This window comes from Micrococcus sp. iso_229 (assembly GCF_058072725.1).
In genome coordinates, this window is the sequence record NZ_CM176514.1 from 1 (window position 1) to 114,198 (window position 114,198).

Sequence of the window (114,198 nt, forward strand, 5' to 3'; positions counted from 1 at the left end):
GTGGTGGCAGACCAGGCCGTGCTCAGCTCGTGGCGCTCCGTCGTGGGCTCTCTCGAGGACGACGCGCGGGTCAGCGCCCGCCTCATGGGCTTCGTCTACCTGGCCCAGCCGCAGGGCCTCATCGGCAACACGCTCCTGCTGGCCGTGCCGAACGAGACCACCCGCGAGACGCTCCAGGGCACCCAGGTGGCCGACGCCCTCACGGACGCCCTGACCAAGGAGTTCCGCGAGGAGATCCTGCTGGCCATCTCGATCGACGCGAACCTGCAGCCGCCGCGGACCCCCTCCTCCGAGGCCCGCCGCTCCTCCCTCGCCGGCGGGCCGTCCGGCGCCGCGGCGCCGGATGTCGAGCTGCCCCCGGCCGCGACCGCCGCCACCTCCCGCCGCGCCGTCGCCGAGGAGCTGCCGGGCTTCCGCATCGAGCCGCCGGCCGACGTCGTGCCCGCCGCGACCGCGGCCCCGAGCGGGAACGGCAAGCCGACCCCCGCGCCACCGTCGACGTCCGCGGAGACCAGCCGCCTCAACGACCGCTACCACTTCGAGACGTTCGTGATCGGCTCGTCCAACCGGTTCGCGCACGCCGCCGCGAACGCGGTGGCCGAGGCGCCGGCGAAGGCGTACAACCCGCTGTTCATCTACGGCGAGTCCGGCCTGGGCAAGACGCACCTGCTGCACGCGATCGGCCACTACGCCCGCCGCCTCTACCCGGGCCTGCGGGTGCGGTATGTGAACTCGGAGGAGTTCACCAACGACTTCATCAACTCCATCCGCCACGACGAGGGCGCCTCGTTCAAGCAGGTCTACCGCAACGTGGACATCCTGCTGATCGACGACATCCAGTTCCTGGCGGACAAGGAGGCGACGGTCGAGGAGTTCTTCCACACCTTCAACACGCTCTACAACAACAACAAGCAGGTGGTCATCACCTCGGACCTGCCGCCCAAGCAGCTCTCCGGGTTCGAGGACCGGCTGCGCTCCCGCTTCGAGTGGGGGCTGATCACGGACATCCAGCCGCCGGACCTCGAGACGCGCATCGCGATCCTCCGGAAGAAGGCGGAGGCCGAGGGGCTCGTGGCCCCGCCGGAGGCGCTGGAGTACATCGCCTCGCGCATCTCCACGAACATCCGCGAGCTCGAGGGCGCGCTGATCCGCGTAACCGCATTCGCCTCGCTCAACCGGCAGACCGTGGACATCGAGCTGGCCGAGCATGTGCTCAAGGACCTGATCACGGACGAGACGGCGCACGAGATCACCCCGGAGCTGATCCTGCACGCCACGGGGGAGTACTTCAATCTGACCCTCGAGGAGCTGACCAGCAAGTCCCGCACCCGCACGCTGGTGACGGCGCGGCAGATCGCCATGTACCTGCTGCGCGAGCTGACCGAGATGTCCCTGCCCAAGATCGGTCAGGTCCTGGGCGGCCGCGACCACACCACCGTCATCCACGCGGACCGCAAGATCCGCGAGCTGATGGCCGAGCGGCGGACGATCTACAACCAGGTCACCGAGCTCACCAACGAGATCAAGCGGAAACAGCGCGGCGCCTGAGCCACCCGCTGTCCCACCCTTGGGCGCCTGAGCCACCCGCTGTCCCACCCTCGAGTCCCGGTTCGAACCTTCGACCGGGACTCGACCCTTCTTCCACATTGTCCACCGGTGTGGACAACTCTGTGGAGAACCCCCGGTGCTGTGGACAACCTCCGCCCCTGTGGATGGCGGAATCAGGCCGCTCACGCCGCGTCCACACCCCTGGGGACGACGACGGTGCACAGGCTGGTGAATCACACGGGTGTCATTCGGTGGTCCACATGTATCCACAGATCTCCACAGCTGAAAACCGCATGATCTCGCGGGTTTCGACGGGTGTGGACGCGCCCTGTGGACAGGAATGTGGACAACTGGGGGGTGGATCCGGGGATGAGTCTGGACAACTCCGGTCGACCCTGTGCAGAGCGGGGCGAGGAGCTCCGGGGCTCGTCCACACCGGATGCACACCCCGAACGAGCGGGCGTCCACACGGTTCCCCCAACCGGATCCGCATGCTGACGCGGCAGAACGGCGTTCTCCACAGGATCCACACCCGCTACCACTCCTTCTGATCCCTCTGGAGAGATTCCGCCAAGCAACATCATCTCCGCGGCCCCGCACCGCGTTGAGCACCTCGAGTGCCCGGGCTGCGCCCGAGCGCTCAGAATCCTTGGAATCACACCGCTGTCATTCGTCGGCGACCTGACACCCGCCGCGCGGACCGCCTATGCTGAGGCCCGCGTGTCGCCGTTCCCCCCGGGCCCGCAATCCCCGTCATCACCCCCCAGAGAGGCAGTGCAGCTCGTGAAGTTCACCGTCGAACGCGACATCCTCACCGACGCCGTCTCCTGGGCCGCCCGCTCCCTGTCCCCGCGCCCGCCGGTGCCGGTGCTCTCGGGCCTGCTGATCACGGCCGAGGCCGGCGTGGTGTCCATCGCGAGCTTCGACTACGAGACCTCCGCGCGCCTGGAGATCGAGGCGGACGTCGAGACCGCGGGCCAGGTGCTCGTCTCCGGCCGTCTGCTGAACGACATCGTCCGCTCCCTGCCGCAGGCCCAGGTCACGGTGGAGCTCGACGGCGGCAAGGTGCTCGTCACCTGCCGCTCCTCCCGCTTCTCCCTGGCCACGATGCCCGTCGGCGACTACCCGGCCCTGCCCGAGCTGCCGGCCCCCGCAGGCACCGTGGACGGGGCCGCGTTCGCCCACGCCGTCGCCCAGGTCACCGTCGCCGCCTCCAAGGACGACACCCTGCCGATCCTCACCGCCGTGAAAGTGGAGATCGAGGGCGACACCATGACCTTCCTGGCCACGGACCGCTATCGGCTGGCCATGAAGGAGATCCGCTGGACCCCGGCGGACCCGTCCATCTCGACGTCGCTGCTCATCAAGGCGCGAACGCTCACCGAGGTCGCCAAGTCCCTCGGCTCCGGCGGCGACCTGGAGATCCTGCTCGGTCAGACCGCCGACCTCGTGGGCTTCGCCTCCGGTGGCCGCCGCACCACCTCCGTGCTCGTGGACGGCGAGTACCCCAAGATCCGCTCGCTCTTCCCCGAGTCCAGCCCCATCCAGGCCGTGGTGGACACCGCCGCCCTGGTCGAGGCGTCCCGCCGCGTGGCCCTCGTGGCCGAGCGCAACACCGCCCTGCGCATGGTGTTCACGGAGGGCCAGGTCACCCTGGACGCCGGCACCGGCGACGACGCGAGCGCCAACGAGTCCGTGCCGTGCACGCTCGAGGGCGAGGACATCACCGTGGCGTTCAACCCGTCCTACCTCTCCGAGGGCCTGGCCGTGGTGGACCAGCCGCAGGTGCGCTTCGCCTTCACGTCCGCGCCCAAGCCCGCCCTGCTCACCGGCGTGAACCAGGAGGACGGCGTCGTCTCCGACTACCGCTACCTCGTGATGCCGGTGCGCATCGCCTGACGCAGGGGGCCGGACGCTCCCGTGTACCTGTCCCACCTCACCGTCGCGGACTTCCGGTCCTACCGCTGGGCCGACCTGGAGCTGACGCCGGGGTCCACGGTGCTGCTCGGGGCCAACGGGGTGGGCAAGACCAACCTCGTGGAGGCGATCGGCTACCTCGGCGCCCAGCAGTCCCACCGGGTCAGCTCGGACGCGCAGCTCGTGCGCTTCGGTCGGGACCGGGCCCGGATCGCCGGGCGCGTGCACCGCGGTTCCCGCACCGTCGCCCTCGAGCTGGAGATCCTGCCGGGCCGGTCCAACCGGGTGACCATCAACCGCGGCGCCCCCGTGCGGGCGAAGGAGGGCCTCGGGATCCTGCGCACCGTGGTCTTCGCCCCGGAGGACCTGAGCCTCGTGACGGGGGAGCCGGGTGGGCGCCGTCGTCTCCTCGACCAGCTCATGGTGCAGCTGCGTCCGGCGCTCGGCGAGGCCGCCGCCGACTACGAACGCGTGCTGCGTCAGCGCAACGCCCTGCTCAAGTCGGGCCGCGGCTCGCGCCGCTGGGGCCCCGAGGAGGACGCGACGCTCGCCGTCTGGGACGAGCACCTCTGCACGGCCGGCGCCCGCCTGCTCCACGGCCGCCTGCACGTGCTGCGCCTGCTGGCCCGCCCCCTCCAGGAGATGTATGCGGCGCTGACGAACGGCTCCAAGGCGGCGGCCTACGCCTACGAGTCCACCGTCCCGCTGGCCCGCGGCACCCACACGGAGGTCCCGGCGGTGGCGGACCTGGCCGCGGACATGCGCCGGACGCTCGAGGCCCAGCGGGAGGAGGAGCGGGCACGGTCGCTCACCCTGGTGGGCCCGCACCGGGACGAGCTCGCCCTCTTCCTGGGCCCGGCGCCCGCGCGCGGCTACGCCTCCCACGGGGAGACGTGGTCGCTGGCGCTCGCCCTGCGCATGGCGGCCTACGACGTGCTCGTGGCCGACGACCCGGACCCCGACGCCCGCCCCGTCCTGATCCTGGACGACGTGTTCGCGGAGCTCGACGCCGCCCGTCGCCGCCGCCTCGCCGCGCTCGTCCACCGGGCCGAGCAGGTGATCGTCACGGCCGCCGCGCTCGAGGACGTCCCCGAGGAGCTCACGGCCCACCGCGTGCTCATCCGCCAGGACGCGGAGGGCTCCGAGGCCGTGGCCGCCGCGGCCCCCGTGGAGGGGGACATCCGCGAGCCCCGGCGCGAGGGCGGCGCCGATGGCTGAGACCCCCGCCCCGTTCGAGCCGGACCGGCCGGACCTGGCGCTCGTGCAGCTGCGCCGGGTCCGCGAGGCCGCCCGGGAGCGGGGCGAGGCGCCGCTGCGGGCGCGGGGGACGGGTGCGGGCCTGGCCGGGGCCATGGCGGGCACGACGTCGGCCGGCCGGGAGCGGCAGGACCGTCGGCGCCCGTTCGGGGGTGCGGACCGGGACCCGGCCACGGTGTCCACCGTGTTCGGCCGGCTCATCCGTGACCGCGGCTGGTCCACCCCCGTGGCGGTCGGCTCCGTGCTCACCCGCTGGGCCGAGCTGGTGGGGCCGGAGATCGCGCTGCACTGCCGCCCGGAGAGCTTCGAGGACTCCGTGGTGCGGGTCCGCACGAGCTCCACCGCGTGGGCCACGCAGCTGCGCCTGATGAGTCCCGTGCTCCTGCAGCGCTTCGACGAGGCGCTCGGGCCCGGCGTCGTGACCCGCATCGAGGTGGCGGGGCCGCAGGCCCCGAGCTGGCGCAAGGGGCCGCGCACCGTGCGCGGCGGCCGGGGGCCGCGTGACACCTACGGCTGAGTCCGCGGCCACCCGCGCGGCGCCCGACGAGGTCCCGGATGCGGCGAGGCCATGGGCGCCGCTCTGGCGCGCTCACAGGGTCGGTGACGGCCCGGGAGGCATGGGCGGTCTCCCGCGCGCGTCCTGAGCCGTGTCCCTGGCCGCTGAGCGGGTGTTCTCCCGCGGCGGACCCCCGTCGATGCGGGCCCTCGGGGTGCCAGGCGGTACACTGGGACCAGTGAGAGGGGGCCGGCCGTCGTCCGTCCCCCGCCCCCGTGGATCTGCGGGAGCGTGTCGCGTGCCGGTCCTGTCCGGGCGGCGTCGCGCGCCCGCGCGCGGGTCGACCCTGCCGCCGACGTCCGAGGAAGTGAGCCACCCGTGGTTGACGCCATGCCCGAGAACCCCGCGGAGGAGCCGACCGCCGCGCCGGCCGCGCCGAACCCGGAGGCCGTGCCGGACGCCGTCGGGCAGCCCGAGGCCCCGGTGAAGGACCGGAAGGTGCCCGGTGAGTACGGCGCCAGCGCCATCACCGTGCTCGAGGGCCTCGAGGCCGTCCGCAAGCGCCCCGGCATGTACATCGGCTCCACCGGCCCGCGGGGCCTGCATCACCTCGTGTACGAGGTCGTGGACAACTCCGTGGACGAGGCGCTGGCCGGCTACGCCACCGGCATCGACGTGACGCTGCAGGCCGACGGCGGCGTGCGCGTGGCGGACGACGGCCGCGGCATCCCCGTGGACCTGCACCCCTCCGAGGGCAAGCCGACCGTCGAGGTCGTCATGACGATCCTGCACGCCGGCGGCAAGTTCGGCGGCGGCGGCTACGCCGTCTCGGGCGGCCTGCACGGCGTGGGCATCTCCGTGGTCAACGCGCTCTCCCGCCGCGTGGACACCGAGGTCCGCCGTCAGGGGCACGTGTGGCGCATGTCCTTCGCGGACGGCGGCGTGCCCCAGGGCGAGCTGGTCAAGGGTGAGGCCACGGACGCCACGGGCACCGTGCAGACGTTCTACCCGGACGCGGAGATCTTCGAATCGATCGAGTTCGACTACGAGACCCTGCGCGCCCGCTTCCAGCAGATGGCCTTCCTCAACAAGGGCCTGCGCATCACCCTCACGGACGAGCGCGTCCAGGAGTCCAACGAGGTCGTCGACGACGAGATCGCGGGCGAGGGCGCCGCCGGCGAGGACGTCGCGGAGAACGGCCTGGCGGAGGACGCGGAGCAGGAGCCCCAGCGCCGCTCCGTCACCTACCTGTACGAGAACGGCCTGCTCGACTACGTCCAGCACCTCAACTCCGCCAAGAAGGTCGAGTACGTCCACGACGACGTCATCGCCTTCGAGGCCGAGGACGCCTCGGATGGCCGCTCCATGGCCGTCGAGGTGGCCATGCAGTGGACCTCCGCCTACTCGGAGTCCGTGCACACCTACGCGAACACGATCAACACCCACGAGGGCGGCACCCACGAGGAGGGCTTCCGCGCCGCGCTGACCTCCCTGGTCAACCGCTACGCGCGGGAGAAGGAGATCCTCAAGCCCAAGGAGGACAACCTCTCGGGCGAGGACATCCGCGAGGGCCTGACGGCCGTGATCTCCGTGAAGCTCTCCGAGCCGCAGTTCGAGGGCCAGACCAAGACCAAGCTCGGCAACTCCGAGGCCCGCGGGTTCGTGTCCAAGGCGGTCACGGACCACCTCGGCGACTGGTTCGAGCGCAATCCGGGCCCGGCCAAGGAGATCATCCGCAAGGCCATCATGGCCTCGCACGCCCGCCTGGCCGCCCGCAAGGCCCGGGACAACGCGCGCCGCAAGTCCCCGCTGGAGTCCTTCGGCATGCCCGGCAAGCTGGCCGACTGCTCCTCGAAGGACCCCGAGCGCTGTGAGGTGTACATCGTGGAGGGCGACTCCGCCGGCGGCTCGGCCAAGCAGGGCCGCAACCCGGAGACGCAGGCCATCCTGCCGCTGCGCGGCAAGATCCTGAACGTGGAGCGCGCCCGCCTGGACAAGGCCCTCGGCAACGCCGAGATCCAGTCGATGATCACGGCGTTCGGCACCAACATCGGCGAGGAGTTCGACATCTCCAAGCTGCGGTACCACAAGATCGTGCTCATGGCGGACGCGGACGTGGACGGCCAGCACATCACCACGCTCCTGCTGACCGTGCTGTTCCGGTACATGCGCCCGCTCATCGAGGCCGGCCACGTGTTCCTCGCGCAGCCGCCGCTGTACCGCATCAAGTGGTCCAACGCCCCGCACGACTACGTGTTCTCGGACGAGGAGCGCGACGCCGCCGTCGAGGCCGGCCTGGCCAAGGGCTGGCGCTACCCCAAGGACAACGGGGTGCAGCGCTACAAGGGCCTGGGCGAGATGAACTACCAGGAGCTGTGGGACACCACCATGGATCCGGAGCACCGCACCCTGCTGCAGGTGACCATGGAGGACGCCGCCGCCGCGGACGCCGTCTTCTCCATGCTGATGGGCGAGGACGTGGAGTCCCGCCGCAGCTTCATCCAGCAGAACGCCAAGGACATCCGCTTCCTGGACGTCTGAGCCGGACCCGCAGACCTGCCTGAGCCGACCACCTCCCCGCCTGAGGGGAGCACGAGAGGACCCGCGTGAGCGACGAGACCACCCCCCAGACCCCGGACGAGCCCGTCGAGGGCGCCCCGACCCCGGGGACCCCGCAGACCGGCCTGGACATCGAGGTCGAGCACTACGTGCTCCCCGAGGGCGCCGCCGACAAGGTCGAGCCCGTCGACCTCGAGTCGGAGATGAAGCGCTCGTACCTGGACTACGCGATGGCGGTGATCGTCGGCCGCGCGCTGCCGGACGTGCGCGACGGCCTCAAGCCGGTGCACCGTCGCGTGCTCTACGCGATGTACGACGGCGGCTACCGCCCGGACCGCGCCTTCAACAAGTCCGCCCGCGTGGTGGGTGACGTGATGGGCAACTACCACCCGCACGGCGACACCGCGATCTACGACGCCCTCGTGCGCCTCATCCAGGACTGGGTCCAGCGCTACCCGCTGGCGCTCGGCCAGGGCAACTTCGGCTCTCCGGGCAACGACGGCGCGGCCGCCCAGCGCTACACCGAGACCAAGATGGCCCCGCTGGCCATGGAGATGGTCCGGGACATCGACGAGGACACCGTCGACATGCAGGACAACTACGACGGCAAGCAGCAGGAGCCCGTCGTCCTGCCCGCCCGGTACCCGAACCTGCTGGTCAACGGCTCCTCGGGCATCGCCGTCGGCATGGCCACGAACATCCCGCCGCACAACATGCGCGAGGTGGCCGCGGGCGTGCAGTGGTACCTCGAGCACCCCGAGGCCACCCGCGAGGAGCTGCTCGAGGCGCTCCTGGCCCGCGTGCACGGCCCCGACTTCCCCACGGGCGCCCAGATCCTGGGCCGCAAGGGCATCGAGGAGGTCTACCGGACCGGCCGCGGCCCCATCACCATGCGCGCCGTGGTCAACGTGGAGGAGATCCAGGGCCGCACGTGCCTCGTGGTCACCGAGCTGCCCTACATGACCAACCCGGACAACCTCGCCGCGAAGATCGCGGAGATGGTGCGGGACGGCAAGATCAACGGCATCGCGGACATGCGCGACGAGACCTCGGGTCGCACCGGCCAGCGCCTGGTGATCGTGCTCAAGCGCGACGCCGTGGCCAAGGTGGTGCTGAACAACCTCTACAAGCACACCGAGCTGCAGTCGAACTTCTCGGCGAACATGCTCGCGCTCGTGGACGGCGTGCCACGCACCCTGTCCCTGGACGGGTTCGTCCACCACTGGGTGAAGCACCAGATCGACGTGATCGTGCGCCGCACCGCGTTCCGCAAGCGCAAGGCCGAGGAGCGCGCGCACATCCTGCGCGGCCTGCTCAAGGCCCTGGACATGCTGGACGAGGTCATCGCGACCATCCGCCGTTCGGCCTCGGCGGACGTGGCCCGGGAGGCCCTCAAGGAGCTCCTGGACATCGACGACGTCCAGGCCCAGGCCATCCTGCAGATGCAGCTGCGCCAGCTCGCCGCCCTGGAGTCCCGGAAGATCCAGGACGAGTACGACGACCTCATGGCGAAGATCGCCGAGTACAACCGGATCCTGGAGTCCCCGCAGCGTCAGCGCGAGGTCATCTCCGAGGAGCTCGCCGAGATCGTGGCCAAGCACGGCGACGACCGCCGCACCGAGATCATGGCCGGCTTCGACGGGGACATGTCCATCGAGGACCTGATCCCCGAGGAGGAGATGGTCGTCTCCATCACCCGCGGCGGCTACGTCAAGCGCACCCGGATCGACCAGTACCGGTCCCAGGGGCGCGGCGGCAAGGGCGTGCGCGGAGCGACGCTGCGCGGCGACGACGTCGTCGAGCACTTCCTGACCGTGTCCACGCACCACTGGCTGCTGTTCTTCACGAACTTCGGCCGCGTGTACCGCATCAAGACGTACGAGCTGCTCGAGGCCGGCCGCGACGCGAAGGGCCAGCACGTGGCCAACCTGCTCGCGTTCCAGCCGGACGAGCGGATCGCCCAGATCCAGCCGCTCGTGGACTACGGCCGGGCCCCGTACCTCGTGCTCGCCACGCGCGGCGGCCTCGTGAAGAAGACGCCGCTGCTGGACTACGACACGAACCGCACCGCCGGCCTGATCGCCATCAAGCTGCGCGAGGGGGACGAGCTGGTCTCGGCCCGCGTGGTCTCGCCCGACGACGACCTCATCCTGATCTCGCACAAGGGCCAGTCCCTGCGGTTCACCGCCACGGACGAGGCGCTGCGTCCCATGGGCCGTGCGACCTCGGGCGTGACCGGCATGAAGTTCCGCGACGACGACTCCCTGCTGACCATGGACGTGGTGGAGGAGGACGGCTACGTCTTCACCGTCACGGACGGCGGCTTCGCCAAGCGCACCCACGTGGACGAGTACCGCCTGCAGAACCGCGGCGGCCTCGGCATCAAGGTCGCCAAGCTCGTGGACGACCGCGGCGAGCTCGCCGGCGGTCTCGTGGTGCGCGAGGACCAGGAGGTCCTCGTGGTGATGGCCTCGGGCAAGGTGGTGCGCTCCGCCGTCGCCGGCGTGCCGGCCAAGGGCCGCGACACGATGGGCGTGATCTTCGCCAAGCCGGACAAGCGGGACCGGATCGTCGCCGTCACCCTGAACAACGAGCAGGAGATGGAGGCGAAGGCGGACGCCGAGGCCGAAGCGGGGCCGGATGTACCCTTGGACGCAGACATCGACCCGACCGACCCCGTAGCCGCACCGGAGGACGTCCTGACGCAGGACGCCGGTGAGGGTGCAGACGGAGGAGAGCAGTGAGCACGTCCGCGTCGTCGCGTCCCGGCCAGGGACGGAGCACCGGGAAGGCCGCCGGGCCGCGGTCCGGCCGTCCGGTGCGCAAGGCCAGCGGGTCCTCGCAGGAGGACCTGGTCCGCGCCGTCCCGAAGGCCAAGGTGCGCCGCGCCCGCCTGGTGCTGACCCGGGTGGACCCGTGGTCGGTGCTGAAGCTGGCGTTCCTGCTCTCGGTGGCGCTGGGCATCCTCACGGTGGTGGCGGCGGTGGCGCTGTACTCGCTGTCCGACGTCCTCGGGATCTTCGACAGGGTCAACGACGTGATCGGCACCGTGCTCGGCTCCGAGGCCGGGCGCTACACCGTGGCGTCCCTGGCCCCGCTGAGCACCGTGACCTCGCTGGCCACCGTGCTGGCCGTGGTCAACGTCATCCTGCTGACCGCCCTGGCCACCCTGGCCGCGCTGCTCTACAACCTCTGCGCGAGCCTCGTGGGCGGCGTCGGCGTCACGCTGGCGGACGACTGAGCCGACCCTCGACGACGCCCCGCGCGGATTTGCGCGGGGCGTCGGCGTTCCTGTACAGTCATCTCCTGTTGTGAACGGCGTCAGCCGTGACCGACGGTGAGGGCGTATAGCTCAGGCGGTTAGAGCGCTTCGCTGATAACGAAGAGGTCCCAAGTTCAAGTCTTGGTACGCCCACTCCCACCACACAGAGCCCCGGTCCGCTGGGGCTCCGTTCGTCTCCGGAGGTCTTCCCATGGGTCGACTGGCACGCGTGGCCCTCGTGGTCGGCGCCGCGGCAGCCGCCTATGGGGCGCGTCTCTGGCGGGAGAACAGTGCGGGGAAGGACGTCTGGGCCACGGCCACGGACGACCTGCCGGAGGACGCCGACGGCGTCGAGCCGGCACCGGAGGACTGACCGGTCCTCACGGGGGCATGGCGCAATTGGTAGCGCACCTGCTTTGCAAGCAGGGGGTTAGGGGTTCGAGTCCCCTTGCCTCCACCGATGAAGGGCCCGGGAGTCGTGAGACCCCCGGGCCCTTCCGCATGTCCGGGGTGGCCGCCGGCGCCGGCACCGTGGGCAGAAACCGGCGACCCGGGGGCTCCTGGGGCACAAACCGCAGGACTTCGGGCCCCGTGGGCAGAAGAGAGGGCGTTTCTGCCCACGGAGGGACGGGGACGGCCTGCCCCGAACCCCCGTCGCCGGACCCGCCCACCGCGCCCGTCGCCGTCGTGCGTGGTGTTGGATGGTCCGGTGAACACCACCATCGAACCCCAGCCCCCCGTCCGGCCCGCCTCTGGGCAGGGCACCCCGGCCTACGCCCGGGTGCCCGCGAGCTACTACGACATCTTCGTGGGCGTCTTCATCGCCCTCCTCATCCTCTCCGGCGTCACCGCGGCCAAGCTCTTCTACGGCCCCACCGTCCCGGTCGTCTCCGACCTCTTCTACGACGGCGGCCCCCTCATCTTCGACGGCGGCGCCTTCCTGTTCCCGTTCGCGTACATCGTCGGCGACATCCTCGCCGAGGTGTACGGCTGGCGCCGGGCCCGCCGGGCCATCGTCCTCGGCTTCGCGATGCTCGTGCTCGCCGCCCTCACCTACACGGTGGTTTCCTGGACCACGCCCGTCGAGGGCTTCGAGGTGTGGGACCAGGCCCTCGCGCCCATGCTGCGGATCACCGTGGCCGGCTTCGTCGCGTTCCTCGTGGGCTCCCTGCTCAACGCGTCCATCGTGGTCCGCCTCAAGGAGCGCATGAAGGAACGGCACGTGGCGTTCCGGCTCATCCTCTCCACCGTGGTCGGCCAGTTCTTCGACACCCTGATCTTCTGCACCATCGCCTATGCCGGCACCATCTCGCTGCTGGAACTGGCGAACTACACGGTGACCGGCTTCGGCTACAAGACGCTCGTGGAGATCCTCATCGTGCCGGTGACCCTGCTCGTCATCCGCGCCCTCAAGCGCCGGGAGCCCACCTACCGGGCGCCCGGCTTCGAGATCCATCGCGACGACGATCCCGCCGTCGCCTCGGCCGCGTCCCGCTGATCCGCGCGGGCCCCGGTGTCGGCCGCGCCGGGGCCCGTCCGTCGCGCGCACCCCGCCCGCCGACTACCGTCGGTGCCATGGGCAAGGACCTCTTCGAGCACGAGCAGCAGCAGACCCTCAGCCGCGAGCAGGCCGCCGCACGCCTGCGCGACCTCGCCGACCAGCTCTCCCGGCAGAACGAGGTGCGGGTCGAGCACGGCGGCCGCGACGTCGTCGTCACCGTCCCGGACCGCGTGGGCCTCGAGGTGGAGCTCGAGGTCGAGGACGGCGGCGACGCCGAGCTGGAGATCACCCTCAGCTGGTGACCGGCCCCGGGCCGGCCGCCGCCTCCCCGTGCATCAGAACGTCCAGGGCTCCCCGGGGGCCAGACGTCGGTAGTCGGTCACGCCCTCGGCGAGCCCCGAGAGCACCCCGTCCACCACGCCCTTGCCGTCCTCGCTGAGGATGCCGTCGTGGATGGGGCGGGTGTGCGTCGCCGCGATGGCCCGCATCTGGTCCACCACGTCCGCGATGCGCAACCACGGCGCCGCGGCGGGCAGCAGGAGCACCTCGACGTCGGAGTCCGGCACCGTGAACGAGTCGCCGGGGTGCAGCACGGCCCCGTCCACGAGGTAGGACACGTTGACCGGGCGCGGTACCTCGGCGTGGATCACCGCGTGTTCCCCGCCGAGCACCTCCACCCGGAAGCCGGCGGCCTCGAACGTCTCCCCGGGGACGGCCGTGTGTACTCGCCCGGCGTCGAGTCCCGCCTCCGCCAGCGGCCCCGTGAGGTCCCGTGGCGCCCACACGTGCGCCTCCGTGCCGGCCAGCGCCCTGGCCAGCTGCTCGGGGACCACGTGGTCCGGGTGGCCGTGCGTCACGAGGACGGCGTCCGCGCCGTCCAGGACCGCCGCGTCGCTGAACGCGCCGGGGTCGAACGCGAGGCGTCGGCCGGCCTTCTCGAGGCGGACGGCCGAGTGGCCGAAGAGGGTCAGGGTCGTGCTCATGCGGATCACTCCTCCGCCCGGCGTCGGGATCCCGGGCGGTCCCAGCCTCCCGCGCGCTCCCGGCGGCGGACAAGGCCCGCGCCCCGCTCGACGGCGACCCACCGGCTCCCGCCCCGACCTGCGCCCGGACGCGCGACGGCCCGCGCCCCTCGGTCCTGCCGAGGATGCGCGGGCCGGGCGCCGTCCGCTCAGGGCGCGGGGGAGTGGGTCAGCGCTGCTGCCCGGGCTGGATGCCCAGCACCTTCGCGTTGGCGGCGGCCGCCGGGTCCGGGGTGGCGGTGTCCACCCGCACGCCCTCGCCCGCCGCGGCCGAGCCGGCCTCGGCCACGACCTTCTGCTGCTGGGCATAGGGGTTGTTGGCCTCCACCACCGGGATGTTCGCGGTGATCGGGCCCGGGACCGGGGCGGTCCACGGATCCTGCACCGGCTTGGTCAGGCGCCACAGGGCGTAGCCGGCGCCGGCGGCGGCGGCCGCCATGCCCGCGACGATCCAGGCGCGGCCACCCGAGCGGGAGGCCCGGCGACCGGCGGCACGGTTCAGGTCCTTCTCGGCGGCGCCGGCGTACTGCTCGGCACCCTTGCGCAGGCGCTTCACGATCGCCTTGTCCCCGGTGAGCTTGATCAGGGCCTGCTCCAGGGCGTCCGGGACCTCGACGTCGTGGGCGGTCTTGCGGGCGTGCGCGGCGCCGTCGGCCAGGCGGGCGGCGGCCACGGGGAGGACCTCCTCCATGCGGCGCTGGGCGTAGTCGCCGGCGTCGGCCAGGCGGGCCTGCACCTGCGGGGCCACCTTCCCGCCCTGCTCCTGCAGCGCGGACAGACCCGTGGCGAGGAGGCCGGCGAGGGTCAGGCCGCCCGCCGCAGCGGCGTCCTTGGCCTGGCCGGCACGGTCGCTGAACAGGGCGGCGGACCGCTGCGCGTCCTTGCGGGCGCCCTTGGCGGCCTTCTTCGCGTCCTTGCGCAGGCCCTTGGCGGCCTGGCGGCCGTCCCGGCGCAGCTGCTTGGCCTTGCGGCCCCCACGACGGCGGCCCTTCTTCGCGGCCTTTTCAGCGTCCTTGCGCGCCGCGGCGAACTGCTGCTGCACCTCGTGGCCGGCGTCCTGCGCCTGGGCCTGCAGGTGCTCGAGGAAGTCCTGGACGGTGTCCACGCCCTTGGCGACGGCCGGGGCCAGCAGCCCGTACTGGTGCGCGACGGCCTCACCGGCCTTCCGTGCCCCGCGCTCGACGACGGGGCCGTACTCCTTCTTGGCGTCCTGGGCCTTGCGACGGCCCTCCTCGGCCGCGGCGGAGCCGCCGATCAGCCCGTAGGCCGCGGCCACCTCGCTCCAGGCGCGGGTGGACTCCACCTTCGGGGCGGCCCAGTGGCGCAGGTTCTCCGCCTGGCGTGCGACGAACGCGTTCGTGCCGCCGTCGTGCTGGATCTCGTCGTGCAGGGTCTTGCGAGCCATGTGATGCCTCCCGTGGGTTCTGGATGGTCGTTGAACGCGGTGGTCCTCGAGGCCCAGCCTAGTGGCCGACCCCCGCAGTGGCACGGGTCCCGGCACGCCGGGAGTGCGTACGCCGATCGCGGAAGATCCCGACCCCGGACGGCGGGATCCGGACGGCCCGCCGCCGCGGATGGAACAATGGGGCACATGGCGAACAAGACGCACACCGCGACCATCCACACGAACCACGGCGACATCGTCGTCGAGCTGTTCGGCAACCACGCCCCGAAGACCGTGAAGAACTTCGTGGGCCTCGCCACCGGCGAGCAGGAGTGGACCCACCCGCAGACCGGTGAGAAGAACAACGGCGCCCCGCTGTACTCCGGCACCGTGTTCCACCGCATCATCAAGGACTTCATGATCCAGGGCGGCGACCCGCTCGGCATGGGCATCGGCGGCCCCGGCTACCAGTTCGGCGACGAGATCCACCCCGAGCTGCAGTTCGACCGTCCCTACCTGCTGGCCATGGCCAACGCCGGCCCCGGCACCAACGGCTCGCAGTTCTTCATCACCTCCGTGCCCACCGGCTGGCTCAACGGCAAGCACACCATCTTCGGCGAGGTGAAGGACGAGGCCTCCCAGAAGGTCGTGGACGAGCTCAACGCCGTCGCCACCGATCCCCGTGACCGCCCGCTCGAGGACGTCGTCATCGAGTCCATCGACATCGACGAGGCCTGAGCAGCCCCTCGGTGAGCACCACCCCCTCTGACCCGCACGGCCCGGACTCCGCGGACGGCACACCCCCGGTGTGCCCGCGGCACCCGGGCCGTGCGGCGTATGTGCGCTGCGCCGTCTGCCGGCGCCCCGCGTGTCTCGACTGCCAGCGTCCCGGCTCCGCGGCCGGACCGGTCTGCGTGGACTGTGCGTCCGGCGTCGTGGCCGGCCCCGCTCCGACGGCGGCCCCCGCCGGCGCCGCCGCGTCGGTCCCGGCCCGACGGCGGACGGGCTTCGCCGCCTCGCCCGTCACCTGGATCCTGCTGGCGGTCACGACGGTGGTCTACGCGGCGCAGTGGATGACCCGGGATCAGGCGTCCGGCGTGACCGAGGCGCTCTGGTACGCCGGGCTCTACACGTCCCCGTACGGCATGGAGCCGTGGCGGATGGCCTCCTACGCGCTCGTGCACGACGTCTCCGGCCCCACACACCTGCTGCTGAACATGCTCGCGCTGTGGGTGATCGGGCGCGTGCTCGAGCCCGCGCTGGGCTGGTGGCGGTTCCTCGCCCTCTACGTGCTCTCCGCCGTGGGCGGTGCGGTGTTCGCGCTGTGGGTCTCGGACCCGCTGCAGCCCGTCGTCGGGGCGTCCGGCGCCGTGTACGGCATGTTCGCGGCCCTGTTCCTGCTCACCCGGGTGCGGGGCGGGCAGGTGCGCTCGATCGCCGTGCTGATCGGCCTGAACCTCGTGTTCTCGTTCCTGCTGCCCGGGGTGGCCTGGCAGGTGCACGTGGGCGGGCTGCTGACGGGCGCCGTCGTCGCCGTCGTGTTCTCCCTGGCCGGCGGGCTGAGCCCCGGCCGCGCGCGCGTGCCGTCCGTGGGCGCCCAGGTGGCCGGCCTCGTGGTCGTGGCGGCGGCGCTGGCGGCGCTCACGGTGCTCGGCGCCGCACGGGTCACGGTGGCCGGCCTGCTCGGCTAGGCCGCCGTCCCCGGAGTTCTCCACAGGCGGGTGTGCACTTCTTCCCACAGGGGTGTCCACACCTGTGGACAACTCCGGGGACAACTCGTCTCCGGGCCGGATCGTGCGGATCCCTCATCCACAGGGTTGTCCACCGCTGTGGAGAACTACACGCGTGTCATTCGCTCCAGCGGGACATCATCAGGAACCCGACGAGCGCGAGGCCGAAGCCCACGAGGATGTTCCAGCCGCCGATCTGCACGATCGGGAAGAGACCCTGGGTCAGGTAGTAGACGATGATCCAGAGCAGGCCGAGGATCAGCAGGCCGAACATCACGGCCTTGTACCCGGGGGAGAGGGGCTTCGGACCCGGGCCCACGTCCCCGAGGTCCGTTCGCACGGCGGAGCGGCTGCGGCGGGCGGCCTCGAGCTCCTCGCGCTTCCGACGGGCCGAGTCCTTGCGCTTGCCGGCGGGTGCTGCCACGGGTCTTCTCCTCGGGTGGGGGGTGGTGGGCGCCCCCACCGGCGGAGACCGGGGCGGGGACGGTATCCTGCTGACCTGCCCAGGACCGGGGTCAGCGACATGCCCGGCCAGTCTATGCACCCCGCTCCCCCGCGGCGGGGAGGAAAGAGCGCCCCCGTGCAGAGCCCCGAGGTCTCCGTCCTCGTCGTCGACAACTACGACAGCTTCGTCTACACCCTGGTGGGCTACCTCGAGCAGCTCGGGGCCCGCACCACCGTGATCCGCAACGACGAGGTCACCCCCGCCCGCGCCCTCGAGCTCGCGGCCGAGCACACGGCGGTGCTCATCTCGCCCGGGCCGGGCGCGCCCGCCGACGCCGGTGTCTCCCTCGACCTCATCCGCTCCGCCGCCGACGGCGGCCGTCCGCTCTTCGGGGTGTGCCTGGGGCACCAGGCCATCGCGGAGGCGTTCGGCGCCACCGTGACGCACGCGGAGTCCCTCATGCACGGCAAGACGTCCCTGGTCCGCCACGGCGAGCACCCCATGTTCGAGGGCGTCCCCTCGCCGTTCACCGCCACCCGCTACCACTCGCTCGCCGCCGTGCGGCCCACCGTGGACGAGGCGGTCCTGGAGATCACCGCCGAGACCGAGGACGGCGTCGTGATGGGGCTGGCCCACCGCACCGCGCCCCTGTGGGGCGTGCAGTTCCACCCCGAGTCCGTGCTCACCGAGGGCGGCTACCGGATGCTCGGCAATTGGCTCGAGTCCGTGGGGCTCTCCGGGGCCGCCGAGCGCGGTGGCCGGCTCTCTCCCCTCGTCCGCCAGGACTGACCGGCCCGGGGCCCGGTTCGCGGGTCCGACGGCGCCCCGTCCGCTCAGGTGGACGGCGGCGGATCGATCGAGGGCTCGGGGTCCGGCGTCAGTGTCGGCAGCGGGTCCACCGGCGTCGCGGTGGGCGACGTGCTCGTCGGCTGCCCGGTCGGCTCCGACGGGGCCGCCGACGTCGGCGACGGGCTCTGCGTCGGCGACGGCGTCTCGGTCGTCGTCGGCTCGGGGCTGGGCGTGGCCGAGGCGGACGGCGAGGGTGACGGTTCCGCGCTCTGGGAGGGCTCGGGGCTCTCCGTCGGCGGGGGGCTCGGTGACGTGGACGCCGACGGCGTGGGCTCGGGCGCCGCGCTGGACGGCGGGGCCGGCTCAGAGGGCTCGACCGTGGGTGCGATCCACGAGGAAGCCGTCAGGGTCAGGGAGGAACGGTTGTCCACGCGGACGCCGGCGGGCGGATCCTGGGCCACGACCGTGCCGGTGTCGGTGGTCGCGCCGTCCTCGTCCTGGATCCGCACGCGCAGCTCGGGGGCGCTCAGCGCCAGCTGACGCCGCGCGTCCGGAGCGCTCATCCCCACCACGTCCGGCACGGCGACCATGCCGCTGGACAGGTGCAGCACCACGGAGGAGCCGGGCGGCACGTGCGTGCCCATCGCGGGGTCGGTGCGGGCGAGCAGCCCGCGCTCGAGTCGGCCGTCGTCCTGGTACTGCACGGAGGAGACGCGCAGGCCCAGCCGTTCCAGCTCGCGGCGGGCCGCGTCCTCGGACAGCCCGTGCAGGGAGTCGGACAGCGCGATGCCCTCCTTGCCGCGGGACACCCGGATCCGCACCTCGGCCCCGCGGGGCACCTCCGTGCCCGTCTGCGGGTCGCTCTGGGTGACGGTCCCGTCCGGGGCGTCGGCCATGTACGCGGACGAGGCGATGGCCACCAGGCCGGCGTCCTCGAGCGCCGCGACCGCCTCATCCTGCTGCAGCCCCACCACCGCGGGCACCTCCACCGTGGTGCGCAGGGCCGCCGCGAGCCACGGCGCCAGGACCAGGGCCAGCGCCACCAGGACCACGCCGGCCGCCAGGAGCGTGCGCCGGCGGAGGCGCCGGCGGACGCGACGGGGTGTGGCCGTCGCCGGTGCCGGCGTGTCTCGGGGCGGCGGTTCGGGCCGGGGCGTCGCGGCTGCACCGGGCGCACCCGGCGTCACGGGCTGGCCGGCCGTCACCGGGCGGGGACCGTCCATGGCGGCGGCGGCGGCCAGCTGCGCGGCCGAGGCGGCGCCGGGCAGTCCCGCACCCGCGACGGCGTGGTTCGCCGCCTGGGGCTGTGCGGTGTCCGGCTCGGCCGGGACGGGGGGTGTCGGCCGGGTCAGCGGGACCGCGGCCGTCGGCACGTCGGCGTCGTCGGCCCCGTGCTCCGCGGCCGCGGCGCCCGGCACCGCGCCGCCCGCGCCGACGAGGGCGGGAGGGACGCCATCGTGCGGCGGGGTGTGATGGCCGGGGCCGGCGTGCGGATCCGCGGCGGCCTCCTCGAGGGCCGCGAGGAACGCGGTGCCCGTGGGGAACCGGTCCTCCGGATCCTTGCGCAGGGCGCGCAGCACCACGGGGTCGAACGCGGGCGGCAGGTCGGGGTCGACGTCGGAGGGCGCCGGCGGCTCCTCGCGCACGTGCTGGTAGGCCACGGCCAGCGGCGTGTCACCCGTGAAGGGGGGTCGGCCCGTGAGCAGCTCGAACAGCAGGCAGCCGGCCGCGTAGAGGTCGGCGCGGCCGTCCACGGTGCGGCCCGTCGCCTGCTCGGGGGCCAGGTAGAGGGCCGTGCCCACCACGGCCTGGGTCTGCGACGTGGTGGCGGAGGTGTCGGCCAGCGCATGGGCGATCCCGAAGTCCATCACCTTCACGGCGCCCGTCTCCGTGACCATGACGTTCGCGGGCTTCACATCGCGGTGGACGATGCCCTCCTCGTGCGCGTGCTCGAGCGCTTCCAGCACGCCCCGGGTCCAGGCCACGGCACGGTCCGTGCCCACGGCGCCCTCGGCGTGCAGGATCTCCCGCAGCGTCCGGCCGGAGACGAGCTCCATCACCAGGAACGGGCAGTCCACCGGATGGAGGCCGTCCTCGAGGGAGACCTCGCCCGTGTCGTACACCGAGACGATCGAGGGGTGGTTCAGGGAGGCCGCCGAGCGTGCCTCCTTGCGGAAGCGCGCCTGGAAGTGCGGGTCGCGCGCCAGGTCCCGGCGCATCAGCTTGACCGCCACCGGGCGGTGCAGCCGCAGGTCCTCGCCGCGGAAGACGTCCGCCATGCCGCCGCGCCCGATCAGCTCACCGATCCGGTACCGCCCGTTCAGGGTCCTCTGCTCGTCCACAGACACGTCCGCGTGCTCGTCCCGCCCGCCGCTCAGGCGGAGGGCGTGGCGTCGGCGGACGAGGCCTCCGCGCCACGCGCGTCAGCGGACGGGTCGGTGGTGGGCTCGCCCGTCGGCGCCGTGGACTCCCCGGAGGACTCCGTCGTCGGATCCCCCGTGGGCGTCGTCGGCTCCTCGGACGGCTCCGGCGTGGGCTCCGGGTCGGCGGTGGCCGTCGGGGATTCGGCGGTGGGGGACGGGCTGGGCTCGTCCGAGGCCGACGGGCTCGGCTCGGCGCTCGGCTCCTCCGACGCGCTGGGCTCCGGGTCCGAGGCGGGCTGGGACGCCTCGCGGGTCGGCGCGGCGTCGGACCCGCCGGTGGCCACGATCAGCTGCACGTGCGTGTCGTAGCGGTGACGCTCACCCTCGCCGGGCACCACGCGCACCACCTCGCCGTCGGCGCCGTCGGCGGACGGGTCGTCCACCCGGTCCACGGTGAAGCCGCGGTCGCGCAGCGTCTGGATCGCGCTCTCCACGGGCTGGCCCACGAGGCCCTCCGGGATGACGCCCTCACCGGTGGAGACGGCCAGCGTGACGGTCTCACCGCGCCGCAGCGCCCCGACGGGGTTGATCTCCTCGACGGTGCCCTGCGGGCTCTGCGCGTCGCGGTCCTCCTCGCGCACCGCCAGGCCGAGGCCCTCGAGCTCGGTGCGCACCTCGCTCACGGGGCGACCCCTGTACGCCTCCGGGTCCACGCGCACGGACGACTCCTCCTGCGAGGTCGCCGGCGCCGAGCCTCCGACGCCGCGGCCACCCGTGAGCAGCGGCCACAGCAGCGCCCCCAGCAGGGCGAACACCACGAGCCCGAGCAGTGCCCACAGCGGCCAGCGGTTGGCGCGTCGCCGGCGGGCGGGCGCGGAGCCGCCCCCGGCGGGCGGGCCCGGATCCACGACGTCGCCCGGGCGGGTCTGCGGGTCGCGCACGGCGGCGATCTCGTGGTCGCGTGTGCTCGCGCTCGCGGCGGCGCCGGCCGCACCGGCCGCGCCCACGGCCGCCGCACCGGCGGCGCCGGGGCCGCGGGCGTCGTCGTCGGTGCGGGGCTGGGCCGCGGTCACCGGCAGCGCCGCGGTGGCGGGGGAGCCGTCCGTCCGGGTGCCCTCGGCGCGGGGATGGGTGGTGCGCATGCCGTCGTAGTCCAGGGGAGCGGTCTCGGCGCCCGAGGGGTCGGCCACGCCCTGCTCCTCGAGGAAGACGGCCAGGCCGGGCACGGCCTCCACGGCGCCGCGGGTGTCCTTGCGGCGCAGCGCGTCGGCGGCCTCCGAGAGCGCGGTCGCGTCCGAGGGCCGCTCCTTGGGGTCCTTCGAGAGCATGCACATGATCAGGGCGCGCACCGGGGCCGGGACGGTGTCCGGCAGGGGCGGCGGGGTGTCGTTGACCTGGGCGAGGGCGATCGCGATCTGGGACTCGCCCGTGAACGGGCGATGCCCGGCGAGGGCCTCGTAGCCGATGATGCCCAGCGAGTAGAGGTCGGAGGAGCCGGTGGCCTGCTGCCCCGTGGCCTGCTCGGGCGCGAGGTACTGGGCGGTGCCCATCACCTGGCCGGTGGCCGTGAGGGGGACCTGGTCCGCCAGGCGCGCGATGCCGAAGTCCGTCACCTTCACCCGGCCGGTGGGCGTGATCATGAGGTTGCCGGGCTTGACGTCGCGGTGCACGAGCCCCTGGGCGTGGGCCGCCGAGAGCGCGGCCGCCGTCTGCGCGATGATCCGCAGGGTCCGCTCGGGGGAGAGCACCTTCTCCTTCTCGAGGATGGAGGACAGCGGCTGGCCGGGCACGAGCTCCATGACGAGGTAGGCGGAGCCCTCCTCCTCGCCGTAGTCGTAGACGTTGGCGACGCCGGGGTGGTTCAGCAGCGCGGTGTGCTGGGCCTCCGCCCGGAAGCGGCGCAGGAAGTTGGGGTCACCCGTGTACTCCTCCTTGAGGATCTTCACGGCGGTGTTCCGGCCCAGGACCTTGTCCCGCGCCTTCCACACCTCGCCCATGCCGCCGATCGCGATGCGATCGGTCAGCTGGTACCTGCCGCCGAGGGTGATGCCCGATGTCGGCCTCATTCCGTGACCACCGCTTCCATGATTGCCTTCATGCCACTGACGATTGTCTGATGTCCAACCCCCGGCGGCTCGTCCTCCACCACGATCGTCACGGCCGCCCGAGGGTTCTCGCTCGCGTCGAAGCCGGTGATCCAGGAGTGCACGTTGCCCGTGTCTCCGACCTCGGCCGTGCCCGACTTCGCCGCGATCCGCACCGTGTCCGACTGCACGGATCCCAGGATGCCGTCCTCCACCGCCGAGACCATCATGTCCGAGACCTGCCCGGCCACCTCGGGGGTCGTGGCCCGGCCGCGCTCACGGGGGCTGAACTCCTGCACCGTGGTGAGGTCCGAACGGCGGACCGCCTTGATCAGCTGCGGCTCCATGACCACGCCGTCGTTCGCGATGCCGGCGGCCACCATGGCCATCTGCAGCGCGGTGGCCTGCACGTCCCGCTGGCCGATCGAGGACTGCGCCAGCGCGGCGTCGTCCAGGTCGGAGGGGAACACGGAGGCGGTCACGGGCAGCGGGTAGTCGAAGGAGTCGTTGAAGCCGAACCGCTCGGCGACCTCCCGGATCCGGTCCTGGCCCAGCTCGACGGCGGCCATGGCGAACGGCGTGTTGCAGGACTGCGCCAGCGCCCACGTGAGGGTCTGACGCCCCACGGTGTTGCACGGTGAGCCGTCGTAGTTGGGCAGCTCCGTGGTCGTGCCGGGCAGCGTCCACGCGGCGGGGATGTCCACCGTCCCGTCCGGGGTGTAGTCACCGGACTCGAGCATGGCCACCGCGTCGATCAGCTTGAAGGTGGAGCCGGGGGACACGAGCTGCTCCGCGGCGCGGTTGCGGTACGCGCTGGCGCCGGGGATCTGGTCGATCGCGGCCATGGCCGACTGCGCCTCGGTCGCGCTGTGCGAGGAGAGCGCGTTGGAGTCGAAGCCCGGCTTCGACACCATGGCCAGGATCTCGCCCGTCGTCGGGTCCGTGACCACGGCGGAGGCGCGCACGCCGTCCGGGAGCGCGTCGTACGCCAGACGCTGCAGCTCGGGGTCGATCGTCAGCTCCACCTGGTCGCCCTCGGGCGTGGCACCCGTGATGATCTCCATGGCGCGGTCCACGAACTGGGACGTGGGGGTGCCGGAGAGCTGCTCGTTCATGGCCGCCTCCAACCCGTCGGTGCCGTAGGTGAGCGAGTAGAAGCCCGTGAGCGGGGCGTACAGCTCGGGCTCGTGGTAGACGCGCTGGTAGTGGTACGCGTCGTCGGAGGGGACGGACTCGGCGATCGGCTCGCCGTCCACGAGGATCGGCCCGCGCGGGGCGCCGAACTCCAGGAACATCTGCCGCGAGTTCAGGGCGTGCGTCTTGAGCTGGTCCGCGGCCAGCACCTGGATGACGGACGCAGCCAGCGCGAGCACCAGGATCATGGCCGCCATGACGGTCCACGTGCGTCGGATCGCCTCGTTCACCGCTCCTCACCTCCTCCCGGGGGCACAGCGGCCGCCGGGAGCGCCGTGCCGGGGTCGAGGTGGCCGGCGCCGGGCCCGGAGGCGTTGACCATCCCGTCCACGACCACGGGACGGCGGGCGGCGTTCGAGATGCGCAGCACGAGCCCCACGATGATCCAGTTGGCCAGCAGCGACGATCCGCCGGCGGCGAGGAACGGCGTCGTGAGGCCGGTGAGCGGCAGCACGAGGGTCACGCCGCCCATCACCACGAACACCTGCCACGCCATGGTGAAGGCCAGGCCGGAGGCGAGCACCTTGCCGAACGCGTCGCGCACGCCGAGGGCGGCGCGCATCATGCGGGTGACGAGCAGGAGGTACAGGACGAGCACGGCGGCCAGGCCCACGAAGCCGAGCTCCTCGCCGATGGCCGTGAGGATCATGTCCGAGAAGGACAGCGGCACCTGGGTGGGGTTGCCCGCGCCGAGGCCGGTGCCCATCAGCCCGCCCGAGGCCATCGCGAACAGGCCCTGGACCACCTGGTAGGAGCCGCCGAAGTCGCGATGGTAGATCTCGGGGTCGAAGGCCCTCAGCCAGATCTCGAACCGGGCGGTCACGTGCGGCATGAACAGGAACGCCAGCGCCGCGCCGAAGGCGATCAGGCCCAGGCCGAGGAGGATCCAGGAGGCGCGGGACGTGGCGATGTAGAGCATCGCCATGAACATGCCGAAGAACAGCAGGGCCGAGCCCAGGTCGCGCTGGAACACGAGCACGCCGAGCGCCAGGAGCCAGCCGGCCAGCAACGGGCCGAGGTCCCGGGCGCGGGGGAAGGTCACCGGGCCCACGCGGCGGCCGGCCAGCAGGATCAGGTCGCGGTTCGCGGAGAGGTAGCCGGCGAAGAAGATGGCCAGCGTGATCTTGGCGATCTCGCCGGGCTGGAAGGTGCCGAAGCCGACGTCGATCCAGATCCGCGCCCCGTACATGCTCAGGCCCAGTCCGGGCACGAGCGGCAGGAGCAGCAGCACGCCGGACGCGGCGAGGAACAGATAGGGCCAGCGACGCAGCACCCGGTGGTCGCGCACCAGGAACACCAGGGCGGAGGCCACCAGGACGGCCAGGACGGACCACACGAGCTGCGAGGTGGGGTTGGCCATCGCGGCGTCCTGGCTCAGCCGGTGGATCATGGCCAGGCCCAGCCCGTTGAGCAGGGCGGTGATCGGCAGCATGAACGGGTCCGCGTACGGGGCGCGCAGCCGCAGGACCACGTGCAGCACGAGGGTGGCGGCGCCGAAGACGCCCAGGGGCACCCAGGCGGTGGAGTCCAACGCGGCGTCCGTGCCGATCGTGCCCAGCAGGTCCGCCCCCAGGGCGATGGCCAGGGCGGCCAGCAGCAGGACCAGTTCGATGTTCCGGCGCGGGCGCGCGGGGGAGATCACCTCGGTCACGGGGCCTCACCTCCCGTCGCGCTCGGGGACACCGCCGGGCTCGTCGGCGCGGCGGAGCCGGACGCGTCGGAGGGGCGGGCGGAGGACGACGACGGCGTCGCGCTCGGCTGGGCCCGTTCGGAGGGCTCACCGGCGGGGGCGGGGGCGTTCGGGTGCAGCGAGTCGCGCAGCTCGGCGACGATCTGCTCCGCGTGGTCCACGTCCCGGGCGGCCATGCCGGCGTTCACGCGGTCGCGTGCGTATGCGGGCAGCGCGTCCACCGGGAGGTCGGTCTGGCGGTCCACGTGGGACAGCTCGAGCGGGCCCAGCCGCTGGGAGACGCCTTTGAACACGGCGATCCGGCCGTCGTTGGCCCCCACGTAGTACTGCGTCTGGGTCCACAGGTAGCCCCACACGGCCACGGCCGCGAGGGTGAGGGCGAGCAGCGTGGTGAACACGGGGATGAACCAGCCGCGGCGGTACTGCACCGGGCGGTCGTCCTTCCCACGCCGCCGACGCGCGGCCCTGCCCTCGGAGCCGCCGGCGGGCCCGGAGGGCGCCGGGGCCGGGGTGGGGGCCGTGGTCGAGGCCTCGGCGGCCTCGTCGGACGGGTGGTCGGCAGCGGTGGCGGTCGGTGTGGCGGCGGAGGAGCCGGCGGCGACCGCGGTGCCGCTCGGCGCGGCGGGCGGGGCGGACGCGTCCGGACGCGGGGCGGCGTCGGGATCCTGCCCGTCCGTCAGGACGGCCGCGGTGCGCCGGGGACGGTTCTCCGGCACGGGCGTCTCGCCGAGCAGGGCGGCGGCGCGGCGGCGCGTGGAGCTGCGGGTGACCACGGGGATGCGATCGGTCTTCACGGCGTTGGAGGCCGCGCCGACGAGCAGGTGGGGTCGTGCGTCCAGGTCCTCGCGCAGCAGCAGGCCGGAGACCGGGCCGACCTCGGGCGGGTGGGCCGCGGCGAGGGCTTGCTCGGACAGGTGGACGTCCGGGACGGGGGCCAGCTCCTCCGCCGTGCCCTCCGCGATCTCGAACGCCACCACGGTGACGTTGTCCGGGGCACCGCCCTTGAGGGTCAGGTCCACGAGGGTGTCGACGGCCTGGTTGAGAGCCTCCGAGTCCCGCAGCACCTCGTGGATCTTCTCGGGGGAGACCACGTCCGTGAGGCCGTCCGAGCAGAACAGCCAGCGCTCTCCGGGGGCGACGGGCACCTCGAACACGTCCAGCTCGGGGGAGGCGTCCACGTCGCCGAGCACGCGCATGAGCACGTTCTTGTTCGGGTGGAACGGGGCCTCCCCGGCCTCGAGACGCCCCTCGTCCACGAGCTTCTGCACGAACGTGTGGTCCGTGGTGACCTGGGAGAACTCGCCGTCCGCGAGCCGGTAGGCCCGGGAGTCGCCGATATGCGCCATGTACAGCGTGGTCCCCGCGAGCAGGCCGGCGGTGCACGTGGTGCCCATGCCGGCGAGCTTGGGGTTGGCGTGCACCAGCTCGTTGAGGATCAGGTTGGCGTTCTGGATCTCGTCCGGCAGCACCGTGGCCGGGTCCTCGTAGCCCACCGCATCCAGCGGGGCCAGGTCCAGCACCGTGGACGCGCTCGCCACGTCGCCGCCCACGTGCCCGCCCATGCCGTCCGCGAGCACGGCCAGATGACGGCCCACGTAGGCGGAGTCGTCGTTCTTGGCACGGACGCGGCCGACGTCGGAGCGGGCGGCGTAGCGGAGGACGAGGGTCATGGGTCAGGCCTCGAGCTCCATGACGGTCTTGCCGATGCGGATGGCCGTGCCGGGGCCCACGGGCAGCGCGCGGGTGACGGGGGCGCCGTTCACGTAGGTGCCGTTCGTGGAGCCGAGGTCCTCGAGGAACCACCGGGTGCCCTGCGGGAACAGCCGGGCGTGGCGGCCGGAGGCGTAGTCGTCCACGAGCACCAGGTCGGCGTCCTGGGCGCGGCCCATCAGCAGGGGACGGCCCTCCAGAGCGATGGTCTGCCCGGCCTTCGGGCCCTCGACCACCCGCAGGGTCCGGGACAGCCGCGGGGCCGGCGTCGTCGGCGCGGATGCGGCGGGGGACGGCGTCGACGCGGGCGCGGGTCGGTCGACCGCGGACGAGCCCGCCCCGGCGACCCCGGCCGCGGGCACCGCGGTGACCAGGCCGGCGTCGCGCTGGGCCTGCTGGAGGCGCGTCTTGTTGCGCCGGCCGACCACGAGGTCACGGCCCTGCGCCATGACGATGGAGATGATCAGCACCCACAGGGCCAGCAGCAGGCCCATGCGGAGCACGGCGACGGCGAGCTCGCTCATGCGCGGCCCCCCGTCCCGCCGAAGAACAGCAGCTCGGTCTGGCCGACGGTCACCACGTCCCCGTCGCGCAGGGTGACGGAGCCGTCCACGCGGCGGCCGTTGACGAGCACGCCGTTGCGGCTGCCCAGGTCCAGGAGCGTGACCGTGGAGCCGACGGTGAGCAGGCGCAGGTGCTCGCGGGACACCGAGGAGTCCGGGATCACGAGGTCGGCACGCTCGGCCGAGCGGCCGAGGATGAGGTCGTCCCCGTCCAGGGGGAGCATGCGGCCGTCCAGCTCGAGGGCCGGGCCGGCGGGCACGGTCACGGGGCGGCCCATCACGACGGTCGGCTGGTCGGCGTGGGCGGGGGCGGCGGTCGTGGTCGGGGCGGCGGCCCGGCGGGGCGCCGGACGGGGCTCGACGCGCGGGGCGGGGGAGGGCTCGCGGGGTGGAGCCGCCGGCAGGTCCTCGACCAGTCGGTCCGGCGCCGCGGCGGTGGCTCCCGGGCCGTGGGCGGTGGCGGGCGAGGCGCCGTCGTCGTGGGGGGCCGGGGCGGTGAGCGAGCCGTCGTCCAGGCGGGTGACCACGCGCAGGTCCCCGGCGCGCACGTCCGCGTCCGGGTGGAAGGCGACCCGGACCGTGCCGGGCAGCGCATAGCCCTGGGAGTCGGCGTGGCGGATGACCTCGTCGCACAGCTCGCTGGCGAGGGTGGACCCCCACGAGCGGGCGCGCTCGAAGTCGGCGGGGGAGAAATGGACCACGTAGCTGTTGGGCGCGACCGTGTGGCCCTCGGACAGCGCGAACGACTCGTCGTCCATCGCCTGTCGCAGGGCCGAGGCGATCTCCACCGGCTTGACCGCCCGCGGACCGCCGGCCGAGAAGGCCGAGCGCACGGCCCGCTCCAGGCCGCGTTCGAGGTTGTCCAGAAGTCCCACGACGGGGCCCCTTTCCACAGTTGTCCGTCCCGATACTACGGGCCGGGCTGGGAGACCGCCGAGAACAGCGGGATTCTGCGGGGTGGAGAGCGGGTGGGAGAGGTGCCGGAGGGGGCGCGCCACGGGCGTGGCGGGGACGCGGGGGTGGGCGTCGGGGTCGATTTGCACGCCCGGGCGGGCGGGGGTTAGAGTATTCCTCGCTGCCTGTGACGGTCGCCGGATGTCCGGAGCCGAGATCAGGAAGCCGCTCGCGCGAGTGGCGGAATTGGTAGACGCGCTGGCTTCAGGTGCCAGTGTTCGCAAGGACGTGGGGGTTCAAGTCCCCCCTCGCGCACCGAGGACGAAGGCCCCGGAACCACACGGTTCCGGGGCCTTCGGCGTTCCCGGGCTGGTCCGGGCGGGCGGCCCTCACGGCTTGACGCACACCACCGGGACGCGCGCCTCGAGGATGATCTGCTGCGCGGCCGATCCCAGCAGCAGCTTGCCCACGGGGGAGCGGTGCTTCACGCCCACCACGATCCGGCTCGCACCCACGCGCTCGGCGTGCTCGAGCAGGTCGCCGACGGCGTCCCGGCCGCGCTCCTGGGCGTGCGCCACGGACACGGCGACGCCGGCCTCGCGCGACTCCGCCTCGTCCGGCTCGGTCCCGTCGAGGGAGAACCAGACCACGTCCTCTCCGCGCAGGGCCGCCTCGGCCAGGGCGGCCCGCCAGGCCGCGGCGCTCTCGGGGGTGCTGGTTCCGGTGCTGATGATCGTCATGGGGACCACTGTGCGTCATGGTCGCGGTCCCCGTCACCACCCGGACCGGTTGTCGTCGGTCACTCTTCGGACGCAGAGCGCACGCGGCCCCGCTGCGCTGTTACCGTGACCTCCACCACTCGCACCTCTCCCCGGCGCCACTCCCTGGCGGCGGGGTGTCTCTGTTAGGAACCGCCATGTCCTCCACCTCCCCCGACGGCCCCCCGCGCCGACGCACGGGGATCGGCCGGATCGTCTTCAGCGTGATCGCGGTGCTCACCGTGCTCGCGGCCTCCGCCTTCTCCGTCCGCTCGGCCTCGGGAGGCAACGACATCCGCACCAACCTGACCCTCATCGCCCCCGCGGCCGCCGGCGGCGGCTGGGACTCGTTCCAGCGCGAGCTGCAGCAGACCATGCGCGTCAACGGGCTGGTGAACAACGTCCAGGTGGTCAACATCCCCGGTGCCGGTGGCAACATCGCCCTCGGCCAGCTGACCACGCTCGAGGACGCGAACAACCTCATGGTGGGCGGCACCGGACAGATCGCCGCCCACGCGGCCCGTGGCACCGGCCCCGAGCTCTCCCAGGTCACCGCGGTCAGCCGCGTCGTCGAGGAGTACAGCCTCGTGGTGGTCCCGGCGGACTCGCCGTACCAGAGCATGGACGACCTGGTGACCGCCTGGCGCGCCGATCCCGCCCACGTGGCGTGGACCGGCGGCGGCTCCTTCGACCAGCTCGTCATGGCGGACATCGCCCGCACGGCCGACGTGCCGGTCGCGGACACCACCTACATCCCGTCCGACGGCGGCGGCGAGGCCATCCAGGCCCTGCTCAACGGCACCGCCCAGGCCTCCGCCGGCGGCTTCGCGGACATCTACCCGCAGGTCCAGGCCGGCCGACTGCGCGCCCTCGGCGTGGTGGCGGCCGAGCCGCTGGCCGGCGTCGAGGAGATCCCGACCCTGCGCTCCCAGGGCTACGACGTCACGCTCACCAACTGGCGCGCCCTGTTCGTGCCCCCGGGCGTCTCCGCGGAGGAGCGCACCGAGCTCGAGGCCCTCATCGCCGAGGCGGTGGACACCCCCGAGTGGAAGGAGGCGGTGCAGCGCAACTACTGGAACCCCGTGCCCCTCTCCGGCGCCGAACTCGAGGAGTTCATCGCCGCCGAGAAGGAGCGCATCGGCACGCTGACGGAGGAGATCAAGTGAGCCACGCATCCACCGTCCCCCCCGCCGCCGACGCCCCCTCCCGCTGGGGGCGCGCCGCCGGGCTCTCCGGACTCGTCATGCCCGCCGTGCTGGCCGCGTTCAGCCTCTACCTGCTGGTGGGGTCCCTGGCCATGGACACCGACGGCGCCGACTTCCCCGGCCCGGACTTCTTCCCGCTGATCCTCGCGGTCGCGGGCCTCGTGATCGCCGCCGCGCTCGCGGTGGAGGTCGTGCGCGTGCGCCAGGCCCCCGAGGGCCAGGCCGACGCGGACGGCGAGGTCGGCCAGGCGGCCGGCCCGCTGACCCTGTTCCACTCGGACTTCGGCGCGCTGGCCTGGTGCTTCCTCGGCTTCCTCGCGTTCGCCGTCCTGCTGCCCTGGCTGGGGTGGATCCTCGCCGGGGCGCTGCTGTTCTGGTGCGTCACGCGCGCGTTCGGCGCCCCGCACCCCGTGTTCGACATCCTCGTCGCCCTGTTCGTCTCCTCGCTGGCCTACCTCGGCTTCGCGGTGGCCCTGGGCCTGACCCTGCCCTCGGGCATCCTGGGAGGTGGCTTCTGACATGGAGACCCTCGGACTCCTCATGGAGGGCTTCGCCGGAGCCCTCACCCCCATGAACCTGCTCTGGGTGGTGCTGGGCTGTCTGCTCGGCACCGCGGTCGGCGTGATGCCCGGACTGGGCTCCTCGATGGCCGTGGCCCTGCTGCTGCCCATGACCTTCGCCCTCGAGCCCACTGCGGCGTTCATCATGTTCTCCGGCGTGTACTTCGGCGGCCTCTTCGGCGACTCCACCATGGCCATCCTCATGAACACCCCCGGCCAGGCCTCGGCCATCGCCTCCACGTTCGAGGGCCACCGCATGGCCCAGGACGGCCGGGCGGCCCAGGCCCTGGCGACGGCGGCGCTCGGCGCCTTCATCGGCGGCATGGTGGCCTCGGTGTGCGTCGTGTTCCTCGCCCCCGTCCTGGCGGAGTTCTCCACGAGCTTCGGCCCCGCGGAGTACTTCGCGCTCGCGCTCTTCGCGTTCGTGGCCACCTCCTCGGTGGTCGCCGACTCGGTGCTGCGCGGCCTGGCCTCCCTGGTGCTGGGACTGGGCATCGCCGTCGTCGGGATCGACGCGGTGACCGGCACCGAGCGCTTCACGATGGGCTCCCCGCAGCTGTTCGACGGCATCCCGCTCGTGACCGTCACGGTGGCGATCCTCGCGCTCGGCGAGGTGTTCCACGTGGCCTCCCGGGTGCGCCGCGAGCACGAGGACCTGCGCATCCGTCGCACCGGCCGGCCGTGGCTGTCGGGCGCCGAGTTCCGCGAGGCCGCCCCGGCGTGGCTGCGCGGCACGGCGATCGGCCTGCCGTTCGGCATCGTGCCGGTGGGCGGCTCCGAGGTGCCGACGTTCCTGGCGTACTCGGCCGAGCGGCGCCTGGACCGGCGCCGGGCGCATCCGCAGTTCGGCCGCGGCGCGATCCGCGGGCTGGCGGCCCCGGAGGCCGCGGGCAACTCGACCACCGGCATGGCGATGGGTGCCCTGCTCACGCTCGGCCTGCCCGTCTCCGCGACGGCGGCCATCATGCTGGCGGCGTTCCGCCAGTACGGGCTGCAGCCCGGCCCCCTGCTGTTCGACCGCAGCCCGGACCTCGTGTGGGCGCTGTTGGCGAGCTTCTTCATCGCGATGATCGTGCTGCTGGCGATCAACCTGCCGTTCGCGCAGCTGTGGGCCAAGCTCCTGCTCATCCCGAAGCACTACCTCTACGCGGGGATCACGCTGTTCTGCGGGCTGGGCATCTACGCCACCACGGGCGCGGTGTTCGACCTGCTGATGCTTCTGGGGATCGGCGTGCTGGGCTTCCTGATGCGGCGGTACGGCTACCCGCTGGCGCCGCTGATGATCGGCATGGTGCTCGGCCCGCTCGCGGAGACCAGCCTGCGCGACGCCCTGCTCAGCTCGGTGGGCGACCCGGCCGTGCTCGTCTCCACCCCCATCACGTGGGTGATCTACGGGATCCTGGCGATCGTGCTGGCGTTCTCGGTGCGGGCCGCCGTCGTGCGCCGGACGCGTCAGGACGTGTGAGCGGAGGCGGGATCCGCGCCCCCCAAGGCAACGCGGGTTGAGTTGTCACCGGTGTGCGGCCTCCGCACCCGTGACAACTCAACCCGCGTTTCTGGTGGGCGGTGGCCCCGCTCAGTAGTGGTACGTGTCCGAGGGTGCCGTGATCGCGTTGTCCTGGTCCGGATACCGCGTGGAGTGCACCCCGAACGCGGCGGCCAGCCCGAGGATCTTCTCCGCGCGGGCCTTGCGGGGCAGGTCGGAGCCGTTGCGGATCTCGCCGCCGTCGGCCTCGAAGTCCGCGAGGAACTCGTGGGCCCACGCCAGCTCCTCCTGGGACGGGCTGAGCCCTTCGTTCACGGCCGCGCACTGCTCCGGCGCGAGGCACAGCTTGCCGGTCATGCCGAACTCCGCGGTCACCGCCGTCGCCTCGGCGAGCTTCACGCCGGTGGAGCCCACGGTGGGCCCGTCGATCGCGCCCGGCAGCCCCGTGGCCTTCGCCGCGATCGTGAACTGGGACCGCGTGTACGCCAGCGCCATCGGCGACTCGCCCAGGCCGGTGTCACGGCGGAAGTCGCCGATCCCGAAGGCCAGCCGGAACGTGCCCTTCGCGGCGGCGATCGAGTCGATCCGCTGCAGCCCGCGCGCCGTCTCCACGAGCGCCACGACGGGCACCCCGGGCAGCCGTCGGGCGGTCTCGTTCACGTGGTCCGTGGACTCCACCATCGCCAGCACGACGCCGGCCAGGCCGCCCTCGGCGACCGGCCCGCCCAGGTGCGCGGGAAGGGCCGTGGCGAGCGCCTCGACGTCCTCCTCCCACCACCGCGAGCCGTAGCCGTTGAGCCGCACCCAGCCGGTGTGACCGGAGGTCAGCCACGCGACGGCGTCCGCGCGGGCCCGGTCCTTGTCCTTGGGGGCCACGGCGTCCTCGATGTCGAGGATGACGATGTCCGCGGCCGAGTCCTCGGCGGGCTGGAACCGCTCGGGCTGGGCGGCGTTGACCAGCAGCCAGGAGCGGGCGAGCTCCGGGTCGATGCGCTGGCCGGGCACGGCCTGGAACGCGGGGGAGGGGGTGATCGCGGCGGGCAGGGTCACGGTCATGAAAGGGCTCCTTCACGGGGCTGGGGCGTCGGGCCGAGGTCGCGGGCGGGGTGCCTCGCGCGGCGGACGGCCGGGGGACGGACCAGGTGGGCCCTGAGCGAGCGGCGTCGGTTCGACGCCGAAGGGCGCCGCGGGTGTGCGGCGCGTCCACAGCACAGTACACGCCGCTGTGTCCGACGTCACCCGGGTGAGCGTGGATCTCGGCTCAGAAGGGGTGACGGGTGACCGGGGAGCGCGTAGCGTTCATCGGGGTCCGGACGACGTCGGCCGCGCAATGGGGCGCGGCCCTCCGCGCGTCGGTCGGGCCGCGACACATCCCTGCCCACCGGACCACGAGGACGCTCAATGACGAGGATCCCCGCCGAGGACGAGGCCGTGACGGCCCCCTCCTCCCCGCTCGACAACGCCCTGGCCCAGCTCTCCGCCGCCGTGAAGACGCTCGGCTACGACGAGGGCCTGCACCAGATGCTCGCCGCCCCCCGCCGCGAGATGGCCGTCTCCATCCCCCTGCGCCGCGACGACGGCTCCACCGAGGTGCTCCGCGGCTACCGCGTGCAGCACAACTTCTCCCGCGGCCCGGCCAAGGGCGGGGTGCGCTTCAGCCTGGACGTGGACCTGGACGAGGTCCGCGCGCTGGCCATGTGGATGACCTGGAAGTGCGCCCTGCTGGACGTGCCCTACGGCGGCGCCAAGGGCGGGGTGACCATCGACCCGCGCCAGTACTCGAAGGCCGAGCTCGAGCGCGTGACCCGTCGCTACACCTCCGAGATCCAGCCGATCATCGGCCCCGAGGTGGACATCCCCGCCCCGGACGTGGGCACGGACGAGCAGACCATGGCCTGGATGATGGACACCTACTCGGTGAACGTCGGCCACACCACGCTCGGCGTGGTCACCGGCAAGCCCGTCTCGCTCGGCGGCTCGCTGGGCCGCGCCTCCGCCACCTCGGCGGGCGTGGTCCACGTGGCGCTCGCCGCGCTCGAGCACCTCGGCATCGAGCCGTCGCGGGCGACGGCGGCGGTCCAGGGCTTCGGCAAGGTCGGCGCCGGCACGGTCGAGCTGCTCGAGGCGGCCGGCGTGAAGGTCGTGGCCGTGTCGGACCAGTACGGCGCCGTGCGCGACGACGAGGGCCTGCACTACGACGCCCTGCAGAGGCAGCTCTGGGACACCGGCTCCGTGAAGGACACCCCCGGCACCGCGTCCATGGACGCGGACGAGCTGCTCGAGATGGACGTGGACCTCGTGGTCCCGGCCGCCGTGCAGTCCGTGCTGACCGAGGAGAACGCCCCGCGCGTGCGCGCCCGGCTGGTGGTGGAGGGCGCCAACGGCCCCACCACGGGCGAGGCCGACCGCATCCTCGCGGAGAAGGGCGTCCTGGTCGTCCCGGACATCCTGGCCAACGCCGGCGGCGTGATCGTCTCCTACTTCGAGTGGGTCCAGGCGAACCAGGCCTACTGGTGGAGCCGTGAGGAGGTGGACGAGCGCCTGAAGCAGCGCATGGTCGCCGCGTGGCAGGCCGTGCTGGCCACCTCCGAGAGCCGCCGCGTGAGCCTGCGCGAGGCCGCCACCCTGACCGCCGTGCAGCGCGTGGCCGAGGCCCACCGCACTCGCGGCCTCTACCCGTGACGGGGGGCGGCCCCGCCGCCTGACCCCGCGCCGACGGCCCGGAACCCCCACAGGTTCCGGGCCGTCGTCGTGGGTGGGCGCGGCCCGATGGGCCCCCGCGGCCCGTGACGTCCGTCTCTCTTTCGAATTTTGACGACCAGGCATGGACAACCCGCCCGGATGATGTTTAAATTTGAAACAAGTTCGGAGGCCACGGAGCCCTCGCCCCCCGCGGCGGCCCACCCCGGACACACCAGACAGATCCGCTTCAGAAGGAGCACCCCATGCACGCCATCACCACCGGAACCTGGAATCTCGACGCTGCCCACTCGGACGTCGACTTCGTCGTCCGCCACGCGGGCATCTCCAAGGTGCGCGGCACCTTCCACGCCGTGGAGGGCCAGCTCGTCATCACCGAGCAGTTCACCCAGTCCTCCGTCGACGTGACCGTCGACGTCGCCTCCATCAGCACCAAGAACGAGGGCCGCGACGCCCACCTGCGCTCCGCCGACTTCTTCGACGTGGAGCAGTTCCCCACCATGACCTTCCGCTCCACCGAGGTCCGCGGCGAGCCCGAGGAGTTCACCCTGGTCGGCGAGCTGACGCTGCACGGCGTCACCCAGACCGTGGAGCTCGAGGCCGAGTTCGGCGGCCAGGACAAGGATCCCTTCGGCGCGACCCGCGTGGGCTTCGAGGCCACCGGCGAGATCTCCCGCAAGGACTTCGGCCTGACCTGGAACGCGGCCACCGAGGCCGGCGGCGTCCTGGTCTCGGACAAGGTGAAGCTCGAGATCGGCGCCGCCTTCGTGCTGCCCGAGGCCGACGCCCAGGCCTGAGCCTGAGTCGACCTCGCGCGTCGAGACCGGGTCCCTCGATGAGGGGCCCGGTCTCCTCGTAGGGTGGGGCCCATGATGGCTTCGAAGACCCCGCACCAGAACGTCACGTTCGACCTGCCCACCAAGGACGCCGGCCAGGACGGCGACCGGACGGGCCACGGCTACCTCGCGCTGCCCGCCTCCGGGAAGGGTCCCGGCGTGATCGTGATCCAGGAGTGGTGGGGCCTGGTGGACCACATCAAGGATGTGTGCGACCGCCTCGCCGACCTCGGCTTCGTCGCGCTCGCCCCCGACCTCTACGGCGGCTGGATCGCCCACGACGGCGACGAGGCCGGCGAGATGATGCAGAACCTGCCCGCCGAGGAGGGCGCCCGTCAGCTCGCCGGCGCCGTCGACTGGCTCCTGGCCCGGGACGAGGTGACCTCGCAGACCGTGGGCGCGATCGGCTTCTGCATGGGCGGCGGCTTCGTGCTCGCCCTCGCAGCCCAGCAGGGGGACAAGGTCTCCGCCGCCGTGCCCTTCTACGGCGTGGGCCAGGGCGTGCCCGGCGACTTCTCCGGCGTCACCGCCGCCGTCCAGGGCCACTACGCCGAACAGGACGACTCCTTCCCCGTCGAGGACGCGCGGAGGCAGGAGCAGCAGATCCGCGAGGAGTCCGGGGCCGACGTCGAGTACTTCTACTACGACGCCCCGCACGCCTTCCACAACGACGAGAACCCCCAGGGCAACCACCGGCCCGAGGCCGCGGCCCTCGCCTGGGACCGCGCGGTCTCCTTCCTGAAGGAGAAGGTCCGCTGAGCGGCTCCCGTGGCGGCCGGGGCGGGAAGTCCCGCGCGAGCAGGGGCGGCCCCGCCCGGTCCACCCGCTCCGGCGGCGGGCGCGGCGTGGCCAAGGGCGTGAAGCCCGCGGGCCGCGCCGGAGGTGAGGGCCGGCGTCGTCCCGCGCCCGCGCCACCGGCCGACCTGCCCGTCCCGCCTGAGACCCTCTTCCTGGCCACCATCCCCGGGGCCACGCCGTCCACGTGGGTGGAGCGGTTCACCACCCGCCAGCGCACGGTGCAGCTCGTCAACCACGACGACGCCGCCCAGCTGGCCCACCTCGCCCACGACGACGCCGGTCAGCCCCGCCACTTCCTGCCGCAGCTGGGCTACGTGCGGCGCCGCCGCGACGTGCCCGCCGAGGAGTTCCTGCGCGCCGGCGGCGTCGACCCGCGGCACGTGCACCTCGTGGGCGTGTACTCCGAGCTGCCGGTGGTGTGCGTGGGCAGGGACCACCTGCTCGCCGCGTGGGACGTGGACGCGGACGGCCCGGTGTCGCCCGCCGAGCTCGACCCGGACGAGGAGCTGGATCCCGCCCGCTTCGCCCCGGCCCCCAGCGCGGAGCCGATGGACGCCGCCGAGCTGCCCGGCGCGGGCGAGCGGATGGCCCTGGAGATCGCCGCGTCCGGCGCCGGCCACGTCGTGCTGCCGATGTCCGTGGCCCGCATGTTCGGCCGCAAGGACGTGATCGTGCTGCCGCTGGCCTCCACCCTCGACGACACCGTGGGCCTGTCCCGCGCCGACCGCGAGGCCGCCGCCACGCGGTCCGCGCTCGCGGACGAGCAGGCGCGGACCGAGGCGGAGGCGGGCGCCGCCGTCGTCGACGGGCCGGATTCCGCGGGTCAGGGCGACGACGACGCCCGCCACCCCGGCTGGGACGTCGCCCTGGCCTGGCTCAAGGCGGTCGACTCGGAGCTCGTGCAGGCGTTCGTGGGGGTGGCGCGCGGGCGAAGGGGCGCCAGCTCGCGCTGAGGGCAGGCCTGCCTATGCTCGGAATGACCCGCATCACACTCAAGGAGGGCGCATGTCCGAGCATCAGCAGCACGTCGGTCGCCGGGACCCCCGGATCAGCGACGAGGCCATCGAGCGGGGCCGCCGCGCCCACGAGCTCGACCGCGCGCACGTGTTCCACTCGTGGAGCGCGCAGCGCGACCTGAATCCCATGACCATCCTCGACGCCGAGGGGTCGTGGGTGTGGGACGGCGAGGGTCGGCCCATGGTCGACTTCAGCGGGCAGCTCGTCTTCACGAACGTCGGCCACCGCCACCCGAAGATCGTGGCCGCGATCCGCGAGCAGGCCGAGACGCTGGCCACCGTGGCCCCGCAGCACGTCAACGACGCCCGGTCCGAGGCGGCCCGGCTGATCACGGAGCGGCTGCCGGAATCCATCAACCACGTGTTCTTCACGAACGCGGGCGCGGAGGCCAACGAGCACGCGGTGCGGATGGCGCGCCTGCACACGGGCCGGCACAAGGTGCTCTCCGCGTACCTCTCGTACCACGGCGCCACGCGCCTGACGGCGAACCTGACCGGCTCCCTGCGGCGCGTGGGCTCGGACTCGGCCTCCGACGGCGTCGTGCACTTCCAGCCCGCGTACACGTACCGCTCCGCTTTCGGCTCGGAGAGCGACGAGCAGGAGGCCGAGCGCGCGCTGGCCCACCTGCGCGACGTGATCGAGCTCGAGGGCCCCTCCACCGTGGCCGCCGTGGTCCTCGAGGCCGTCCCCGGCACCGCGGGCATCTTCCTGCCGCCGCCGGGCTACATGGCCGGCGTCGGGGAGCTGTGCCGCGAGCACGGGATCCTGCTGATCATCGACGAGGTCATGGTCGGCTTCGGCCGCGTGGGCGAGTGGTTCGGCCATCAGCTCACGGGCGTCACCCCGGACATCGTCACGTTCGCCAAGGGGGTCAACTCCGGGTACGTGCCGCTGGGCGGCGTCGCCATGAGCGACGACGTCTACGAGAGCTTCGCGACCACGCCCTACCCCGGCGGCCTGACCTACTCGGGCCACCCCCTCGCGTGCGCGGCCGCCGTCGCCGCGATCACCGCGATGGAGGAGGAGGGCATGGTCGCCCACGCGAAGCGGATCGGCGGTCAGATCATCGGGCCGCGCCTGGCCGAGATCGCCGCGGCCCATCCGAGCGTGGGCGATGTGCGCGGCGCCGGCGCGTTCTGGGCCGTCGAGCTGGTGAAGGACCGGCAGACCCGGGAGCGGCTGGCCCCGCTCGGTCAGGTCGCGCCCGTGATGGGGCGGATGATGGCCGAGGCCAAGGACCGGGGGCTGCTGCTGTTCATGGCCGAGAACCGGTTCCACCTGTGCCCGCCGCTGAACATCTCGGACGAGGACCTGCGCTTCGGCCTCGACGTGCTCGACCAGGTCCTCACCCTCGCCGACGAGGAGGTCGCGGCCGGCTGACGGGCACTGCCCCCAGCCCCGCCTCGCCCCGCCCCCGCCCCGCGCAGCCCAGCCCAGCCCAGCGCTTTCGAACGTGAAATGGGGGTTCTCAGCGCTTTCGGTCGTGAGATTGGCCCTATCTCACGACCGAAAGGGCGCGGCGGGTCGGGGTCGGGGGTCAGCCGAGTCGCCCGGCCTCCGAGGCCTCGAACTGCTCCTCGTCCTCGGGCACCGGCTCGGTGCCGCGGGCGCGGGCGATCGCCGTCATGAGGTGGTACACCACCAGGGCGGCGACCGTGCCGAGCGTGATGCCGCCGAAGACGAGCCCGCCCACCACGAGCTGGGGGTCGGCGATCGCGATGATCAGGCCCGCACCCGCCGTCATGAGGTTCACGGTGTTGGAGAAGTCCACGCGGTTCTGCACCCAGATGCGCACGCCCATCATGCCGATCATCCCGTAGAGGATGATGCCCGCGCCGCCGGCCACCCCGGCCGGGATGGTGGCGACGGCGGCCCCGAACTTCGGCAGGAACGCGAGGGCGATCGCGGTGAGGCCGGCCACCCAATACGCCGCGGTCGAGTAGACGCGCGAGCTGGCCATCACGCCGATGTTCTCCGCATACGTGGTGGTGCCGACGCCGCCGCCCGCGCCGGAGAGCATGGTGGACAGGCCGTCCGCGATGAGGGCACGGCCGGTGAGCGGGTCCAGGTCGCGCTTGGTCATCAGCCCGACGGTCCTGACATGGCCGATGTTCTCCGCGACCAGCACGAGCACCACGGGCAGGAACAGGGGCAGCAGGTCCCAGCGCAGCTCCGGGCCGTGGAAGGGCGGCAGCCCGATCCAGGCGGCCTCCCCGACGGCGGCGAAGTCCACCTGGCCCTGCGCGAGGGCCAGCAGGTAGCCCACCACGATGCCCACGAGGATGGACAGGCGGCCCAGGAGTCCCCGGAACGCCACCGCCGTGAGCACCACCGCCAGGGCCGTGCCGAACGTGGTGACGGGCACCTCCTGCATGGCCGTCGTCGTGGCGCCGGCGAGGTTGAGGCCGATCAGGGCCACGATCGTGCCCATCACCGCCGGCGGCATGAGCGCGTGGATCCAGCCGGTGCCGGCGCGGTGCACGATCGCGCCGATCACCGTGAGCAGCAGGCCCGTCACGAGGATGCCGCCGAGCGCGGCCCCCGTGCCGCCGATCGTGGCGGCGGCCGTCAGCGGTGCGATGAACGCGAACGAGCTGCCCAGGTACGAGGGCAGGCGGTTGCCCGTGATGACCAGGAAGAGCAGGGTGCCGAGGCCGGAGAAGAGCAGCGCCGTCGTCGCGGGCATGCCGGTCAGGGCGGGCACGAGCACGGTGGCGCCGAACATGGCCATCACGTGCTGCACGCCGATGCCCACGGTCCGCGGCCAGCTCAGCCGCTCGTCCGGGGCGACGACGGTGCCCGGGGTGATGGTGCGGCCGTCGCCGTGGAGGCGCCAGCCGGGGCCGCGTGAGGGCCGGGTGGGGGTGGGGGACATGGCCGCCTGCCGAGGGGTCGGGGATGGGGGTGTCGGGCGTTTCTCGGGGGCCTGGAAGCCTGCGCACAGCCCCGGTTCCGCGCCGGTGATTAGGGTACCGTGGGGCGCGTGGCTCAGTACTGTGGTGTGATCGGAGAGGCGCTCGTCGACGTCGTGGTCTCGGACACCGCGACCCCCCGCGTGCACGTCGGTGGCAGCCCCCTGAACGTGGCCGTGGGCCTGAGCCGGCTGGAGCGGCCCGTCCTGTTCGCCGGCCGCCTCGGCCGCGATGCGCACGGGGACATGATCGCCTCGCACCTGCGGGAGAACGGCGTGCGCTGCCTGCTCGGGCCGGATGCCGCCGCCACCTCCGTGGCCACCGCCCGCCTGGACCCCACGGGTGCCGCCAGCTATGAGTTCGAGCTGGACTGGACGCTGCCGCCCGCCACCGCGCTCGCCCGGGACTTCGACGACGCCGCCGGCGGCCCCCTGCACCACATGCATGCCGGCTCCATCGCCACCATGCTCGCCCCCGGCGACGCCGAGGTGATGGCCCTGCTCGAGCGGATCTCCGCGGTGACGACCATCAGCTACGACCCCAACGTGCGGCCCACGATCGTGCCGGACCGGGCGTTCGCCCGCGCCCGCGCGGAGGAGTCCGTGCGGCTGGCGGACGTGGTGCACGCCTCGGACGAGGACATCGCGTGGCTGTACCCGGACCGCCCGCTGCGCGAGTCGCTGCAGGCGTGGCAGCAGATGGGCCCGGCGTTCGTGGTGATGACCCGCGGCGCCGAGGACATCGTGGCCGTCAGCGCGCACGGCGTGGTGGAGCGGCCGATCGTGCCCGTGGACGTCGCGGATACCGTGGGCGCCGGTGACTCGTTCACCGCCGCCCTGCTCGCCGCCCTCGACGACCGCTCCCTGCTGGGCGCCGCGAACCGCGGCCGCCTGCACGCGATGGACCCGGCCGACGTCGAGTCGGTGCTGATCTACGCCTCCCGCGCGTCGGCGATCACGGCCTCCCGCCCGGGCGCGGACCCGCCCACGCGGGCCGAGCTCGCGGACTGATCCGACGCCCGCCCGTCCCCGCACGAATCTGTTGCGCATCTGACCCTTCCGGCGGGTGGGGACGCCCCCAGAAGGGTCAGAGACGCAGACGATCCCGGCCGCCTCAGAGCAGGCCCAGCCCTCGCACGGCGTCGCGCTCGGCCTCCAGCTCGGCGACGGTCGCGGCCAGCCGCCCGCCCTCACCCGGCAGCACGGACTCGTCCGGCTCCAGCCCCGGCACGATCCGCCACGCGGTGCCGCCGTCGGAGGTCACGGGGAACGAGCTGATCAGCCCCTCCGGCACCCCGTAGGAGCCGTCCGAGACCACCGCGGCCGACGTCCGGCGCGGCGCACCGTCCGCGTCCACACCGGTGCCGAGGGTCCAGTCGCGGATGTGGTCGATCGCCGCGGACGCCGCCGACGCCGCCGAGCTCGCCCCGCGCACCTCGATGATCTCCGCGCCCCGCTTAGCCACGCGCGGCACGAACTCCTCGCCCGCCCACACCGGGTCCACCACCTCGAGCGCCGGCCGCCACGTCCCGTCCACCCGCACGCGGGCATGGGTGAGGTCCGGGAACTGGGTGGCGGAGTGGTTGCCCCAGATCGTCACGCCGGACACGTCCGTCACCGCGACGCCGGCCTGCGCCGCCAGCTGCGCCACGGCCCGGTTGTGGTCCAGCCGGGTCAGCGCCGTGAAGCGTTCGGCCGGCACGTCCGGGGCGTGCGCGGCGGCGATCAGCGCGTTGGTGTTGGCCGGGTTCCCGACGACGACGACCCGCACGTCCTGCGCCGCGTGGTCGTTGATCGCCCGGCCCTGCGGCCCGAAGATCCCGCCGTTCGCCTCGAGCAGGTCGCCGCGCTCCATGCCCTTCGTGCGCGGCCGCGCGCCGACGAGCAGCGCGTGCTGGACGCCGTCGAAGGCGCGTGCCGGGTCGTCCGTGACCTCCACGTCGGCCAGCAGCGGGAAGGCCGCGTCGGCGAGCTCCATGGCGGTGCCCTCCGCGGCGCCCAGGGCGGCCGGGATCTCGAGCAGGCGCAGCCGGACCGGGGTGTCCGGGCCGAGCATCCCGCCGGCGGCGATGCGGAAGAGCAGCGCGTAGCCGATGTTGCCGGCGGCGCCGGTGACGGTGACCGTGCGGGGCGTCGTCGACGCGGGGTCCGGGGCGGTGTCCTGTGCGGTGGTCTGCTGTGCGGTGTCCACGCCCCCATCGTGCCCCCGCTCGCCCGCGGAGGACACCCCGGCCCGCCGCACGGCCCCGGCCTAGACTGAGCGCATGCCCGCCCTGCCCCTGCCCTCGCGCCGTCCGCGGATGATCGCGACGGACCTGGACGGCACCATCATCGGGTACCGGCACACGCGGTCGGGGCGCCTGAGCCCGCGCACCATCGCGGCGCTGCGGGACGCCCACGACGCCGGCGTCGAGGTGGTGTTCGTGACCGGCCGTCCCCTCCGCTGGCTCGGCCCGCTGAGCGCGCAGCTCGGTCCCGTCGGCCCGGTGATCTGCTCCAACGGCGCCGTCGTCGTGGACACCGCCACGGACGACGTGCTGATCGCCCACCCCATGCCCGTCGAGGCCGTGTGGACCGCCACGGACCGGCTGCGCGCCCTGGACCGCACCGTGTCCTTCGGCGCCGAGACCCTCGAGGGCTTCTTCTGGGAGCACGCGTTCTCCGAGCGCGCCGAGTTCCGGGCCGAGGTCCACGCGGCGGCCACGCTCGAGGCCGCGCTGCCGGGTCGGCTGGGCGTGGTGAAGCTGCTGGCCCGCTCGGACACCCTGGCCCCGGACGCCTTCCTCGCCGCGGCCCGCGCCGAGCTGGACGAGCTCGTGAGCGCCACGCACTCCGCGCCCGGCATCGCGCTCGTGGAGATGTCCGCGCCGGGCGTGCACAAGGCCGCGACCCTCGCCGAGTTCGCCGCGAGCAAGGGGGTCGCGCCGGCCGACGTCGTCGCGTTCGGGGACATGCCCAACGACCTGGAGATGCTCCAGTGGGCCGGTCTCGGCCTGGCCGTGGCCTCGGGCCACCCGTCGCTGCTGGCCGCGGCGGACGGCGTGGTCGGGGCGTGCGACGACGACGGGGTGGCCGCCACCGTCGAACGCCTGCTGGAGCTGCCCACGGACTGAGCCGCGGGCCGCCCCCGGCGGTCAGAGGAACTCATCTCCTACGACGCGACTTCTTGGCGATGAGCCACCGGACGGTCGGGCCGCGTTCCGGGCCCGCAGGATCCTTCATGACGACACCGGCATCGCGCAGGTCCGCGAGCAGTTGGCGGGCCTGCTGGACGTCCAGATCGAACATGTTTCGGATGGTCTTGTTTGTGATCCAGCCGTATTCGTCCAAGTGCGCCTCGACCCGTCGCCGCGCCTGGTCTGCCTTGGTCCTGTGTGTCACCGCCGTCCCCAAGCCGGCTGCGGTGAGAGGGAGGAGCCGCCATGCGGCCTTCCGACTCGATGGTGAGGAAGAGCGTTCGAACAGCGCGTGCGGCGCCGTCGAGAGTGTATCAACGCGATGAGAGGCCTCGTCGACGGGAACCTGCAGAATGCGCGCCGCTTCGTCGGCGGAGAGAGAAGGCCGTCGGCACAAGTGATCGAGGAGGAGGATGGCATCGACATTCTCGCGTAGCTCAGGCGGCAGGGTGGCCAGAAAACGGGCGAATGCGCGGTTCGGCGCGCCGGTGCTGAACCGCACGGTCACGGAATAGTCATCCGGCTCGATGACCGGCTGCGTTTGCCCCACTCGGATTTGCTCCCGAAACATCCGATCGATGCCTCGTGAGGTGCGCTCTGCGAGTCCGAGCTGTTGGAGGAGGGACATCAACTGCGGGTTCCGCGGCGTCGACACGGTGCTGAGGAGACGGTCCGGATCCACGCCGTAGGGGAGCGAGCCTGGAGAGTGCACCGTCAAGGTGGTGGCACTGTGGTCGATGACAACGCGGTCCCGCACTCCGTAGTCACGGTGGACCAGCGCGTTCGTGACCGCTTCCTCGACAGCGAGGGGCGAGAAGTCGGGGAGCGCCAGTTCCTGACCCGTCGGCAAGGGGATCGAGGTCACTTCCGGATTGATGGCGGTGTTGATGAGCCCCATGACGGTGGTGAGTGCCTGGGCCACGGGGAGTCGCAGCCGGCGTGTCGAAGGCTCGGCTCCGGGTGCAGGGCGGGTCAAGAAGTCCACGGTGTCATGATCTGGTGGGCAGAAGACGAGCTCTCCCGCCACGAGTAGGTTTCCTTGGCCGTCGACCGCCCCCAGACTGCGGAGAAGGTCGTCATCGTGCAGATCCGCGAGCTGGCGTCGAAGGTCCGGGAGTCGGCGCAACAGATCTCGCACATGGTCAAGGGCATCGCCGCTGACGTCCTTGGGGCCCCGTTCGGAGCGGCGCGCAGTGAAGTCCGGATTCCGACGGGTGTAGCCGAGGTGGCGTCGAGCCGCTTCCGACATGGGATGGCAGTCGGTCCCCCGGCGTTGATGCGCGACGCCTTTGGAATTCGTCACGAGGTCGAGGCCTTCGACGACGCGGATCACGAGGATCCGATGCTCGTGACGGTGCTCCTCACGGATGTCCACCGTCACGGGCGGTGTGGTGTTGTGGTGCAATCTCGCGCGTAAATCGTTGCGGTCGGCCGAGGTGCCCGTGAAGGCTTCCGGGCCGCTCGACTTGTCGTCGACTCCCAGCACGATGTGACCACCGTCTGCGTTGGCGAAGCAGATGACGGCTGTCGTCAATTCGTCGATGAGCTGGGCGCGCGGGTTGCCGCGGAATTCCGCCACGGTGGCCGGGTCACGTTTGAAGTCGAGGGTCTGACTTTCCAGGTCGGCGGCGGTGGCCCCCCGCTCCAGGGCATCGAGGGCGCGGGCCACTTCGTCGAGTTTAGTCACGAGTTTATCGTAAGGGCAGAACTATCTCCGCGTCTATAAACTCGCGAGGAGCCGCGGGCCGCCCCCGGCGGGTCAGAGGAACTCGTACGGGTCGAACGCCTCGACGTCGATCACGCGCAGGCGCGGCAGGGACGAGTCGAACGCGCCCACCGCGTGCTCGAGGTCGAAGAACTCGACCCCGGGGATGCGGCGCAGCTCGTGGGAGAGGAACTCCTCGAAGCCCATGATCCCGGTGCGTCGGCCCGGCGTGGCCGCGAGGTCGGTGAGCTGGGGGGCGAAGTCGGAGTCGTGGCTGACGAGGACGACGTCGTCCTCCCGGCCCAGCAGCGCCTCCGCGGTGCGCTGGATGCCGATGTCCACGACCTTGCCCTCGCCGCGCAGCATGATCGGCTGGAAGCCGAGGGCGGTGAGTGCCTGGACGAACGGGATGGGGATCTCGCCGTCGATGGCGAGGAAGAACAGGCCCTTGACCGGCTGGTCCCAGCGGTCCTCGAGGTAGCCGAGCAGGCGCTTCCAGCGTGGCCGCTCGTCGGGCTGGGGGCGCCGCTGCAGGATGGACGTGCCGAGGGTGGCGTCGATGTTCTCGCCGTCGATCAGCAGGTAGGTGGTTCGCTCGCTCACGCTCTCGAGGCTACCCGCTGGGGTGGACGTCGGTCAGCGCCCGCGGCCGAACGGGGCCGTCAGCAGGCGGACGACGCCCTCGAGCGGCCCCGCGCGGAACGGGCCGATACGCACGACGGCCCGCCACAGCAGCGGCAGCAGCAGCGCGCCGGCGACCAGCACGGCCAGGTTGAACCACGTGTCGTCCGTGCCCGTGGCGCTGCGCCATGGGCCGGGACCCAGCCGCAGCACCCACCCGAGGTACCACAGGTGCGCCACGTACACGGACAGCGTCATCGCGCCCGGCACGGCCAGCAGCCCGGCCCGCCGCGGCATGAGGGCCGCGCACGCGCCGAGCACGGCCAGCACGAGGCCCGTGTCCAGCAGGGCCTCCGCCGGGGTCGCCGTGTAGGGCACGGGCGCGGCGCCGGTCTGTGTCCGGGACAGGGCCAGCACGACGCCGGCCAGCGCGATCCCCCCGGCCGCCCAGCCGAGTCCCGTGAGCCGCGCGCTCCGGGCCGGGGCCGCCGTCGTCGTGCCGTGGACGGCGGCGACCAGCACCGCCCCCAGCAGCGCCCACGCGAGGAACAGGGGGAGACGGTACGGGCCGTCCGTGAGGAACGCGGAGACCCACGGGGTCAGCGTCGCGCGGCTCAGCCCGAGCGCCTGCGCGGCGGGGAGGAGCCGGTCGACGACGTCGGCCGTCGGCGTGGCGGCGAGCAGGAGGCCGCCCCCGCCGCTGAGGAGGGCCAGCACGAGGTGCGCGCCGAGCGGGAGGGCGGCCAGCAGGGCCATGACCACCGTGAGCACAGCCAGGTGCGCCAGCACGTTCACGACGGCCGCCCCGAAGTGCCCGGTCAGCCACACCGCCCCGAACAGGGCGGCCGCCCGCACGAGCGCGCGGGGCACGGCCCGGCCACGGCCCAGCCACTCCGCCTCGAGGCGCGCGCCCACGCCCACGAGCGCCGCGAACAGGGGCGCGGTGAGGTGCTCGGAGAGGTGGAGCACCCCGCCCGGGCCGCCGGTGGGCGCCGTGTGGGCGACCATCATCGAGACCAGGGCCAGACCGCGCGCGACGTCCACCCAGACCAGGCGGCCGCGGGCGGTGGGGGTGACGGCGGGGACGTGGGACGAGCGGGCGGACACGGCGACCTCCGGGGTGGGGGACTCAGTCCAGGACGCGGGTGAGGTCGGCGTCCTCGTAGCGGACCGGCTTCGAGCCGGTGACGAGCTTGTGGCCGAGCCACAGCGCGAGGAACAGGGGCAGGCCGATGTACGCGGTGGCCACGGCCACGAGGTCCACGTCGCCCATGAATGCCTGGTAGTTCTGCCCGAGGATCACGACAGCGCACATGACCAGCGCGACGATCGGGCCCAGGGGGAACAGGAACGCGCGGTAGGGCAGGTCCTTCGGGTCGTGGCCCTGCGCGACGTAGGCCCGCCGGAACCGGTAGTGGCTCCAGGCGATGCCCATCCACACGATGAACCCGGCCAGGCCCGAGGCGGAGACGAGCCACACGTAGGCGGCGCCGTCCCCGATGAACGTGGTCAGGAAGCACGCCGCGCCCACCGCGGTGGTGGCGTAGAGGGCGTTCATGGGCACGCCGCGCCGGTTCACCTTCGCCAGGAAGCGCGGGGCCTTGCCGGAGTCGGCCAGGGCCCAGAGCATGCGGGTGGAGGCGTACAGGCCCGAGTTGCCCGCGGAGAGGATGGCCGTGAGGATCACGGCGTTCATCACGGAGGCGGCGGCGAGCACGCCCGCGTTCTCGAAGACGAGCGTGAACGGGGAGATCGAGATGTCCTCGACGTCGCTGCCCAGCAGGTGGGGGCTGGTGTAGGGGATGAGGAAGCCGACGACGGTGATCGCGCCGACGTAGAAGAGCAGGATGCGCACGAACACGGTGCGGATCGCCTTGGGCACGTTCTTCTCCGGGTCCTCGGCCTCGCCCGCGGCGACGCCGACCAGCTCGGTGCCCTGGAAGGAGAAGCCGGCCACCATGAAGATCGCCAGGATGCCGGCGCCGCCGCCCACGAAGGGGGCCTCGCCGTCGGTCCAGTTGTGGAAGCCGGGGGAGGAGCCGCCGAGGATGCCGACGATCATCAGGACGCCGAGCACCAGGAAGATCACCACCGTGGCGACCTTGATGAGCGAGAACCAGAACTCGCTCTCGCCGTAGGCGCGCGTGGAGAGGGCGTTGAGGCCGAAGAGCAGCGCGAGGAAGATCGCGGACCAGATCCACGAGGGCACGTCCGGGAGCCAGTACCGCATGATCAGGGCCGCCGCGACGAGCTCGGCGGCCACCGTGATCGCCCAGTTGTACCAGTAGTTCCAGCCGATGGCGAAGCCGAACGAGGGGCTCACGAAGCGGGTCGAGTACTCCTCGAACGCGCCGGAGACCGGCAGGTACGTGGACATCTCACCGAGCGACTGCATCAGCAGGAACACCATGAAGCCGATGGCCACGTAGGCCACGAGGGCGCCACCGGGGCCGGCGGTCGCGATGGTGTTGCCCGAGGCCACGAAGAGACCCGTGCCGATGGCGCCGCCCATCGCGATCATCGTCAGATGCCGGGATTTGAGGGTGCGCCGCAGGGAGCCGCCCTCGGGGGTGGCGTGGGCGGCGGAGGCGGGCGGCGTCGACGGGGACGTCCGGGGTGCGCTGGTGTCCACGGTGGCCTTTCGGTGGGAGAGCGGTCGGACGCGCGTCGAACGCCGCGGCATCCCACCCTGCTGCACGGTGGTAGAAGGGTATCCCGGATGCTCGGGCCGGCGGGTGGTCCCCGCCGGCCGCGGGCGTCCGTCAGGCGACGGGGACGAGTTCGGCGCGCAGTGCGGCCGTGAACGCGTCCACGTCGGCCTCGGTCGTGTCGAAGCCGCACACCCAGCGCACCTCGCGCCGCGCCGCGTCCCAGTCGTAGAACCGGAAGCGGGCGCGCAGCCGGTCGGCCACGCCCTCGGGCAGGACGGCGAACACGGCGTTGGCGTCCGTGGCCTGCGTGAGCTCGACGCCGGCCAGCGAGCCGTCGGCGACCCCCGCCTCGATGCCGGCGCGCAGCCGGGCGGCCATGGCGTTGGCGTGGCGGGCGGAGCGCAGGTACAGGTCGCCGTCGAACAGCGCGAGCAGCTGCGCCGAGACGAAGCGCATCTTCGAGGCCAGCTGCATCTGGTTCTTGCGCAGGTACACGAGGCCGTCCGCGGCGTCCGGGTCGAGCACGACGACGGCCTCGGCCAGCAGCGCCCCGTTCTTGGTGCCGCCGAGGGAGAGCACGTCCACGCCGACGTCGGTGGTGAAGGCGCGCAGCGGCAGGCCCAGGGAGGCCGCGGCGTTGGCGATGCGGGCGCCGTCCATGTAGACGCGCATCCCGTGTTCGTGGGCGTAGTCCGTGATGGCCTTGACCTCGTCCGGGGTGTAGACCGTGCCGAGCTCGGTGGACTGGGTGAGGTAGACGACCAGGGGCTGGGCGCGGTGCTCGTCACCCCAGCCCCAGGCCTCGGCGGCGATCAGCTCGGGGGTGAGCTTGCCGTCGTCGGTGGCCACGGGCAGCAGCTTGATGCCGGCGGACTTCTCGGGCGCGCCGCCCTCGTCCACGTGGATGTGCGCGGTGTCCGCGCAGATCACCGCGCCCCAGCGGGGCAGCATGGCCTGGAGCCCGACGACGTTCGCCCCGGTCCCGTTGAACATCGGCCACGCGGCGGCGTCCTTGCCGAAGTGCTGGGCCACGACCTCCTGGAGACGCGCCGTGTACACGTCCTCGCCGTAGGCGACCTGGTGGCCCCCGTTGGCCTCGGCGAGCGCCGCGAGCACCTCCGGGTGGACGCCGGAATAGTTGTCCGAGGCGAAGCCCCGCTCCTGCGGATCGTGGATCCTCTGCATGTCAGTTACGTTCCCTTCTCCTGGAGCGTGAGGACGGCGTCGTTCAGCGCGCCCGCCTCAGCCTCCCACAGTCGCATGTACTCCTCGGCCAGCCGTTCCTCGAGCCCGGCGAGGGACTTCACGCGGAACACGACGGCCGCCGAGCGCAGCGGCGTCTCCGCATCCCGGGCGGCCTTGGCCCAGCCCTGCGCCACCGCGCGGGTCCATGCTTCGCTCGCCGCCTTCACCGCGGCGTAGTTCGCGCCGCCGGCGAGCGGCCGGGTCACCGCCGTGGACGAGACGATCGCGAGGCGTCCGGCGGACGAGGCCCGCAGGTCGTCGTCGAGGGCCCGGCTCACGTGCCGCAGCGCCGTGAACGAGGCCTCGAGGGCGCGGTAGTCCTCCTCGGTCTGGCCGGCGAGGCCCCCGCCGCCGCGCCAGCCGCCCACCAGGTGGAGCAGGCCGTCGATCCGGGTGCCGCGGGCGTGCAGGTCCTCGACGAGACCGCGGACGGCGGCCTCGTCCGTGAGGTCCAGGGCCGCGGTCTCGGCGCCGAGCTCGGCGAGGGGGGCGAGCTTCGCGGCGTCGCGCCCGGTCGCGACGACGTGCGCGCCGGCGTCGAGGAGCGCGCGGGCGGCGACCCGGCCCGAGACGCTCGTGGCGCCCGCGATCAGGACCGCACGGTCGGTCAGGGCGGCCACGGGTCAGGCGTCCGTGCCGCGGATCCCGGCGGTGGACTCGATGACGCCGCTCATCTTCTTCTCGAGGGCCTCGAAGAACATGGACAGCGGGAACTCGTCGTCGAGCACGAGGTCGGTGTAGCCCTTGGGCGGGCCGGCGAGCACCTCGCGCGGCAGGCCCTGCGCCCACACGGAGGCCGGGTGCGGGGTGACCACGGAGGCCACGAGCTCGTAGGCCTGGAGCCAGTGCACGGTCTTGGGGCGGTCGATGGACTCCCAGTAGAGCGTGTCGATGGCGTCGCCCAGCTCGACGACGGCGTCGGCGAGCCGGTCCCAGTCCACGCTGAGGGCGACGTCCCGCCACTGGATCACGTCCTTGCGGTGCAGCCAGGCGAAGAGCAGCTGGCCGCCGAGGCCGTCGTAGTTGCGGACGCGGGAGCCGGTGAGGGCGAAGCGGAAGACGCGGTCGAAGAGGACGGCGTGCTGGACGAGCCCGGCGTGGCGGCGGGTCTGCTCCTCGAGCGCGGTGAGCTGCTCGCCCGCGGCGGCGCGCGCCGTGAGGCGGCGCTCGATCGCCACGCACTCGCGGAAGGCGGTCATGTCGCAGCGCATCTCCTCGAGCGTGTAGAGGAAGAAGGGCATGCGCTGCTTGATCATGAACGGGTCGAAGGGCAGGTCGCCGCGCATGTGCGTGCGGTCGTGGATGAGGTCCCACATCACGAAGGTGCCCTCGGCGAGCTCCTGGCTGGAGAGCAGTTCGGCGAGCTCGGCCGGGAGCTCGAGCTGGGTGATCTCGGCGGCGGCGGTGACGACCCGGCGGAAGCGGGCGGCCTCGCGGTCCTGGAAGATGGCGCCCCATGTGAAGGTGGGGATCTCGCGCATGGCCACGGTCTCGGGGAAGAGCACGGCCGAGTTCGTGTCATAGCCGGGGGTGAAGTCGATCAGGCGCAGGGAGACGAAGAGGCGGTTGCCGTAGTCGCCGGCCTCGAGCTCGGCGATGAACTCGGGCCAGATGGTCTCGACGACGAGGGCCTCCACGTGCCGGTCCGGGGAGCCGTTCTGCGTGTACATCGGGAAGACCACGAGGTGCCGGACGCCGTCGACGCGGTGCTCCTGCGGCTGGAAGGCGACGAGGGAGTCCAGGAAGTCGGGCTCGGCGAAGCCGCCGTCGGCCCAGCGGGCGAAGTCGCGGGGCAGGGCGGCGAGGTAGGCGGCGTCGTGCGGGAAGAGCGGGGCGAGCTCCTCGACGGCGGCGACGATGGTCTCCACGTGCTCGCGCGCGGCCGCGTGGTCCGCCGGGTCCGGGATGGAGCCGTCCTTCACCTGCAGGGGCTGCAGGGCGGTGGCGGCGGCCTTGAGGCGGAGCCAGGCCGGGTGGGTCTCGACGGTGCGCGCGTCGGCCGGGGTCTCCGGGACGACGACGTCGGCCCGGGTGGGCTGCAGAGTGGTGGACATGGAACCCTCCTGAGGTCGAAGCGCCGGAAAATATCCGGTGACGCGGATCACTTGCCGGAAGGTTTCCATGAGCGCACGGGGCTGTCAACCCGGCGGCCGGGGCCGGCTGATAGCGTGCGGCGCATGGACGACCCTGTCGACGTGCGGCTCGCGGCCGCCGTCTCCCATGACCCGCGCGCCACGCTCGCCCAGCTCTCCGAGCGGATCGGCCTCTCGACCTCCGCCGTGCAGGCGCGTCTGCGCCGGCTCGAGAGCACGGGCGTGATCACGGGCTATCGCGCGCTGCTCGACCCCGAGGCCGTGGGCAGGCCGCTCTCCGCGTTCATCGAGATCAGCCCGCTGGACCCGCGCCAGCCCGACGACGCCCCCGAGCTCCTCGAGTCCATCGCGGCGATCGAGGCGTGCCACTCCGTGGCCGGCGACGCCGCGTACATGCTCTTCGTGCGCGTGGGCTCGCCGCGCGAGCTCGAGGCCCTCGTGACCGAGATCCGCCAGAGGGCGTCGGTGTCCACCCGGACCACCGTGGTGCTGCAGACCTTCTACGAGCACCGCCCCATGCTGGAGCTGCCGGCGGAGGACTGAGGGCGGGCGCTTCGGCCCCTCCTGTCACGCGAGAGGTCGGAATGAGGGCCGATCTGACGCTCATTCCGACCTCTCGCGTTCCCGGCCGCGGCAGTGGAGCGCTCACCGCCCGGCCCCGCTACCGTGATCCCGTGCGTCCGACCTCGCCCCGTCCCGCCCCCGCCTACCTCACCGACTCCGTCCCCGCCCGTCGCGGCCACCCGCTGGGGTTCGCGCACCGGGGCGCCGCCGTCGACCGGGAGAACTCCCTGGCCGCGTTCGTGGACGCCCACGCCGCCGGGTTCACCTACCTCGAGCTGGACGTGCGCACCACGGCGGACGGCGAGCTCGTTGTCTTCCACGACGACACCCTGGACCGCGTCAGCACGGGCCGCGGCCGGCTGCGCGACCACACGTGGGAGCGGCTGGCGGACGTCACGGTCGGCGGGGAGCCGATGCTGCGCTTCACCGAGCTGCTCACGGCACTACCCGAAGCCCGCCTGAACGTGGACCTCAAGGACCGCGCATCGGCCCCGGTGCTGGCCCGGATCATCGCTGAGCACGGCGCCTGGGACCGCGTGCTCGTCGCCTCGTTCCACGACTCGCGGCGCCTCCTCTTCCGGCGCTCCCTCGCCCGCCTCGGCTACCCCGAGCGGGCGTACGGGCCGGAGCGGGTGGCGACGTCGGGCGGGGCGGCCGCCATCGCGGCGCTCGTGACGCTGGGCCCGCTGGGACTGACCCGCTGGCTGCGCCGGTACGCCCTCGACGTCGACTGCGTGCAGGTGCCCGTCCGGCACGGCCGCGTGCCCGTGGCCACCGCCGACTTCGTGCGTCGCTGCCACGCGGCCGGCCTGCCGGTGCACGTGTGGGTCGTGGACGAGCCCGCAGAGATCGAGCGCCTGCTCGACCTCGGCGTCGACGGCATCATGACCGACCGTGCCGACGTCCTCGCCGAGGTCTACGCCCGCCGCGGGTTCTGGCCGCAGCGCTGATCCCCGCCCCCTCAGAGCATCTTCGGCAGCAGCGCCCGCTTCATCCGCCCGTACGGCGGGTAGGCGGTCTTGAGCGTGTCCACCTGGTCCGACTTCGTGATGGACGGGCGCAGGTGGGAGAACGTCTCGAAGCCGTGGATGCCGTGGTACGCGCCCATCCCGGACGCGCCGATCCCGCCGAACGGCAGCGTCGCGATGCCGGCGTGCAGCAGGCCGACGTCGTAGCCGAGGCCGCCGGCCTGCACCTGGTCGTCGAACGCGCGGTGGTAGCTCGGCCGGTCCGTGAAGAGGTAGGCGGCCAGCGGGTGCGGGCGCTCCGCGATGAAGTCGAGGGCGTCCTGGAAGGTGTCCACGGTCAGCACGGGCAGGACCGGGCCGAACAGCTCCTCCTGCATGAGCGCGCCGTCCGGCTTGACGCCCGTCACCACGGTCGGCGCCATGTACCGCCCCGCCGCGTCCACGTCGCCGCCGACGAGCAGCTCGGCGCCGGCGTCGAGGTCCGCCTGGAGCATCTCCCGCAGCCGCTCCGTGTGCTCGGCGGAGATGAGGCGGCCGTAGTCCTTCGACGCGCGGGGGTCGTCGCCGTAGAACTCGCGCAGGGCTGCGGGGAGCTCGGCGGTCACCTGGCGCAGCGCGGCCTCGCCGACGGCCAGCACGTAGTCCGGGGCCACGCACGTCTGGCCCGCGTTGGTGAACTTCGCCCACGCGATGCGGCGGGCCATCGCGCCCGTGTTCCGCGACGGCGTCACCACCGCCGGCGACTTGCCGCCCAGCTCGAGCGTCACGGGGGAGAGGGTCTTCGCCGCCGCCTCGTAGACGATCCGGCCCACGCGCTCCCCGCCGGTGTAGAGGATGTGGTCCCACGGCTCCGCCAGCAGCGCGGTGTTGCACTCCTTGCCGCCCGCCACCACGGAGACCAGCGCGGAGTCCAGGTACTGCGGCACCAGCTCCCGCAGCGCCGCCGCCGTGGCCGGGGCCTTCTCCGACGGGCTGAGCACCACCGTGTTGCCGGCCGCCAGCGCGCCCACGACCGGGGCGAGCGCAAGCTGCACCGGGTAGTTCCACGCGCCGATGACCAGCACGAGACCCTTGGGCCGCGGCCGGACCTCCGCGCTCGCGGGGCGCAGGGCCAGCGGCAGCTTCACGGGCCGCGGCTCCATCCAGTCGGTCAGGTGCAGCAGCGCGTGGTCCACCTCGGAGCGCACCGAGACGATCTCCGTGATCAGCGCCTCGGTGGCCGGCTTGCCCAGGTCCGTGCCGAGCGCCGCGACGAACCGGTCCGCGTGCTCGGTCAGCATCCGCTTCAGGCCCTTGAGCTGGCGCACCCGCACCGCGCGCGGGTGGGCGGCGCGGGAGCGGGCGGCGGCGCGCAGCCGCTCGACGGCGGCCCGCGGCTCCTCGGGTCGGGGCCCGGCCGGCGCGATCGGCAGGGCCTCGGTGGGCAACGGCTCGCGGACCGGATCGTCGTTGGGGGAGTCGGGGGAGTCGGTGGTCAGACCGGGGGGCTGCGTGCTCATGTCGGCCACGCTACCGAGCGGCCCTGTGCGACGGCAGGGCGTGGCGCCGTCGTCGCCCCCGCGCGACCCGCGCACTTTCGTGTGGAAGACGGCGCCCCCAGTGCCTTTTCGTTCGAGAAACGGCCCGCGCCCGGCCGTTTCCCGAACGAAAGCGGTGCGACACGCCGCCGTTTCCCGAACGAAAGCGGGCGGGGGGGGGTCAGCCGATGACCGCGTCCACCAGCTTCTGCGCCTCCGCCTGCACCTGCTTCAGGTGCTCGGGGCCGCGGAAGGACTCCGCGTAGATCTTGTAGACGTCCTCGGTGCCGGAGGGCCGCGCCGCGAACCATGCGTGCTGCGTGACCACCTTGAGCCCGCCGATCGGGGCGTCGTTGCCCGGGGCGTTGGTCAGCGTCGCGAGGATGGTCTCACCGGCCAGCTCGGTCACGGGGACGTCGTCGGGGGAGAGGGTCTTCAGCTTGGCCTTCTGCTCGGCGGTCGCGGGGGCGTCGATGCGCGCGTACGCCGGGTCGCCGTGCAGGGCCACGAGGTCGCGGTACCGCTCGGACGGGGACTGCCCCGTCACGGCGATGATCTCCGCGGCCAGCAGGCACAGCAGCAGCCCGTCCTTGTCCGTGGACCACGGGCTGCCGTCGAACTGCACGAAGGACGCACCCGCGGACTCCTCGCCGCCGAACACGCCGGTGCCCGTCAGCAGGCCCGGCACGAACCACTTGAAGCCCACCGGCACCTCCACGAGCTCGCGGCCCAGGTCCCCGGCCACGCGGTCGATCATCGAGGAGCTCACCAGGGTCTTGCCCACGCCCGCGCTCTGGGGCCACTGCTCGCGGTGGCGATACAGGTAGTCGATGGCCACGGCGAGGTAGTGGTTCGGGTTCATCAGCCCGCCGTCGGGGGTGACGATCCCGTGCCGGTCCGCGTCGGCGTCGTTGCCGGTGGCGACGTCGAAGGGCACCTGCCCGTCCGCGCCCGGGGTCATCCGCTCGATCAACGAGGCCATCGCGTTCGGCGATGAGCAGTCCATGCGGATCTTGCCGTCCCAGTCCAGGGTCATGAACCCGAACCGCGGGTCGACCTCGGGGTTCACCACGGTCAGATCCAGCCCGTGGCGGTCGGCGATCTCGCCCCAGTACGCCACGGACGCCCCACCCATGGGGTCGGCGCCGATGCGCACGCCCGCCTCGCGGATCGCCTCCACGTCGATCACCTGCGGCAGATCGGACACGTACCGGTCCAGGAAGTCGAAGCCGCCCAGCTTCGCGTGGCCGGCGACGTCGGCGCCCGCCACCCGGTGCACGCCCGCCAGCCCGCCGGCGAGCAGCTCGTTGGCACGGTCGGCGATCCACGTGGTCGCCTCGGTGTCCGCGGGGCCGCCGTGGGGCGGGTTGTACTTGAAGCCGCCGTCCGCGGGCGGGTTGTGCGAGGGGGTGATCACGAGGCCGTCCACGAGGCCGGCGTTGTCCCCGTCCACCGCGAAGCCCGACGGCGACAGCTCGCGCCCGGCGTTCAGGTGCAGGATCGCGTGGGACACGGCGGGAGTGGGCGTGTAGCCGTCGCGGGAGTCGACGAGCACCTCGACGTCGTTGCCGAGCAGCACCTCGACGGCGGTGTCCTGCGCGGGCCCGGACAGGGCGTGCGTGTCCTTGCCGACGAGGACCGGCCCCGTGATCCCGTGGTGCGCCCGGTACTCGACCACGGCCTGCGTGATGGCGGCGATGTGGTCGTCGTTGAACGAGGTCGTGAACGCGGAGCCGCGGTGGCCGGAGGTGCCGAACACGACCTTCTGCGCCGGGTCCGTCGGGTCCGGGTGACCGGTGCGGTACGCCTCCAGGAGGGCGTCGACGTCGATCAGGTCCTGCGGCAGGGCGGGGGTGCCGGGACGCTCGGCGGCGGGCAGGGCGGCGGTGTTCTCGGTCATGTGCCACACCTTGGCACGGGCGGGCGGACGGGGGAAGACGCGCGGCCCAGCGGGACGACGCCGACGGTCACTCCCGGCAGCCGGCGCACAGCCCCCAGTAGTAGACCTCGGCCTCGTCGACCGCGAAGCCGTGGTCCTCGGGGGCGTCGAGGCACGGGGCGGAGCCGGTGCGGCACGGCACATCCACGACCGTGCCGCAGCCGCGGCACACCAGGTGGTGGTGGTTGTCGCCCGTGCAGATCTCGTAGCGGGCCGGGGAGCCGGCGGGCTGCAGGGAGCGCACGAGCCCGGCCTCGGTGAGCGCGTGGAGGCAGTCGTAGACGGCCTGGTGCGAGGTGCCGGGCAGGGCCCGACGAACGGCGGCCAGCACGGTGGACGCGTCCGCGTGGGGGTGGTCGGCGAGGGCGGTCAGCACCGCCAGGCGGGGCCGGGTCACACGCAGGCCGACGCCGCGCAGCAGCGTGCGCTCATCCTCGTCCCGCGTCGTGGTCTCCATGCCAGTCGATCCCATCCGGTTCTCTGGAACATGTCAAGAAAGAGCGGGCCGCTTCGCCCCCGGCGCACCGGCCATTCCCTGCCGTGCCCGTGCTGACTACGGTGAATCCTCGACCCCGGGGCGCACCGGCCCGGGCGCCGTCGACGAGGAGGTCCCCACCCATGGCCCAACCCGAGCCCGTCCGCCTCGTCCCGGGCGGAGCCGTGGACCGCCCGGCCGAGCAGGCCCTCCTCACGGCCGCCGCGGCCTGCGACGGCGACGTCGACGCGATGGTCGAGCTTCTGTGTGCGGCTTCCGGTGCCCTGTCCGACGAGGACGCCGCCCCGCTGGACCTGCCGCTGTCCGGCGCGGGGCGCACCCGCGAGCAGTGGGAGCTGCTCGCCTCCGTCGCCGCGCAGGACCTCTCGGCCGCCCGGGTGCTCGAGCCCCATCTGGACGCGCTCTCGATCCTGTCCCAGGCCGGCGTCCCCGCCCCGGCCGGGCTGCTCGGCGTCTACGCCTCCGAGTCCGGCGGCCGCACCCCGGCCCTGCGCCCCGCCTCGGACGGCCCCGACACCGCCTGGCTGCTCGACGGCGAGAAGCCCTGGTGCTCGCTCGCGGACCGGTGCGCGGCCGCCGTCGTGACCGGCCGGGAGGCGGACGGCACCCGCCGTGCCGTGCTCGTGGACCTGTCCCACCCCGGCGTCGCCGAGACCGACTCGGCCTGGCCCGCGCTCGGCCTCGCCCCGATCCGCACGGTGGGCCTGGCCTTCGACGCCGTCCCCGGCAGCGCCGTCGGCGGCGCCGAGTGGTACCTGCGCCGGCCCGGCTTCGCGTGGGGCGGCATCGGCGTGGCGGCGGTGTGGTTCGGCGGCGCCGTCGGCATCGCCCGCACCCTGCGGAACGCCACCGCGGCCCGCGCGGCCGCCCAGGCCGAGGGCCGCGGACCGGGCCCCGACCAGATCGGCCAGGCCGCGCTGGGCCGCGTCGACCGGCTGCTCCACGCGATGGCCGCCCTGCTCGCCCGTGCCGCCGACGACGTGGACGCCGGCCGCCTGGACCACGGCCGCGGCATGGTCGAGGCCGACCGGATCCGCGGCACCGTGGCGCAGCTGTGCACCGAGGTGATGGACGTCGTCGGGCAGGCCACCGGCCCCGGCCCGCTCACCGGCAGCGCCGCGCACGCCCGCGCCGTCGCCGACCTGCAGGTCTACCTGCGCCAGCACCATGGACACCGCGACGACGCCCGGCTGGGCGCCGCACTCCTGACCGGCGAGACCGACGGCGGCTGGACGTGGTGAGCTTCTCCCACACCGACGACGGCACGTCCGAGGCCGCCTGGGCCGAGGGCGGCGTCGGCGATCTGCCGGAGCTGCGCCTGCCCGTCTGGGACGCGGAGACGCTGCTGCTCGTGGCCGTGGCCCACCCGGACGACGAGACCCTCGCCGCCACCGGCCTGATCCGCTCCGCCCTGCGCGGCGGGGCACGCGTGCACGTGCTGGTCGCCACCGCCGGCGAGGCATCCCACCCGCATTCGCCCACCCACACGCCCGCGGACCTGGTCCGGCTGCGCCGGGACGAGATGGAGCACGCCCTCGACGCCCTCGCCGCCGGCCTGCCCGCCTCCGCGGGCCCCGGCTCCCCGGTGCGGGACCGGCTGACGTGGGCGTCCCTGGCCCTGCCCGACTCCGGCGTGGCCGAGCACGAGGACGCCGTGCGCGACGCCGTCGCCGCGGCCCTCGACGCCCACCCTGGCCCCGCCGTGCTCGCCTCCCACGACCCGGGCGATGGCCACGCGGACCACGAGGCCGTGGGCCGGGCCGTCGGGGCGCTCGCGGGCGAGTGCGACCTGCCGCTCTACGCCTTCCCCATCTGGTTCTGGCACTGGGCCGACCCGGCCGACCTGCCCGCCCGCCGCTACCGACGGCTGCCGCTCACCGAGGACGACCGTGCCGCCCGCCGCGCCGCCCTCGACGCGCACGCCTCCCAGGTCCGGCCCCTCTCCGCCGCGCCCGGCGACGAGGCGATCCTCGGCCCCGCCGTGCTCGCCCACCACGAGCGCCCGTTCGAGGCCCACCGCGTCTCCGGCCCCGACGACGCCGACGCCCACCGGGCCGCCGCCGTCTTCGACCGGCTCTACCGGGCCCAGGAGGACCCGTGGCGCTACCTCAGCTCGCCGTACGAGGCCCGCAAGCGGGCGCTCACCCTCGCCGCCCTGCCCCGGCCCCGCTACGGGACCGTGGTGGAGGCGGGCGCGTCCATCGGCGTGCTCACCGCGGACGTGGCCGCGCGCGCGGACCGCGTGGTCGGCCTCGAAGCGTCCGCCATCGCTGTGGAGCGCGCCGCCGCCCGGCTGGCCGGCGCGCCGCACGCCGAGGTGCGCCGTGCCGTGCTGCCCGCGGACTGGCCGGCCGACGTCGCCGGCGCGGACCTCGTGATCGCCTCCGAGATCGGCTACTTCCTGCAGCCCGAGGAGCTCGACGCGCTGATCGACGACGCCGACGCCGCGCTCGCCCCCGGCGGCGAGCTGCTGCTGTGCCACTGGCGCCACCCCATCGAGGGCTGGCCGCTGGACGGGGACGCGGTGCACGCGCGTGTCGCCGCCGACCCGCGCTGGCGGCTGCGCACCGAGCTCGTGGAGGACGACTTCCGGCTCAGCCTCCACGTGCGGGCCACCGCCGCGACCCACGCCGTCGTCGTGGTGCCCGCCAAGGACGAACAGGAGCGGCTGCCGGCCGCGCTCGCGGCCCTCACCGTCGCCCTGGACCGCTGGGAGGAGCACCACGCGCAGGGCACGGCCGCGGTCGTGGTCGCCGCGGACCGCTGCGACGACGCCACGGTGGCCGCCGCCCTCGAGGCCCGCGCCGCCGACCCGCGCATCCACGTCCTCGAACTGGGGGAGCCGACCGCCGGGCAGGCCGGCGTCGGGCGGGCCCGCGTCGAGGGCGCCCGCCGGGCCCGCGCGCTGTTCCCCGACGTGCCCGCCGAACACCTCTGGCTCGCCTCCACCGACGCGGACAGCCGCGTCCCCGCCGACTGGCTGCTGGCGCAGACCGTGGCCGCCGGCCGCGACGAGGTGCTCGTGCTGGGCACGGTGGACGTGCGCCAGGGGCCGCTGCGGCAGGCCTGGCTCCGCGGCTACCGGCACGAGGAGGGGCACCCGCACGTGCACGGGGCGAACCTGGGACTGCCGTGGTCGCTGTACGAGGCCGTCGGCGGGTTCCCGCCGGTGGCCGAGCACGAGGACGTCGGCCTGGCCGAGGCCGTGCGGGCCCTGGCGGGCGAGCGCGACGGCGGTGACGGCCGCCGGGTGCGCGTGATCGCCACCGACACCACCCGCGTGCTCACCTCGTCCCGCCTGGAGGGGCGGACCCCCGGCGGGTTCTCCGGGTACCTCAAGGCGGTGGGCCGGCCCGGGTGAGGCCGGCCGTGGAGCAGGGGTGCGGGGCCGGGCCGGGTCCGGGGGCACCGCCTAGACTCGGCACCGGACCGCGACGCCCCGAACCGGAAGGACCGTCATGACCGACCCCCACGCCTCCCACGACCCGCGCCGTGAGGCCGCCCGGCCGAGCTGGTACGGGTCCGAGGCCGGTGCGGGCTCCTCCGGCACCGGCTCCTCCGCCGCCGGCTGGCCCGACGCCCCGGCCGGCGACGCCGACCGCGCCGCCTGGGACCGGGCCCCCTCGTACGCCGAGCAGGAGGGGCAGACCCGCCCCGCCTACGGGCAGCCGTACGGCTACGGCCAGGACGCGAACACCGTCCCCGCCTACGGCTACGGGCAGGGCACGCCCGGCCACGGCTTCGGAGCCCCGCTGCAGCCCGGCCAGACCGACGGCGTCGGCCGCTCGGTGGCGTCCATGATCCTCGGCATCATCTCCGTGGTGGGCGGGTTCACGTTCCTCCTCCCGCCGATCGTGGGCGTGGTCCTCGGCCACATCGGCCTCAAGCGCGAGCCCCACGGCCGCGGCATGGCGATCGCCGGCCTCGTGATGAACTACGTGTCCCTCGCCCTGCTGCTGCTCGCCGTCGTGTTCCTCGTGATCCTGGTGATCGCCGGGATCTCCCTGGGTGACTACACCTCGACCTGACCGGCCGGCTCAGCCGGCCAGCAGCAGCTCGAGGTGCGCGGCCAGGGCGAGCAGGGGCGCGGACGTGCCGGGCCGGCCGATGAGCTGGACGGACCAGTTCAGGCCCCGCTCGTCCCGGAGCACGGGCACCGCGACCGCGGGCAGGCCGAGCACGTTGACCATCGAGGTGTAGGGCGTGAACGCGCACTGCGCCTCGTAGTTGGCCTCGGGCTCCATCGCCAGGAAGTGGCCGACCGGCGGGGGCGCGGTGGCCAGCACCGGGGTCATCACCACGTCGACGGCGGCGAACTGCGCCCGCACCCCGCGCGCCCACTCCTCGAGCCGGTGGGCGGCGTCGTCGAGCTCGGCGCGCCCTGCGGCCCGGGCCGTGCGCAGGAAGTGCGCGGCCACCGCGCCCACGCGCGCCTCGGCGTCCTCCGGCAGCGGCGCCCGGAGCAGCCCGGCGGTCCACACCGTGCGGAAGTCCCGGTGGTAGTCCTCGCCGTAGTAGGGGGAGAGGTCCTCGACCGCGTGGCCGCCCGCGTCCAGGGCGGCGGCGGCCTTCGTCAGGGCGGTGACGGCGGGCCGGGCCAGGGAGATCTCGAGGTCGGAGGCGAAGGGCGAGGCCGTGGTGACGCCGATCCGGCGGGCGTCGACGGCGCCCCCGGCCCGGGCGGTCTCCACGGTGCGGCGCAGGTCCGGCAGCACCCGGCCGGGCAGGCCCTCGGGGGAGAGCAGCACGTCGTAGAGCAGGGCGGCGTCCTCGACCGTGTGGGCGAGCGGGCCCGACACCGTGAGATTGCGGACCGTGTCCGTGTGCTCGTCCATCGGCAGCTCCCCGCGACCGGGCTTGAGGCCCACGAGCCCGCACGCCGCGGCGGGGATGCGGATGGACCCGCCCCCGTCCGAGCCCGGGGCGAACGGGAGGATCCCCGCGGCGACGGCGGCCGCGGCCCCGCCCGAGGAGCCGCCCGCGGTGCGGGTGGGGTCCAGGGGGTTGCGGGCCGGCGCCGTCACGAGGTTCTCCGAGTAGGAGTCCAGGCCGAACTCGGGCACGGTCGTCTTGCCGAGGGTGACGGTGCCGGCCCCGCGCAGGCGGAGCGCGAGCGGGTCGTCCTGCGCGGACGGCGGCGCGTCGGCCAGCAGGGCGGAGCCGAATCGCGTGGGCATCCCGCGCACGTCGATCAGGTCCTTGTACGCCAGCGGAAGACCGTGCAGGGAGGCGGGGGCGCCGTCGTCGTCCGGGGCGGGGGAGGTGTGCGGACCGGGCACGGCCCGGGGCGCGACGCGCGGGTGGGCCGCGTCCAGCTCGGCGGCACGGGCCCGGGCGCCTTCGGCGTCGAGGAGGGCGAACGCGCCGAGGTCCGCGTGGGCCTGGGCCGCGGCGAGGGCCGCCTCCGTGACCTCCCGGGCGCTCAGATCCCCGGCGGCGAGGTCCTCCCGCAGGCGCACGGCCGAGCGGTCCAGGAGCCGGGCCGGGCCGGGGGCGGAGGGGGTGCGGTCGTCGTCGGCGGCGGGTGCGGCGTCGGAGGTCTGCATGCGGCCGAGCCTAACGGGCGTGGGCCGGGTCATGGACGGCGGGGCCTTCCTGGGACGTCCGGGCGGGTGGCTACGCTGAAGCCATGAGCGCCTTCGAGACCGTCGATGTGAACGAGATCCCCGCCGATGCGGCCATCCTGGACGTCCGCGAGGACGACGAGTGGGCCCTGGGCCGCGCCGCCGGCGCCCAGCACATCCCGCTGGGCCAGCTGCCGGAGCGACTCGAGGAGCTGGACCCGGACACGGACTACTACCTGATCTGCCGCACCGGCGGCCGCTCCGCCCGCGCCGCCGAGTTCATGACCGGCCGCGGCTACTCGGCCATCAACGTGGCCGGCGGCTCCGGCGCGTGGCTCGAGGCCGGCAAGCCGATGGAGGCCGACGGCGACGCCGAGCCCACCGTCAAGTGACGGGGACGGGCTCCGCTGACGCGACGCCGTCGCGCCTGCGCTACGCCTTCCTCGGCCCGGCCGGCACCTTCACCGAGGCCGCCCTGCGCAAGGTGGCGGACCCGGCCGAGGCCGAGTTCGTGTCTGCGGGCTCCGTGCTGAGCGCCGTGGCGGCGCTGCGCAGGGGGGAGGTGGACCGCGCCGTCGTGCCCATCGAGAACTCGGTGGAGGGCGGCGTCTCCGCCACCGTGGACGAGATCGCCCTCGGGGAGACGCTGCAGATCCTCGCGGAGGTGCACGTGCCCATCAGCTTCGTGCTCGTGGGCCGGCCCGGCGTCGCGATCGAGGACGTGCGGCGCGTGACCACGCACCCCCACGCCTGGGCGCAGGTGCGCGGCTGGGCCGAGACGGCGCTGCCGGGCGGGGAGTTCACGCCCGCCCCGTCGACGGCGGCCGGGGCCGGCCTCGTGGCCCAGGGCGACTTCGACGCCGCCGTGTGCGCCCCGCTCGTGGCCGAGCAGACCGGACTGCCGGTGCTCGCCGAGCGGATCGAGGACGTGCCGGGCGCCGTGACGCGCTTCGTGCTGCTCTCCCGGCCGACGGCCCTGCCCGCGCCCACGGGAGCGGACAAGACCACGCTGGTGGTGCCGCTGCCGGAGGACCGGCCCGGCGCCCTCGGACAGATCCTGGCCGAGTTCACCACGCGCGGGGTGAACCTCTCCCGCATCGAGTCCCGGCCGACCGGCGAGGGCATCGGGCGGTACTTCTTCTCCCTCGACCTCGAGGGGCACCTGGCGGAGGCCCGCGTGGGTGATGCGCTCGCGGCCCTGTACCGGGAGTACCCCGACCTGCGGTTCCTGGGCTCGTACGCGCAGGCCGAGCCCGTGCCCACGAGGGTGCCGGCCGAGTTCACCGATGCCGCGTATCGCTCCGGCCGCGCCTGGGTGGAGTCCCTCCGCTCCCGCTGAGGCCCGGGGGTCACTTTCGTTCGGGAAACGGCGGCCCCAGGGCCACTTTCGTTCGGGAAACGGCGGGCCCCGAGGGACTTTCGTTGACGAAACGGGAGGCCCTGGGGCCACTTTCGTTGCCGACACGGGACGATCACCACGACGACGACGGGCCGTCGTCGTACTTCCCGCCCGCGCGCCGCCCCGGCGTCCGTTTCGTCAACGAAAGCGGTGGATGAGGCGTCCGTTTCGTCAACGAAAGCGGTGGGGAAGCCGCCGTTTCCCGAACGAAAGCGGGGACGGGGGATCAGATGTGCGGGGCCGGTTCCGGGACGGGGGCGGCGGCGGAGACGCCGTCGTCGCGGACGGAGGCGTCGTCCTCGGCCACGAGCATCACGACGAGCGAGTCCGGCTGCACGCGGGCGTCGAGGGCGGTGATGACCCCGGTGGCGTCGCCGTCGAGCTGGGAGGGCATCGGCTCGGCGAACTCGACCTTCACGCGCTGGGCCTGCTCCGTGTGCATCGCGGGGATGGAGCTGCGGGACCGGGTCACGGTCTTCACGGCGATCCGCGCCCAGTCGAGCGCGTGCCGGGGCGAGAGGACCATGACGTCGAGGAGGCCGTCGTCGAGCTTGGCCTGGGGCAGCAGCTCGACGCCGCCCGTGAGCATCCCGCAGTTGGCCACCATCACGGTGCGCACCTTGAACCGGCGGGGCTGACCGCCGTCGAGGGCCACGGTCACCTCGTGCCGCTTGCCGCGCAGGTGCCGCATGCCGGCCTCGCTGTAGGCCAGCCAGCCGGCCAGGCTCTTCAGCTCGTCCTTGGTGTCCCCCATGATGTCCGCGTCGTAGCCGGCGCCGCCGATCACGGTGAAGGTCTGCCGGGTGACGCTCCCGTCCTCGTGCGTGAAGCGGACGTCCACGGTGTCGATGCGTCGCTGCCGGCCCCCCACGGCGATCCGCAGGCACTGCTCGACGTCGTTGATCGGCAGGTCCAGGTTCCGGGCCAGCAGGTTCCCGGTGCCCAGCGGCACCACGCCGAGGGCGACGTCGGTGCCGGCCAGCTGCTCGGCCACGGTGCGGACCGTGCCGTCGCCGCCCGCGGCGATCACGAGCCGGGCGCCGGCGTCGAGGGCCTGCCGTGCCATGGCGGTGCCGGGGTCGTCCTCCTGGGTCTCGAGCACGAGCACCTCGCCGAGGCCCTCCGCCGCCGCGAGCCGCTCGAGCTCGCGCCGCACCTGGCCCGCGTTCGTCTTGATGGGGTTCAGCACCAGCGCGACCTCGTGGCGGCCCGTGCCGATCCCGGGCACCTTCTCCAGCCGGCGCTGCACGCCGCCCACCCGCGCGTCGAGGGCGTCCACCAGGAGACGCGTCCGCTCGTGCTGCACGCCGAGGCGGACCTGGCGCACCGCCAGCACCACCACGACGACGGTCAGCACGGCCAGGAGCACCAGGGCGGCCAGCGCCATCCACCACTCGGGAGTCATGCCCCGAGTCTAGGCGTCGGCCCCGCCCGCTAGGCTGGCGCACGTGATCGACGTCAAGGACCTCATCGAGCAGCCCGAGAAGTACCGCGCCTCCCAGGAGGCCCGTGGGGAGGACGCGTCTCTCGTGGACCGCGTGGTCGAGGCGGACGCGGCCCGCCGCTCGTCCATCGCGGGCTTCGAGCAGCTGCGCGCGGAGCAGAAGGCCTTCGGCAAGCGCGTCGCCCAGGCGAAGGGTGAGGAGAAGCAGGCCCTGCTGGCCGAGGTGAAGGACCTGGCCGCGCGCGTGAAGGAGGCCGAGTCGGCCGCCGGCGCCGCCGAGGCCCGCCTCGCGGAGCTGCAGCGCGCCTTCCCGAACCTGATCGTCGACGGCGTCCCGGCCGGCGGCGAGGACGACTTCGTGGTCCTCAAGGAGGTCGGCACTCCGCGCGACTTCGCCGCCGAGGGCTTCGAGCCGCGCGACCACCTCGAGCTCGGCGAGCTGCTCGGGGCGATCGACATGGAGCGCGGCGCGAAGGTGTCCGGCGCCCGGTTCAGCTTCCTCAAGGGCGTGGGCGCGCGACTCGAGCTCGCCCTGATGCAGCTGGGCCTGGACCTGGCCCTGGAGAACGGCTTCGTGCCGGTCATCCCGCCCACCCTGGTGCGTCCGGAGACCATGCAGGGCACCGGCTTCGACGTCGAGCACGACGACGAGATCTACCGTCTGGAGCGCGACGACCTGTATCTCGTGGGCACCTCCGAGGTGGCCCTGGCCGGCTACCACGCGGACGAGATCATGGACGTGAGCGCCCCCGTCCGGTACGCGGGCTGGTCCACGTGCTACCGGCGTGAGGCGGGCTCGGCGGGCAAGGACACCCGCGGCATCATCCGCGTGCACCAGTTCAACAAGCTGGAGATGTTCATCTACGCCGCTCAGGAGGACGCGGAGGCGGAGCACGAGCGCCTGCTCGCGTGGGAGGAGCGGATGCTGGGCGCCATCGAGGTGCCGTACCGCGTGATCGACATCGCCGCCGGCGACCTCGGCCTCTCCGCCGCCCGCAAGTTCGACTGCGAGGCCTGGGTCCCCACGCAGGGCACCTATCGCGAGCTGACGTCCACCTCGAACTGCACCACGTTCCAGGCCCGCCGTCTCAACATCCGCGAGCGGGTCCGCACGGAGGACGGCTCCAAGGGCGGCACCCGCATGGTGGCCACGCTCAACGGCACCCTGGCCACCACCCGCTGGATCGTGGCGATCCTGGAGAACCACCAGAACGCGGACGGCTCGGTCACCGTGCCCGCCGCGCTGCGCCCCTACCTCGGCGGGATGGAGCGCTTCGAGCTGGTCTGAGCGGACGACGTCGTCCCCCGGCGGCGCCGGCGGCCTCGCCCGCCTGCCCCGCGGCGCCCCCGCCGTTCACCCGCGCGTCGCCGTCGTGTCCGGGCCGTGTGGTTGGGTGGGGCCATGACGAAGAAGCTCGTGTGCCTGGACGTGGACGGAACGATCGTGGACCATGACGGCCATCTGCATGAGCCCGTGCGCGCGGCCGTGCGGGCCGTGCTGGACGCCGGGCACCACGTGGTCATCGCGACGGGCCGCTCCCGCGGGGCCACCCTGCCCGTGGCGCGCTCCCTGGGGATCGGTGCCGGCTACATGGTGTGCTCCAACGGCGGCGTCACGCTGCGCCTGGACCCCGAGCTGGAGGAGGGCTACGAGGTCACGGACCTGCGCACCTTCGACCCGCGCTCGGTCCTGACCCAGCTGCGCCACCGCCTGCCCAGCGCCAAGTACGCGCTCGAGCTGCCGGACGGCACCTTCCGCTCCACCGAGCGGTTCCAGGACATGTCCTTCGGCGTGGCCGCGGAGGGCGTCACGTTCGAGGAGCTGATGGACACCACGGCCGTGCGCCTCGTGGTGTTCTCCACGGACTCCTCCGCCGAGGAGTTCGGCCGCGCGGTGGAGGGCATCGGCCTGTCCGGCGTGACCTACTCCGTGGGCTGGACGGCGTGGCTCGACGTCGCCGCGGCGGGCGTGACCAAGGCGTCCGGGCTCGAGGCGCTGCGCACCGTGCTGAAGGTGGCCCCCGAGGACACCGTGGCCGTGGGCGACGGCCGCAACGACATCGAGATGCTCCGCTGGGCCGGCCGCGGCGTGGCCATGGGCCAGGCCGTGGAGGAGGTCGTGGCCGCCGCGGACGAGGTCACCGGGCACGTGGACGAGCACGGGCTCGCCACGGTGCTGCGCTCGCTCCTGGAGGAGCCGGCCGCGGTCTGAGCGGCGCGACCGGCCCGAGCCGCCGAGTCAGCCCCCCGCCAGCGTGAGCAGGCGCGCGGCGGCGGGGCGGCAGGCGTGCTCCTCGTTCCAGTAGGAGCGCTGCACCGCCTGCGAGACGGCCTGCGCCGTGATCCCGAGCGCGGCGGCCGCCGGCTTCTGCTGGCCGCGCACCCCGGGCACCAGCAGGTCCAGCACCGCCCACTCGGCGTCGGTCCGGGACCACACGAGCTGCCCGACGAGTCGCAGCACGGCCTCGGCCTCAGCGGCCGCCTCCTCGTCCCGGCCGCGCACGGCCAACGGGATCCGCGCGGTGGACACGGCCGCCGCCTCCACGGCCCGCCGCGCCGCCGCGAGACCGGGCCCGCCGGCGTCGTGCAGGTCCCCGGAGGCGGGCGCGCCCGCCGCACCGTCCGCGTGCGTCACCGTCCCGACGCCGACCCCCACGTTCCAGCGGCGCTGCCGCAGGGCGCGCAGCGCCACGTCCACGGCGACGCGTGGGTCCTCGACGGCGCCGATCAGCTCATCGCCCACGGCGCGCTGGAACGGGAGCGCGACGGCGTCGCCCAGCCCCGGCACGTCCTGGAGGGCGCGCAGGAACGTGTCCACGCGGTCGCCGGCGTCGAGGGTGTCCCGCTGGTTGATGGTGAGCACGAACATGGTCGTCGATTCTGCCAGCCCGCAGACGACGCCGGCCGCCCACCCCGAGGGGTGAGCGGCCGGCGTCGCGCGCGTGAGCGGTGCGGGGGTCAGCGGCCCTGGGGCTCGTCGGTCTCCTCGCCCTTCTCGGTGGCCGGCTGCGCCTCCTCGGTGTCCACCTCGCGGCCCTGGGGCTCGTCGGTCGGGGACTCGTCGCCCTCGGCGTTGAAGCGCTGGATGGAGGCCTCGAGCTCGGCCTCGGCCGCCGCGCGGCCCTCCCAGCCCTCGGCCTTGACCCACTTGCCCGGTTCCAGGTCCTTGTAGCGGGTGAAGAAGTGCTCGATCTCCTGCTTGAGGGACTCCTCCACGTGCTCGAGCTCGGTGATGTGGTCGTAGCGCTTGTCCGCCGGGACGCACAGCAGCTTGGCGTCGCCGCCGCCGTCGTCGGTCATGTTGAACACGCCGATCGGGCGGGCCTCGACGACGCAGCCCGGCACCAGGTCGAAGCCCGGCAGGTACACGAGGGCGTCCAGCGGGTCGCCGTCCTCGCCGAGGGTGTTCTCGAAGTAGCCGTAGTGCGTGGGGTACTGCATGGAGGTGAAGAGCACGCGGTCCAGGCGCAGGCGGCCGGTCTCGTGGTCGAACTCGTACTTCACGCGGGAGCCCGCGGGGATCTCGATGGTGACGTCGTGCGCCATGACTCTCCTTCGCACAGAGGGTGGGGTGTCCGGGCGGCGCGGCGCCGACCGGCGGTGCTGCCGTCAGCCTACCGGGGGCGTCCGTCATGATGGACGCATGGGACAGGTGGACACGGGGCGCGCTGGGCGTCGGGATCGACGCACGGAACGCCCCCGGAGCCGCTCGCTCCCCGCCGCCCTTCTGGCCGCGTTCGCGGCCGTCCTGGTCGCCTGCGGGCCCGTGACCGCGCCGCCGGCCCCGTCGAGCGCGCCCGCCTCGTCGACGACCGCCGGGCCGACGTCGTCGTCCCCGTCCACCGGCCCCACCGCGGCCGAGGTGGCGGCCGCCGTCGAGCCGGGGCTGGCGGGGTCCCCGGGCACCGTCTCCGCTGAGTTCCGCGACCTGGCCACCGGTGAGGTGCTGTACGCGCGGGACGCGGACGAGCCCGTGGCCCCCGCGTCCTCGCTCAAGGTGCTCGCCGCCGCGGCCATCGTCTCCGCCCTGGGTCCTGAGACGACCCTGCAGACCACGGTGGTGGCCCAGCCCACCGCGGACGGCGCGGCCACCGAGCTGGTGCTCGTGGGCGGCGGCGACGTGCTGCTGGGCACGGGCGCCTCGGACTCGACGCACGTCTCCGGCCGCGCGGGCCTGCGCACCCTCGCGGAGCGGACCGTGGCCGGGCTGGTCGAGGACGGTGTCACCGGCCAGGTGGTGGTCAGCACGGACCTGCGGCTCTTCGCGGACCGCACGGCCCTGAACCCGCGCTGGACGTCGGACATCCCGGAGAGCGGCAACATCGCGCCGGTGCAGCCGTTGGCCACCTACGGCGGCCGTGAGGTCCCCGGCACCGGGGAGGACCGCATCGCGGCCCCGGCGCAGTTCGCCGCGCTCACCTTCCAGGCCGCGCTCGACGACGCGGTGGCCGCCTCCGGCGCCGACCTCGAGGTGGGTCTGCGGGACACGATCCCGGCCACCGAGGTGCCGCGCGCCACGGTCCTCGCCGCCGCCCCCGTCGCGGCCGTGGAGTCCGCGCCCGTGGGGGAGCAGGTCGCGTACCTGCTGGCCCACTCGGAGAACCAGGTGGCCGAGGCCCTGGCCCACACGGCCGCGCCCGCCGCCGAGCTGCCCGCCACCCACGAGGGCGCCACGCAGCTGCTGACGGCCACCGCCGAGGACCTCGGCGTGGACACCGCCGGGATGGCGCTCGTGGACTCCTCCGGACTCTCCCCGGACAACCGGGTCAGCGCGGGCCAGCTGGCCGACGTCGTGGCCGGGGTGGCCCGCACGCCCGCCCTGGCCACCGTGCTGGAGGGCCTGCCGCGGCCCGGCGAGGACTCCACGCTCGGCGACCGTTTCCCGGACGCCCCCGCGCGGCAGGCCGTGGCCGCCAAGACCGGCACGCTCGACCAGACGGTCTCCCTCACCGGCACCGTCACCACGACGTCCGGGCGGGTCCTCGCGTTCAGCATCATCTGCTCGGATCTGCAGTGGAAGCTGGAGCCCGCGCGCGCGGCGGTCGACGAGGCCGTCAGCGCCGTCGCCGGGCTCTGATCCGAGGTCCGGGGCCTGTGATCTGATGGAGCCCATGAGCGACGACCACGCGACCGACCGCCCCCGCGCCGCGGACGCCGAGCCGGGCGCCACCGCCCACCCGGTGGACTGGGCCTTCGCCGCGCGGACCGCACGGTCCCTCGCCGCCGCCGGCCCCCGGTTCACGCCGCGGGAGGCGACGCGCGAGGCAGAGGGCCTGCGCGCCGCCGCGGAGGCCGCCGTGCCGCACGTCCACCGCCTGACCGGGCTCGAGGCGGCACGGGACCTGCGCGACTCGCAGGTGCTCGTGGTGGACCGCCCCACCTGGTCGCGCGCCGCCACCCAGTCCTTCGCCACGCTGCTGGACCCCACGTTCGCGCATCTGCGGGACACCCGCCCCCGCGAGCACGCCGCCGCCACCACCCGCGTCACCCGGCACGCCACCGCCCTGGAGATGGGCGGGATCCTCGCGTGGATGTCCGGGAGGATCCTCGGCCAGTACGACCCGTTCATCGCGCTGCCCGGCCCCGGGGGGACGGCGGGCGGCCCCCCGGGCGGACGCCTGCTGCTCGTGGCCCCGAACGTGGCGCAGGTCCGCGCGGAGATCAACGTGGACCCGGCGGACTTCCGCCTCTGGGTGTGCCTGCATGAGCAGACCCACCGCGTGCAGTTCGCGGCCGCGCCCTGGCTGCGCGAGCACCTGCGGGCGGAGATCACCGCGCTCACCGTCGGCCTGTTCGACAAGGCCGAGTCCCTGCCCGAGCGCCTGCGCTCCGCGCTCGCGGCGGCGAACCCGCTGGGTCGGGAGGCCGACGCCGGCCGGACCGGGACGCGGGACGGACACGACGCGCAGGACGCGGCCCCGGCCCGCCCCGCGCCGGGCCTGCTCGGCGTGATCCAGGACGAGGAGGACCGGGAGCGCCTGTCCCGGCTGACGGCCGTGATGTCCCTGCTCGAGGGGCACGCGAACGTGGTGATGGACGGCGTCGACTCCTCCGTCGTGTCCTCCGTCAAGACCATCCGCCGTCGCTTCGACGAGCGCGGCGACCGCCGCTCGCCCCTGGACCGCATGCTCCGCCGCGTGCTGGGCATGGACGCGAAGATGGCCCAGTACCGCGACGGCCAGAGGTTCGTGGCCGCCGCCGTGGCCGAGCTCGGCATGGCCGGGTTCAACGTGGTCTGGGACGCCCCCGAGCTGCTGCCGAGCGAGGCCGAGCTCCACGCCCCCGAGACGTGGGTGGCGCGCATCCGTGCCCAGGCCTGAGGCGCGGGACCCGGGGCCGACGCCGGCGGGCGGGGCCGGCGGCCTGCCCGCGGTCGGCTCATGGCCGCCGCGCACCCGCTGGCCCGAGCCCCTGCACCGGGCCGTCGCGGCGGTGCGGGAGGCCCTCGCGGGCGACGGGTCCTGTCGCGCGGATGCCGGGCCGGGCCGGGCAGGGAATCGCCCCCGCGGGCTCGTCGCCCTCTCCGGCGGCGCCGACTCCCTCGCGCTCGCCGTGGCCTGCGCCGTCCTCGTGGGCACCCGGGACGGTGCGCGGCTCGGCCCGATCGGCGCGGCCGTGGTGGACCACGGGCTGCAGTCGGGCAGCGACGCGGTGGCGGCGGCCGCCGCCGACGTCGCCCGCATCCTCGGTCTGGCCCCGGTCACCGTCACGCGGGTCGAGGTGGCCCGCACCGGCGACGGCCCCGAGGCCGACGCCCGACGTGCCCGCCGGGTGGCCCTCGCCGCCGCCGCCCGAGACGCGAGGCCGGGGGGCGCCGTCGTCCTCACCGCCCACACCGCCGACGACCAGGCCGAACAGGTCCTCCTCGGGCTCGCGCGCGGGTCCGGCACGCGGTCCCTCGCGGGGATCCCGGCGCGCGGGACGCTGCCGGGCGGGGCCGCCGTCGTCCGCCCCCTGCTGGGCCTGGCCCGCGCGGACACCGAGGCGATCTGCCGCTGGGCCGGGCTGACCTGGTTCGAGGACCCGCACAACCGCGATCCCGCGCTGCTGCGCTCGCGGGTCCGCACCCGTGTGCTGCCGGCGCTCGAGGACCCCGACGCCGGCCTCGGCCCCGGCGTGCGGGCCGGGCTGGTGCGCACCGCGGCCATCGCGGCCGAGGACGCAGCGGCCCTCGACGCATGGGCCGGCGACGAGTTCCCCCGGCTGCGCGTCGACGCGCCCGGCCGGGACCCGCGCGTCGTCTCCCTGGACCTGGACGCCCTGGCCGCGCTGCCCGCCGCCGTGCGCCACCGCGTGATCGCGCGCGCCGCCCGCGCCGCGGGAGGGCAGGCCCCGCCCCGCGAACGGATCCTCGCGGTGGACACCCTCGTGGCGGGTGCCCGCGCGGGGGGCACGTCGGCCGGTCCGGTGGAGCTGCCCGGCGGGGTGGCTGCGCATCGGGCGTGTGCCAGACTGGACCTCATCCCCCGCCTGCCCGGTCCCTGACTGCGGCCCGGCCCGGCATTCCCGCACGAGCACTCACCAGGAGCGGCGCATGGACGCACAGGATGTCCAGAACGACCTCACCCACGTCCTCATGTCCCGCGAGGACGTGCAGGACACGATCACGGACCTGGCCCGCCAGATCGACCGCGACTACGCGGACAAGGACCTGCTCATCGTCGCCGTGCTCAAGGGCGCCGTGATGGTGGTCGCCGACCTCACCCGCGCCCTGCACTCCCACGTGGAGCTGGACTTCATGGCGGTGTCCTCCTACGGCTCCGGCACCAAGTCCTCCGGCGTGGTGCGCATCCTCAAGGACCTCGACGCGGACCTCACGGGCCGGCACGTCCTGATCGTCGAGGACATCATCGACTCCGGCCTGACCCTGTCCTGGCTCAAGGCCAACCTGGAGTCCCGCGGCCCGGCCTCGGTCGAGATCTGCACCCTGCTGCGCAAGCCGGAGGCCATGAAGGTGGACATCGACGTGAAGTACGTCGGGCGGGACATCCCCAACGAGTTCGTGGTGGGCTACGGCCTGGACTACGCGGAGAAGTACCGCAACCTGGACTTCGTGGGCACGCTCGCCCCGCACGTGTACAGCTGACCGGGGGCCCGGCCCGGCGTGGCCCGGCGGGGCCGACCTGTCACGCGTGGTGTCGCTCTGGCGCCGGATCTCCGCCCCATTCCGACTCCCTGCGTGGCAGGTCGCCGGCGTCCCCGAGGTGACGGCGCACCTCCACGATCACGCGCGTGAATCCGCGGCGAGCGTCGGAGGAGGACACGGTGATGTTCCGGTATCCCCGTCGCGCGAAGGCCGCGTTGCGCTGCACGTCGCGGTCGATCTGGCGATCCGCGCCGTGGTGGCCGCCGTCGTAGTGCAGGGCCACTCTCGCCCGCCGATAGCCCAGGTCCGCCGTCGCGGGGTGGTGCAGGGAGAACTCCGGGTCCCAGACCTCGAGCTGCAGTGCGGGCTCGGGGAGCCCGGCGGCCGTCAGCGCGAGCCGGAGCCGCGTCTCCTTCGGCGAGTGCGCACCCACCCGGACCAGCGTGGCGGCGGTGCGGAGCCGTCGTCGCCGGTTGTGCGCGGACGGGCTGGTCTCGGCCGCCTGGGCCAGGGCCGCCCGGGTCCGCTCGGCGGCGCCCGGACCGCCGGACAGCTCCGCCCGGCGGACGAGATGGTCGCCGAGGATGACGAGCTCGTCGTCGTCGAGCAGGGTCGCGAGGTCGACCCAGAGACGGGGCGGGGCGGTGACGTACCAGGCCAGGCCGCCGATCCGCACGCCCTCCACGTCCGCGGGCGGGAGCGCTGTCCGGTGGGAGGTGACGCCGGGGAGGGAGAGCTGGCCACGGTCCCGCGGGCGGCTCACGTGGACGCCGTCCCCCGCGTCCAGCCGTTCCGGCAGCCAGATCTCACGGGCGCGGGCCGCGGTCTGGTGCGACACCACCGTGGTGGTGCGGTGCGGGGCGAGCCGCAGCAGCAGCTCCCGTTGGGCCGTCGAGAGCGGGGTGCTCCACCGGTAGGGGGAGGAGCCGGCCACGGGGTGCTCGACGGCGGCCGGGGTGGCCTCACGCCGGCGGTAGAGGCCCCGGGCGAGGCGTTCGACGTCGGAGCGACGCAGCCGGTTGCGGTCGATGCCGGCGGCCCTCGCCTGCGCGGCGGTGAAGGGGCCGTCGGGCAAGGCCGCGGGAAGCGGGGCAGGGCGACGCATGGTGCCAGCCTGGCGCGGTGGGGTGGGCGGCGTCCTGGGCCGCCGTCGGCCTGGGGAGGAGTTCGGGTGCACGGGGGTCTGTGCAGGCGGGGACGCAGGGGCGCGACCGCAGCGCCGGCTGACCGCCCGCGCCCTGTCCACCTGACGCGAACAGTCAGCGGACACCCGGGCCGGGCCGGTACCGTGGGGGCTTGACCCGGGCGCGACGTCGGCCCTGCGCCGGCCCCGGCCGCACGGCGGCCGCCCCGGGCAGCCCGGCCCCCGCGGCAGACCAGGAGACACTCGGACCGTGAAGAAGCTGTTCAACAAGCCCTACGTCTGGATCCTGCTGGGCCTGCTGGTCCTCGCCGTCGCGATCCCGCTGACCACGTCGCAGAGCGGCCGCACCATGGTGGACACCAACGTGGGCATGGCCCTGCTGAAGGACGACAAGGCCGCGCAGGCCCGCGTGGTGGACGGGGACCAGCGCGTGGACCTCACCCTGCGTGAGCCCTACAAGCAGGACGATCGGGACCTCGGCAAGGAGGTCTACTTCTACTTCGCCAGCGCGCGCGCCACGGACGTGGTCACCGCGGTGGACGACTCGGCCCTGGACGGCTACACGGACGAGCCGGTGCGGAGCAACTGGTTCCTCTCGCTGCTCGGCTTCATGGTCCCGTTCCTGCTCATCGCCCTGCTGTTCTGGTTCCTGATGTCCCGCATGCAGGGCGGCGGCGGCAAGGTCATGCAGTTCGGCAAGTCCCGCGCCAAGCTGATCAACAAGGACAACCCGGACGTGCTGTTCAAGGACGTCGCGGGCGCGGACGAGGCCGTGGAGGAGCTCCAGGAGATCAAGGAGTTCCTCACCGTGCCGGACCGCTTCCGCGCCGTGGGCGCCAAGATCCCCAAGGGCGTGCTGCTCTACGGCCCGCCCGGCACGGGCAAGACCCTCCTGGCCAAGGCCGTGGCCGGTGAGGCCGGCGTGCCGTTCTACTCGATCTCCGGCTCGGACTTCGTGGAGATGTTCGTGGGCGTCGGCGCCTCGCGCGTGCGCGACCTCTTCGAGCAGGCCAAGTCCAACGCCCCCGCCATCATCTTCGTGGACGAGATCGACGCCGTCGGCCGGCACCGCGGCGCAGGCATCGGCGGCGGCAACGACGAGCGCGAGCAGACCCTGAACCAGATGCTCGTGGAGATGGACGGCTTCGACGCCTCCACGAACGTCATCATGATCGCCGCGACCAACCGCCCGGACGTCCTGGACCCGGCGCTGCTGCGCCCGGGCCGCTTCGACCGCCAGATCCCCGTGGACGCCCCGGACCTCGAGGGCCGCGCCAAGATCCTCGAGGTGCACGCGCAGGGCAAGCCGATCGCCCTGGACGTGGACCTGCGCGCCCTGGCCAAGCGCACCCCCGGCTACACGGGTGCGGACCTGGCCAACGTGATCAACGAGGCCGCGCTGCTCACGGCGCGCTCGAACAACAACGTGATCGACAACCACGCCCTGGACGAGGCCGTGGACCGCGTGATGGCCGGCCCGCAGAAGCGCACCCGCCTGATGAACGAGCACGAGCGCAAGGTCACCGCCTACCACGAGGGCGGCCACGCGCTCGTCGCGGCCGGGCTGCGCAACTCCGCCCCGGTCACCAAGATCACGATCCTGCCCCGCGGCCGCGCCCTGGGCTACACGATGGTGGTCCCGGAGGACGACAAGTACTCCGTCACCCGCAACGAGCTCCTGGACCAGCTCGCGTACGCGATGGGCGGGCGCGTGGCAGAGGAGATCGTGTTCAAGGACCCGTCCACGGGCGCCGCGAACGACATCCAGAAGGCCACGGACACGGCGCGCAAGATGGTCACCGAGTACGGCATGTCCGCCAAGGTGGGCGCCGTGAAGCTCGGCGGCGGCAGCTCCGAGCCCTTCATGGGCGGCGCCGGCGGCGGCTCATCCCGCGAGTACTCCGAGGAGCTGGCGTACCTGGTGGACGCGGAGGTCCGCGCCCTGCTGGACCAGGCCCATGCCGAGGCCCACTGGGTGCTCACGGAGAACCGGGACGTCCTGGACCGGCTGGCCTACGAGCTGCTCGAGAAGGAGACGCTGACCCAGGAGGCCATCGCCGCCATCTTCGCGGACGTGCGCAAGCGGCCCGAGCGCGGCGTGTGGCTGGCCTCGGACGACCGGCTCCCGCAGGACATCCCGCCGGTCCTCTCCCCCTCCGAGCGCCGCTCGCGCCACGACGGCGGGGATCAGACCCCCGTCGGCGTCGAGGGCACCACGGTGCCGGTGCGTCCGGAGGGTGCGCCGCCGTCGTCGCTGGGCGGGGACGCGGCCGGCCCCGGCCTGCCGCCGCACGGCGGTCCGAGCAACACGCCGGGCCCCGGCGAGGGACCGACCTTTTGACCGCGCAGGAGGCCCGCATGACAGCCCACACCCCCGACGACGCCGTCCCCGGCACGTTCGACCCGGACTCGACCGCGGTCGACCGGCCGCGCATCGAGGCGGCGGTGCGGGAGATCCTGCTGGCGATCGGTGAGGACCCGGACCGCGAGGGCCTGACGGACACCCCGGCGCGGGTGGCCAAGGCGTACGCGGAGTTCTTCGCGGGCCTGCACCAGAGCCCGGACCAGGTGCTCGGTACCACGTTCGACATCGCGCACGAGGAGCTCGTGCTCGTGAAGGACATCCCGTTCTACTCGACGTGCGAGCACCACCTGGTGCCGTTCCACGGCGCCGCGCACATCGGCTACATCCCCTCCGCCGAGGGCCGCGTGACGGGGCTGTCCAAGCTGGCCCGCCTCGTGGAGCTGTACGCGCGGCGTCCGCAGGTGCAGGAGCGGCTGACCACGCAGGTGGTGGAGGCGCTCATGGAGCACCTGGCCCCGCGCGGGGCGATCGTGGTGGTCGAGGCCGAGCACATGTGCATGTCCATGCGCGGCGTGCGCAAGCCGGGTGCGAAGACCGTCACCTCGGCGGTGCGCGGCCAGCTGCGGGATCCGTCCACGCGCTCCGAGGCGATGAGCCTCATCATGCACGGCTGAGGACCACCGACGGCGGAGGAGGACACGTGGACGAGAGCATCGACGCGGCGGCGCGGGAGGCCAACCGCGCCCTGCTGGGGCGGCTGCCCGCGGACCGGACCCTGGTCATGGGCATCCTCAATGTCACCCCTGACTCGTTCTCGGACGGCGGGGAGCACGCCACCGTCCGCGCGGCCGTCGAGCACGCCCGGCGCATGGTCGCGGACGGTGCGGACATCGTGGACGTGGGAGGGGAGTCCACCCGCCCCGGGGCCCGCGCCGTGCCGCCAGCCGAGGAGCAGGCGCGCATCCTGCCCGTGATCGAGGCGCTGCTGGCCGAGGACGTCGTCGTCTCCGTGGACACGCGCCACACCGCCACCGCCCGGGCCGCCCTGGCGCTGGGGCCGGTGATCGTCAACGACGTCTCCGGGCTCGCCCACGAGCCGGAGATGCCGGCGCTGATCGCCGCGTCGGGCGCGCCGTACATCCTCATGCACAACCGCGGGAACCCGCAGACCATGGACGGGCTGGCCGTCTACGAGGACACCGTCCCGGACGTCGTGTGCGAGCTGCGGGACGTGGCCGGCCGCTTCCTCGCCGCGGGGGTCGAGCCCGCGCAGCTGATCGTGGACCCGGGCCTGGGCTTCGCGAAGGCCGGCGAGCAGAACTGGGAGCTGCTGCGCGGCCTCGAGTGGCTCCGCGCCATGGGCCACCCGGTGCTCGTCGCCGCCTCGCGCAAGCGGTTCCTGGGCACCCTGCTGGCGGACGACGACGGCGCCCCGGCCCCGCCCGCCGCGCGCGACGCCGCCACCGCGGCGATCTCCGCCCTCGCCGCCGCCCAGGGCGCGTGGGGCGTGCGCGTGCACGACGTGCGCGCCAGTGCCGACGCCGTCCGCGCCGCCGCCGCTTGGGTCGGGGCGCACGCCCCGGGTGAGCCCGTCTCCGAGGACGTGCTGCCGTGACCGCCCGGGACCGCATCCGCCTGGCCGGGCTGTCCGCCGTCGGGCACCACGGGGTCTTCGACCACGAGCGCCGGGACGGGCAGCCGTTCGTCACGGACGTCGTCCTCCACCTCGACGCCGGCCCCGCCGCGGCCGGCGACGACCTCGCCCGCACCGCCAACTACGCCGAGGTCGCGGACACGGTGGTCCGCCTGGTCACCGGGGAGCCGGTGGACCTGATCGAGACCCTCGCCGACCGGATCGCCCGCGCCGTCCTCGCCGAGCAGCCCGTGGTGGCCGCCGTCGAGGTCACCGTGCACAAGCCGCAGGCGCCCATCCCGCACGACTTCGCGGACGCCGCCGTCACCGTGCACCGCACCCGGGAGGACCTCGCGTGAGCACCGTCGACTGGTCACACCCGGCCGAGGGCCCCGCGCCCGTCCCGGAGCTGGGCGTCCGCCCGGACGCGCCCGTCCCGGCCGTGCTGGCCCTCGGCGCCAACCTGCGCGAGCCCGCGCAGACGCTCGACGCCGCCGTCGCCGCCCTGTCCGCGCTGCCGCACATCACGGACGTCCGGGCCTCGCCCCGGGCCGTCACCGCGCCCGTGGGCGGGCCGCCGGGCCAGCCCGACTACCTCAACCAGGTGGTCACGCTGCGCACGGACCTCGCGCCGAGGGAGCTGCTCGCGGTGGCGCACCGGCTCGAGCAGGACCACCATCGGCGGCGCGAGGTCCGCTGGGGCGCGCGCACCCTGGACGTGGACGTGATCGCCTACGGGGACGTGCGCAGCGACCACCCGGACCTCACCCTGCCGCACCCCCGCGCGGCCGAGCGGGCCTTCGTGCTGCTGCCGTGGCTGTGGCTCGACGCGGACGCCACGCTCGCCGGCACGCCCGTCGCCGACCTCGCCGCCGTCGCCGCGGACGCCCCCGGGGTGCGCCGCCAGGAGCCCGAGCGGCACCGGCTGCTGGCCGGCACCGACGACGTCGTCCCGCTCCGCCCGGCACGCCCGGACGCCCTCGGGAGGGAGGCCACGTGATCGCGCTGCGCTCCGGGTGGACCCTGCTCGTGGTGCTGGCGGCCGCCGTACTCGGCTGGCTGGCCGGGCTCGCCGCGCCGTCCCTGGGCTGGCCGGCGCCCGTGGTGGGCCGCAGCGGCCTGATCACCGTGGCCGCGGTCTCCGTGCTGTGCCTCGCGCTGGGCTGGCGGGTGCGCCGCGACCGGGAGAAGCCCGCCGCCGCGCGGATGGACCCGCTCGCCGCGGCCCGCACCCTCGTGCTCGGCCAGGCATCCGGCTTCGCGGGAGCGGCCCTCGGCGGCTGGCACGCCGGTGTGGCGGTGCAGGTGCTGCTGCGGGCCGGCGTCGGGGCGCCGACCGTGCGGGAGGCCGCCCTGCAGGCCGCCGGCGGCCTCGTCCTGCTGGTGGTGGGGCTGATCGTCGAACGGTGGTGCCGGATCCCCCCTGAGGAGGATGCGCCCGAGGGCGGCCGTGGGCAGGATGGGTCCCCGGACCGGGGCCGACCGGCCCGTCCCGAGACCGAAGGAGGGTATGCCCGTGCCCGGCATTGACCTGAGCGGCGTGGCCTTCACCCCGGCCTCGCCCCGACTGGCGACGGTGCAGTTCATCGCCACGACCATCGGCCACCTGATCTGGCTCGCCGCGTTCTCCGTGCCGCTGATCCTCAAGCTCACCGGCCCGTGGGCGGGGATGGCCGCGTGGGCCGCGTGGGGGCTGCCGGCCGTCGTCGTCGTGTCCTGGGTCGTGGACTTGATCCTGATCCCGCGGCGCGTGCGCGCGATGGGCTGGGCCGAGCGCGAGGACGACGTCCTGTGGCGCGAGGGCATCCTGTTCCGCAGCGTGCATGCGGTGCCGTACGGCCGCCTGCAGTACGTGGACGTCTCGGACGGCCCGCTGCTGCGCCGGGCCGGGCTGCAGACCCTCACCCTGAAGACCGCCGCCGCGGGTGGGGACGTCACCCTGGAGGGTGTGCCCCGCGAGAGGGCCGAGGAGCTGCGCGAGGTCCTCATGGCGCGCGGCCAGGCGCGGCTGGCGGGTCTGTGAGCGCCGCCGCCCCGCCCCCCGCCGACGACGCCGGCTGGGTCCGCGTGCACCCCGCCTCGCCCTGGGTGCGGGGCTGGACCTTTCTGCTGCTGGTCCTGTTCCTCGTGGGCCGCAACGCGGTGGAGGACTTCGCGGCGGGCCGGCTCAGCGGGGAGGACGTCCCGGGCGGCGGAGACGGCAGCCTGCTCGTGGCCGGCGGCATCCTGCTGGGGGTCACCCTGCTGATCAGCCTCGTGTTCTTCTTCTCCTGGTGGTTCACCCGGTTCCGCTGTGGGGAGGACCGGATCGAGCTGCGTCAGGGCTGGCTCTTCCGCAGCCGGCGTCAGATGCGCTACGACCGCATCCAGGCGGTGGACCTGCAGCACCCCCTCGTGGCCCGGCTGCTCGGGCTGGCCACGGTGAAGGTCGAGGCGGCCGACGGCGGCGAGTCCGCGCTCGAGCTGTCCTTCCTGCGCCGCGCCGAGGCCGAAGCGGTGCGCCGGGAGATCCTGGACCGCGCGTCGGGGGTGCTCGGGGGAGCCGGGGCGGAGGCAGCCGCCCCGGAGCGCGCGGCCGAGCCCGGCCTCCCCGACGCCGATCCCGACGCCGTGGACGCGGACGCCGGCGAACTCATGCTGCAGGTGCCCGCGGGGCGGCTCTTCGGCTCCGTCCTGCTCTCCGGAGGCGTGCTGGGGGTGGTGGCCGGGTCCCTGATCTGGCTGGGCGGTCTCGCCCTCGTGGTCGCGCTGCTGCCCGAGGCGGTGCTGGACGAGGGGGAGACCCTGACCGGGATCGGCGCGGCCGCGTCCCTGCCCGCCCTGTTCTCCGTGGTCGGCGTCGCGTGGTCCCGGCTGAACGCCGGCTGGGGCTTCCAGGTGCGCCGCTCACCGGACGGGCTGCGGCTGCGGCACGGGCTCACCGAGACCACCCACCAGACCGTCCCGCCGGGGCGGGTGCAGGGGGTGACCGTCTCCCAGCCCCTGTTCTGGCGGCCCTTCGGCTGGTATCGGGTGAACGTGGCGGTGGCCGGCTACGGGCAGGAGTCCGACGGCGCCCGGGACGTGGCGCTGCCCGTCGGGCCCTGGGGGGACGTGCTCCGGGTCCTCACGGTTGTGGCCCCGGACCCGGGCCTAGACGGTGATCCGCGCGCCGCGCAGGGGCTGACCCCCGCCGGGCTCATGCACCTGGGCGTGCACGGCTCCGGCACGGAGGGGGGCTTCCAGCACGTGCCGCGGCGCGGCAGGTGGTGGTTCAACTGGTTCGCCTGGCGACGGATCGGCTTCACGACGACGCGGACCCTGCTGGTGGTGCGCAGCGGCTGGCTGCACCGCCGGCTGCAGACCCTCCAGCACGAGCGCATGCAGGCGGCCGAGCTGGTGCAGGGGCCGGTGCAGCGGCGCCTGGGTCTGGCCACGGTGCGCGTGTGGGTCGCGGGGGCGAACGCCGTGGTCCGCGACCTCGACGAGGACGTGGCCGTGGACCTGTACGCCCGGGAGGCCCGGCACGCCGCCGTCTCGCGTCGCCTCGCCGACCGCGACCAGTGGATGCGCCCCGAGGAGCTGGCCCGCTTCGAGCAGCGCACGCGCGAGGTCGCGGCCACCGAGGTGGGCCGCCGTGAACTGGCGCGGGCCGGCGTCGGCGGCGGTGCCGTCGTCGGGGAGGAGAGCGGGGCAGACGTCTCCGCTGTGCGCGGCGAGGAGGAGCGATGACCGGCGGACTCGACCTGAGCCTGGACCCGCACGACCCGGCGCAGCGGCCCGGGCGGCTGGGCGTCGGCGTGGTGAGCGCGGGCCGGGTGGGGGCCGTGCTGGGCTCGGCGCTGCGGGCGGCGGGCCACACGATCACGGGCGTGCACGCCGTCTCCGAGGCCTCGCGGGACCGCGCGGAGATGCTCCTGCCGGGCGTGCCCGTCCTGGAGATCCCCGAGATCCTGCGCCGCTCTGAGATGGTCGTCTTCGCCGTCCCGGACGACGCACTGGGCGAGCTCGTGGCCGGCCTGGCCGCCGCGGGGCACGTGCAGACCGGCCACCTGCTCGTGCACACCTCCGGCCGCTACGGGGTGGGGGTGATGGAGCCGGTGCGCGCGCACGGGGCGATCCCCCTGGCGATCCACCCGGCCATGACGTTCACGGGGCTGAGCCTCGACGTCGCCCGGCTGCAGGACTGCGTGTTCGGCGTGACCGCGGACCCCGTGGTGCTGCCCGTAGCCCAGGCGCTCGTGGTGGAGATGGGCGGCGAGCCCGTGGTCGTGAAGGAGGCCGACCGGGCGGCCTACCACCTGGCGCTGTCCCACGGGTCGAACCACCTGGTGACGCTGACGGCGCAGGCCCGTCAGATCCTCGAGACGATCGGGGTGGCCGACCCGGAGCGGGTGCTGCGCTCGCTCATGACCGCCGCACTGGAGAACGCGCTCACCGACGGCGACGGCGCCCTCACCGGCCCCGTGGCCCGCGGCGACGTCGACACGCTGCGGACCCACCGTGAGACCCTCGGCGAGCTCGAGGCCGGGGGACTGCCGGCGGACGTGCGGGCCGTGTGGGAGACACTCGCCCGCGCGACGACCGACCGTGCCGAGACCCGCGGCGCCCTGCGCGCGGACACGGCGGCGCGGCTGCGCGAGGTCCTCGACGGCTCCGACGACCCCCACGACGACTGACCGACCCCCCGCCGCCCCCGTTTTCGTTCGGGAAACGGCGGGTCCCGGACCGTTTTCGTTCGGGAAACGGCGGGTCCCGGACCGTTTTCGTGCGGGAAACGGCGGGTCCGGCGGCGTTCGCGTCGCTGGGACGGGACCCCGGGACCGCGCCCCGGCCGTCAGAGGCGCCCGTCGCGGATCGCGGCGACGACGCCGTCCGCCGCGTCCTCGATCTGCCGGTACATCTCCTCGAACTGCGGCCGCGGATACCCGTACGGATCGGGGACCTCGCGCACCCCGGCGCTGTCCGCATCCGACGCGAACTCGCCCATCAGGTGGATCCGGTCCCGCTGCTCGTCCGTGGTCGCGAGCCGCCGCGCGTCGGCGAGGTTGGCCTCGTCCATCACAAGGATCAGGTCGGCGTCGTCCACGAGGTCGACGGACAGCTGCACCCCCACCGTCGGGAACTCGTAACCCAGTTCCCCGCCGACCTCGCGGGTGAGGTGATGCGGCCGGGCGCCCACGTGCTCGCCGGACGTGCCGGCGGAGGTGACCTCGACGTCGTCGAGATCGGCCTCCGCGAGCTTGCGGTTCAGCACGGCCTCGGCGGCGGGCGAGCGGCAGATGTTCCCCAGGCAGACGGTCATGATGCGCATGGGGCCAGTGTCTCAAGCCCGGGCGGGGGGCGGCGGACGACGCCGGCCCGCACGCTCGACTCGTCGCTGGCGGCGCGACGTCGGTTGCGTCCACGAGGGTTGCCGCTGGGGGCGCGGAGGCCTCCGGCGGTCCGTCCCCCGGCTCCTCGCCGTTTCTCGAACGAAAGCGCTGCGACACGCCGCCGTTTCCCGAACGAAAGCGCGGCCGGCGCCGCCCGTTCCGGCGACGGCTGCGCCGGACGCGCCTGGCAGGATGGAGGCCATGACCGACCAGCCGGAGATGAGCCCCCTGACCGAGCCCGAGCGGGAGTGGGTGCGCGTCCGCCGCGACTTCGCCGCGCAGGAGGGCGTGGACCACCTGGACCTGGACGCGGTCGCCGCCTACTACGACGCCGTGCTGGCCCGCTCGCAGGACGAGGCCGAGGAGCTGGACCCCGAGGAGCTGGCGGTGCTGCTGGACGTCGTCGCGGTGCTGCTCGGCGAGCACCTGGGCGCCCGTCACGGCATGCAGTGGGTGACGGTCGCGGATGAGGAGGGGCCCGCCCTCGCGCTGCGGGACACCCTCTCGGACGCCGTCGTCTTCCCGCAGCCGGTGGTCGGCCAGAGCTGGAACGAGCAGGCCACGGGGGAGTGGATGGGCGGGTACGTCGACTGGCTCGGCGAGCAGCTCCAGCAGATCCGGGCCGACGCCGGCACGCGGCCCGGCGCCTGAGGCGCGGCGGGCACCGGGGCGGCCCGCCGTCGAGGCCACCACCCCGCCGCCCTCCGTGTTGCCCGGATCACGTGCGGGCCGATAGAAACGAACGCATGACCTCCACCCCGGACACCCCCGCCACCCCCTTCCACGACCTCGACGCCTTCACCGCCCTGCCGCGCGTCGCCGGTCTCACCCTCAGCCCGGACGGCGCCCGCCTGGTGACCACCGTCGCCACCCGGGACGCGAAGGGCACCGGCTACGCCACCGCCCTCTGGGAGGTCGACCCCGCGGGCGAGCGCCCCGCCCACCGCCTGACCCGCTCCCGCGAGGGCGAGGCCGGCGCACAGTTCGCCGCGGACGGCACCCTCTTCTTCACCTCCGCCCGTCCCGACCCCGCCGACGCCGAGGCCGAGAAGCGCAGCGCCCTGTGGGCCCTGCCGGCCCGGGGCGGCGAGGCGCGCGTGGTGCTCTCCCGCCCGGGCGGCGTCGCCGCGGTCACGTGCGCCTCCGCGGCGGACCGCGTGGTCGTCACGGCGGACCGGCTGCTCGGTGCGACCACCGAGGCCGAGCACGCGGCCCTCGCGCAGACCCGCAAGGACACCGGTGTGGACGCCATCCTGCACACCGGCTACCCCATCCGCTTCTGGGACCACGACCTCGGCCCCGCCCGCCCCGAGCTCTTCGTCCTCGAGCCCGGCCCGGACCCGCAGGGTGAGCCCGCCACGGACGCCGACGCCGCCGAGCCCGCCACGGACGCCGACGCCGCCGAGCCCGGCCCCGCCGCCTCCGGCCTGGCTCCCGAGGCCGACGACGTGGCGCACCACCTGCGCCACGTCTCCGGATTCCCGCGCTCCCACGCGTTCGGGATCGGCGCGCAGGTGGCCCCGGACGGCTCGTTCCTGCTCACCACGGCCGCCACCGCCGAGGCCCGCGGCAACGTGCGCGAGGGCACGGTGGTGCGCGTGGACCTGGCCACGGGCGAGCACCGCGTCCTGCACGACGTCCCCGGTGAGGACGTGGCCGTCGGCCCCGTCAGCCACGACGGCACGCGCGCCGTCGTCGTCCGCACCCCCGACTCCACCCCGCACTCCGCCGTGCACCCGCGCCTGTACGTGATGGACACAGCCACGGGCCAGACCACGCCCCTGGCCCACGGCTGGGACCGGTGGGCCGACGTCGTCGCGTGGCTGCCGGACGACTCCGCGGTGATCGCGCTCGCGGACTCCGAGGGCCGCCGCCCGGTGTTCCGCATCGAGGTGGCCACCGGCGCCGTCGCGCAGGTGACCCGGGAGGACGAGGCGTGGACCGACGTCGTGCTCTCCCCGGACGGGGCCACGGCCTACGGCGTCCGCTCCTCCTACCTGTTCCCGCCGGAGGTGGCGCGGATCGACCTGGCCACGGGCGAGGCCACGCGCCTGCCGAACCCCGTGGAGCGCCCCGCGATCCCGGGCACCCTCGAGGACGTGGAGACCGTCGCCGAGGACGGCACGCGCGTGCGCGGCTGGCTCGTGCTCCCCGAGGGGGAGCCGCCGGCCGGCGGCCACCCGCTGCTGCTGTGGATCCACGGCGGGCCCCTGGGCTCGTGGAACGCGTGGAGCTGGCGCTGGACCCCGTGGATCATGGCGGCGCGCGGCTACGCGGTGCTGCTGCCAGACCCGGCGCTGTCCACGGGCTACGGCCAGGACTTCATCGAACGCGGCTGGGGCCGCTGGGGCCAGGCGCCCTACACGGACCTGATGGCGCTCACGGACGCCGTCGTGGCGCGTGAGGACGTCGACGGCGACCGCACCACCGCCATGGGCGGCTCGTTCGGCGGCTACATGGCGAACTGGGTGGCCGGGCACACCGATCGGTTCCGGTGCGTGGTCACGCACGCCTCGCTGTGGGCGCTGGACGGCTTCGGCCCGACGACGGACGCCGCGTTCTACTGGGCCCGCGAGATGGACGAGCAGATGCAGCAGGAGAACTCTCCGCACCGGACCGTGGGCGAGATCGTCTCCCCGATGCTCGTCATCCACGGCGACAAGGACTACCGCGTGCCGATCGGCGAGGGGCTGCGCCTGTGGTCGGACCTGCTGGCGAAGTCCGGGCGGCCGGCCGCCGCGGACGGCACCACCGACCACCGGTTCCTCTACTTCCCGCACGAGAACCACTGGATCCTCGCCCCGCAGCACGCGAAGGTCTGGTACGAGGTCGTTCTCGGCTTCCTGGGCGAGCACGTCCTCGGCGACGGCGCCCCGACGGCCCCGGAGACGATGGGACTGACGCGGCCGTCGTCGACGGCGGGCTGAGCCGCCGCGCGCGGCGCCGGGCATCGTGACGGGGGGCTGAACGTCTCTGATCAGCCCCCCGTCACCGGCTGTTCACCGGGCGGGCCGTCTGTGGCCGGAGGGGGGCCACCCGGTCGACACCCGGATCTGGCCCACTGGAGCGGTCATCCCCCTCCCGGAAAGGACCGTTCCATGACCTCCGTCCGTCGTCACGCCGCCTGCGGCCTCGTGGCCCTCGCCGCCGCGGTCGCCGTCAGCGCCCCGCTGGCCGCCCCGGCCGTCGCCGCCCCCGCCGCACCGACGGCCCCGGCCGCCGCGCAGTCCGTCACGGGCAAGCCCGTGGTGCGCCCCGACGTCGTCGGCCACCGCGGCGCCTCCGGCTACCGCCCCGAGCACACCCTGGCCGCCTACGAGCTGGCCGCCGACCAGGGTGCGGACGTGATCGAGCCGGATCTGGTCTCCACCAAGGACGGCGTGCTCGTGGTCCGCCACGAGAACCTGATCGACGGCACCACGGACGTCGCCCAGCGACCCGAGTTCGCGGACCGCAAGACCACCAAGGTCGTCGACGGCGTGGCCCTCACCGGCTGGTTCACCGAGGACTTCACCCTCGCCGAGCTCAAGACCCTGCGCGCCAAGGAGCGCCTGCCGCAGGTCCGCCCCGAGTCCGCGTCCTACGACGGCCGGTACCAGGTGCCCACCTTCCAGGAGGTGCTCGAGCTGCGCGAACGCCTCTCGGCCCGGCACGGCCGGCAGATCGGCGTCATCCCCGAGATCAAGCACCCCACCTACTTCGACTCCATCGGCCTGTCCATGGAGGAGCGCGTCGTCGAGCTGCTCGACGAGCACGGCCTGAACAAGCGCAACGCCCCCGCCACCGTGCAGTCCTTCGAGCTGGCCAACCTGCGCGACCTCAACGCGAACCTCGGCCTCAAGGCCGAGACGGTGTTCCTGTCCAGCGTCACCGGCGCGCCCTACGACTCCGTGGCCGCCGGCGACGGGCTCCGCGACTACGACTTCTACGAGACCGCCGCGGGCATGCGCGAGGTCCGCGCGGCCGGCGTCGACACGCTCGGCCCGGCCTTCGCCCAGATCATCACCAAGCAGAAGGACGGCTCGATGGGCGAGGAGACCGCGTTCGTCTCCCTCGCCCACCGCGCGGGCCTCGAGGTGGTGCCGTACACCTTCCGCGCCGAGAACCAGTTCCTCTACCAGGAGTTCCACTCCTCCCCGGACCCGAACGCGCAGGGTGACATGGTCGGCATGATCCAGCCGTTCCTCGACGCCGGGATCGACGGCTTCTTCACCGACCACCCCGACCTCGGCGTGCAGGCCGTGGACGTCTGGATGCAGGGCAAGAAGGAGCACCCGGGCCGGGGCGTCGGCAAGAACGCCCAGCGGGGCCTGCAGGGGCGCTGACCCCGTCCTGACCGGAGACGATCCCGGCGGACACGAGGTCTTCCGGCACGTCCCTCGCGGTGCTTACCTTGGCCCTCAAGACCGGTGGACCCGGTGATGTGGACGGCCAGAAGGGCCGCCATGAGGGGCCGCCGACCCGGACGAAGGAAGGCACAGCATGACGACGAACACGCCGCAGAACGCCCACGGCTCCTCAGCCGAGGGCCGTGACGCCAAGGACCAGGCGAAGGACAAGGCCCAGCAGGCCGCGGGCGAGGCCCAGGGCCAGGCGAAGGCCGTGGCCCACGACGCCAAGGACAAGGCCCAGGACCTCGCGGCCACCGCCAAGCACGAGGCCGGCCAGGTGAAGGACGAGGCCGCTGACCAGGTGCAGTCGCTGGTCGGCTCCGCCCAGGAGCAGGTCGGCGCCCAGGTGCAGACCCAGCAGGAGCGGCTCGCGGGCCAGGTGCGCAGCTACACCGACGACCTGCACCGCGTGGTCTCCGGTGAGCAGCCGCAGACCGACCTGGTGCGCCGGGGCGTCGCCTCGGTGGCGGACCGTGCCGAGGCCCTGACGCAGCGCCTGGAGACCGCGTCCCCGCAGGACCTGCTGCAGGACGTGCGCGGCTTCGCCGCTCGCCGTCCGGGCACGTTCCTGGCCCTCGCCCTGGGCGCGGGGCTGGTGGCCGGTCGACTGACACGCGGCATCCGTGACGCCGCCCAGCCGGACTCCGCCGCCTCCACCTCGCCGCGCCGTCACGAGACCCGTCTGGACGCGGTGCACGCGGACGTGACCCCGCACCACCTGGACTCGCAGGCCCCGGCCTACTCGAGCGATTCGCTCTCCCAGGCCGACGGCCGCGTCACGGACGGTGCCGGGCCCCGCCGCGCGGCCGGCGTCGGGGACATCCCGTACGGCACGCAGGCGCCGGTCCAGCAGGGCCTGACCGCCGAGCGGCCGTTCGACCAGACCCGGCCCGGGGGTGACGCATGAGCACCGCCCACGAACCGTTCCGCGACGCGACGCCGCACTCCGGCGCGCACACTCCGCCGCCCACGCAGGCGGAGTTCCGCGCCGAGCACGAGAGCCTCGGCGAGATGTTCCAGAGCCTGTCGGCCAAGCTGTCGACGCTGGTCAGCCAGGAGATCGCCCTGGCCAAGGCCGAGGCCACCGAGTCCGCGAAGAAGGCCGGCAAGGGGGCGGGCCTGCTGGCCGGCGCCGCCGTCGGCGGCTTCTTCCTGCTGATGTTCCTGTCCCTGGCCCTGATGCACCTGCTCGACGTGTTCCTGCCGATCGGCTGGGCCGCGTTGATCGTGGCCGTGCTGTGGGGCGTCGTCGCGGCCGTGCTGGCCGTACAGGGCAAGAAGGACATCGAGAAGATCAAGGGTCTGCCGCAGACCCAGGAGACGCTTCAGGAGATCCCCGAGACCCTGAACCCCGCGAAGGAGACGCGATGACCACGAGCAACAACCCCGACGAGATCCGCGCCGACATCGAGCGCACGCGCCGCGAGCTCGGCCAGGACGTGGACGCCCTCGCCGAGAAGGTGAGCCCCACGAAGGCCGTGTCCCGGCAGACCAACCGCATCAAGGACGGCTTCATCCACGCGAAGGAGAACATCATGGGCTCCCCCGAGCAGCACCGCCACGAGCCCTCGCTGGGCGACCGCGCCCACGGGGTGCTCGACGACGCCCGGGCCTCCGCGTACGGCGCGGCAGGCCAGGCCCAGGACCGCCTGGGCGACGCCGGCGACCGCGTGTCCGAGTGGGCCGACGACGCCCAGCACGCCCTGCACCAGGCCCCGGCTCAACTGCGCGGCCGCACCGCAGGCAACCCGCTGGCCGCCGGGCTGATCGCCTTCGGCGCCGGCCTGCTGCTCAGCTCGCTGATCCCCGCCTCACGTGTGGAGCAGCGCGCCGCGGAGGGCCTCAAGGAGCAGGCCGCCCCGCTGGTGGACGAGGCCAAGCAGGCCGCCCAGCAGCTGCGCGAGGACCTCGAGCCCGCCGCCCGCGAGGCCGCCTCGAGCGTGAAGGAGTCGGCCGCCGAGGCCGCGTCCCATCTCAAGGAGCAGGGCACGGACACGGCGCAGGACCTCAAGGCGGAGTCCCAGGACGCCGCCCGCCAGGTGAAGGACACGGCGAAGGACGCCTGAACCCGGCCCGAGCACGACGCCGGCCGGTCCCGTCGACGGGGCCGGCCGGCGTCGTGGGTGGTGGGGCCGAGGCCGGCCTGCGGCTCAGGCCTTGGACCAGATGCGCGCGTTGAGGCGGAAGTCCTCCCCGAGGCCCCGTGCCTAGACTCGGAGGGTGACCCCTCTCGACCGCGTCCCCGACCAGCGCCCCGTCCCCGCCGGCACCGGCCTGACCCTCGAGGACGCCCTCCCCGCTCCCGTGACGGCCGAGGCCGACGGCGGCTCCGCGCGCCCGCGTCTGGCCCGGACCGTCGCCGAGATGCGCTCCGCTCTCCGTGAGCTCGTCGCCCACGCCACGGACGACGGCGACGCCGACCCCGTCACCGTCGGCCTGGTCCCCACGATGGGCGCCCTCCACGGCGGCCACGCGGCCCTGGTGCGGCGGGCCCGCGCCGAGAACGACGTCGTCGCGGTCAGCATCTTCGTGAACCCGCTCCAGTTCGGCGATCCGGCCGACCTGGAGCACTACCCGCGCACCCTGGACGCGGACCTGGACCTGTTGGCGGCGGCGGGCGCCGACGTCGTGTTCGCCCCGGACGTGCAGGAGATGTACCCGGGCTACCCGGACGCACCGATCGTCACCGTCTCCGCCGGCCGCATGGGGGAGGTCCTCGAGGGCGCCTCCCGCCCGGGCCACTTCGACGGCGTGGCCACCGTCGTGGCGAAGCTGTGGAACATCGTGCGCCCGGCGGTGCCGGCCCTGCGCAGCTACTTCGGCCAGAAGGACGCGCAGCAGCTCACCGTCCTGCGTCGCCTGGCCATGGACCTGGACATCGACGTCGACGTCCGCGCCGTGCCCATCGTCCGCTCACCCGAGGGCCTCGCGCTCTCCAGCCGCAACACCCGCCTGGACGCCGCGGGCCTGGAGCATGCGCTCGTCCTCAGCCGCGCGCTGCGCTCCCTGGCCGACGCCGCGGCGGCCGGCGAGCCCGTCGACGTCCAGGCCGCTCGCCGGATGGTCGAGGACGAGCCGGGCGTCGAGCTGGACCACCTCGTGGTGGTGGACCGGGACACCTTCGCCGAGCTCGGTCCGGAGCTGCTGTGCCAGCCGCTGCGCCGCGAGGCCCTCGCCCTCGTGGCCGCGCACGTGCCGCCCGTCCGGCTGATCGACACCATGGTGCTGCCGGCCGCGGGGCCGCTGCCGTGACCCCGGAGCGTCTCGCCGCCGCCTTCGACGGCCCCACGCCCGCGCTCGCCGCGACGCTGCTGGGGTGCCGGCTGACCGTCGTCGCCCCGGACGGCGCCGTCACCGTGCGGCTGACCGAGACCGAGGCGTACGGGGACGCGGGCGCGGACCCCGGCGCCCACTCGTTCCGTGGCCGCACCGAGCGCAATGCCGCGCTGTTCGGGCCGCCGCGGCGCACGTACGTGTACCTGAACTACGGCATCCACCGCTGCCTGAACCTGGTGGGCCACCCCGAGGGGGAGGCCGGCGGCGTGCTGCTGCGTGCGGCAGAGGTGCTCGCGGGAGGGGACCTCGCGATGGCCCGCCGTGGCCGGGACACCGGCCTCAAGCTGCTCTCCGGGCCGGGCAACCTCGGCCAGGGCCTCGGCATCACCCTGGAGATGGGCCACGCGCCCGTGGAGATCGTCACCGCGCCGCCGGAGGTGGCCGACGACGGCGGCACCCCGGCCCGACTCGCCGCGCCGGCCGCGCCCGCCGCGCCCGCCCGCTTCCTCCTGGCCCCGCCCGCGCCCCGCGATCCGGCCGAGCCGCCGATCGAGGTCGTGACGGGCCCGCGCGTCGGCGTCTCGGGGGAGGGCGGCTCCGTGCGCTTCCCGTGGCGGTTCAGCGTGGCCGGCCACCGCAGCGTGTCCGCGTTCCGGCGTGGCCGCAACGTGCCGGACTGAGCCTCAGACCTTGTCGCCCGCCCCGGCCCCGTGTCTAGGTTGATCCCATGACCGAGATGAACAAGACCGCCCACGGCGAGACCCAGCAGACCGTCACCCGGACCATCGACGCGTCCGCCAAGGACGTGTTCGACTTCCTGACCCTGCCCGCGAACCACGCGAAGTTCGACGGCTCGGGCATGGTGCAGTCCGACGACAAGACCCAGCGCATCCAGAAGGTCGGCGACGTGTTCACCATGAACATGCACGCGGAGCACATGGGCGGCGACTACCAGACCGACAACCACGTGGTCGCCTACGACCCGAACAAGCTGGTCGGCTGGAAGACCGCCCCCGCCGGCACCGAGCCCAAGGGCTGGCAGTGGATCTACCGGCTCGAGGACAACGGCTCCGGCAGTACGGTCGTGTCCCTCACCTACGACTGGACCGCCGTGACCGACCCGGAGCTGCTGGAGAAGAACCTCTTCCCGATGGTCTCCGAGGAGCAGATGGAGGAGTCGCTCGCGAAGCTGGCCGCCGAGGTCGGCTGACCCCCGCCTCCCGACGGCGGCCCCCGGGTCGGCCGTCCCCACGACGACGGGCACGCACCCGACCAGGGTGCGTGCCCGTCGTCGTGTCCGGTGTCACGGCTAGAGTGCCGTGCGAGACCGTCCCACCCCCCACGTCCAGGAGGATCCGCCGTGACCGCCACCGCCGAGCCCGAAGTCCCGTCGCCGCGCGAGGACCTGTACCGCCACGTCAACGCCGGGTGGCTGGACACCCACGAGATCCCCGCGGACCAGGGCGCCTACGGCGCGTTCCTCGAGCTGCGGGACGCGGCCGAGCTCGCCGTCCGGCACCTGTGCGAGGACGCCGTGCGCGAGGTCGGCACGGGCTTCGACCCCGCCCAGGCGCGTGTGCAGGCCACGGCCGCGGCCGGTGCGCACCGGGACGCCCCGCTCGCCCCCCTCGACGAGGAGGACGTGGAGGGCACGGAGCATCCGGAGCTCAAGCGCCGGATCGCCGCGCTGTACGCCTCCTTCATGGACGACGAGACCGTGGAGGCCCGCGGCCTCGAGCCGATCGCCTCGGACCTGGCGGCGGTGGCCTCCGTGTCCACCCCCGCGGAGCTGCTCGCCCTGTCCGGAAGGCTGCAGCGCCAGGGCGTCTCCGGCCTCATCAACACCGGCGCCCTCAACGACGCCGGGAACCCGGACCGCATGCTCCTGCACCTGCTCCAGGGCGGTCTGGGCCTGCCGGACGAGTCCTACTACCGGGACGAGGCCTACGCCGAGATCCTCCAGCAGTACACCGAGCACACCGGCCGCCTGCTGGCGCTGGCCGGGATCGGCGCGGACCGGACCGAGGCCGCCGCGCTGGGCACCCGGGTGGTGGAGCTGGAGAAGCGCATCGCCGCCCTGCACTGGGACGTGGTCCGCACCCGGGACGCCGTGGCCCGCTACAACCTCATGACCCACGACCGGCTGACGGAGCTCTTCCCCCTGGCCGACGCCTGGCTCGAGGGCGTGGACGCCGCGGGCGAGCGCGCCGCAGAGGTCGTGGTGTGGCAGCCGGACTTCCTCTCGGGTGTGCAGGAGCTGCTCGACGGCCCCGAGGCCGCCGACCTCGAGGACTGGCGCCACTGGCTGATCCTGCAGGTGCTGCGCTCCTTCGCCGGGTTCCTGCCGGACGCCTTCGTGCAGGAGAACTTCTCCTTCTACGGACGCCGCCTGGCCGGCACCGAGGAGGTCCGTCCGCGCTGGAAGCGCGCGGTCGCGTTCGTCAACGGGGCGGCCGGCGAGGACGTGGCGCAGCTCTACGTGGCCCGCCACTTCCCGCAGGGTCACGTGGCCGCGATGGACGAGCTCGTGGGCCTGCTCCAGGAGGCCTACCGCCGGTCCATCGAGGAGCTCGAGTGGATGGGGGAGGAGACCCGTCAGCGGGCGCTCGAGAAGCTGGCGATGTTCCGTCCCATGGTGGGCTACCCCTCGAAGTGGCTGGACTACTCCGCCCTCGAGGTCCACGCCGGCGACCTGCTGGGCAACGCCCGCTCCTCCTCGGAGCTCGAGTGGGAGCGGGACCTGCGCAAGATCGCGGACGGGCCGGACCCGGAGGAGTGGCACATGACGCCGCAGACGGTGAACGCGTACTACTCGCCGCTCGAGAACGCGATCGTCTTCCCGGCCGCCATCCTGCAGCCGCCGTTCTTCGATCCCGAGTCCTCGATGGCGGCGAACATGGGGGCGATCGGCGCCGTGATCGGCCACGAGATCGGCCACGGCTTCGACGACCAGGGTTCGCGGTACGACGGTGCCGGTCGGCTCGAGGACTGGTGGACCGAGGAGGATCGCGCGGCGTTCACCGAGCGCACCTCCCGGCTGGTGGCCCAGTACAACGCGCTCTCCCCGGCCGAGGCCCCGGACCACCGCGTCAACGGCGAGTTCACCCTCGGGGAGAACATCGGCGACCTCGGCGGCCTGGGCATCGCCCACCGCGCCTTGGAGATCTGGCGGGACGAGGGCGACGGCGCCTCCCTCGACGCCGCGGCCGGGGACCGCGAGTTCTTCACCGCCTGGGCCACCGTGTGGCGTCAGCTCACGCGACCGGAGGCCATGGTCACCCGCATCGCCTCGGACCCGCACTCGCCCAACGAGTTCCGCTGCAACCAGGTGGTCAAGAACATCGACGCCTTCCACGAGGCGTTCGGCACGCGCGAGGGGGACCCCATGTGGCTGGCCCCGGAGGAGCGCGTCACCATCTGGTGATCCCGCACGCCGGCCGGGCCCCGCGGCTCCGGCCGGCGGCTCACTCGGATTCGGCGGGGTCCTGCATCCGGGTCTGCCGCTCGGCGGCCAGCCGGTCCAGCAGGCGCGTCAGCGTCCGGATGTCCTCGCGGTCCCAACGCGCCAGGTCGCGGCGCAGCCCGCGACCCGCCGGGCCGCCGCGCACCGCGTCGAGGCGGGCGAGCCCCTCGGGGGTGGCGCTCAGGAGGGCGGAGCGGCGGTCCCGCGGGTCCGGCTCGCGGGTGATCAGCCCGGCGGCCTCGAGGTCGCGGACCATGCGGGAGACCTGGGCGCGGTCCACCAGCAGGCCTTCGGCCACGGCCGAGGGCGTCATGGTCCCTCCGCCGGCCAGCATCATGAACGCCTTCATCGCCCCGACGGACAGGTCCGGGCTGAGGGCCGCCGCGTAGCGGGCCATCACCTGGCGGTGCTGCAGGACCAGACGCGAGAACGCCTGCTCGAGCCCCTGGGCGGCGGCCTCGAAGCCTGCGTCGTCGCCGCCTCCGACCGGGTCCGGGGCGCCGTCAGCCACGGCGGGCCCGGATCAGCGCGGTGACGACGACCGCCAGCAGGGCCGTCCCCGCCACGGCCAGCGCCGTGGGAACGACGGGCCGGCCGGCCACCGGTGACGCCGTCGCCGGGGGCTCGGCCGCCACCGCCCGGGACTGCTCCGGGTCCTCGGCCAGATGCTGCCCCGGCGCCGCGGTCACCACGGGGATCGGTCCGGTCGCGGGCAGCGTCTGCATGGCCTCGGCCGTGGAGTGGGTGGCCAGGTCGGCGCGGGTGGCGTGGAGGCGCTCGGAGGCGGTCATGCGGCCCAGCGGGATGTTCGGCAGGAACAGGATCGCGGCCAGCGCGACGATCGCGAGCGGCACGCCCACGAGGAACGCGTGGGAGATGCCGGTGGCGTAGACGTCCTCGAAGATCGAGCGCAGGCCATCGGGCATCTCCGCCACGCGTGGCAGGGTGCTGGACTTCAGGCTCTCGGACCACTCGGCGGCGTCCGGGCCCAGGCTGCGCAGGGCCGCGGCGAGGTCCGCGCGGCGCTCCTCGATGCGGTCCGGGACCACGTTGGACACCACGGCACCCATCACGGCGACGCCGATGCTGCCGCCCAGGGTGCGGAAGAAGGTGACGCCGGAGCTGGCGACGCCCATCTGGCGCGGGTCCGTGGTGTTCTGCACCACGAGCACGAGGTTCTGCATGGTCATGCCGACGCCGGCGCCGAGCAGGAACATGTAGAGGGACACCAGCCAGAACGAGGTGTCGTAGTGCAGGGTGCCGAGCAGGCCGGTGCCGGCGATCAGCAGGACGGCGCCGATCACGAGCCAGCGCTTCCACACGCCGGTGCGGGTGATGACGCCGCCGATCACCGTGGAGGACACGAGCAGGCCGACGATCATCGGGATGGTCATGAGGCCGGCCTGGGTCGGGGTCGCGCCGCGGGCGAGCTGCATGTACTGGGCCAGGTAGACGGAGGAGCCGAACATGGCCAGGCCCGTGGCGATCGAAGCGATCGTCGCGAGGGTGAAGGTGCGGTCGCGGAAGAGGGTGAGCGGGATGAGCGGCTCGGCGACGCGCAGCTCGGTCACGACGAACAGGACGGTGGCGACGGCGACGCCGCCGAGCATCCACGCGGTGGTGGTGCTGGCCCAGTCGAAGTCGCGGCCGGCGCTGGTGACCCAGATCAGCAGCAGCGCGGTGGCCGCGGCCAGGAACACGATGCCGAGGTAGTCGATGGACACCTTCTGGCGCTCGCGGTGCGGGAGGTGGAGGGTGCGCTGCACCATCACCAGGGCGACGACGGCGAAGGGCACCGCCACGAAGAAGTTCCAGCGCCAGCCCCACAGGTCGGTGATCACGCCGCCGGCCAGGGGGCCGCCCACCGTGGCCACGGCCATCACGGCGCCGAACAGGCCCATGTAGCGGCCGCGCTCACGCGGGCTGATGATGTCCGCCATGATCACCTGGCTGAGCGCGGCGAGGCCGCCGCCGCCCAGGCCCTGCACGGTGCGGCAGACGATCAGGAAGGTCGGGTCGTGGGTGAAGCCGGCCGCCGCGGAGGCGGCGACGAAGAGCACCAGGGCGAGCTGGAAGAGGACCTTGCGGTTGACGAGGTCGGCCAGCTTGCCCCAGATCGGGGTGGCGATGGCCGTGGCGAGCAGGGCCGAGGTGATGACCCAGGTGTAGGCGGTCTGGTCGCCGCCGATGTCGTGGATGATCACCGGCATCGACGTCGAGACCACCGTGTTGGCGATCATCGAGACGAACATGCCCAGCAGGAGGCCGGTGAGGGCCTGGAGCACGGCGCGGTGGCGCGCGGCGTCGGCGGCGGCGCGCTCGAGCGAGGGGGCGCTGGCCGGCGCGACGGCCTCGGGGGCGGGGGAGGTCGGGGTCATGGGGTCCTTCGGCGGGAGGGGCGGCGCGGTGATTGAGATAAGTCAATGATTGACGAGAGTCAATCATAAGGGGCGTCGGCCCGGGCCGCACCCGCCGTTCGCGGTTAGCCTGGTCACGCCGGACGACGCCCCGTCCTCCCCGCCCCGATCCGAGAGTGAGGCGCTGCCGTGACCCCCCGTTTCCTGCTCATGACCCGCCTCCCCGAGCCCGGGCTCGGGATGCTGCGCGCGGCCGGAGAGGTGGTGGACGGCGCCGACGTCGGAGGGGACGCCGCGCTCGCGCGGCTGGTGGCCTCCGGGGACTACGACGTCGTCGTCTCGGCCCTGGACCAGAAGTTCACCGCCGACGTGCTCGCCGACGCGCGGATCAGGGGCATCGCCAACTACGCGGTCGGCTACAACAACGTGGACGTGGCCGCCGCGACGCGGCGGGGGATCGCCGTCGGCAACACCCCGGACGTGCTCACGGACGCCACCGCGGACATCGCGATGCTCCTGATCCTCGGTGTGACCCGCCGCGCCCACGAGGGTGAGCGGATGGTGCGCGAGGGGCGCTTCCACGGCTGGGCGCCGGACCTGCTCGTGGGCAGGGACGTGCGCGGCGCGACCCTGGGCCTGGCCGGTTTCGGGCGGATCGGCAAGGCGGTGGCCGAGCGCGCGCTCGCCTTCGGCATGGACGTCGTGTTCGCGCCGCGACCGCCCGCGCACCGGGAGGTGGCGGCCGAGGAGCTCGGCGACCTCGCCGGCCGCGTCCGTCAGGTCCGCTGGGAGGAGCTCGTCGAGGCCGCGGACGTCCTGTCCCTCCACGTGCCCCTGACGGACGACACCCACCACCTCGTGGATGCGGACGTGATCGCGAAGATGAAGGACGACGCCGTCCTCGTCAACACGGCCCGCGGGCCCGTGGTGGACGAGGCGGCCCTCGTCACCGCCTTGCGCGAGGGGCGGCTCTTCGGGGCCGGTCTGGACGTCTACGAGGACGAGCCCGCCCTCGCACCGGGCCTGGCCGAGCTGGAGAACGTGATGCTCCTGCCGCACCTGGGCTCCGCCACCCGGGACACCCGCGCCGCGATGGCCGAGCTGGCCGCGCGCAACGCGATCGCCATGGCCACGGGCGCGGAGGTCCCGGCCCTCGTCAACCCCGAGGTGCGCGGCTGACCGGCGGGGCGCCGTCGGTAGACTCGGGGACCGTGACCACCCAGAACTCCGCCTCCGCCGCCGTCGACCACCACGATCAGCAGGCCGTCCGCGCCGCCAAGCGTGAGCAGCTGCTCGCCTCGGGCCGCGAGGCCTACCCCGTGCAGGTGCCGCGCACCCACGCGCTGGCCGAGGTGCGCGAGCGGTTCGACGGCCACGAGCCCGACTGGACCTCGGGCGAGACCGTGTCGGTGACCGGGCGCGTCGTCTTCCTCCGCAACACCGGCAAGCTCTGCTTCGCCACCCTGCAGGAGTCCGGCGCGGACGGGGAGGCCGTCCGCCTCCAGGTCATGGTGTCCCTGGCCGCCGTCGGGGAGGAGTCCCTGGCCGAGTGGAAGAAGGTCGTGGACCTGGGCGACTTCCTCTCCGTCACCGGCGAGGTGATCGTCTCGCGCCGGGGCGAGCTGTCCATCATGGCCTCGGCGTGGGAGATGGCCTCCAAGGCGCTGCGCCCCCTGCCCGTGCTGCACGCGGACCTGAACGAGGAGACCCGCGTCCGCCAGCGCTACGCGGACCTGATCGTGCGCGACGAGGCCCGCCGCATGGTCTACACCCGCGCCAAGGTCACCTCGGCGGTGCGGCGCACCCTCGAGGGCCACGGCTACGTGGAGGTGGAGACCCCGATGCTCCAGCTCGTCCACGGCGGCGCCCTCGCACGTCCCTTCGAGACGCACCTCAACGCATTCGACCAGCCGATGACCCTGCGCATCGCCACCGAGCTGTACCTCAAGCGCGCCGTCGTCGGCGGCATCGACCGCGTATTCGAGATCGGCCGCGTGTTCCGCAACGAGGGCGTGGACTCGACCCACTCGCCCGAGTTCACCACCCTCGAGTCCTATGAGGCATGGGCGGACATGCACGTCATGGCCGAGCGCATGCAGGAGATCATCCTCAACGCCGCGGACGCGGTGGGCGCCGGGCGTCGGCTCGAGACCGCGAAGGGCGTCATCGACCTCGACGGCGAGTGGGCCTGGGTCGCCGTGTACCCGGGGCTGTCCGAGGCCGTGGGCCGCGAGATCACCCCGGACACGGACGCCGAGACCCTGCGGGCGATCGCCGCGGAGCACGAGGTCAAGGTGGACCCCGCGTGGGACGCGGAGAAGCTCGTGATCGAGCTGTTCGGTGAGATCGTGGAGCCCACCCTGATGAACCCCACGTTCGTGTACGACTACCCGCCGGCCGCCCAGCCGCTCGCGCGCCCGCACCGCTCGGACGACCGCGTCATCGAGGCGTGGGATCTGATCATCGGCGGCATGGAGCGCGGCACCGCGTTCTCCGAGCTGATCGACCCCGTCATCCAGCGCGAGCGCCTGACCGCCCAGTCGGCGATGGCGGCCGCCGGCGACGACGAGGCCATGCAGCTGGACGAGGACTTCCTGCGCGCCCTCGAATACGGCGCCCCGCCCATGGGCGGCATCGGCCTGGGCATCGACCGCCTGGTGATGCTGTTCACGGACGCCGGCATCCGCGAGACCATCCTCTTCCCGCTGCTCAAGCCGGAGGCCTGACATGGCCGACTTCTGGGACTACTTCTCCGTCCTCGCCCCCTCGATCGGCCTCGGGCTCATCTTCTGGCTGGTGATGCGCTCCCTGCTGCGTTCGGACACGGGTGAGCGCGAGAGTCAGGCCCGCCGGCTCTCGGGCGCGGACGCGCGGGCGGCCCGCGAGGAGGCCGAGGCCCGTGAATGGGCGGCCCGACGCCGAGCCGAGGGAGGGCCGGAGGCCGATCCGGAGGACCGCGCCCGCTGAGATTCCTTCCTCGGCGTTGAAGAATCCTTCTGCCCGGCTTTGTTGCGGTATTCTTGAATCACCACAAGTGCACGGCCGGAATCGTGAGCACGCGGGAAAGAAGCCCGAGAGCGAAGACCGGAACCCAGGGACACGCGCACGAGAGAAGAAAGTGGGAATCACCGTTGGCACAGAAGGTAGAAGTGGTCCTCGTGGATGATCTTGACGGTTCGCCTGCAGATGAGACCGTGAACTTCGCATTGGACGGTCGCAATTACGAGATCGACCTGTCGAAGGAGCACGCCGCGGAACTCCGTGAGTTCCTGAAGCCCTACATGAAGAAGGGCCGCGCCGTGGCGCCGCCGTCGCCCAAGGTCGAGGCCGCCCAGATCCGCAAGTGGGCGGCCGAGAACGGCTACGAGGTCTCGAGCCGCGGTCGCCTGCACCGCGACGTGGTGGAGGCCTACCGCAACGCGAAGCGCAAGTGAGCGCCCCGCCCGGGTGCGTCGAGGAATCGGCGTCCCCGGGCCTCGTTCCGGCCCCTCCCGACGACGGCCGGGCGGCTTCTCCCGCTGGCGAACAGCCGCGCGGCACGCGGTCCGGGTGCGTAGTGTCGACCACGACCGTACGCAAGGAGTGTGCCCATGTTCGAGAGATTCACCGACCGCGCCCGTCGGGTGGTCGTGCTCGCCCAGGAAGAGGCGCGCATGCTCAACCACAGCTACATCGGCACCGAGCACATCCTGCTCGGACTGATCCACGAGGGTGAGGGCGTCGCAGCCAAGGCACTGGAGTCCATGGACATCTCCCTGGGCGCCGTGCGAGAGAAGGTGCAGGAGGACATCGGCCAGGGCCAGCAGAACCCGCCCGGCCACATCCCCTTCACGCCGCGCGCCAAGAAGGTGCTCGAGCTGTCCCTGCGCGAGGCGCTGCAGCTCGGCCACAACTACATCGGCACCGAGCACATCCTGCTCGGCCTGATCCGCGAGGGCGAGGGCGTGGCCGCCCAGGTCCTCGTGCAGCTCGGCGCGGACCTGAACCGCGTCCGTCAGACGGTCATCCAGCTGCTCTCCGGCTACCAGGGCGGCGCCCAGGGCGGCAAGGAGACCGCGGGCGCCGGGGTGGGCCAGGGTGCGGAGTCCGGCCAGAACGCCGGCTCCGTGGTGCTGGACCAGTTCGGACGCAACCTCACCGCGGCCGCGCACGACGGCAAGCTGGATCCCGTCATCGGGCGTGCGGGCGAGATGGAGCGCGTCATGCAGGTGCTCTCCCGCCGCACCAAGAACAACCCCGTGCTCATCGGCGAGCCCGGCGTCGGCAAGACCGCCGTCGTCGAGGGGCTGGCCCAGGCGATCGACCGCGGCGACGTCCCGGAGACGCTCAAGGACAAGCAGCTCTACTCGCTGGACCTCGGCTCCCTCGTGGCCGGCTCCCGCTACCGCGGCGACTTCGAGGAGCGCCTGAAGAAGGTGCTCAAGGAGATCCGCACGCGCGGGGACATCATCCTGTTCATCGACGAGATCCACACCCTCGTCGGGGCGGGCGCGGCCGAAGGTGCGATCGACGCCGCCAGCATCCTCAAGCCGATGCTGGCCCGGGGTGAGCTCCAGACCATCGGCGCCACCACGCTGGACGAGTACCGCAAGCACATCGAGAAGGACGCCGCGCTCGAGCGCCGCTTCCAGCCGATCCAGGTCGCCGAGCCGTCCGTCGAGGACGCCACGGAGATCCTGCGCGGCCTGCGGGACCGTTACGAGGCGCACCACAAGGTCTCCATCACGGACGGCGCGCTCAAGGCCGCCGCCGGCCTGGCGGACCGCTACGTCTCCGACCGGCACCTGCCGGACAAGGCCATCGACCTGATCGACGAGGCCGGCGCGCGTCTGCGCATCCGTCGCATGACCGTGCCGCCGGAGATCAAGGCCTACGAGTCCCGGATCGCGGAGGTGCGCACCCAGAAGGAGGCCGCCATCGACGGCCAGGACTTCGAGGGCGCCGCCCGCCTGCGCGACCAGGAGCAGCAGCTCGAGGACGAGCGCCGAGAGAAGGAGCAGGCGTGGCGCACCGGCGCGGACGCCGACGTCGCCACGGTGGACGAGGACCTCATCGCCGAGGTGCTCTCCAAGTCCACCGGCATCCCGGTGTTCAAGCTCACCGAGGAGGAGACGGACCGCCTGCGCAACATGGAGGAGGAGCTCCACCGCCGCGTGATCGGCCAGGACGAGGCGATCAAGTCCCTGTCCCGCGCCATCCGCCGCACCCGCGCGGGCCTGAAGGACCCGAACCGCCCCTCGGGGTCGTTCATCTTCGCCGGCCCCACCGGCGTCGGCAAGACGGAGCTGGCCAAGTCCCTCGCGGAGTTCCTCTTCGGGGACGAGGACGCGCTCATCACGCTGGACATGTCCGAGTTCCAGGAGAAGCACACCGTCTCGCGTCTGTTCGGTGCCCCTCCCGGCTACGTGGGCTACGAGGAGGGCGGCCAGCTCACCGAGAAGGTCCGCCGCCGTCCGTTCTCCGTGGTGCTGTTCGACGAGGTGGAGAAGGCCCATCAGGACCTCTTCAACTCCCTGCTGCAGATCCTTGAGGACGGTCGCCTGACCGACTCGCAGGGCCGCGTGGTGGACTTCAAGAACACCGTGATCATCATGACCACGAACCTCGGCACCCGGGACATCTCCAAGGGCGTCATGACCGGCTTCCAGTCGGCCACGGACACCACCACCGGGTACGAGCGGATGAAGGGCAAGGTCAAGGAGGAGCTGCGCCAGCACTTCCGCCCCGAGTTCCTCAACCGCGTGGACGACGTGATCGTGTTCCCGCAGCTGCAGAAGCACGAGATCGTGGAGATCGTGGACCTGTTCATCTCCCGCCTCGGCAAGCGCCTGGCGGAGCAGGACCTGTCCATCGAGCTCACCCAGTCCGCCAAGGAACTGCTCGCGGACCGCGGCTACGATCCGGCCATGGGCGCCCGCCCGCTGCGCCGCACCATCCAGCAGATGGTGGAGGACCAGCTCTCGGAGAAGATCCTCTTCGGCGAGATCCCGGCCGGCTCCCACATCACCGTGGACGCCACGGGCGAGGGGGAGGGCGCCGAGCTGACGTTCACGTTCTCCGGCGGCCGGGAGGCCCTGGAGGGTGCGGACCTGGCCGAGCTCGAGCCCGGTGCCGGCGATCCGGTGGACGCCGACCGCTCCGCGTGACCCGCGGGGCCTGATCCACGACGCCGGACCGCGCGTCCGGTGCCCACGGCCCGTCGCCCCTTCCCTCGGGGAGGAGGCGGCGGGCCGTCGTCGTCCCCCCGCGGGACGCTGGGGCCGAGGTCCGCGATACCGCCGCCGGCATCAAGGACGGCCTCCCGAAGGACCGCTGAACCGGCCCGCCTCCCCGCAGGCACGAGAGGGGTTCCCTCGCGGCGGGATCGGTGCCACTGTGGTCTGTGACCGCTCGACGGTGGTCCTGTCTCCGCTTCGACCCGGCGCTCGCCGGGACGGCCGCGGAACAGCCCCGAGAAGAAGGAGGCCGCCCATGGGTATCGGTGACCTGAACAACCTCGCAAACCAGCACTCGGACAAGATCAACGAGGCCGTGGACAACGCTCAGGAGCAGCACGGCGACAAGCTCGGCGAGCACGGCGACACCGTGAACAAGGGTGTCGACGGCGCGCAGGAGAAGTTCCTGTCCGGGGACGAGGGCGAGCAGCAGGCCTGAGCCTGCCGTCGACGCCGCGGGAGCCCCCGCCCGGTCCGCCGGGACGGGGGCTCCCGTCTGTCCAGGGCCGGGATGCCCGTGCCTAGACTGGACCCCATGCCTGCCGACCGCCCCCTCACCCTCCGCTCGGCGCGGACCCAGGACGTCCCGGTCATCCAGGCGCTCGTGGAGCCGCTGGCGCGGGAGCGCGTTCTGCTCCAGAAGGAGGCCGTGGCCTACTACGAGGCCATCCAGGAGTTCGTGGTCGCCGAGGAGGCGGACGGGACCCTGGCCGGCTTCGGCGCCCTCCACGTGATGTGGCAGGACATCGCCGAGGTCCGCACCCTCGCCGTCTCGGAGGCCCACCGGGGGACCGGCGTCGGGCACCTGATCATCGAGGAGCTGCTCGACCGCGCGCGGGCCGTGGGCGTCGAGCGGGTCTTCTGCCTGACCTTCGAGGTCGAGTTCTTCCGCCGGCACGGATTCGAGGTGATGGCGGACCAGTCCGCCGTGGACCCGGAGGTCTACGCAGAGCTGCTGCGCTCCACGGACGAGGGCGTCGCCGAGTTCCTCGACCTCGCCCGGGTCAAGCCGAACACGCTGGGCAACACGCGGATGATCCGCCGCCTCTGAGCCCCCGCACCGCGGGCCGCCCCGTGCCCCGGCGAGGTCAGGCCGGGAAGGTGAGGCCGCCGTCGTCGTCCCGGGCCAGCAGCCCGTCCGCCACGAGCCCAGCCACGCACCGCGTCCACTGCGCGTCCTCGGGGCGGTGCGACCCGAGCCGCCCCCCGGCCACGACGACGGCGGGCACCTCCGCCTCGGCCACGCGCCCGTGCTCGCGGACGGCCGCCATCACGGCCCCGCGCACCTGACGGTCCGTGCCGGCCCAGGCCTGGCCGCGCGGCACCTCCGCCGGCGGCGGCGAGCCCGCCGCGACCCACGCGCACATCTCCGCCAGGGGGCAGCGGTCGCAGGCGGGGGAGCGGGCGGTGCAGACGAGGGCCCCGAGCTCCATGACGGCCGCGTTCCACGCGTTGGCGCGGGCGGGGTCCGCGGGCATCAGGGCCTGGGCGCGGCGCATCTCGGCGCGGGTCAGCGACCTGCCGGGCAGGGCCTCACCCGCGACCGCGCGCGCGATCACCCGGCGCACGTTGGTGTCCACGACGGTCTCGGGGAGGCCGAACGCGAAGCTCGCGACCGCCGCGGCCGTGTACTCGCCGATGCCGGGCAGGGCGCGCAGGGCCGCGGGGTCGGCCGGCACCCGGCCGTCGTGGCGCTGGACGACAGCCCGGGCGGCCTCCTGGAGGCGCAGCGCCCGGCGCGGGTAGCCGAGTCGGTCCCAGGCTGTGAGCACGTCTGCGGTGGGGGCGGCGGCCAGGTCCGCGGGGGTGGGCCAGCGCTCCAGCCACTCCCGCCAGCGGGGCAGCACCCTCACGACCGGCGTCTGCTGGAGCATGATCTCCGAGACGAGCACGCCCCACGGGGAGCAGTCCGGGCTGCGCCAGGGCAGGTCTCGGGCGTGGACGGCGAACCAGCCCAGCACCGCGTCGTGCAGGCGCGGCACGTCCACCGTGGGCGGGACGAGGGGGGCGGGCACGGGCATGGCGTCCACTGTAGGGTGCGCCGCCGCCTACCCTGGATCGCATGCCGTCTCGTCCGACTTCCCCCGGGTCGAAGCCGTCCCCCGCCGTCTACCGCCGCCGCCGGCTCGTGGCCGCCCTGCTCGCCCTCGTGCTCCTGCTCCTCGTGGGCTGGGCCGTCGTGGCGCTCGTCCGCGCCGGGATCGGCGCCTTCTCCTCTGAGGACGCCGACCCCTCGGCCGCTCCGACGCCGGTGCACTCCCCGTCGCCCGCCCCGGCCACGGACGCCGAGTCCGGCTCCGCCTCGCCCACCGTGGCCCTCGAGGACGCGGCCGAGTGCCAGCCCTCGGACCTGCGGATCGCCGCCTCCGCGGACCGGTCCGAGTACCAGCGGGGCGAGGAGGCCGAGCTGCGCCTGGGCATCACGAACCTCTCCTCGACCCCGTGCCGCACGGATGTGGGCACGGCCCGGCAGGAGTTCACGATCCGCACGGCCGAGGGCGACGACGTCTTCTCCACCCGCATCTGCCAGGCGGACCCCGCGGAGGCCCAGCGGGTGCTGTACCCGCACGAGGAGCTCACCGCCGTGTACCGCTGGTCCGGCCGCGCCTCGAGCCAGGACTGCGGCCGCCTCGGCGCTCTCGCGGAGCCCGGGCCCCATCTGCTGACGGTCGGCCTCGGCGACGTCACCTCCCGCCCCGTCGCGCTGAAGATCCTCGAGGAGCTCGCCCCGGGGGCCCAGGACGGCAGCTCCTCGGCCGCCCCCTCCTCGAGCGGCAGCGCCTCCCCGTCGGGGTCCGGCTCAGCTCCGGCGTCCGCCTCAGCCTCGGCGTCGGCCTCGCCGTCCCCGGCGTCGGTCTCGACCACCGACCCGTCGCCGTCACCGTCCCGCTGAGCCGGCCGCGCCGTCAGCGGCCGGGGCCGGCCTCCGGATGCGCGGCCGGGCCGCCGCCGGTCCACGTGGGGATCGTGGCGAGGGCCTCGCCGATCGAGCCGACCTCCGCCACCGTGAAGCCCGCGGGGACGTCCCCGAGCGGCTCGGGGGAGCGGGGGACCAGGGCGCGGGTGAAGCCCAGGCGGGCGGCCTCGCGCACCCGTCGCCCGATGCCGGGCACGGGGCGCACCTCCCCGGCCAGCCCGAGCTCACCGACGGCGATCATCCCCTGCGGGACGGGGGCCGAGAGCTTCGCCGAGGCCACGGCGACGGCCACGGCCAGGTCCGAGGCGGGCTCCGAGAGCCGCACGCCGCCCACGGTGGCCACGTAGCAGTCGTCCTGGGCGAGGGCGAAACGGGCCCGGCGCTGGAGCACGGCCAGGAGCATGTTCACGCGCGCCGCGTCCACACCGGAGACGGTGCGGCGCGGGCTGCCGCCGGCGGACGGGGTGAGCAGGGACTGCACCTCGGCCACGAGCGGGCGCCGGCCCTCGAGCGTCACCGTCACGCACGTGCCCTCGACCGGCTCCGAGACGCCCGAGAGGAACAGACCGGAGGGGTCGTCCAGGGACTCGATGCCGTCCTCCCGCAGGTCGAAGCAGCCGACCTCGTCCGTGGGCCCGAAGCGGTTCTTCACCGCACGCACCAGGCGCAGCCGTGAGTGGCGGTCCCCCTCGAACTGGCACACCACGTCCACGAGGTGCTCGAGCAGCCGCGGACCCGCGATGGTCCCGTCCTTCGTCACGTGGCCCACCAGGACCGTGGTGATCCCCTTCTCCTTGGCCGTGCGGATGAGGCTGGCGGCCACCTCGCGCACCTGGCTGACGCCCCCGGCGATCCCGTCCACCTCGGTGGACTGCAGGGTCTGCACGGAGTCCACGATCACCAGCTCCGGGTCCGTCCGCTCGATCTGCCCCAGCGCCCGACCCAGGTCCGTCTCCGCCGTCAGACGCAGGGTGTCCGCGATCGCCCCGATCCGGTCTGCCCGGGAGCGCACCTGCGCCGCCGACTCCTCACCCGTCAGGTACAGCACCGAGCGCGGGCCGCCGCCGCCCGCGCCGCGGGCCGTCTGGGCGGCCACGTCCAGCAGCAGCGTGGACTTGCCGATGCCCGGCTCGCCGGCCAGCAGGATCACCGCGCCCGGCACGAGGCCGCCGCCGAGCACGCGGTCCAGCTCGCGCACCCCCGTGGAGCGGAACGAGGCCAGCGTGGCGTCCACGTCCGCGATGCGCGGCGCGACCTCCGCGACCGTGGCCGCGCGCGTGCGACCGGTGGTGGACGTCAGCCCGATCTCCTCGACCGTGCCCCACGACTGGCACTCCCCGCAGCGGCCGACCCACTTCACGGTGGTCCAGCCGCACTCGGTGCAGCGGTATCCGGGGGCACGCTTCGGGGCGGTCTTGGTGGCCATGCGCCCACTCTAGGAGCCGGGGCGGACGCGTTAACCGGCCCGCGGGCGGCCCCGACGTCGACCGCCGGGGCCGCGCGTCGCCGTCGGGCTCAGACGCGGGGCAGGTAGGCCCGCGCCTCGTCGTGCTCGGCGCCCGTGGCCTCGATGAGGTCCACCATCATGGGCCGCAGCAGCATCACGAGCGCCTCGCCGTGCACGGACCCGCCGCCCAGCTGGTGCGGGTCCAGCGCGGACGCGGACGCCCCCAGGGCGTCCCGCGCCACGGACAGCGAACGGTGGCGGCCCTCGGCCTGCGGCTCCACGAGGGAGCGGTGCAGGATCTCGACGGCGTCCGCGGCGTCGTCGAACCAGGCGGCCAGGCGCTCGCGGTCGTCGTCGTCGAACACGCCCTCGTCCAGGACCGCGACCACCCGCCGGGCCACGATCCGCAGGGAGCGCACCGCCAGGTCCGAGCGGTCCGCCGCGTTCACCGCGTCGTCCACGAAGGAGCGCGAGGAGCGGTGCAGCGGGTTGAAGAGGGTCTGCTCATGCGTGACGCGCAGCTCCTTGCGCAGCGCCTCCAGCGTGGTGTGCGTGCCGCGGCTGGCCACGAGCGCCATCCAGGCGGTGCGGGAGTCGTCCTCCCGCAGGGCCCGGGAGAGGTCGCGCAGCACCGTCGCGATCGAGTCGTAGAGCCCACCCAGCTGACGCACCGCGGGGCGGCGCACGTCCTGGGGCGAGAGGAACGTGACGAGCAGGGCCAGGACGCCGCCCACGACCGCGTCCTGGCTGCGGACGAACGGCCCTCCCGTGCCGATGGGCAGGAGGACCACGAGGACGGACTGCAGGGACATCTGCATCGTGAACGTGGCGCCGGAGTCCAGGAACCGGGCCACCATCACGGACACGAACACGACCACCGAGGCCTGCCACAGGCCGCGGCCGAGCCCGACCATGAGCAGGTCCCCGATCAGGATGCCGACGGTGCAGCCGACGGCGACCTCGGCCACCTTGCGCAGCTTCGGCTCCCGTTGGAAGCCGAGGGCGATCAGCAGGGCGGTGGAGGCGAACAGGGGCTGCTGGTGGCCCAGGACGGCCTCCGCGAACCAGTAGGCGCCCACCGCGCAGACCGCGACGAGGGCGGCCTGGCCCACGGAGGAGCGGACGCGGGACCAGCCCGCACGGGCGCGCCGACGCAGGAAGCGGCCGAGGCGCTCCCCGCGGGTCTGGGGGTCGACCATCGGCACCGTGCCCGTGGCGGTGGCGAAGCGGTCCGTCATGCGGCCAGCCTAGTCCGACGCCGCAGAGCCCTCGCCGTACGGGGCTCAACAGGGCATTGTGACCCACCGCACAGCCGAATCCCGCGAATGCCGCCCCAGTTCACCATCTGTTCACCCCGGCCGAGCACTCGATTCACCTCTGGACCGTACGGTCGAGTGCGGTGCAGAACCGGGCCAGCCGGATGCTCTGCCCTCACCGTCGTCATCCGATTGAAAGAGGCTCTTCGTGAAGGCTCTCCGCTTCGGCCGCTCCGCCGCCCTCCTGTCCGTGGCCGCCATCGCCCTGACCGCCTGCTCCTCCGCGGACAGCGGCAACGGCGGCTCCGATGCCTCCGGCTCCGCCGGCGGCGAGCAGGGCACCACCTCCGAGGTCCAGGGCAACCTGGTCGGCGCCGGCGCCTCCTCGCAGGAGGCGGCCATGACCGCCTGGACCCAGGGTGTCACCGAGACCGCTCCGAACCTGACCGTGCAGTACTCCCCGGACGGCTCCGGTGCCGGTCGTGAGAAGTTCCTCGCCGGTGCCACCTCCTTCGCCGGCTCCGACGCCGCCCTCAAGGAGGAGGAGGCTGAGTCCGCCAAGAAGAACTGCGGCGACGAGGGCGCCTTCCACGTGCCGGCCTACATCTCCCCGATCGCCGTGGCCTACAACCTGCCGGGCGTCGATGATGTCAAGATGGACGCCGAGACCATCGCCAAGGTGTTCTCCGGTGAGATCAAGAACTGGAACGACGAGGCCATCGCCACGCAGAACGAGGGCGTCGAGCTGCCCGACACCCCGATCACCGTCGTGCACCGTTCCGACGACTCGGGCACCACCGAGAACTTCACCGCCTACCTCACCGAGGCCGCCGGCGATGCCTGGTCCTACGACGAGGTCGAGACCTGGCCGTCCGACATCACTGCCGAGTCCGCCCAGGGCACCAAGGGTGTCGTGGGCCTGGCCTCCCAGACCGAGGGCGCCATCACCTACGCCGACGCCTCCGCCGTGGGCGAGCTGGGCACCGTGTCCGTGAAGGTCGGCGAGGAGTACGTGAAGTACTCCGCCGAGGCCGCGGCCGCGACCGTCGAGAAGTCCGAGGCCAAGGAGGACGGCTCGATCGAGCTCGACCGCGCCACCGACGAGTCCGGCGTGTACCCCGTCGTCCTGGTCTCCTACCACATCTACTGCAACCAGTACGACTCGCAGGAGACCGTGGACCAGGTCAAGGCCTTCGCCGAGTACGTCGTGTCCGAGGACGGTCAGAAGACCGCCGAGGAGTCCGCGGGCAACGCCCCGATCTCCGAGGACACCCGCAAGAAGGCCATGGAGCGCATCGAGGCCATCTCGGTCAAGGGCTGATGTCGCTTCTTGTCGGCTGACCCACCGTCGCTTCGGCCGCCGGGCCCCACGGGCCCGGCGGCTGAAGCGGCGTCAGGGCGCTCGTTCGTCGCGGCCCGTCCATCACCATGCACGTCGATCTGAGGGAAGACACTGTGTCCTCAACCACCAACGAGGCGGCACCGAAGTCGTCCAGCCTGCGCGGCCCCCGCCGCGGAGCCGCCGGAGACAAGCTCCTCTCCGGCGGGGCCCTGGCGGCCGCCGTCCTGATCCTGCTCGTGCTCGCCTTCGTGGCGGTCTTCCTCCTGACGGAGGCATGGCCCGCCCTGCAGCCGGGCGCGGAGCTCGTGTCTGCGGACTCCTTCTTCCAGTACGTGTGGCCGCTCATGGCCGGCACCGTGATGGTGTCGATCATCGCTCTGCTCATCGCCACCCCGGTCGCGATCGGTGTCGCCCTGTTCATCTCGCACTATGCGCCTCCGCGCATCGCGCAGTCGGTGGGCTTCGTGATCGATCTGCTGGCCGCGATCCCCTCCGTGGTCTACGGCGTGTGGGGCTGGCTGACGCTCGCTCCGCTGATGGTGCCGATCTACGGCTGGCTCAACGAGAACCTGGGCTTCATCCCGTTCTTCGGCGGCTCGGCCACCACCACGGGCCGCACCCTGCTGACCTCGGGCGTCGTGCTGGCCGTGATGGTCCTGCCGATCATCACCGCGCTCTGCCGTGAGATCTTCACCCAGACCCCGAAGCTCCACGAGGAGGCCGCGCTCGGTCTCGGCGCCACGCGCTGGGAGATGATCAAGATGACCGTGTTCCCGTTCGCCCGGGCCGGCATCGTCTCCTCGATCATGCTCGGCCTCGGCCGCGCGCTCGGCGAGACCATGGCGGTCACCATGGTGCTCTCCGGCGGCGTCTTCTCCTGGTCGCTCGTGGAGTCCGGCAGGAACCAGACGATCCCGTCGGAGATCGCGCTCAACTTCCCCGAGGCGTTCAACATGCGCCTGCACGAGCTGATCGCTGCCGGTCTCATGCTCTTCATCATCACCCTGGCGGTGAACATGATCGCCCGCGCGATCGTGAACAAGCACAAGGAATTCTCGGGAGCCAACTGACATGAGCACTGTCTCGACTTCTCCCCGGGCCACCGAGGACAGCGTGACGCCGCGGCGTCACTCCCTGACCGAGGGTCAGAAGCCCGGCTGGACCTGGATGGCCGTCGCAGCCGCCGCGGCCGTCGTCGCCGCCGGCCTGACCGTGCTGCTCAGCGGCGCCTTCAACGTCGTCGGTTTCGTGATCATCGCCGCCATCCTCTACATCGCGGGGCTCTACGTGGCCACCCGTGTGATGGAGAACCGGCGCCGCGCCGCAGACGGCCTGTGCCGCAACCTCGTGTGGCTGGCGTTCCTCGTGGCCCTGGTGCCGCTGGTCTCCGTGCTGTGGTCGGTCCTCTCCGCCGGTCTGCCGACCCTGATCGCCAACCCGCAGATCATGGCGTACGACATGAAGGGCATCACCGGCATCGACGACTCGGCATGGGTGGAGGCCGGCAAGCCCGCCGGCGGGCTCGCGGGCGGTTTCGGCCACGCCCTGATCGGCACCGTCGTGATCACGATCATCGCGACCCTGATCTCCGTGCCGATCGGCATGCTCACGTCCATCTACCTGGTGGAGTACAGCCGCGGCGGCTGGTTCTCCCGCGCCATCGTGTTCTTCGTGGACGTCATGACCGGCATCCCCTCGATCGTGGCCGGCCTCTTCGCCTACGCCGCGATCACGTGGGTCCTGACCCTGGTCACCGGCAGCAATTCCACCGCACTGCAGTCCGTGCAGATGGGTCTCACGGCCGCGATCGCGCTCTCGGTGCTCATGATCCCCGTGGTCGTGCGATCCACGGAGGAGATGCTCCGCGTGGTGCCCAACGAGCTGCGCGAGGGCGCCTACGCCCTGGGCGTGCGCAAGTGGCAGACCATCGCCAAGGTGGTCCTGCCCACCGCGATCTCCGGCATCGCCTCCGGCGTCACCCTGGCCATCGCCCGCGTGGCGGGCGAGACCGCGCCGATCCTCGTGACGGCCGGCTTCGCCACCAGCATCAACTGGAACCCGTTCGACAACTGGATGACCGCGCTGCCGGTGTACATCTACCGCCAGCTGGTCGCCCCGACCTCGCCCACGGCGGCGGACCCCTCGACCGCCCGCGCCTGGGCAGCCGCCCTGCTGCTCGTGACCATCGTCATGCTGCTCAACCTGGCGGCACGGTTCATCGCCAAGGCGTTCGCCCCCAAGAAGGGCCGGTGAGGCCCGGCCGCCCGGAATCCCCCGGGCGGCCGGCCCCGACCCCGTCGCACCCCCCCAGAGACTTCCACGAAGGAACAGAACCACTCATGTCCAAGCGCATCCAGGCCATCGACGTCGATGTCTTCTACGGCAAGTTCAAGGCCGTCGAGGGCGTCAACATCGACATCGCCCCCCGCTCCGTCACCGCCTTCATCGGCCCCTCCGGCTGCGGCAAGACCACCTTCCTGCGCAGCATCAACCGCATGCACGAGGTGCTCCCCGGCGCCACCGTGGACGGCCAGCTCCTGCTCGACGGCGAGGACATCTACGGGCCCGGTGTGGACCCGGTCCGCGTCCGCTCCCAGATCGGCATGGTCTTCCAGCGGCCGAACCCGTTCCCCACGATGTCCATCCGCGACAACGTGCTGGCCGGCTACAAGCTCAACGGCACCCGCCTGAACAGGTCCCGTGCGGACGAGCTCGTGGAGAAGTCCCTGCGCGGCGCCAACCTGTGGAACGAGGTCAAGGACCGCCTCGACAAGCCCGGCTCCGGCCTCTCCGGCGGCCAGCAGCAGCGTCTGTGCATCGCCCGCTCCATCGCGGTGCAGCCCGACGTGATCCTCATGGACGAGCCCTGCTCCGCGCTCGACCCGATCTCCACCCTCGCCGTCGAGGACCTGATCAACGAGCTCAAGGAGGAGTACACGGTCATCATCGTC

At 73.5% G+C, this 114,198-nt stretch carries 102 protein-coding genes and 3 tRNA genes (1 of these 105 only partly in view); 70 read left to right on the forward strand and 35 right to left on the reverse strand.

Annotated features, from left to right (window positions below; all coding sequences use genetic code 11):
- The 12 genes from dnaA to AC3RKA_RS00060 all read left to right on the forward strand — a co-directional run bounded on the left by dnaA (window position 1) and on the right by AC3RKA_RS00060 (window position 12,842).
- Window positions 1-1,548, forward strand: coding sequence for a chromosomal replication initiator protein DnaA (dnaA, locus tag AC3RKA_RS00005; RefSeq protein WP_065572740.1), 1,548 nt, complete (start codon window positions 1-3; stop codon window positions 1,546-1,548).
- 783 nt (window positions 1,549-2,331) lie between these two features.
- Window positions 2,332-3,447 carry a DNA polymerase III subunit beta gene (gene dnaN, locus AC3RKA_RS00010; protein WP_049161451.1) on the forward strand — a complete coding sequence of 372 codons (1,116 nt, stop codon included), beginning with the start codon at window positions 2,332-2,334 and terminating at the stop codon, window positions 3,445-3,447.
- A 21-nt stretch (window positions 3,448-3,468) separates the two neighbouring features.
- A complete protein-coding gene (gene recF / locus AC3RKA_RS00015; protein WP_489727284.1) occupies window positions 3,469-4,683 on the forward strand; it encodes a DNA replication/repair protein RecF in 1,215 nt (404 codons plus the stop codon).
- Complete coding sequence (locus AC3RKA_RS00020) at window positions 4,676-5,239, forward strand: DciA family protein (RefSeq protein ID WP_010079771.1); 564 nt, start codon at window positions 4,676-4,678, stop codon at window positions 5,237-5,239. The genes recF and AC3RKA_RS00020 overlap by 8 nt, the downstream gene beginning before the upstream one ends.
- A 369-nt stretch (window positions 5,240-5,608) precedes the next feature.
- Window positions 5,609-7,759, forward strand: coding sequence for a DNA topoisomerase (ATP-hydrolyzing) subunit B (gene gyrB / locus AC3RKA_RS00025; RefSeq protein ID WP_489727285.1), 2,151 nt, complete (start codon window positions 5,609-5,611; stop codon window positions 7,757-7,759).
- A 65-nt stretch (window positions 7,760-7,824) separates the two neighbouring features.
- Window positions 7,825-10,521 (forward strand): DNA gyrase subunit A, encoded by a 2,697-nt coding sequence (gene gyrA, locus AC3RKA_RS00030; protein ID WP_144825029.1) that lies wholly within the window; start codon window positions 7,825-7,827, stop codon window positions 10,519-10,521.
- The gene (locus tag AC3RKA_RS00035; protein ID WP_060775349.1) at window positions 10,518-11,018 is read left to right on the forward strand and encodes a DUF3566 domain-containing protein; all 501 of its coding nucleotides are present in this window, start codon (window positions 10,518-10,520) and stop codon (window positions 11,016-11,018) included. The genes gyrA and AC3RKA_RS00035 overlap by 4 nt, the downstream gene beginning before the upstream one ends.
- A 100-nt stretch (window positions 11,019-11,118) precedes the next feature.
- Window positions 11,119-11,192: transfer RNA gene (locus AC3RKA_RS00040), tRNA-Ile, on the forward strand.
- A 58-nt stretch (window positions 11,193-11,250) separates the two neighbouring features.
- On the forward strand, window positions 11,251-11,412 hold the full coding sequence (locus AC3RKA_RS00045; protein ID WP_010079767.1) for a hypothetical protein: 162 nt from the start codon (window positions 11,251-11,253) through the stop codon (window positions 11,410-11,412).
- An 11-nt stretch (window positions 11,413-11,423) separates the two neighbouring features.
- A tRNA-Ala gene (locus AC3RKA_RS00050) sits at window positions 11,424-11,496 on the forward strand.
- A 252-nt stretch (window positions 11,497-11,748) separates the two neighbouring features.
- A complete protein-coding gene (locus AC3RKA_RS00055; RefSeq protein WP_060775350.1) occupies window positions 11,749-12,537 on the forward strand; it encodes a queuosine precursor transporter in 789 nt (262 codons plus the stop codon).
- Window positions 12,538-12,614: 77 nt separating this feature from the next.
- A complete protein-coding gene (locus AC3RKA_RS00060) occupies window positions 12,615-12,842 on the forward strand; it encodes an amphi-Trp domain-containing protein (RefSeq protein WP_020624434.1) in 228 nt (75 codons plus the stop codon).
- 33 nt (window positions 12,843-12,875) lie between these two features.
- Here the strand turns inward: AC3RKA_RS00060 and AC3RKA_RS00065 are convergent, their stop codons facing one another.
- Together AC3RKA_RS00065 and AC3RKA_RS00070 are read right to left on the reverse strand one after the other, a co-directional pair.
- The gene (locus AC3RKA_RS00065; RefSeq protein WP_489727286.1) at window positions 12,876-13,523 is read right to left on the reverse strand and encodes an MBL fold metallo-hydrolase; all 648 of its coding nucleotides are present in this window, start codon (window positions 13,521-13,523) and stop codon (window positions 12,876-12,878) included.
- Window positions 13,524-13,731: 208 nt separating this feature from the next.
- Window positions 13,732-14,967, reverse strand: coding sequence for a hypothetical protein (locus AC3RKA_RS00070; RefSeq protein WP_489727287.1), 1,236 nt, complete (start codon window positions 14,965-14,967; stop codon window positions 13,732-13,734).
- Window positions 14,968-15,153: 186 nt separating this feature from the next.
- Here AC3RKA_RS00070 and AC3RKA_RS00075 point away from each other — a divergent pair, with 186 nt between their 5' ends.
- Together AC3RKA_RS00075 and AC3RKA_RS00080 are read left to right on the forward strand one after the other, a co-directional pair.
- Window positions 15,154-15,684, forward strand: coding sequence for a peptidylprolyl isomerase (locus AC3RKA_RS00075; protein ID WP_010079725.1), 531 nt, complete (start codon window positions 15,154-15,156; stop codon window positions 15,682-15,684).
- A 176-nt stretch (window positions 15,685-15,860) separates the two neighbouring features.
- Window positions 15,861-16,637 carry a rhomboid family intramembrane serine protease gene (locus AC3RKA_RS00080; RefSeq protein ID WP_060775352.1) on the forward strand — a complete coding sequence of 259 codons (777 nt, stop codon included), beginning with the start codon at window positions 15,861-15,863 and terminating at the stop codon, window positions 16,635-16,637.
- Window positions 16,638-16,794: 157 nt separating this feature from the next.
- Here the strand turns inward: AC3RKA_RS00080 and AC3RKA_RS00085 are convergent, their stop codons facing one another.
- Window positions 16,795-17,100, reverse strand: coding sequence for a cell division protein CrgA (locus tag AC3RKA_RS00085; protein ID WP_060775353.1), 306 nt, complete (start codon window positions 17,098-17,100; stop codon window positions 16,795-16,797).
- Window positions 17,101-17,256: 156 nt separating this feature from the next.
- On the opposite strand from AC3RKA_RS00085, the gene AC3RKA_RS00090 reads away from it, so the two are divergent.
- A complete protein-coding gene (locus tag AC3RKA_RS00090) occupies window positions 17,257-17,910 on the forward strand; it encodes an anthranilate synthase component II (protein ID WP_002858195.1) in 654 nt (217 codons plus the stop codon).
- Window positions 17,911-17,954: 44 nt separating this feature from the next.
- On the opposite strand, the gene AC3RKA_RS00095 is transcribed toward AC3RKA_RS00090, so the two are convergent.
- From AC3RKA_RS00095 to AC3RKA_RS00125, 7 genes are read right to left on the reverse strand one after another with little or no spacing between them, the layout of a single operon-like run.
- Entirely contained in the window at window positions 17,955-20,252 is a 2,298-nt protein-coding gene (locus AC3RKA_RS00095; protein WP_489727288.1) for a protein kinase domain-containing protein, read from the reverse strand.
- A gap of 32 nt (window positions 20,253-20,284) precedes the next feature.
- Window positions 20,285-22,339: a protein kinase domain-containing protein gene (locus tag AC3RKA_RS00100; RefSeq protein ID WP_363738487.1), complete on the reverse strand. Its 2,055-nt coding sequence runs from the start codon at window positions 22,337-22,339 to the stop codon at window positions 20,285-20,287.
- Window positions 22,336-23,781, reverse strand: a complete 1,446-nt coding sequence (locus tag AC3RKA_RS00105) for a peptidoglycan D,D-transpeptidase FtsI family protein (RefSeq protein ID WP_049161442.1) — start codon at window positions 23,779-23,781, stop codon at window positions 22,336-22,338. The genes AC3RKA_RS00100 and AC3RKA_RS00105 overlap by 4 nt, the downstream gene beginning before the upstream one ends.
- Complete coding sequence (locus AC3RKA_RS00110) at window positions 23,778-25,202, reverse strand: FtsW/RodA/SpoVE family cell cycle protein (protein WP_060774520.1); 1,425 nt, start codon at window positions 25,200-25,202, stop codon at window positions 23,778-23,780. The genes AC3RKA_RS00105 and AC3RKA_RS00110 overlap by 4 nt, the downstream gene beginning before the upstream one ends.
- On the reverse strand, window positions 25,199-26,911 hold the full coding sequence (locus tag AC3RKA_RS00115) for a PP2C family protein-serine/threonine phosphatase (RefSeq protein ID WP_206399796.1): 1,713 nt from the start codon (window positions 26,909-26,911) through the stop codon (window positions 25,199-25,201). The genes AC3RKA_RS00110 and AC3RKA_RS00115 overlap by 4 nt, the downstream gene beginning before the upstream one ends.
- A gap of 3 nt (window positions 26,912-26,914) precedes the next feature.
- Entirely contained in the window at window positions 26,915-27,475 is a 561-nt protein-coding gene (locus tag AC3RKA_RS00120) for an FHA domain-containing protein FhaB/FipA (RefSeq protein ID WP_020624445.1), read from the reverse strand.
- Window positions 27,472-28,389, reverse strand: coding sequence for an FHA domain-containing protein (locus AC3RKA_RS00125; protein ID WP_060774522.1), 918 nt, complete (start codon window positions 28,387-28,389; stop codon window positions 27,472-27,474). The genes AC3RKA_RS00120 and AC3RKA_RS00125 overlap by 4 nt, the downstream gene beginning before the upstream one ends.
- A gap of 250 nt (window positions 28,390-28,639) precedes the next feature.
- Here AC3RKA_RS00125 and AC3RKA_RS00130 point away from each other — a divergent pair.
- Window positions 28,640-28,723 (forward strand) — tRNA-Leu (locus AC3RKA_RS00130).
- Window positions 28,724-28,797: 74 nt separating this feature from the next.
- On the opposite strand, the gene AC3RKA_RS00135 is transcribed toward AC3RKA_RS00130, so the two are convergent.
- Window positions 28,798-29,148: a universal stress protein gene (locus tag AC3RKA_RS00135; protein ID WP_002858206.1), complete on the reverse strand. Its 351-nt coding sequence runs from the start codon at window positions 29,146-29,148 to the stop codon at window positions 28,798-28,800.
- A 176-nt stretch (window positions 29,149-29,324) separates the two neighbouring features.
- On the opposite strand from AC3RKA_RS00135, the gene AC3RKA_RS00140 reads away from it, so the two are divergent.
- The 3 genes from AC3RKA_RS00140 to tctA are packed head-to-tail and all read left to right on the forward strand — an operon-like array spanning window position 29,325 to window position 32,396.
- Entirely contained in the window at window positions 29,325-30,332 is a 1,008-nt protein-coding gene (locus AC3RKA_RS00140) for a tripartite tricarboxylate transporter substrate binding protein (protein WP_049160752.1), read from the forward strand.
- On the forward strand, window positions 30,329-30,889 hold the full coding sequence (locus tag AC3RKA_RS00145) for a tripartite tricarboxylate transporter TctB family protein (protein ID WP_049160748.1): 561 nt from the start codon (window positions 30,329-30,331) through the stop codon (window positions 30,887-30,889). Before AC3RKA_RS00140 ends, AC3RKA_RS00145 begins: the two co-directional genes overlap by 4 nt.
- Before the next feature lies 1 nt (window position 30,890).
- Window positions 30,891-32,396 carry a tripartite tricarboxylate transporter permease TctA gene (tctA, locus tag AC3RKA_RS00150; RefSeq protein ID WP_002858211.1) on the forward strand — a complete coding sequence of 502 codons (1,506 nt, stop codon included), beginning with the start codon at window positions 30,891-30,893 and terminating at the stop codon, window positions 32,394-32,396.
- 111 nt (window positions 32,397-32,507) lie between these two features.
- Here tctA and AC3RKA_RS00155 read toward each other — a convergent pair whose 3' ends face one another.
- Window positions 32,508-33,473 carry an HpcH/HpaI aldolase/citrate lyase family protein gene (locus AC3RKA_RS00155; protein ID WP_060774525.1) on the reverse strand — a complete coding sequence of 322 codons (966 nt, stop codon included), beginning with the start codon at window positions 33,471-33,473 and terminating at the stop codon, window positions 32,508-32,510.
- A 345-nt stretch (window positions 33,474-33,818) separates the two neighbouring features.
- On the opposite strand from AC3RKA_RS00155, the gene AC3RKA_RS00160 reads away from it, so the two are divergent.
- The 5 genes from AC3RKA_RS00160 to AC3RKA_RS00180 all read left to right on the forward strand — a co-directional run bounded on the left by AC3RKA_RS00160 (window position 33,819) and on the right by AC3RKA_RS00180 (window position 39,148).
- Entirely contained in the window at window positions 33,819-35,099 is a 1,281-nt protein-coding gene (locus AC3RKA_RS00160) for a Glu/Leu/Phe/Val family dehydrogenase (RefSeq protein ID WP_060774526.1), read from the forward strand.
- 263 nt (window positions 35,100-35,362) lie between these two features.
- Window positions 35,363-35,914, forward strand: a complete 552-nt coding sequence (locus AC3RKA_RS00165; protein WP_060774527.1) for a YceI family protein — start codon at window positions 35,363-35,365, stop codon at window positions 35,912-35,914.
- Between the two features lie 72 nt (window positions 35,915-35,986).
- The gene (locus tag AC3RKA_RS00170; protein ID WP_002858216.1) at window positions 35,987-36,712 is read left to right on the forward strand and encodes a dienelactone hydrolase family protein; all 726 of its coding nucleotides are present in this window, start codon (window positions 35,987-35,989) and stop codon (window positions 36,710-36,712) included.
- Window positions 36,713-36,798: 86 nt separating this feature from the next.
- Window positions 36,799-37,704, forward strand: coding sequence for a hypothetical protein (locus tag AC3RKA_RS00175; protein ID WP_002858217.1), 906 nt, complete (start codon window positions 36,799-36,801; stop codon window positions 37,702-37,704).
- A gap of 52 nt (window positions 37,705-37,756) precedes the next feature.
- Entirely contained in the window at window positions 37,757-39,148 is a 1,392-nt protein-coding gene (locus tag AC3RKA_RS00180; RefSeq protein WP_002858218.1) for an aspartate aminotransferase family protein, read from the forward strand.
- Between the two features lie 157 nt (window positions 39,149-39,305).
- Here AC3RKA_RS00180 and AC3RKA_RS00185 read toward each other — a convergent pair whose 3' ends face one another.
- Entirely contained in the window at window positions 39,306-40,643 is a 1,338-nt protein-coding gene (locus AC3RKA_RS00185) for a uracil-xanthine permease family protein (RefSeq protein WP_002858219.1), read from the reverse strand.
- Between the two features lie 126 nt (window positions 40,644-40,769).
- On the opposite strand from AC3RKA_RS00185, the gene AC3RKA_RS00190 reads away from it, so the two are divergent.
- Window positions 40,770-41,690, forward strand: a complete 921-nt coding sequence (locus AC3RKA_RS00190) for a carbohydrate kinase family protein (RefSeq protein ID WP_489727607.1) — start codon at window positions 40,770-40,772, stop codon at window positions 41,688-41,690.
- A gap of 103 nt (window positions 41,691-41,793) precedes the next feature.
- On the opposite strand, the gene AC3RKA_RS00195 is transcribed toward AC3RKA_RS00190, so the two are convergent.
- Window positions 41,794-42,870 carry a malate dehydrogenase gene (locus tag AC3RKA_RS00195; RefSeq protein ID WP_489727289.1) on the reverse strand — a complete coding sequence of 359 codons (1,077 nt, stop codon included), beginning with the start codon at window positions 42,868-42,870 and terminating at the stop codon, window positions 41,794-41,796.
- A gap of 73 nt (window positions 42,871-42,943) precedes the next feature.
- Between AC3RKA_RS00195 and AC3RKA_RS00200 the strand changes: the two genes are divergently transcribed.
- Complete coding sequence (locus AC3RKA_RS00200; protein ID WP_489727290.1) at window positions 42,944-43,792, forward strand: HAD family hydrolase; 849 nt, start codon at window positions 42,944-42,946, stop codon at window positions 43,790-43,792.
- A 31-nt stretch (window positions 43,793-43,823) separates the two neighbouring features.
- Here the strand turns inward: AC3RKA_RS00200 and AC3RKA_RS00205 are convergent, their stop codons facing one another.
- The 7 genes from AC3RKA_RS00205 to AC3RKA_RS00235 form a co-directional block, all read right to left on the reverse strand.
- Window positions 43,824-45,542 carry an RNA/DNA-binding domain-containing protein gene (locus AC3RKA_RS00205; RefSeq protein ID WP_489727291.1) on the reverse strand — a complete coding sequence of 573 codons (1,719 nt, stop codon included), beginning with the start codon at window positions 45,540-45,542 and terminating at the stop codon, window positions 43,824-43,826.
- 72 nt (window positions 45,543-45,614) lie between these two features.
- Window positions 45,615-46,163 (reverse strand): NYN domain-containing protein, encoded by a 549-nt coding sequence (locus tag AC3RKA_RS00210; RefSeq protein ID WP_036384994.1) that lies wholly within the window; start codon window positions 46,161-46,163, stop codon window positions 45,615-45,617.
- A 33-nt stretch (window positions 46,164-46,196) separates the two neighbouring features.
- Complete coding sequence (locus AC3RKA_RS00215) at window positions 46,197-47,288, reverse strand: hypothetical protein (protein ID WP_206399794.1); 1,092 nt, start codon at window positions 47,286-47,288, stop codon at window positions 46,197-46,199.
- A 22-nt stretch (window positions 47,289-47,310) separates the two neighbouring features.
- Window positions 47,311-48,813, reverse strand: a complete 1,503-nt coding sequence (locus AC3RKA_RS00220; protein WP_446724871.1) for an amino acid permease — start codon at window positions 48,811-48,813, stop codon at window positions 47,311-47,313.
- A 130-nt stretch (window positions 48,814-48,943) separates the two neighbouring features.
- Window positions 48,944-50,017, reverse strand: coding sequence for a threonine aldolase family protein (locus AC3RKA_RS00225; protein WP_489727292.1), 1,074 nt, complete (start codon window positions 50,015-50,017; stop codon window positions 48,944-48,946).
- A gap of 5 nt (window positions 50,018-50,022) precedes the next feature.
- Window positions 50,023-50,697, reverse strand: a complete 675-nt coding sequence (locus AC3RKA_RS00230) for an SDR family NAD(P)-dependent oxidoreductase (protein WP_489727293.1) — start codon at window positions 50,695-50,697, stop codon at window positions 50,023-50,025.
- A gap of 3 nt (window positions 50,698-50,700) precedes the next feature.
- A complete protein-coding gene (locus AC3RKA_RS00235) occupies window positions 50,701-52,131 on the reverse strand; it encodes a DUF6421 family protein (protein ID WP_489727294.1) in 1,431 nt (476 codons plus the stop codon).
- Window positions 52,132-52,254: 123 nt separating this feature from the next.
- Between AC3RKA_RS00235 and AC3RKA_RS00240 the strand changes: the two genes are divergently transcribed.
- Complete coding sequence (locus AC3RKA_RS00240; protein ID WP_489727295.1) at window positions 52,255-52,713, forward strand: Lrp/AsnC family transcriptional regulator; 459 nt, start codon at window positions 52,255-52,257, stop codon at window positions 52,711-52,713.
- Between the two features lie 131 nt (window positions 52,714-52,844).
- Window positions 52,845-53,684, forward strand: a complete 840-nt coding sequence (locus AC3RKA_RS00245) for a glycerophosphodiester phosphodiesterase family protein (protein WP_489727296.1) — start codon at window positions 52,845-52,847, stop codon at window positions 53,682-53,684.
- Between the two features lie 11 nt (window positions 53,685-53,695).
- Here AC3RKA_RS00245 and AC3RKA_RS00250 read toward each other — a convergent pair whose 3' ends face one another.
- The 3 genes from AC3RKA_RS00250 to AC3RKA_RS00260 form a co-directional block, all read right to left on the reverse strand.
- A complete protein-coding gene (locus AC3RKA_RS00250; RefSeq protein WP_489727297.1) occupies window positions 53,696-55,201 on the reverse strand; it encodes an aldehyde dehydrogenase family protein in 1,506 nt (501 codons plus the stop codon).
- A gap of 199 nt (window positions 55,202-55,400) precedes the next feature.
- Window positions 55,401-57,119, reverse strand: coding sequence for a phosphoglucomutase (alpha-D-glucose-1,6-bisphosphate-dependent) (pgm, locus tag AC3RKA_RS00255; protein ID WP_489727298.1), 1,719 nt, complete (start codon window positions 57,117-57,119; stop codon window positions 55,401-55,403).
- 67 nt (window positions 57,120-57,186) lie between these two features.
- The gene (locus tag AC3RKA_RS00260) at window positions 57,187-57,615 is read right to left on the reverse strand and encodes a Fur family transcriptional regulator (protein WP_002858246.1); all 429 of its coding nucleotides are present in this window, start codon (window positions 57,613-57,615) and stop codon (window positions 57,187-57,189) included.
- Between the two features lie 161 nt (window positions 57,616-57,776).
- Here AC3RKA_RS00260 and AC3RKA_RS00265 point away from each other — a divergent pair, with 161 nt between their 5' ends.
- From AC3RKA_RS00265 to AC3RKA_RS00275, 3 genes are all read left to right on the forward strand, one after another.
- Window positions 57,777-58,895, forward strand: coding sequence for an acyl-CoA hydrolase (locus tag AC3RKA_RS00265; protein WP_489727299.1), 1,119 nt, complete (start codon window positions 57,777-57,779; stop codon window positions 58,893-58,895).
- Entirely contained in the window at window positions 58,892-61,015 is a 2,124-nt protein-coding gene (locus AC3RKA_RS00270; protein WP_489727300.1) for a PIG-L family deacetylase, read from the forward strand. Before AC3RKA_RS00265 ends, AC3RKA_RS00270 begins: the two co-directional genes overlap by 4 nt.
- A 97-nt stretch (window positions 61,016-61,112) precedes the next feature.
- Entirely contained in the window at window positions 61,113-61,682 is a 570-nt protein-coding gene (locus tag AC3RKA_RS00275; RefSeq protein ID WP_010079686.1) for a DUF4190 domain-containing protein, read from the forward strand.
- 9 nt (window positions 61,683-61,691) lie between these two features.
- On the opposite strand, the gene AC3RKA_RS00280 is transcribed toward AC3RKA_RS00275, so the two are convergent.
- On the reverse strand, window positions 61,692-63,200 hold the full coding sequence (locus AC3RKA_RS00280; RefSeq protein WP_431793941.1) for an amidase: 1,509 nt from the start codon (window positions 63,198-63,200) through the stop codon (window positions 61,692-61,694).
- Between the two features lie 83 nt (window positions 63,201-63,283).
- On the opposite strand from AC3RKA_RS00280, the gene AC3RKA_RS00285 reads away from it, so the two are divergent.
- Both AC3RKA_RS00285 and pheA read left to right on the forward strand, forming a co-directional pair.
- Window positions 63,284-63,610, forward strand: a complete 327-nt coding sequence (locus AC3RKA_RS00285; protein WP_036337169.1) for a rhodanese-like domain-containing protein — start codon at window positions 63,284-63,286, stop codon at window positions 63,608-63,610.
- A complete protein-coding gene (gene pheA / locus AC3RKA_RS00290; protein WP_087114402.1) occupies window positions 63,607-64,557 on the forward strand; it encodes a prephenate dehydratase in 951 nt (316 codons plus the stop codon). Before AC3RKA_RS00285 ends, pheA begins: the two co-directional genes overlap by 4 nt.
- Window positions 64,558-64,843: 286 nt before the next feature.
- Here pheA and AC3RKA_RS00295 read toward each other — a convergent pair whose 3' ends face one another.
- Window positions 64,844-66,022 carry a diacylglycerol/lipid kinase family protein gene (locus AC3RKA_RS00295; RefSeq protein ID WP_489727301.1) on the reverse strand — a complete coding sequence of 393 codons (1,179 nt, stop codon included), beginning with the start codon at window positions 66,020-66,022 and terminating at the stop codon, window positions 64,844-64,846.
- Window positions 66,023-66,065: 43 nt separating this feature from the next.
- Here AC3RKA_RS00295 and serS point away from each other — a divergent pair, with 43 nt between their 5' ends.
- A complete protein-coding gene (serS, locus tag AC3RKA_RS00300) occupies window positions 66,066-67,349 on the forward strand; it encodes a serine--tRNA ligase (RefSeq protein WP_002858254.1) in 1,284 nt (427 codons plus the stop codon).
- Window positions 67,350-67,463: 114 nt separating this feature from the next.
- Window positions 67,464-68,273, forward strand: coding sequence for an HAD family hydrolase (locus AC3RKA_RS00305; RefSeq protein WP_002858256.1), 810 nt, complete (start codon window positions 67,464-67,466; stop codon window positions 68,271-68,273).
- Between the two features lie 27 nt (window positions 68,274-68,300).
- Here the strand turns inward: AC3RKA_RS00305 and AC3RKA_RS00310 are convergent, their stop codons facing one another.
- Both AC3RKA_RS00310 and AC3RKA_RS00315 read right to left on the reverse strand, forming a co-directional pair.
- Entirely contained in the window at window positions 68,301-68,930 is a 630-nt protein-coding gene (locus AC3RKA_RS00310; protein ID WP_002858258.1) for a hypothetical protein, read from the reverse strand.
- 89 nt (window positions 68,931-69,019) lie between these two features.
- A complete protein-coding gene (locus tag AC3RKA_RS00315; protein WP_002858260.1) occupies window positions 69,020-69,607 on the reverse strand; it encodes an inorganic diphosphatase in 588 nt (195 codons plus the stop codon).
- A 220-nt stretch (window positions 69,608-69,827) separates the two neighbouring features.
- Here AC3RKA_RS00315 and dacB point away from each other — a divergent pair, with 220 nt between their 5' ends.
- The 4 genes from dacB to hpt are packed head-to-tail and all read left to right on the forward strand — an operon-like array spanning window position 69,828 to window position 74,147.
- A complete protein-coding gene (dacB, locus tag AC3RKA_RS00320) occupies window positions 69,828-71,138 on the forward strand; it encodes a D-alanyl-D-alanine carboxypeptidase/D-alanyl-D-alanine endopeptidase (RefSeq protein ID WP_230955699.1) in 1,311 nt (436 codons plus the stop codon).
- 34 nt (window positions 71,139-71,172) lie between these two features.
- Window positions 71,173-72,381, forward strand: coding sequence for a zinc-dependent metalloprotease (locus tag AC3RKA_RS00325; RefSeq protein ID WP_002858262.1), 1,209 nt, complete (start codon window positions 71,173-71,175; stop codon window positions 72,379-72,381).
- Window positions 72,368-73,546, forward strand: a complete 1,179-nt coding sequence (gene tilS / locus AC3RKA_RS00330; RefSeq protein WP_489727302.1) for a tRNA lysidine(34) synthetase TilS — start codon at window positions 72,368-72,370, stop codon at window positions 73,544-73,546. Before AC3RKA_RS00325 ends, tilS begins: the two co-directional genes overlap by 14 nt.
- Before the next feature lie 49 nt (window positions 73,547-73,595).
- Complete coding sequence (gene hpt / locus AC3RKA_RS00335) at window positions 73,596-74,147, forward strand: hypoxanthine phosphoribosyltransferase (protein ID WP_002858265.1); 552 nt, start codon at window positions 73,596-73,598, stop codon at window positions 74,145-74,147.
- Window positions 74,148-74,187: 40 nt separating this feature from the next.
- Here hpt and AC3RKA_RS00340 read toward each other — a convergent pair whose 3' ends face one another.
- Window positions 74,188-75,252 carry a hypothetical protein gene (locus tag AC3RKA_RS00340; RefSeq protein WP_489727303.1) on the reverse strand — a complete coding sequence of 355 codons (1,065 nt, stop codon included), beginning with the start codon at window positions 75,250-75,252 and terminating at the stop codon, window positions 74,188-74,190.
- Between the two features lie 289 nt (window positions 75,253-75,541).
- Between AC3RKA_RS00340 and ftsH the strand changes: the two genes are divergently transcribed.
- Genes ftsH through AC3RKA_RS00385 form a run of 9 tightly spaced genes read left to right on the forward strand, consistent with a single transcriptional unit; the run spans window position 75,542 to window position 83,887 of the window.
- A complete protein-coding gene (gene ftsH / locus AC3RKA_RS00345) occupies window positions 75,542-77,632 on the forward strand; it encodes an ATP-dependent zinc metalloprotease FtsH (protein WP_002858271.1) in 2,091 nt (696 codons plus the stop codon).
- A 17-nt stretch (window positions 77,633-77,649) separates the two neighbouring features.
- Entirely contained in the window at window positions 77,650-78,270 is a 621-nt protein-coding gene (gene folE, locus AC3RKA_RS00350) for a GTP cyclohydrolase I FolE (RefSeq protein WP_002858272.1), read from the forward strand.
- 26 nt (window positions 78,271-78,296) lie between these two features.
- Window positions 78,297-79,211 carry a dihydropteroate synthase gene (folP, locus tag AC3RKA_RS00355; protein WP_206396713.1) on the forward strand — a complete coding sequence of 305 codons (915 nt, stop codon included), beginning with the start codon at window positions 78,297-78,299 and terminating at the stop codon, window positions 79,209-79,211.
- Entirely contained in the window at window positions 79,208-79,588 is a 381-nt protein-coding gene (gene folB / locus AC3RKA_RS00360) for a dihydroneopterin aldolase (protein ID WP_065572787.1), read from the forward strand. The genes folP and folB overlap by 4 nt, the downstream gene beginning before the upstream one ends.
- Window positions 79,585-80,229, forward strand: coding sequence for a 2-amino-4-hydroxy-6-hydroxymethyldihydropteridine diphosphokinase (folK, locus tag AC3RKA_RS00365; protein WP_489727304.1), 645 nt, complete (start codon window positions 79,585-79,587; stop codon window positions 80,227-80,229). Before folB ends, folK begins: the two co-directional genes overlap by 4 nt.
- Entirely contained in the window at window positions 80,226-80,759 is a 534-nt protein-coding gene (locus AC3RKA_RS00370; RefSeq protein WP_010079667.1) for a DUF3180 domain-containing protein, read from the forward strand. The genes folK and AC3RKA_RS00370 overlap by 4 nt, the downstream gene beginning before the upstream one ends.
- Window positions 80,740-81,252 (forward strand): PH domain-containing protein, encoded by a 513-nt coding sequence (locus tag AC3RKA_RS00375; RefSeq protein WP_489727305.1) that lies wholly within the window; start codon window positions 80,740-80,742, stop codon window positions 81,250-81,252. The genes AC3RKA_RS00370 and AC3RKA_RS00375 overlap by 20 nt, the downstream gene beginning before the upstream one ends.
- Complete coding sequence (locus AC3RKA_RS00380; protein WP_489727306.1) at window positions 81,249-82,940, forward strand: PH domain-containing protein; 1,692 nt, start codon at window positions 81,249-81,251, stop codon at window positions 82,938-82,940. Before AC3RKA_RS00375 ends, AC3RKA_RS00380 begins: the two co-directional genes overlap by 4 nt.
- Window positions 82,937-83,887 (forward strand): Rossmann-like and DUF2520 domain-containing protein, encoded by a 951-nt coding sequence (locus AC3RKA_RS00385; RefSeq protein ID WP_336639354.1) that lies wholly within the window; start codon window positions 82,937-82,939, stop codon window positions 83,885-83,887. Before AC3RKA_RS00380 ends, AC3RKA_RS00385 begins: the two co-directional genes overlap by 4 nt.
- Window positions 83,888-84,045: 158 nt before the next feature.
- On the opposite strand, the gene AC3RKA_RS00390 is transcribed toward AC3RKA_RS00385, so the two are convergent.
- Window positions 84,046-84,522, reverse strand: a complete 477-nt coding sequence (locus AC3RKA_RS00390; protein WP_049158885.1) for a low molecular weight protein-tyrosine-phosphatase — start codon at window positions 84,520-84,522, stop codon at window positions 84,046-84,048.
- Between the two features lie 262 nt (window positions 84,523-84,784).
- Between AC3RKA_RS00390 and AC3RKA_RS00395 the strand changes: the two genes are divergently transcribed.
- The 10 genes from AC3RKA_RS00395 (at window position 84,785) to AC3RKA_RS00440 (ending at window position 95,674) form a co-directional block, all read left to right on the forward strand.
- Complete coding sequence (locus tag AC3RKA_RS00395) at window positions 84,785-85,234, forward strand: DUF3806 domain-containing protein (RefSeq protein WP_065572792.1); 450 nt, start codon at window positions 84,785-84,787, stop codon at window positions 85,232-85,234.
- A 95-nt stretch (window positions 85,235-85,329) separates the two neighbouring features.
- Window positions 85,330-87,510, forward strand: coding sequence for an alpha/beta fold hydrolase (locus AC3RKA_RS00400; RefSeq protein WP_489727307.1), 2,181 nt, complete (start codon window positions 85,330-85,332; stop codon window positions 87,508-87,510).
- 171 nt (window positions 87,511-87,681) lie between these two features.
- Entirely contained in the window at window positions 87,682-88,908 is a 1,227-nt protein-coding gene (locus AC3RKA_RS00405; RefSeq protein ID WP_489727308.1) for a glycerophosphodiester phosphodiesterase, read from the forward strand.
- Window positions 88,909-89,065: 157 nt separating this feature from the next.
- Window positions 89,066-89,881 (forward strand): ATP synthase subunit B family protein, encoded by an 816-nt coding sequence (locus AC3RKA_RS00410; RefSeq protein ID WP_489727309.1) that lies wholly within the window; start codon window positions 89,066-89,068, stop codon window positions 89,879-89,881.
- Window positions 89,878-90,345: a phage holin family protein gene (locus AC3RKA_RS00415; protein ID WP_036314802.1), complete on the forward strand. Its 468-nt coding sequence runs from the start codon at window positions 89,878-89,880 to the stop codon at window positions 90,343-90,345. The genes AC3RKA_RS00410 and AC3RKA_RS00415 overlap by 4 nt, the downstream gene beginning before the upstream one ends.
- On the forward strand, window positions 90,342-91,040 hold the full coding sequence (locus AC3RKA_RS00420) for a DUF3618 domain-containing protein (protein ID WP_489727310.1): 699 nt from the start codon (window positions 90,342-90,344) through the stop codon (window positions 91,038-91,040). The genes AC3RKA_RS00415 and AC3RKA_RS00420 overlap by 4 nt, the downstream gene beginning before the upstream one ends.
- 154 nt (window positions 91,041-91,194) lie before the next feature.
- The gene (gene panC, locus AC3RKA_RS00425) at window positions 91,195-92,226 is read left to right on the forward strand and encodes a pantoate--beta-alanine ligase (protein WP_489727311.1); all 1,032 of its coding nucleotides are present in this window, start codon (window positions 91,195-91,197) and stop codon (window positions 92,224-92,226) included.
- Entirely contained in the window at window positions 92,223-92,930 is a 708-nt protein-coding gene (locus AC3RKA_RS00430) for a DNA-3-methyladenine glycosylase (protein WP_489727312.1), read from the forward strand. Before panC ends, AC3RKA_RS00430 begins: the two co-directional genes overlap by 4 nt.
- A gap of 47 nt (window positions 92,931-92,977) precedes the next feature.
- Window positions 92,978-93,460, forward strand: coding sequence for an SRPBCC family protein (locus tag AC3RKA_RS00435; protein ID WP_002856056.1), 483 nt, complete (start codon window positions 92,978-92,980; stop codon window positions 93,458-93,460).
- Window positions 93,461-93,610: 150 nt separating this feature from the next.
- The gene (locus AC3RKA_RS00440) at window positions 93,611-95,674 is read left to right on the forward strand and encodes a M13 family metallopeptidase (RefSeq protein WP_489727313.1); all 2,064 of its coding nucleotides are present in this window, start codon (window positions 93,611-93,613) and stop codon (window positions 95,672-95,674) included.
- Between the two features lie 40 nt (window positions 95,675-95,714).
- On the opposite strand, the gene AC3RKA_RS00445 is transcribed toward AC3RKA_RS00440, so the two are convergent.
- Together AC3RKA_RS00445 and AC3RKA_RS00450 are read right to left on the reverse strand one after the other, a co-directional pair.
- A complete protein-coding gene (locus AC3RKA_RS00445; protein WP_489727314.1) occupies window positions 95,715-96,224 on the reverse strand; it encodes a MarR family winged helix-turn-helix transcriptional regulator in 510 nt (169 codons plus the stop codon).
- Entirely contained in the window at window positions 96,217-98,091 is a 1,875-nt protein-coding gene (locus AC3RKA_RS00450; protein ID WP_489727315.1) for an MDR family MFS transporter, read from the reverse strand. Before AC3RKA_RS00450 ends, AC3RKA_RS00445 begins: the two co-directional genes overlap by 8 nt.
- A gap of 168 nt (window positions 98,092-98,259) precedes the next feature.
- On the opposite strand from AC3RKA_RS00450, the gene AC3RKA_RS00455 reads away from it, so the two are divergent.
- The 7 genes from AC3RKA_RS00455 to AC3RKA_RS00485 all read left to right on the forward strand — a co-directional run bounded on the left by AC3RKA_RS00455 (window position 98,260) and on the right by AC3RKA_RS00485 (window position 105,336).
- On the forward strand, window positions 98,260-99,249 hold the full coding sequence (locus AC3RKA_RS00455; protein ID WP_269600614.1) for a 2-hydroxyacid dehydrogenase: 990 nt from the start codon (window positions 98,260-98,262) through the stop codon (window positions 99,247-99,249).
- A 32-nt stretch (window positions 99,250-99,281) separates the two neighbouring features.
- Window positions 99,282-100,796: a lysine--tRNA ligase gene (lysS, locus tag AC3RKA_RS00460; protein WP_115260158.1), complete on the forward strand. Its 1,515-nt coding sequence runs from the start codon at window positions 99,282-99,284 to the stop codon at window positions 100,794-100,796.
- A gap of 1 nt (window position 100,797) precedes the next feature.
- A complete protein-coding gene (locus AC3RKA_RS00465; protein ID WP_002856071.1) occupies window positions 100,798-101,037 on the forward strand; it encodes a hypothetical protein in 240 nt (79 codons plus the stop codon).
- A 164-nt stretch (window positions 101,038-101,201) separates the two neighbouring features.
- Entirely contained in the window at window positions 101,202-101,504 is a 303-nt protein-coding gene (locus tag AC3RKA_RS00470; protein WP_036314827.1) for a histone-like nucleoid-structuring protein Lsr2, read from the forward strand.
- Between the two features lie 156 nt (window positions 101,505-101,660).
- Window positions 101,661-104,216 (forward strand): ATP-dependent Clp protease ATP-binding subunit, encoded by a 2,556-nt coding sequence (locus tag AC3RKA_RS00475; protein ID WP_311795764.1) that lies wholly within the window; start codon window positions 101,661-101,663, stop codon window positions 104,214-104,216.
- Window positions 104,217-104,541: 325 nt separating this feature from the next.
- Window positions 104,542-104,724, forward strand: coding sequence for an Rv0909 family putative TA system antitoxin (locus tag AC3RKA_RS00480; protein ID WP_002856078.1), 183 nt, complete (start codon window positions 104,542-104,544; stop codon window positions 104,722-104,724).
- Window positions 104,725-104,820: 96 nt separating this feature from the next.
- Window positions 104,821-105,336 carry an amino-acid N-acetyltransferase gene (locus tag AC3RKA_RS00485; protein WP_002856080.1) on the forward strand — a complete coding sequence of 172 codons (516 nt, stop codon included), beginning with the start codon at window positions 104,821-104,823 and terminating at the stop codon, window positions 105,334-105,336.
- Window positions 105,337-105,373: 37 nt separating this feature from the next.
- On the opposite strand, the gene AC3RKA_RS00490 is transcribed toward AC3RKA_RS00485, so the two are convergent.
- Window positions 105,374-106,306 (reverse strand): HhH-GPD family protein, encoded by a 933-nt coding sequence (locus tag AC3RKA_RS00490; RefSeq protein WP_002856082.1) that lies wholly within the window; start codon window positions 106,304-106,306, stop codon window positions 105,374-105,376.
- Window positions 106,307-106,347: 41 nt separating this feature from the next.
- Between AC3RKA_RS00490 and AC3RKA_RS00495 the strand changes: the two genes are divergently transcribed.
- Window positions 106,348-107,178, forward strand: coding sequence for a hypothetical protein (locus tag AC3RKA_RS00495; protein ID WP_145033058.1), 831 nt, complete (start codon window positions 106,348-106,350; stop codon window positions 107,176-107,178).
- 13 nt (window positions 107,179-107,191) lie between these two features.
- On the opposite strand, the gene radA is transcribed toward AC3RKA_RS00495, so the two are convergent.
- Together radA and AC3RKA_RS00505 are read right to left on the reverse strand one after the other, a co-directional pair.
- Entirely contained in the window at window positions 107,192-108,628 is a 1,437-nt protein-coding gene (gene radA, locus AC3RKA_RS00500) for a DNA repair protein RadA (RefSeq protein WP_069941089.1), read from the reverse strand.
- 89 nt (window positions 108,629-108,717) lie between these two features.
- Window positions 108,718-109,887, reverse strand: coding sequence for an FUSC family protein (locus tag AC3RKA_RS00505; RefSeq protein ID WP_060774552.1), 1,170 nt, complete (start codon window positions 109,885-109,887; stop codon window positions 108,718-108,720).
- 226 nt (window positions 109,888-110,113) lie between these two features.
- On the opposite strand from AC3RKA_RS00505, the gene pstS reads away from it, so the two are divergent.
- The 4 genes from pstS to pstB form a co-directional block, all read left to right on the forward strand.
- Window positions 110,114-111,226 (forward strand): phosphate ABC transporter substrate-binding protein PstS, encoded by a 1,113-nt coding sequence (gene pstS / locus AC3RKA_RS00510; protein ID WP_489727316.1) that lies wholly within the window; start codon window positions 110,114-110,116, stop codon window positions 111,224-111,226.
- 107 nt (window positions 111,227-111,333) lie between these two features.
- Complete coding sequence (gene pstC, locus AC3RKA_RS00515; RefSeq protein ID WP_080983881.1) at window positions 111,334-112,317, forward strand: phosphate ABC transporter permease subunit PstC; 984 nt, start codon at window positions 111,334-111,336, stop codon at window positions 112,315-112,317.
- A 1-nt stretch (window position 112,318) separates the two neighbouring features.
- A complete protein-coding gene (gene pstA / locus AC3RKA_RS00520) occupies window positions 112,319-113,500 on the forward strand; it encodes a phosphate ABC transporter permease PstA (protein WP_489727317.1) in 1,182 nt (393 codons plus the stop codon).
- Window positions 113,501-113,586: 86 nt separating this feature from the next.
- Window positions 113,587-114,198, forward strand: the 5' portion of a protein-coding gene (pstB, locus tag AC3RKA_RS00525) for a phosphate ABC transporter ATP-binding protein PstB (RefSeq protein ID WP_489727318.1). It continues 168 nt past the right edge of the window; only the first 612 of its 780 coding nucleotides appear in the window; its start codon is at window positions 113,587-113,589; its stop codon lies beyond the right edge, outside the window.

What these genes read in the sequence shown, in the direction of transcription:
- AC3RKA_RS00020 (WP_010079771.1), top strand. Translation starts at nt 4,676, where the DNA reads ATGGCTGAGACCCCCGCCCCGTTCGAGCCGGACCGGCCGGACCTGGCG.
- gyrB (WP_489727285.1), top strand. Translation starts at nt 5,609, where the DNA reads ATGCCCGAGAACCCCGCGGAGGAGCCGACCGCCGCGCCGGCCGCGCCG.
- AC3RKA_RS00045 (WP_010079767.1), top strand. Translation starts at nt 11,251, where the DNA reads ATGGGTCGACTGGCACGCGTGGCCCTCGTGGTCGGCGCCGCGGCAGCC.
- AC3RKA_RS00060 (WP_020624434.1), top strand. Translation starts at nt 12,615, where the DNA reads ATGGGCAAGGACCTCTTCGAGCACGAGCAGCAGCAGACCCTCAGCCGC.
- AC3RKA_RS00065 (WP_489727286.1), bottom strand. Translation starts at nt 13,523, where the DNA reads ATGAGCACGACCCTGACCCTCTTCGGCCACTCGGCCGTCCGCCTCGAG.
- AC3RKA_RS00070 (WP_489727287.1), bottom strand. Translation starts at nt 14,967, where the DNA reads ATGGCTCGCAAGACCCTGCACGACGAGATCCAGCACGACGGCGGCACG.
- AC3RKA_RS00075 (WP_010079725.1), top strand. Translation starts at nt 15,154, where the DNA reads ATGGCGAACAAGACGCACACCGCGACCATCCACACGAACCACGGCGAC.
- AC3RKA_RS00100 (WP_363738487.1), bottom strand. Translation starts at nt 22,339, where the DNA reads ATGAGGCCGACATCGGGCATCACCCTCGGCGGCAGGTACCAGCTGACC.
- AC3RKA_RS00115 (WP_206399796.1), bottom strand. Translation starts at nt 26,911, where the DNA reads ATGACCCTCGTCCTCCGCTACGCCGCCCGCTCCGACGTCGGCCGCGTC.
- AC3RKA_RS00120 (WP_020624445.1), bottom strand. Translation starts at nt 27,475, where the DNA reads ATGAGCGAGCTCGCCGTCGCCGTGCTCCGCATGGGCCTGCTGCTGGCC.
- AC3RKA_RS00135 (WP_002858206.1), bottom strand. Translation starts at nt 29,148, where the DNA reads ATGACGATCATCAGCACCGGAACCAGCACCCCCGAGAGCGCCGCGGCC.
- AC3RKA_RS00140 (WP_049160752.1), top strand. Translation starts at nt 29,325, where the DNA reads ATGTCCTCCACCTCCCCCGACGGCCCCCCGCGCCGACGCACGGGGATC.
- tctA (WP_002858211.1), top strand. Translation starts at nt 30,891, where the DNA reads ATGGAGACCCTCGGACTCCTCATGGAGGGCTTCGCCGGAGCCCTCACC.
- AC3RKA_RS00155 (WP_060774525.1), bottom strand. Translation starts at nt 33,473, where the DNA reads ATGACCGTGACCCTGCCCGCCGCGATCACCCCCTCCCCCGCGTTCCAG.
- AC3RKA_RS00160 (WP_060774526.1), top strand. Translation starts at nt 33,819, where the DNA reads ATGACGAGGATCCCCGCCGAGGACGAGGCCGTGACGGCCCCCTCCTCC.
- AC3RKA_RS00165 (WP_060774527.1), top strand. Translation starts at nt 35,363, where the DNA reads ATGCACGCCATCACCACCGGAACCTGGAATCTCGACGCTGCCCACTCG.
- AC3RKA_RS00170 (WP_002858216.1), top strand. Translation starts at nt 35,987, where the DNA reads ATGATGGCTTCGAAGACCCCGCACCAGAACGTCACGTTCGACCTGCCC.
- AC3RKA_RS00180 (WP_002858218.1), top strand. Translation starts at nt 37,757, where the DNA reads ATGTCCGAGCATCAGCAGCACGTCGGTCGCCGGGACCCCCGGATCAGC.
- AC3RKA_RS00185 (WP_002858219.1), bottom strand. Translation starts at nt 40,643, where the DNA reads ATGTCCCCCACCCCCACCCGGCCCTCACGCGGCCCCGGCTGGCGCCTC.
- AC3RKA_RS00200 (WP_489727290.1), top strand. Translation starts at nt 42,944, where the DNA reads ATGCCCGCCCTGCCCCTGCCCTCGCGCCGTCCGCGGATGATCGCGACG.
- AC3RKA_RS00225 (WP_489727292.1), bottom strand. Translation starts at nt 50,017, where the DNA reads ATGCAGAGGATCCACGATCCGCAGGAGCGGGGCTTCGCCTCGGACAAC.
- AC3RKA_RS00235 (WP_489727294.1), bottom strand. Translation starts at nt 52,131, where the DNA reads ATGTCCACCACTCTGCAGCCCACCCGGGCCGACGTCGTCGTCCCGGAG.
- AC3RKA_RS00240 (WP_489727295.1), top strand. Translation starts at nt 52,255, where the DNA reads ATGGACGACCCTGTCGACGTGCGGCTCGCGGCCGCCGTCTCCCATGAC.
- AC3RKA_RS00250 (WP_489727297.1), bottom strand. Translation starts at nt 55,201, where the DNA reads ATGAGCACGCAGCCCCCCGGTCTGACCACCGACTCCCCCGACTCCCCC.
- pgm (WP_489727298.1), bottom strand. Translation starts at nt 57,119, where the DNA reads ATGACCGAGAACACCGCCGCCCTGCCCGCCGCCGAGCGTCCCGGCACC.
- AC3RKA_RS00260 (WP_002858246.1), bottom strand. Translation starts at nt 57,615, where the DNA reads ATGGAGACCACGACGCGGGACGAGGATGAGCGCACGCTGCTGCGCGGC.
- AC3RKA_RS00265 (WP_489727299.1), top strand. Translation starts at nt 57,777, where the DNA reads ATGGCCCAACCCGAGCCCGTCCGCCTCGTCCCGGGCGGAGCCGTGGAC.
- AC3RKA_RS00275 (WP_010079686.1), top strand. Translation starts at nt 61,113, where the DNA reads ATGACCGACCCCCACGCCTCCCACGACCCGCGCCGTGAGGCCGCCCGG.
- AC3RKA_RS00280 (WP_431793941.1), bottom strand. Translation starts at nt 63,200, where the DNA reads ATGCAGACCTCCGACGCCGCACCCGCCGCCGACGACGACCGCACCCCC.
- AC3RKA_RS00285 (WP_036337169.1), top strand. Translation starts at nt 63,284, where the DNA reads ATGAGCGCCTTCGAGACCGTCGATGTGAACGAGATCCCCGCCGATGCG.
- AC3RKA_RS00295 (WP_489727301.1), bottom strand. Translation starts at nt 66,022, where the DNA reads ATGACTCCCGAGTGGTGGATGGCGCTGGCCGCCCTGGTGCTCCTGGCC.
- AC3RKA_RS00305 (WP_002858256.1), top strand. Translation starts at nt 67,464, where the DNA reads ATGACGAAGAAGCTCGTGTGCCTGGACGTGGACGGAACGATCGTGGAC.
- AC3RKA_RS00310 (WP_002858258.1), bottom strand. Translation starts at nt 68,930, where the DNA reads ATGTTCGTGCTCACCATCAACCAGCGGGACACCCTCGACGCCGGCGAC.
- AC3RKA_RS00315 (WP_002858260.1), bottom strand. Translation starts at nt 69,607, where the DNA reads ATGGCGCACGACGTCACCATCGAGATCCCCGCGGGCTCCCGCGTGAAG.
- AC3RKA_RS00325 (WP_002858262.1), top strand. Translation starts at nt 71,173, where the DNA reads ATGAGCGACGACCACGCGACCGACCGCCCCCGCGCCGCGGACGCCGAG.
- hpt (WP_002858265.1), top strand. Translation starts at nt 73,596, where the DNA reads ATGGACGCACAGGATGTCCAGAACGACCTCACCCACGTCCTCATGTCC.
- AC3RKA_RS00340 (WP_489727303.1), bottom strand. Translation starts at nt 75,252, where the DNA reads ATGCGTCGCCCTGCCCCGCTTCCCGCGGCCTTGCCCGACGGCCCCTTC.
- folE (WP_002858272.1), top strand. Translation starts at nt 77,650, where the DNA reads ATGACAGCCCACACCCCCGACGACGCCGTCCCCGGCACGTTCGACCCG.
- AC3RKA_RS00375 (WP_489727305.1), top strand. Translation starts at nt 80,740, where the DNA reads ATGCCCGTGCCCGGCATTGACCTGAGCGGCGTGGCCTTCACCCCGGCC.
- AC3RKA_RS00385 (WP_336639354.1), top strand. Translation starts at nt 82,937, where the DNA reads ATGACCGGCGGACTCGACCTGAGCCTGGACCCGCACGACCCGGCGCAG.
- AC3RKA_RS00390 (WP_049158885.1), bottom strand. Translation starts at nt 84,522, where the DNA reads ATGCGCATCATGACCGTCTGCCTGGGGAACATCTGCCGCTCGCCCGCC.
- AC3RKA_RS00395 (WP_065572792.1), top strand. Translation starts at nt 84,785, where the DNA reads ATGACCGACCAGCCGGAGATGAGCCCCCTGACCGAGCCCGAGCGGGAG.
- AC3RKA_RS00400 (WP_489727307.1), top strand. Translation starts at nt 85,330, where the DNA reads ATGACCTCCACCCCGGACACCCCCGCCACCCCCTTCCACGACCTCGAC.
- AC3RKA_RS00405 (WP_489727308.1), top strand. Translation starts at nt 87,682, where the DNA reads ATGACCTCCGTCCGTCGTCACGCCGCCTGCGGCCTCGTGGCCCTCGCC.
- AC3RKA_RS00410 (WP_489727309.1), top strand. Translation starts at nt 89,066, where the DNA reads ATGACGACGAACACGCCGCAGAACGCCCACGGCTCCTCAGCCGAGGGC.
- AC3RKA_RS00415 (WP_036314802.1), top strand. Translation starts at nt 89,878, where the DNA reads ATGAGCACCGCCCACGAACCGTTCCGCGACGCGACGCCGCACTCCGGC.
- AC3RKA_RS00420 (WP_489727310.1), top strand. Translation starts at nt 90,342, where the DNA reads ATGACCACGAGCAACAACCCCGACGAGATCCGCGCCGACATCGAGCGC.
- AC3RKA_RS00435 (WP_002856056.1), top strand. Translation starts at nt 92,978, where the DNA reads ATGACCGAGATGAACAAGACCGCCCACGGCGAGACCCAGCAGACCGTC.
- AC3RKA_RS00450 (WP_489727315.1), bottom strand. Translation starts at nt 98,091, where the DNA reads ATGACCCCGACCTCCCCCGCCCCCGAGGCCGTCGCGCCGGCCAGCGCC.
- AC3RKA_RS00465 (WP_002856071.1), top strand. Translation starts at nt 100,798, where the DNA reads ATGGCCGACTTCTGGGACTACTTCTCCGTCCTCGCCCCCTCGATCGGC.
- AC3RKA_RS00475 (WP_311795764.1), top strand. Translation starts at nt 101,661, where the DNA reads ATGTTCGAGAGATTCACCGACCGCGCCCGTCGGGTGGTCGTGCTCGCC.
- AC3RKA_RS00480 (WP_002856078.1), top strand. Translation starts at nt 104,542, where the DNA reads ATGGGTATCGGTGACCTGAACAACCTCGCAAACCAGCACTCGGACAAG.
- AC3RKA_RS00485 (WP_002856080.1), top strand. Translation starts at nt 104,821, where the DNA reads ATGCCTGCCGACCGCCCCCTCACCCTCCGCTCGGCGCGGACCCAGGAC.
- AC3RKA_RS00490 (WP_002856082.1), bottom strand. Translation starts at nt 106,306, where the DNA reads ATGCCCGTGCCCGCCCCCCTCGTCCCGCCCACGGTGGACGTGCCGCGC.
- AC3RKA_RS00495 (WP_145033058.1), top strand. Translation starts at nt 106,348, where the DNA reads ATGCCGTCTCGTCCGACTTCCCCCGGGTCGAAGCCGTCCCCCGCCGTC.
- radA (WP_069941089.1), bottom strand. Translation starts at nt 108,628, where the DNA reads ATGGCCACCAAGACCGCCCCGAAGCGTGCCCCCGGATACCGCTGCACC.
- AC3RKA_RS00505 (WP_060774552.1), bottom strand. Translation starts at nt 109,887, where the DNA reads ATGACGGACCGCTTCGCCACCGCCACGGGCACGGTGCCGATGGTCGAC.
- pstC (WP_080983881.1), top strand. Translation starts at nt 111,334, where the DNA reads ATGCACGTCGATCTGAGGGAAGACACTGTGTCCTCAACCACCAACGAG.
- pstA (WP_489727317.1), top strand. Translation starts at nt 112,319, where the DNA reads ATGAGCACTGTCTCGACTTCTCCCCGGGCCACCGAGGACAGCGTGACG.